Annotated in this window: 73 protein-coding genes, 1 tRNA gene, 1 other RNA gene and 7 pseudogenes (2 of these 82 cut by a window edge); 41 read left to right on the top strand and 41 right to left on the bottom strand. The window is 37.8% G+C overall.

What is annotated here, in order from left to right; all coding sequences use genetic code 11:
* Nucleotides 1–384, top strand: partial view of a tetratricopeptide repeat protein gene (locus IPL24_08735; protein ID MBK8363757.1) — the 3' portion only. The gene continues 351 nt to the left of window position 1, outside the view; only the last 384 of its 735 coding nucleotides appear in the window; the start codon falls outside the window, past its left edge; the stop codon is at nucleotides 382–384.
* 36 nt (nucleotides 385–420) lie between these two features.
* Nucleotides 421–936, top strand: a complete 516-nt coding sequence (locus IPL24_08730) for a metallophosphoesterase family protein (protein ID MBK8363756.1) — start codon at nucleotides 421–423, stop codon at nucleotides 934–936.
* Between the two features lie 282 nt (nucleotides 937–1,218).
* Here IPL24_08730 and IPL24_08725 read toward each other — a convergent pair whose 3' ends face one another.
* Nucleotides 1,219–1,671: a DUF4293 domain-containing protein gene (locus IPL24_08725; GenBank protein ID MBK8363755.1), complete on the bottom strand. Its 453-nt coding sequence runs from the start codon at nucleotides 1,669–1,671 to the stop codon at nucleotides 1,219–1,221.
* 356 nt (nucleotides 1,672–2,027) lie between these two features.
* On the opposite strand from IPL24_08725, the gene rho reads away from it, so the two are divergent.
* Nucleotides 2,028–3,800, top strand: a complete 1,773-nt coding sequence (rho, locus tag IPL24_08720) for a transcription termination factor Rho (GenBank protein MBK8363754.1) — start codon at nucleotides 2,028–2,030, stop codon at nucleotides 3,798–3,800.
* A gap of 224 nt (nucleotides 3,801–4,024) precedes the next feature.
* Here the strand turns inward: rho and IPL24_08715 are convergent, their stop codons facing one another.
* Both IPL24_08715 and lon read right to left on the bottom strand, forming a co-directional pair.
* Nucleotides 4,025–4,690, bottom strand: a complete 666-nt coding sequence (locus tag IPL24_08715) for an oxidoreductase (GenBank protein ID MBK8363753.1) — start codon at nucleotides 4,688–4,690, stop codon at nucleotides 4,025–4,027.
* 186 nt (nucleotides 4,691–4,876) lie between these two features.
* Nucleotides 4,877–7,357 carry an endopeptidase La gene (gene lon, locus IPL24_08710; protein MBK8363752.1) on the bottom strand — a complete coding sequence of 827 codons (2,481 nt, stop codon included), beginning with the start codon at nucleotides 7,355–7,357 and terminating at the stop codon, nucleotides 4,877–4,879.
* A gap of 239 nt (nucleotides 7,358–7,596) precedes the next feature.
* Between lon and IPL24_08705 the strand changes: the two genes are divergently transcribed.
* From IPL24_08705 to IPL24_08685, 5 genes are all read left to right on the top strand, one after another.
* Nucleotides 7,597–8,796: a pyridoxal phosphate-dependent aminotransferase gene (locus IPL24_08705; GenBank protein MBK8363751.1), complete on the top strand. Its 1,200-nt coding sequence runs from the start codon at nucleotides 7,597–7,599 to the stop codon at nucleotides 8,794–8,796.
* Nucleotides 8,797–8,817: 21 nt separating this feature from the next.
* Entirely contained in the window at nucleotides 8,818–9,816 is a 999-nt protein-coding gene (locus IPL24_08700) for a D-glycero-beta-D-manno-heptose-7-phosphate kinase (GenBank protein ID MBK8363750.1), read from the top strand.
* Entirely contained in the window at nucleotides 9,813–10,544 is a 732-nt protein-coding gene (ubiE, locus tag IPL24_08695; protein ID MBK8363749.1) for a bifunctional demethylmenaquinone methyltransferase/2-methoxy-6-polyprenyl-1,4-benzoquinol methylase UbiE, read from the top strand. The genes IPL24_08700 and ubiE overlap by 4 nt, the downstream gene beginning before the upstream one ends.
* Nucleotides 10,545–10,564: 20 nt before the next feature.
* Nucleotides 10,565–11,263, top strand: a complete 699-nt coding sequence (locus IPL24_08690; GenBank protein ID MBK8363748.1) for a PorT family protein — start codon at nucleotides 10,565–10,567, stop codon at nucleotides 11,261–11,263.
* A 243-nt stretch (nucleotides 11,264–11,506) separates the two neighbouring features.
* On the top strand, nucleotides 11,507–13,078 hold the full coding sequence (locus tag IPL24_08685) for an FAD-binding protein (GenBank protein MBK8363747.1): 1,572 nt from the start codon (nucleotides 11,507–11,509) through the stop codon (nucleotides 13,076–13,078).
* A gap of 184 nt (nucleotides 13,079–13,262) precedes the next feature.
* Here the strand turns inward: IPL24_08685 and IPL24_08680 are convergent, their stop codons facing one another.
* The 3 genes from IPL24_08680 to pdxH form a co-directional block, all read right to left on the bottom strand.
* Nucleotides 13,263–14,021: an RNA methyltransferase gene (locus IPL24_08680; protein ID MBK8363746.1), complete on the bottom strand. Its 759-nt coding sequence runs from the start codon at nucleotides 14,019–14,021 to the stop codon at nucleotides 13,263–13,265.
* Nucleotide 14,022: 1 nt separating this feature from the next.
* Complete coding sequence (locus tag IPL24_08675) at nucleotides 14,023–15,276, bottom strand: metallophosphoesterase (GenBank protein ID MBK8363745.1); 1,254 nt, start codon at nucleotides 15,274–15,276, stop codon at nucleotides 14,023–14,025.
* A gap of 104 nt (nucleotides 15,277–15,380) precedes the next feature.
* Nucleotides 15,381–16,034: a pyridoxamine 5'-phosphate oxidase gene (pdxH, locus tag IPL24_08670; protein MBK8363744.1), complete on the bottom strand. Its 654-nt coding sequence runs from the start codon at nucleotides 16,032–16,034 to the stop codon at nucleotides 15,381–15,383.
* A gap of 287 nt (nucleotides 16,035–16,321) precedes the next feature.
* Between pdxH and IPL24_08665 the strand changes: the two genes are divergently transcribed.
* The 4 genes from IPL24_08665 to IPL24_08650 all read left to right on the top strand — a co-directional run bounded on the left by IPL24_08665 (nucleotide 16,322) and on the right by IPL24_08650 (nucleotide 25,960).
* Nucleotides 16,322–16,891, top strand: a complete 570-nt coding sequence (locus tag IPL24_08665; GenBank protein ID MBK8363743.1) for a YqgE/AlgH family protein — start codon at nucleotides 16,322–16,324, stop codon at nucleotides 16,889–16,891.
* 205 nt (nucleotides 16,892–17,096) lie between these two features.
* Nucleotides 17,097–21,977, top strand: coding sequence for a T9SS type A sorting domain-containing protein (locus tag IPL24_08660; protein MBK8363742.1), 4,881 nt, complete (start codon nucleotides 17,097–17,099; stop codon nucleotides 21,975–21,977).
* 384 nt (nucleotides 21,978–22,361) lie between these two features.
* Nucleotides 22,362–24,254, top strand: coding sequence for a right-handed parallel beta-helix repeat-containing protein (locus IPL24_08655; protein MBK8363741.1), 1,893 nt, complete (start codon nucleotides 22,362–22,364; stop codon nucleotides 24,252–24,254).
* The gene (locus tag IPL24_08650; protein MBK8363740.1) at nucleotides 24,251–25,960 is read left to right on the top strand and encodes a CotH kinase family protein; all 1,710 of its coding nucleotides are present in this window, start codon (nucleotides 24,251–24,253) and stop codon (nucleotides 25,958–25,960) included. Before IPL24_08655 ends, IPL24_08650 begins: the two co-directional genes overlap by 4 nt.
* 113 nt (nucleotides 25,961–26,073) lie before the next feature.
* Here IPL24_08650 and IPL24_08645 read toward each other — a convergent pair whose 3' ends face one another.
* From IPL24_08645 to IPL24_08580, 14 genes are all read right to left on the bottom strand, one after another.
* The gene (locus IPL24_08645; GenBank protein MBK8363739.1) at nucleotides 26,074–26,361 is read right to left on the bottom strand and encodes a cupin domain-containing protein; all 288 of its coding nucleotides are present in this window, start codon (nucleotides 26,359–26,361) and stop codon (nucleotides 26,074–26,076) included.
* 11 nt (nucleotides 26,362–26,372) lie between these two features.
* Nucleotides 26,373–26,762 carry a DUF302 domain-containing protein gene (locus tag IPL24_08640; protein MBK8363738.1) on the bottom strand — a complete coding sequence of 130 codons (390 nt, stop codon included), beginning with the start codon at nucleotides 26,760–26,762 and terminating at the stop codon, nucleotides 26,373–26,375.
* 13 nt (nucleotides 26,763–26,775) lie between these two features.
* Complete coding sequence (locus IPL24_08635) at nucleotides 26,776–27,222, bottom strand: hypothetical protein (GenBank protein MBK8363737.1); 447 nt, start codon at nucleotides 27,220–27,222, stop codon at nucleotides 26,776–26,778.
* A 133-nt stretch (nucleotides 27,223–27,355) separates the two neighbouring features.
* Nucleotides 27,356–27,723: a transfer-messenger RNA gene (ssrA, locus tag IPL24_08630) on the bottom strand.
* A gap of 111 nt (nucleotides 27,724–27,834) precedes the next feature.
* Entirely contained in the window at nucleotides 27,835–29,718 is a 1,884-nt protein-coding gene (locus IPL24_08625) for a T9SS type A sorting domain-containing protein (protein ID MBK8363736.1), read from the bottom strand.
* Between the two features lie 189 nt (nucleotides 29,719–29,907).
* Nucleotides 29,908–30,810 carry a pseudouridine-5'-phosphate glycosidase gene (locus IPL24_08620; GenBank protein MBK8363735.1) on the bottom strand — a complete coding sequence of 301 codons (903 nt, stop codon included), beginning with the start codon at nucleotides 30,808–30,810 and terminating at the stop codon, nucleotides 29,908–29,910.
* Nucleotides 30,807–31,754 carry a carbohydrate kinase family protein gene (locus IPL24_08615; protein ID MBK8363734.1) on the bottom strand — a complete coding sequence of 316 codons (948 nt, stop codon included), beginning with the start codon at nucleotides 31,752–31,754 and terminating at the stop codon, nucleotides 30,807–30,809. Before IPL24_08615 ends, IPL24_08620 begins: the two co-directional genes overlap by 4 nt.
* Nucleotides 31,755–31,975: 221 nt before the next feature.
* Entirely contained in the window at nucleotides 31,976–33,289 is a 1,314-nt protein-coding gene (gene thrC, locus IPL24_08610) for a threonine synthase (GenBank protein MBK8363733.1), read from the bottom strand.
* Nucleotides 33,290–33,298: 9 nt separating this feature from the next.
* Nucleotides 33,299–34,246, bottom strand: coding sequence for a homoserine kinase (locus IPL24_08605; protein ID MBK8363732.1), 948 nt, complete (start codon nucleotides 34,244–34,246; stop codon nucleotides 33,299–33,301).
* A 4-nt stretch (nucleotides 34,247–34,250) separates the two neighbouring features.
* Nucleotides 34,251–36,701 carry a bifunctional aspartate kinase/homoserine dehydrogenase I gene (gene thrA, locus IPL24_08600; protein ID MBK8363731.1) on the bottom strand — a complete coding sequence of 817 codons (2,451 nt, stop codon included), beginning with the start codon at nucleotides 36,699–36,701 and terminating at the stop codon, nucleotides 34,251–34,253.
* Between the two features lie 55 nt (nucleotides 36,702–36,756).
* On the bottom strand, nucleotides 36,757–37,326 hold the full coding sequence (locus IPL24_08595; GenBank protein ID MBK8363730.1) for an aminodeoxychorismate/anthranilate synthase component II: 570 nt from the start codon (nucleotides 37,324–37,326) through the stop codon (nucleotides 36,757–36,759).
* 10 nt (nucleotides 37,327–37,336) lie between these two features.
* Entirely contained in the window at nucleotides 37,337–37,714 is a 378-nt protein-coding gene (locus IPL24_08590) for a RidA family protein (GenBank protein ID MBK8363729.1), read from the bottom strand.
* Complete coding sequence (locus IPL24_08585; GenBank protein MBK8363728.1) at nucleotides 37,711–37,935, bottom strand: hypothetical protein; 225 nt, start codon at nucleotides 37,933–37,935, stop codon at nucleotides 37,711–37,713. The genes IPL24_08590 and IPL24_08585 overlap by 4 nt, the downstream gene beginning before the upstream one ends.
* The gene (locus tag IPL24_08580) at nucleotides 37,902–39,461 is read right to left on the bottom strand and encodes a M61 family metallopeptidase (protein ID MBK8363727.1); all 1,560 of its coding nucleotides are present in this window, start codon (nucleotides 39,459–39,461) and stop codon (nucleotides 37,902–37,904) included. Before IPL24_08580 ends, IPL24_08585 begins: the two co-directional genes overlap by 34 nt.
* A gap of 435 nt (nucleotides 39,462–39,896) precedes the next feature.
* Between IPL24_08580 and lpdA the strand changes: the two are divergent.
* Nucleotides 39,897–41,284, top strand: a pseudogene (lpdA, locus tag IPL24_08575) (dihydrolipoyl dehydrogenase).
* A 94-nt stretch (nucleotides 41,285–41,378) separates the two neighbouring features.
* Here lpdA and IPL24_08570 read toward each other — a convergent pair.
* From IPL24_08570 to IPL24_08545, 6 genes are all read right to left on the bottom strand, one after another.
* Nucleotides 41,379–43,133, bottom strand: coding sequence for a chloride channel protein (locus IPL24_08570; GenBank protein ID MBK8363726.1), 1,755 nt, complete (start codon nucleotides 43,131–43,133; stop codon nucleotides 41,379–41,381).
* Between the two features lie 124 nt (nucleotides 43,134–43,257).
* Nucleotides 43,258–44,463, bottom strand: a complete 1,206-nt coding sequence (locus tag IPL24_08565; GenBank protein ID MBK8363725.1) for a T9SS type A sorting domain-containing protein — start codon at nucleotides 44,461–44,463, stop codon at nucleotides 43,258–43,260.
* Nucleotides 44,464–44,481: 18 nt separating this feature from the next.
* Entirely contained in the window at nucleotides 44,482–52,056 is a 7,575-nt protein-coding gene (locus IPL24_08560) for a CotH kinase family protein (GenBank protein ID MBK8363724.1), read from the bottom strand.
* Nucleotides 52,057–52,109: 53 nt separating this feature from the next.
* Nucleotides 52,110–52,382 (bottom strand): lamin tail domain-containing protein, encoded by a 273-nt coding sequence (locus tag IPL24_08555; GenBank protein MBK8363723.1) that lies wholly within the window; start codon nucleotides 52,380–52,382, stop codon nucleotides 52,110–52,112.
* A 384-nt stretch (nucleotides 52,383–52,766) separates the two neighbouring features.
* Complete coding sequence (locus IPL24_08550; GenBank protein MBK8363722.1) at nucleotides 52,767–54,566, bottom strand: M2 family metallopeptidase; 1,800 nt, start codon at nucleotides 54,564–54,566, stop codon at nucleotides 52,767–52,769.
* A gap of 36 nt (nucleotides 54,567–54,602) precedes the next feature.
* Nucleotides 54,603–56,231 carry a T9SS type A sorting domain-containing protein gene (locus IPL24_08545; protein MBK8363721.1) on the bottom strand — a complete coding sequence of 543 codons (1,629 nt, stop codon included), beginning with the start codon at nucleotides 56,229–56,231 and terminating at the stop codon, nucleotides 54,603–54,605.
* A 101-nt stretch (nucleotides 56,232–56,332) separates the two neighbouring features.
* Between IPL24_08545 and IPL24_08540 the strand changes: the two genes are divergently transcribed.
* The 11 genes and pseudogenes from IPL24_08540 (at nucleotide 56,333) to IPL24_08490 (ending at nucleotide 75,264) form a co-directional block, all read left to right on the top strand.
* Nucleotides 56,333–57,469 (top strand): FAD-binding oxidoreductase, encoded by a 1,137-nt coding sequence (locus IPL24_08540; GenBank protein ID MBK8363720.1) that lies wholly within the window; start codon nucleotides 56,333–56,335, stop codon nucleotides 57,467–57,469.
* Between the two features lie 101 nt (nucleotides 57,470–57,570).
* Nucleotides 57,571–58,647 carry a hypothetical protein gene (locus IPL24_08535; protein MBK8363719.1) on the top strand — a complete coding sequence of 359 codons (1,077 nt, stop codon included), beginning with the start codon at nucleotides 57,571–57,573 and terminating at the stop codon, nucleotides 58,645–58,647.
* A gap of 10 nt (nucleotides 58,648–58,657) precedes the next feature.
* Nucleotides 58,658–59,845: a BamA/TamA family outer membrane protein gene (locus IPL24_08530; protein ID MBK8363718.1), complete on the top strand. Its 1,188-nt coding sequence runs from the start codon at nucleotides 58,658–58,660 to the stop codon at nucleotides 59,843–59,845.
* Nucleotides 59,846–60,020: 175 nt separating this feature from the next.
* Nucleotides 60,021–61,077: pseudogene (locus IPL24_08525) on the top strand (class I fructose-bisphosphate aldolase).
* 102 nt (nucleotides 61,078–61,179) lie between these two features.
* A complete protein-coding gene (locus IPL24_08520; GenBank protein MBK8363717.1) occupies nucleotides 61,180–62,028 on the top strand; it encodes an acetyl-CoA carboxylase carboxyltransferase subunit beta in 849 nt (282 codons plus the stop codon).
* Nucleotides 62,029–62,372: 344 nt separating this feature from the next.
* A complete protein-coding gene (rpsO, locus tag IPL24_08515; GenBank protein ID MBK8363716.1) occupies nucleotides 62,373–62,642 on the top strand; it encodes a 30S ribosomal protein S15 in 270 nt (89 codons plus the stop codon).
* A 79-nt stretch (nucleotides 62,643–62,721) separates the two neighbouring features.
* Nucleotides 62,722–64,914 (top strand): polyribonucleotide nucleotidyltransferase, encoded by a 2,193-nt coding sequence (gene pnp / locus IPL24_08510; GenBank protein ID MBK8363715.1) that lies wholly within the window; start codon nucleotides 62,722–62,724, stop codon nucleotides 64,912–64,914.
* Nucleotides 64,915–65,347: 433 nt separating this feature from the next.
* Nucleotides 65,348–66,214, top strand: a complete 867-nt coding sequence (locus IPL24_08505; GenBank protein ID MBK8363714.1) for a sigma-70 family RNA polymerase sigma factor — start codon at nucleotides 65,348–65,350, stop codon at nucleotides 66,212–66,214.
* Nucleotides 66,215–67,403: 1,189 nt separating this feature from the next.
* The gene (locus tag IPL24_08500) at nucleotides 67,404–71,126 is read left to right on the top strand and encodes a T9SS type A sorting domain-containing protein (protein MBK8363713.1); all 3,723 of its coding nucleotides are present in this window, start codon (nucleotides 67,404–67,406) and stop codon (nucleotides 71,124–71,126) included.
* A 405-nt stretch (nucleotides 71,127–71,531) separates the two neighbouring features.
* Complete coding sequence (locus tag IPL24_08495) at nucleotides 71,532–71,945, top strand: hypothetical protein (protein MBK8363712.1); 414 nt, start codon at nucleotides 71,532–71,534, stop codon at nucleotides 71,943–71,945.
* A gap of 547 nt (nucleotides 71,946–72,492) precedes the next feature.
* Nucleotides 72,493–75,264 (top strand): T9SS type A sorting domain-containing protein, encoded by a 2,772-nt coding sequence (locus IPL24_08490; protein MBK8363711.1) that lies wholly within the window; start codon nucleotides 72,493–72,495, stop codon nucleotides 75,262–75,264.
* A 397-nt stretch (nucleotides 75,265–75,661) separates the two neighbouring features.
* On the opposite strand, the gene IPL24_08485 is transcribed toward IPL24_08490, so the two are convergent.
* Together IPL24_08485 and IPL24_08480 are read right to left on the bottom strand one after the other, a co-directional pair.
* Entirely contained in the window at nucleotides 75,662–76,315 is a 654-nt protein-coding gene (locus tag IPL24_08485; GenBank protein ID MBK8363710.1) for a ribulose-phosphate 3-epimerase, read from the bottom strand.
* A gap of 398 nt (nucleotides 76,316–76,713) precedes the next feature.
* Nucleotides 76,714–77,943 carry an alanine dehydrogenase gene (locus IPL24_08480; GenBank protein ID MBK8363709.1) on the bottom strand — a complete coding sequence of 410 codons (1,230 nt, stop codon included), beginning with the start codon at nucleotides 77,941–77,943 and terminating at the stop codon, nucleotides 76,714–76,716.
* Between the two features lie 135 nt (nucleotides 77,944–78,078).
* Here IPL24_08480 and IPL24_08475 point away from each other — a divergent pair, with 135 nt between their 5' ends.
* The 3 genes from IPL24_08475 (at nucleotide 78,079) to rplS (ending at nucleotide 80,072) form a co-directional block, all read left to right on the top strand.
* Nucleotides 78,079–78,966, top strand: coding sequence for a hypothetical protein (locus tag IPL24_08475; GenBank protein MBK8363708.1), 888 nt, complete (start codon nucleotides 78,079–78,081; stop codon nucleotides 78,964–78,966).
* Entirely contained in the window at nucleotides 78,963–79,643 is a 681-nt protein-coding gene (gene trmD / locus IPL24_08470; protein MBK8363707.1) for a tRNA (guanosine(37)-N1)-methyltransferase TrmD, read from the top strand. Before IPL24_08475 ends, trmD begins: the two co-directional genes overlap by 4 nt.
* Before the next feature lie 81 nt (nucleotides 79,644–79,724).
* A complete protein-coding gene (gene rplS / locus IPL24_08465) occupies nucleotides 79,725–80,072 on the top strand; it encodes a 50S ribosomal protein L19 (protein ID MBK8363706.1) in 348 nt (115 codons plus the stop codon).
* 150 nt (nucleotides 80,073–80,222) lie between these two features.
* Here rplS and IPL24_08460 read toward each other — a convergent pair.
* Both IPL24_08460 and IPL24_08455 read right to left on the bottom strand, forming a co-directional pair.
* Nucleotides 80,223–80,598 (bottom strand): annotated as a pseudogene (locus tag IPL24_08460) (CoA-binding protein).
* Nucleotides 80,599–80,770: 172 nt separating this feature from the next.
* Entirely contained in the window at nucleotides 80,771–82,054 is a 1,284-nt protein-coding gene (locus IPL24_08455) for an MFS transporter (protein MBK8363705.1), read from the bottom strand.
* Nucleotides 82,055–82,180: 126 nt separating this feature from the next.
* Between IPL24_08455 and IPL24_08450 the strand changes: the two genes are divergently transcribed.
* From IPL24_08450 to IPL24_08410, 9 genes and pseudogenes are all read left to right on the top strand, one after another.
* Nucleotides 82,181–82,267, top strand: a tRNA-Ser gene (locus tag IPL24_08450).
* 449 nt (nucleotides 82,268–82,716) lie between these two features.
* Nucleotides 82,717–83,731, top strand: a pseudogene (locus IPL24_08445) (restriction endonuclease subunit M).
* Between the two features lie 2 nt (nucleotides 83,732–83,733).
* Nucleotides 83,734–87,696 (top strand): annotated as a pseudogene (locus tag IPL24_08440) (Eco57I restriction-modification methylase domain-containing protein).
* A 31-nt stretch (nucleotides 87,697–87,727) separates the two neighbouring features.
* Nucleotides 87,728–90,230, top strand: a pseudogene (locus tag IPL24_08435) (DUF4268 domain-containing protein).
* A gap of 244 nt (nucleotides 90,231–90,474) precedes the next feature.
* The gene (locus IPL24_08430) at nucleotides 90,475–91,071 is read left to right on the top strand and encodes a hypothetical protein (protein ID MBK8363704.1); all 597 of its coding nucleotides are present in this window, start codon (nucleotides 90,475–90,477) and stop codon (nucleotides 91,069–91,071) included.
* Between the two features lie 216 nt (nucleotides 91,072–91,287).
* Nucleotides 91,288–91,512, top strand: a complete 225-nt coding sequence (locus IPL24_08425; protein MBK8363703.1) for a hypothetical protein — start codon at nucleotides 91,288–91,290, stop codon at nucleotides 91,510–91,512.
* A complete protein-coding gene (locus IPL24_08420; GenBank protein ID MBK8363702.1) occupies nucleotides 91,478–91,693 on the top strand; it encodes an SRPBCC domain-containing protein in 216 nt (71 codons plus the stop codon). The genes IPL24_08425 and IPL24_08420 overlap by 35 nt, the downstream gene beginning before the upstream one ends.
* A 381-nt stretch (nucleotides 91,694–92,074) precedes the next feature.
* A complete protein-coding gene (locus tag IPL24_08415; protein MBK8363701.1) occupies nucleotides 92,075–92,308 on the top strand; it encodes a hypothetical protein in 234 nt (77 codons plus the stop codon).
* Between the two features lie 306 nt (nucleotides 92,309–92,614).
* Nucleotides 92,615–93,044 (top strand): annotated as a pseudogene (locus tag IPL24_08410) (SRPBCC domain-containing protein).
* 357 nt (nucleotides 93,045–93,401) lie between these two features.
* On the opposite strand, the gene IPL24_08405 reads toward IPL24_08410, so the two are convergent.
* Both IPL24_08405 and IPL24_08400 read right to left on the bottom strand, forming a co-directional pair.
* On the bottom strand, nucleotides 93,402–97,052 hold the full coding sequence (locus IPL24_08405; protein ID MBK8363700.1) for a fibronectin type III domain-containing protein: 3,651 nt from the start codon (nucleotides 97,050–97,052) through the stop codon (nucleotides 93,402–93,404).
* Nucleotides 97,053–97,810: 758 nt separating this feature from the next.
* A complete protein-coding gene (locus IPL24_08400) occupies nucleotides 97,811–98,989 on the bottom strand; it encodes a glycosyltransferase (protein MBK8363699.1) in 1,179 nt (392 codons plus the stop codon).
* A 185-nt stretch (nucleotides 98,990–99,174) separates the two neighbouring features.
* Between IPL24_08400 and IPL24_08395 the strand changes: the two genes are divergently transcribed.
* The 4 genes from IPL24_08395 (at nucleotide 99,175) to IPL24_08380 (ending at nucleotide 104,349) form a co-directional block, all read left to right on the top strand.
* Entirely contained in the window at nucleotides 99,175–100,629 is a 1,455-nt protein-coding gene (locus IPL24_08395) for a GWxTD domain-containing protein (GenBank protein ID MBK8363698.1), read from the top strand.
* A gap of 75 nt (nucleotides 100,630–100,704) precedes the next feature.
* Nucleotides 100,705–101,721 carry a glycosyltransferase family 2 protein gene (locus IPL24_08390; protein ID MBK8363697.1) on the top strand — a complete coding sequence of 339 codons (1,017 nt, stop codon included), beginning with the start codon at nucleotides 100,705–100,707 and terminating at the stop codon, nucleotides 101,719–101,721.
* Nucleotides 101,722–101,833: 112 nt separating this feature from the next.
* Complete coding sequence (locus IPL24_08385) at nucleotides 101,834–103,084, top strand: tetratricopeptide repeat protein (GenBank protein MBK8363696.1); 1,251 nt, start codon at nucleotides 101,834–101,836, stop codon at nucleotides 103,082–103,084.
* A gap of 23 nt (nucleotides 103,085–103,107) precedes the next feature.
* Nucleotides 103,108–104,349: a response regulator gene (locus IPL24_08380; GenBank protein ID MBK8363695.1), complete on the top strand. Its 1,242-nt coding sequence runs from the start codon at nucleotides 103,108–103,110 to the stop codon at nucleotides 104,347–104,349.
* A gap of 809 nt (nucleotides 104,350–105,158) precedes the next feature.
* On the opposite strand, the gene IPL24_08375 is transcribed toward IPL24_08380, so the two are convergent.
* The 6 genes from IPL24_08375 to IPL24_08350 all read right to left on the bottom strand — a co-directional run bounded on the left by IPL24_08375 (nucleotide 105,159) and on the right by IPL24_08350 (nucleotide 110,409).
* Nucleotides 105,159–106,073 carry a ribonuclease Z gene (locus IPL24_08375; GenBank protein ID MBK8363694.1) on the bottom strand — a complete coding sequence of 305 codons (915 nt, stop codon included), beginning with the start codon at nucleotides 106,071–106,073 and terminating at the stop codon, nucleotides 105,159–105,161.
* The gene (locus tag IPL24_08370) at nucleotides 106,073–106,762 is read right to left on the bottom strand and encodes a T9SS type A sorting domain-containing protein (GenBank protein MBK8363693.1); all 690 of its coding nucleotides are present in this window, start codon (nucleotides 106,760–106,762) and stop codon (nucleotides 106,073–106,075) included. Before IPL24_08370 ends, IPL24_08375 begins: the two co-directional genes overlap by 1 nt.
* Before the next feature lie 65 nt (nucleotides 106,763–106,827).
* A complete protein-coding gene (locus IPL24_08365; protein ID MBK8363692.1) occupies nucleotides 106,828–107,199 on the bottom strand; it encodes an STAS domain-containing protein in 372 nt (123 codons plus the stop codon).
* Nucleotides 107,200–108,257: 1,058 nt separating this feature from the next.
* Entirely contained in the window at nucleotides 108,258–109,175 is a 918-nt protein-coding gene (locus tag IPL24_08360; protein MBK8363691.1) for an aspartate carbamoyltransferase catalytic subunit, read from the bottom strand.
* A gap of 31 nt (nucleotides 109,176–109,206) precedes the next feature.
* Nucleotides 109,207–109,737, bottom strand: coding sequence for a bifunctional pyr operon transcriptional regulator/uracil phosphoribosyltransferase PyrR (gene pyrR, locus IPL24_08355; GenBank protein MBK8363690.1), 531 nt, complete (start codon nucleotides 109,735–109,737; stop codon nucleotides 109,207–109,209).
* Nucleotides 109,738–109,953: 216 nt separating this feature from the next.
* Nucleotides 109,954–110,409, bottom strand: coding sequence for a hypothetical protein (locus tag IPL24_08350; protein ID MBK8363689.1), 456 nt, complete (start codon nucleotides 110,407–110,409; stop codon nucleotides 109,954–109,956).
* 272 nt (nucleotides 110,410–110,681) lie between these two features.
* Between IPL24_08350 and IPL24_08345 the strand changes: the two genes are divergently transcribed.
* Nucleotides 110,682–110,987 (top strand): hypothetical protein, encoded by a 306-nt coding sequence (locus tag IPL24_08345; protein MBK8363688.1) that lies wholly within the window; start codon nucleotides 110,682–110,684, stop codon nucleotides 110,985–110,987.
* A gap of 4 nt (nucleotides 110,988–110,991) precedes the next feature.
* Here the strand turns inward: IPL24_08345 and IPL24_08340 are convergent, their stop codons facing one another.
* The 3 genes from IPL24_08340 to IPL24_08330 all read right to left on the bottom strand — a co-directional run.
* Nucleotides 110,992–112,467, bottom strand: coding sequence for an aryl-sulfate sulfotransferase (locus IPL24_08340; GenBank protein ID MBK8363687.1), 1,476 nt, complete (start codon nucleotides 112,465–112,467; stop codon nucleotides 110,992–110,994).
* Nucleotides 112,468–112,663: 196 nt separating this feature from the next.
* Nucleotides 112,664–114,499, bottom strand: coding sequence for a 30S ribosomal protein S1 (gene rpsA / locus IPL24_08335; protein ID MBK8363686.1), 1,836 nt, complete (start codon nucleotides 114,497–114,499; stop codon nucleotides 112,664–112,666).
* 316 nt (nucleotides 114,500–114,815) lie between these two features.
* A protein-coding gene (locus IPL24_08330) for a 4-hydroxy-3-methylbut-2-enyl diphosphate reductase (GenBank protein MBK8363685.1) crosses the window boundary here: on the bottom strand, nucleotides 114,816–115,343 show its 3' portion. Its footprint extends 369 nt past the window's final position; only the last 528 of its 897 coding nucleotides appear in the window; the start codon falls outside the window, past its right edge — the gene reads right to left on this strand; the stop codon is at nucleotides 114,816–114,818.

The raw sequence follows: 115,343 nt of genomic DNA, 5'->3' as shown, positions 1-115,343 counted from the left end.
AAGAGATGGATTCGTAACATGGCAACTATATTACCGGCCAATACCTGGAGCATTGTATTTGTGATCATGATCTGGCTTGTATTCATGACAGCAGGATTCTATGTTTTCACACAGCGATCTTCAATGAAAAAAGTGAGTTTTATTTCATGCATCATTTTTTCAATCCTGGCAATATCTACTTATATGTTGTCGGCCCGCTCTTATTCTATATCAGCGGTTGAAGAGCAGGCAATTGTAATTTCTTCATCAGTCTATGTAAAAAGTTCACCTGATGAAAAAGGCAATGATCTTTTCATTCTGCATGAAGGAACAAAAGTTGAGGTACTGGAACCATTTGAAGGTTGGAAAAGATCCGTATCGCTAATGGTACAATCGGTTGGTTAAAGATCAACGAGATCGAAAAGATCTAGTAAACCAAAAATGAAAAAAATTGGTTTACTCTCCGACACACATGGCTATTTAGATCCAAAAGTCTTTACACTTTTTGCTGAATGCGATGAGATCTGGCATGCAGGTGACTGGGGCGATGAAAAAGTTTCAAAAGATCTGTCAGCCTTCAAAACACTCAGAGGAGTTTTTGGAAATATCGACGGCACTCCCATTCGGATCTTACATCCGCAAGATCTAATCTTCGATTGCGAAGGCATCAAAGTATTTATTACCCACATCGGAGGTTATCCCGGCAACTATTTTCCTGAAGCCTACAAAAAGATCACCATTCATAAACCCGATCTTTTTATCTGCGGACATTCCCACATCCTCAAAGTAATACCCGACAAAAAAAACAATCTCCTCCACATGAACCCCGGCGCCGCCGGCAAACACGGCTTCCACAAAATAAGAACTATGCTCCGCTTCCACATCGACAATGGAAAGATTGGAGGATTAGAAGCGATTGAGTTGGGACTTCGGGGAACTATAGAAGGTCGTGAGTAGAAGTTGAGGCTTTGGTAGAAACTGTCCCCAGTCACTTCACTGACACACTATCGGTAACAGCTGAAACCACCACCCTCCACAGCCTGTAAAAAGTAACCATTCGCCACAAAGCAACCCCCAAGTCCCGTCAGGGACGCCCTACCGGTAACAGCTAAAACCACCCCCACAGCCAGTAAAAACTAACCAGTCGCCACCCCATAACCCCCAAGTCCCGTCAGGGACGCCCTCCCGGTAACAGGCGGTGTGGTTTTACATGTGACTGTTAAACCCGCACAAACTTGCCTACCGTAACCGGTCAGCAGATCGTACCAAAGCCTCATCACGCTTGATGTATCTTATAGCAGCAAAAAGAAAAATAGCCCAGATCACAGGAATGTAAGTCCCATATAAATAATGAACCTTAGCCTGAAGAGTCGTAGACATTGAATCAGCAGAAAAGAAAAGCAATCCGATCAAACCACAAGTGAGTAATAGTGCGAGATTAATTGCACGAACCTGAAGGTTACGATTCTTGTAAAGGAATATTGAAACAAGAGCCAGTGCGCAAACGGCTCCATTAATAATTGCAAGGATGGCGCTATTAAAAATTGTAAATGTTGTATTGGCTACTTCTGTTCCATCAGGAGGTGTAAGTGGAACATTTTCATTGACCAGTTCATAAACCGGAACATACATTAGTACTATGCTTAAGATCACTACACCAAGTAGAAAAAGCGACTGTATTCTTTGTATCATAAATGAGAGTATTTAAGCTGTTGATTGGAGTGCAAATTAAAGAAATAGTTATAAAATCCTGTATAATCATGAAAAGAAGCCTGAAAAGGAATATTTTTTTATGAATTGTGTAAAAAAAGATATAAAAATCATTGCATGGTTAGGAATAATGCCTTATAATTGTATCGAAATTCAAATCCGCGCTGGATTTTTTATTTATCCGATCCGGAATTTCCCCATTAAACTTATCGAAAATTACGCTTGATAAACCAGGCAAATCTTCATTATTTATTGTGCTATTACTGCATTAAAAAAATCCCCAAACAATCAACAATCCACCGTCAACTAAGGCGGAATTTATAAACCTATAATTTTTCATGTACGATATACTTGAATTAAATGACAAACTCGTAAGTGAGTTAAAAGAAATTGCAAGACTGATGAACCTTCCTAACTACGATGATTTTCGTAAGCAGGAATTGATTTACAAAATTTTAGATCAGCAAGCTTTGCATCCTGAAGAATCAAAAAACATTCGCGAAAATCTTGGCTCGAAAGCTCCTGCAAAAGCTGCGAAAGCAGAAAAAACTGAGAAGCCGGAAAAAGCTGAAGCAAAAGAAACTGCTGCTCCTGTAGAAAAGTCTGCGCCGTCAAAACAAGTTGCTGAAGACGACAATCAAAGTGGTCGCCCAAAACGAAAACGTGTTTCTCCGGTAGAAGATTCAGAAGTAAAGAAAGCTCCAATTGTACTTGAGCCAAGTGTGAAGACACCTCCGATTCGTCAGACTCCCACTCCACAGGTTGCTGCTCCCGCAGCTTCAAATGAAACTGCAGAAAGAACTGAACAAGTTAGTAGTCGTCCGCAAGTCAGAAATGATTTTGAAAATCGTCCACAACCACAGACACAATTTCAGCCCGCACAAAGTCAATTCAACAATTTACCATCCGGACAAACCGGCAATTTTAGTAACCAGAATAATAACAATAATAACTTTCGTCAAAGAGGAAGTTTCGCACCTGAACCACCAATCGATCCGGAAACTCTCATCGCTGTAGATGGTGTTCTGGAGATCATGCCTGATGGATTTGGTTTTTTACGTTCAAGTGATTTTAATTACCTGACATCACCGGATGATGTTTATGTAAATCAGCAACAGATAAAATTATACGGACTAAAGACCGGTGATACTGTAAGAGGTTACGTTCGTCCTCCACGTGAAGGCGAAAAATATTTTCCATTCGTAAAAGTAGAATACATCAATGGACTTGATCCTGCAATTGTGCGTGACCGGATCCATTTCGATTATCTTACTCCACTATTCCCTTACCAGAAATTAAATCTTAGTGGCGACAAGTCGAATTATTCAACACGGATAATGGACATGTTTGCACCGATAGGAAAAGGACAACGTGGATTGATCGTTGCTCAGCCGAAGACAGGTAAAACAATGTTGCTGAAAGATGTTGCCAATGCAATTGCAGCAAATCATCCGGAAGTGTACATGATCATTCTTTTGATCGACGAACGTCCGGAAGAGGTAACAGATATGGCAAGAAGTGTAAAAGCAGAAGTTGTTGCTTCTACATTCGATGAGCCTGCTGAGCGTCACGTAAAGATTGCAAACATAGTATTGGAAAAAGCAAAACGCCTAGTTGAGTGCGGACATGATGTTGTTATCCTGTTAGATTCGATAACACGTCTGGCTCGTGCATATAATACAGTTGCTCCTGCAAGTGGAAAAGTTCTTTCCGGTGGTGTGGAAGCAAATGCACTTCACAAACCAAAAAGATTTTTCGGATCGGCTCGTAAGATAGAGAATGGCGGAAGCTTAACGATCATTGCAACAGCATTGATTGATACAGGTTCAAGAATGGACGAGGTTATCTTCGAAGAATTCAAAGGAACAGGAAATATGGAATTGCAGTTGGATCGTAAGATCTCTAACAAGCGTCTCTTCCCTGCTATTGATCTTGTAGCATCAAGTACACGTCGTGAAGACATGTTGCTTGATAAAGAAATGCTGCAACGTATGTGGATCCTGAGAAATCACCTTGCAGACATGAACCCACTGGAAGCAATGGAATTTATGCTTGACAGAATTCGCGGAACTAAGTCGAATGAGGAGTTTTTAGTCTCGATGAATGCGTAAATGGTGAGTAGTAAGTGGTAAGTAGTAATTAGCACTACTTTCTTTAATACACAAAATATACTTTAAAGGAGCAATGTTCTATTGCTCCTTTTTTTAATTTCTTTAACCAGAATTATTAGTTTTAACTTTTTCTCTAGAATTTAGTAACACTAAATTTCACCAAATCAAAGTAAATACGTGAGGACTGTAACTAGTGCTACTTACCACTTACCACTCACTACTTACTATTCTCCCATTTCCCCCGAAAGCACCACCCTCTTCCCCGTACTCTGCGAATTTGCCGCGCGCACCATTGCTTCGGCAACTTTTGTAACGGGAATACCTTTGTAATCTTTCAATGGGCCAACGAAAAGAAATGATAGTGCTTTAGCTACAGCGATTCCGATTTTTTCACCGGGACGATTTTCTGTTCTGTCACCAATTAATAATGATGGCCGGAAAATCGAAATAGCCGGAATTTCCAGTAAAGAAATATCTCTTTCTACTTCGCCTTTTGTCTTATTGTAAAAAATTCCTGACGATGTATTTGCACCCATAGCAGAAACTAAAAGGAAATGATGAACTTTTAACTGATGCGCCCAACTTGCCAAAGCAAGTGGATACTCATAATCAACTTTCCGGAATGCTTCTTTTGAACCGGCAACTTTCATTGTCGTTCCCAGACAGCAAAACACTTCATCGGCTGATTTGATCTCAGCAAGTGCATAGGGCAATTGATCGTAATCAATCACCAACTCCTCCAATTTGGGGTTGGAATAATTACTGGGTTTTCTCACCAATGAATATACTTTTTCATAACTGCTGCTTTCCAGAAGTATCCGGAGAACTTCTCTGCCTACTAATCCTGTAGAGCCTGCTACTACTGCTATTTTACGTCTGTCTGGAGTCATTTGTGGTTGATTGGAAAGTCTATTCTCTGGAATTTTGAGATTAGAAAGTACAGATTAGAAATTAGAACTGATTTAATAAAGGTATTCAATTATTCTTAAAGTTACTTTGTATAAAAAACAATGCCCCGAAATCAAATCCGGGGCATTCTAAATATTAATCTCTATTTTCAAATTACAAGAATAAGATCAATTCTTCAATAACTCCGGAACATACTTGATCTCGCGCGCATCTTTGACTTTCTCTTTCATAAGAGCCAGGTTGATCACTTCGATCATTTCACTCACATAATGGAATTTCATGTCTTTGATGTAATCTTTCTTTATTTCATCGATGTCTTTCTTGTTGTCTTTTGAAAGAATGATGTCTTTTATTCCTGCACGTTTAGCTGCGAGGATCTTTTCTTTGATTCCACCTACCGGCAATACTTTTCCGCGTAGAGTGATTTCTCCTGTCATTGCTAACTGGCTCTTTACTTTTCTCTGCGTGAATGCAGAAGCAAGTGACGTCAGCATGGTAATTCCGGCTGATGGTCCATCTTTCGGTGTTGCACCTTCAGGAACGTGAATATGTACATCCCATTGATCGAAGATCCTGTAATCTAATTTTAATGAATCACTATGCGCTTTTAAATATGCAAGAGCGATCACTGCAGATTCTTTCATGACCTCACCGAGATTTCCGGTGATCGTGAGTTTGCCTTTGCCTTTGCTTACTGAAGTTTCAACAAATAATATATCGCCACCAACTGATGTCCATGCAAGACCTGTTACAACTCCTGCAACATCGTTGCCTTGATATTTATCTGCCTGAAAAATTGCACCACCTAATATTTTGATCACATCGTCTTCCGTCAGCACAGGATTATATTCTTCATCCATGGCAACTTTCTTTGCAATTCCACGAACCAATGCAGCGATCTTTTTCTCCAATCCACGAACACCAGATTCTCTCGAATACCGGTCAATCATATATTCGATCAACTTCGGTGAAAGCTTCACATGCTCTTTTTTCAAACCATGCGCTTCAAGTTGTTTTGGAACCAAATGCTTTATTGCTATCTGAACTTTTTCTTCAATCGTATATCCATTGATTTCTATGATCTCCATTCTGTCAAGCAATGCCGGTTGCACACGACTTAATGAATTCGCAGTGGCAATGAACAACACATTTGAAAGATCATAATCGATCTCAACATAGTTATCGTAGAAAGTATTGTTCTGTTCCGGATCGAGTACTTCAAGCAATGCTGAAGATGGATCACCATGAAAATCATTTCCTAATTTATCAATTTCATCAAGAACAAAAATTGGATTCGATGACTTTGCTTTTTTCAGATTCTGAATGATACGACCTGGCATAGCACCAATGTACGTTTTACGATGTCCGCGGATCTCCGCTTCATCTCTCAAACCACCAAGCGACATCCTTACATATTTTCTTCCTAATGCTTTTGCAATCGATTTACCAAGAGAAGTTTTTCCAACTCCCGGCGGACCATACAAACACATGATAGGAGATTTCATATCACGCTTTAATTTCAATACAGCAAGGTATTCAAGGATACGAGCTTTTACTTTTTCAAGTCCGTAATGATCTTTATCCAGCACTTTCTGTGCATGCTTCAGATCAAAATTATCGTTGGTAAGTTCATTCCATGGAAGGTCAAGCAACAGTTCAAGGTAATTCAGGATTACTGAATACTCTGCAGCAGCAGGATTCATTCTTGACAAACGATCTGATTCTTTCTTGAAAGTTTCTTCTACTGCTTTACTCCACTTCTTTGTCTTTGCACGTTCTTTTAATTCTGCAACTTCACGGTCGGGAGAATTTCCGCCGAGCTCTTCCTGAATGGTACGTAACTGCTGATTTAAAAAATACTCACGCTGTTGTTTATCGATATCAGTTCTAACTTTACTTTGAATTTGATTTTTCAATTCAAGCATCTGAAGCTCTTTACTCAGATATTCCAGAACACGATTTGCTCTCTCTTTGTGATCAGCGATCTCCAGCAATTCCTGTTTTTTAGAAACATCGAGATTCATATTTGAACAAATGAAATTGATCAGGAATGAATGACTCTCTATATTTCTGATTGCAAAGCCTGCATCAGAAGGAATATTTGGTGAGTGCTGAATAATCTGCAATGCAAGATCTTTCAATGAACCTACAATTGCCATAAATTCTTTATCGGCTGTATTCGCAGACTTCTCAGGAAACGGAACGATCTTACAACGGATGTATGGTTCAGTCTGAACACATTCATCCAGTTTAAAACGGCGCTTTCCCTGAATGATAATAGTTGTATTTCCATCTGGCATGCGCAACATTTTAATTACCTGCGCAACAGTTCCGAATTGATTCAGATCAGGAAAAGATGGATCTTCAATCGCCTGGTCTTTTTGTGCTACAACACCGATGATCTTATCACCTTTGTAAGCATCTTTTATCAGGTTGATTGATTTATCTCTTCCAACAGTAATTGGAATGACAACACCCGGAAATAATACTGTATTTCTCAGTGGGAGAATAGATAAAACTTCGGGAATATCCTGTTTATTCATCTGATCCTCGTCTTCCTGAGAAAGAAGAGGGATGAACTCTGTATCATCATCAATGATATTTGCTAAATGATGAGGAGTCAAATTATTTGAATTTTCTGAAAACATATTTCCGAATATAGTGAACGACAATGTGACAGAAAAATCTATTCTGAAACGAATGTCTAAGTGGATTCGGATTGGTCGAAATCCATGCCAATGGCGGTTTCCTGCCAAAAATCAGTCTTAAAAACTGCCAAATCCTGGAGAATAAGTTAGATTCCTGTTTATCATGCTCTTATAATGAACCCGAAGATTATTCAAACTTGGCTATTCTCAGGGAATCCCGTAGGTTTGCAGCCTCAAATATGGAACAACAAGCCCTATCCCACCGTGTGCTATCATTGTCTGAAAGTCAGACAATTGGCATGTCGAAATTAAGTCGAGAGTTATCATCAAAAGGAGTAGATGTTATCAACCTATCTCTAGGCGAACCTGATTTTGTTACTCCTGTTCACATCCGTACTGCTGCCAAAAAGGCCATCGACGATGGATTTACTTTTTATCCGCCGATCGCAGGTTTTGCAGAATTAAGAAAAGCCGTTTCAGAAAAATTCAAAAGAGAAAACAATCTGGATTATAAACCGGATCAGGTCATCGTTTCAACAGGTGCAAAACAAAGTATTGCAAATGTTGTATTGAGTATAATTGATGAAGGTGATGAAGTAATTATTCCAATGCCGTATTGGGTAAGTTACATTGAGATCGTAAAACTTGCCGGAGGAAAAACTGTTTCGGTAAATACAACGATCAAAGATGATTTCAAAATGACCCCGGCGCAACTGGAAGCTGCAATAACTCCGAAGACAAAGATGTTCATCTTCTCTTCGCCATGCAATCCAACCGGAACTGTTTATACGAAAGACGAATTGAAAGCACTTGCAGATGTTCTTGTAAAACATCCGCGCATCATAATTATGTCTGATGAGATCTATGAGCACATCAATTTTCAAGGTGGACATCAGAGTATTGCGCAATTTGATTTTATAAAAGATCAGGTTGTAATAGTGAATGGTGTTTCAAAAGGATATGCAATGACAGGCTGGCGGATCGGATATATCGGTGCGCCGAAATATATTGCAGAAGCGTGCGATAAAATGCAAGGTCAATTTACATCTGCAGCAAGTTCGATCGCACAAAAAGCTGCTGAAGCAGCGTTGACAGAATCAAATGCTCCTACTCTGGAAATGCAAGCTGCATTTTTACGCAGAAGAAATCTTGTATTGGGATTGATGAAAGATATTCCGGGCTGGATCATCAATGAACCGAAAGGTGCATTCTATGTTTTTCCTGATATCAGTTATTATTTCGGAAAGAAAGATGGCGAATCTGTTATTCAGAATTCAACAGATCTATGCATGTATTTATTGCACAAAGGTCATGTGAGTCTTGTTACGGGTGAAGCCTTTGGTGCTCCAAATTGTCTGCGTTTCTCCTATGCTGCTTCTGATGAAAAATTAGTTGAAGCAATTAAAAGAATTAAGATCGCTCTGGCGAATTTAAAATAATAGAATTAAATACTGAATGCTGTGAAGACTAAATCCCTCAGTGAAATATTTTCTGCATTCGAAAAACTAAATGCATTGGTTATCGGCGATGTTATGCTCGATAATTATTTATGGGGAAAAGTTGAACGCATCTCTCCTGAAGCACCCGTTCCAATAGCCAGTATTCAGAAAAAAGAAAGTCGTTTAGGTGGTGCTGCAAACGTAGCAATCAATCTGAAGGCGCTTGGTGCTACTCCGGTTCTTTGTTCAGTAATTGGAAACGATATTAACGGAAGGTCATTTATAGAACTGGTAAAACAAATTGATTTGAGTGCAGATGGAATTTTTCAGAGTACTGAAAGGATCACAACAGTTAAAACGCGCATCATTGGAAACAATCATCAGATGTTGCGTGTTGATGAAGAACAGGAAGATGATCTGACACCAAGTGACCGTAAACAGTTATTGAACAAGATCACTACGATCGTTTCGAAAAGAAAGATCGATGTGATCATATTCGAGGATTATGATAAGGGTGTTATCGGCAAATCACTGATTGAATCGGTTGTAAAACTTGCCCGACAGAAAGGAATTCCTGTTGCAGTTGATCCAAAGAAAAAGAATTTCAATCATTACAAGAACGTCACACTCTTCAAACCGAATCTGAAAGAACTTCGTGAAGGAATGAAAGTTGACCTTGATAAAAATAATCTGGCCGATATCAGTAAAGCAGTGAACAAACTTTGCAACGACAATAAAATCGGAACAGCATTGATCACTTTATCTGAAAAGGGGATTTTCTATGTTGACGATAAGGGTGAAAAATTACTTCCGGCGCATATAAGAACAATTGCAGATGTTTCAGGTGCGGGCGATACTGTTATCAGTGTGGCTGCATTATGTCTGGCTTTGGATACCGATACAGAAACGATGGCAACGCTTGCAAATTTAGCCGGCGGATTAGTTTGCGAAAAAGTCGGTGTTGTTCCTATAGAGAAGCAGCAATTGTTTGATGAGGCAAAAAGATTGAAATTGAAATGAGTTTAGAAAAAGTCACTCCATATAAAGATTCGACGCAGGAGAAAAAGACGCAGATCGCTAAGATGTTTAACAACATCGCATGGAGATATGATTTTTTGAATCACTTTTTATCGTTTGGAACAGACAGATACTGGCGACGCAAGGCCATCAACTACTTAAAGGAATCAAAACCTAAATTAATACTGGACATTGCAACAGGAACAGGAGATCTGGCACTGGAAGCAATGAAATTGAATCCTGATAAGATCTATGGCATAGATATTTCGGTAGATATGCTGGCAATAGGTCGTGAAAAGATCAAAAAGAGGAATCTGACAGACAAAATTGAGTTGCTGGAAGGAGATTCAGAAGCATTGATCTTCGAAGACAATAAATTCGATGCTGTGACCGTTTCTTTTGGGGTCAGAAATTTTCAGAATCTGGAAAAAGGTCTAAGTGAAATTTACAGGGTAATTAAACCGGGCGGTACTGCCATGATCCTTGAATTTTCGCAACCAACCAATAAGGTAATCCGTACATTATACACATTCTATTCATCCAAAATTACTCCAAAGATAGGCAAAGCGATCTCAAAAGATGATGCAGCTTATGCTTATCTGCATGAATCGGTAAATGCTTTCCCATACGGAGATGCGTTTACATCAATTCTCAGAAAAGTTGGATTTAAGGACACAAAATTTACTCCGGTAACGTTTGGTGTTGCGACCATTTATCTGGCTAAAAAATAATCACGCGGTTGAAATTAAAATTGAAATATCTATTTGCGCTTTTAAGCATTTTGCCTTTTTATACGAAAGCGCAATTGCATACTCAGCCTATTAATTTACCAAAGTATGATTTCCAGAAAATGCATTTTGGTTTTGCACTTGGATTTAATTCAGCAGATTTTGTTGTGAAAAAAGTCAGGGATTTTAATTTGCTTGATTCAGTCTACAGTGTTGAATCCAGTTCGTCGATTGGTCTTAACCTTACGATCCTTGCCACTTTAAGAATCGGAAATTATTTCGATCTGCGGTTCCTTCCTACTCTGTCTTTTGCTCAAAGAAATCTGGACTACACATTGCTCTACAATGACAGTACTCCTCTTGCAAAGACTAAGAAAGTAGAATCGACTTATCTTGAATTTCCACTCGAGCTGAAATACAAATCGAAACGGGTGAACAATTACAGGGCATATGTTATAGCAGGATTCAAATACGGTATTGATATGGTCTCTCAGGCAAAAGTTAAAGCTGAAGATCCTGATGTCATAAAACTTTCAAGACAGGATTATGGATATGAGATCGGATTTGGTTTCGATTTTTATATGACATACTTTAAATTTTCTCCCGAAATTAAAATGTATACAGGCATGAAAAATCTGATCATACCTGAGAATACGATATTCTCCAGTCCGATTGAGGCTTTGTATTCGAAGACGTTTACGGTTTCGTTTACGTTTGAGTAAACAAGCTGTGTCAAAAATAAAACACGGAGAACATGGAGAAAATAAAACACGGAGAACAAAAGAGAAGATAAACACCGAGAACACAAGTTCACGATGAGAGCACGGAAAAATTTGCGCTTAGTGTGTAAAATAAATTCATATCGAATCAAAGGGCTTTAAAATCTACAATTAAAAAGTCTGCGCAAAATCTGCGAGTTCTGCGAGATCTGCGGGAAATAAAAACAAGTCTACAAGAATCAAATAATGCATAAGCAACTAGAGCTGGTCCTTCTCCCGGAAGAGGCAGCAGATCAAAGCAAACAGTTGCAGCAGGCGTCACAACTTTTGAATGTGACACAAGATCGAATCAAAGACATTCGACTGCTGAAACGATCGATTGATGCCAGAGGACGGACGGTAAAGATCCGTTTGATGGTAGAAATTTTTATCGATGAAATTCCTGAGAAAAAATCAGAAACAGCATCTACTTTTAATTTTTCAAGAGATGTTAGCTCTGCCAAAGAAGTTTTCATTATAGGTTTTGGTCCTGCGGGAATGTTTGCTGCATTAAAGCTCATTGAATCCGGAGTTAAGCCTGTTATCATTGAACGTGGCAAAGAAGTGCGACAACGCAGGCGCGATCTTGCACTCATCAATCGGAAAGGTATAGTTGATGGCGACTCCAATTATTGTTTTGGTGAAGGCGGAGCCGGAACTTACAGCGATGGAAAATTATATACGCGGTCTAATAAGCGTGGTGACATTAACCGAATTCTGAATATACTTGTTGAACATGGCGCAGACCCGGAGATCCGCATTGATGCTCATCCACACATTGGAACGAATAAATTACCACATATTGTAGAAGCAATTCGCAATACCATAATTTCAGCAGGTGGGGAAATTTTGTTTGAAACAAGACTGGAAGATATCATTCTGAAAGAAAATAAAATTCAGTCTGTACATTTAAAAAACCTGAAGAGCGATTCGGTTTTTGAAAGAAGTTGTGAAAAATTAATTTTAGCAACGGGACATTCAGCGAGAGACATATACGAATTACTTGAAAGAAGAAAAATAAGAATTGATGCAAAGCCTTTTGCATTAGGAGTCCGGATAGAACATCCGCAGGAAATAATTGACAAAGTACAGTATCACTGTGATGTGAGGAGTAATTTTTTACCACCGGCCTCCTACTCGCTTACCCATCAGTTTGACAAACGTGGAGTTTATTCTTTCTGCATGTGTCCGGGAGGAATTATTGCACCGGCAGCAACAGCACCTGAAGAAATAGTTGTCAATGGCTGGTCACCATCAAAAAGAAATAATCCGTTTGCAAATTCAGGAATGGTTGTTAGTATAGAACCGAAAGACTACGAACGATTTGCAGCTTCAGGAAATCTTGCTGCCCTTCGTTACCAACAGGAAGTTGAACAACGAGCATACAAATCAGGCGGTGGAAATTTAAAAGCTCCGGCGCAACGATTGATTGATTTTGTGAATGGAAAAGTTTCCGGTAGTCTGCCTGAAAACTCCTATCATCCGGGAACTACTTCTGTTGATCTCACTAACGTTTTACCTTCAGTAGTTTCTGCAGCTTTGAAAGATGCCATGAAAGCCTTTGGTAAAAAAATGAAACCGTATTTTACGAATGAAGCAATTCTTGTTGCAACCGAATCAAGAACGTCATCACCGGTACGCATTCCACGTGATCCGGAAACATTGCAGCATCCGGAGATCACTGGGTTGTTTCCTTGTGGTGAAGGTGCGGGTTATGCCGGTGGTATTGTTTCGGCGGCGATGGATGGTGAAAGTTGTGCGACTGCAGCAGGAAGCTGAGTTAAATAAAAAATGATTTATCATTAGAGATCCTTCTATTGATAAATTTTTTCTGCGCTAAATCTGCGAGTTCCGCGAGATCTGCGGGAGATAAAACACTCAGAAATTTTTTCCCGCAGATCTCGCGGAACTCGCAGATTTAGCGCAGATTATTGACTTTTGTTTTTTAATCTCGATTCTTTAATTATCCTTTTCGAAATTGCGCTGCTACTATCCCCGCTGCAACCGCTACATTCAACGAATCCGGCAAACCATTCTTTGCATTTGAAAAAATAGGAATAGTAAGTGCTTTAGTAATGTACTTTTCAACTTCCAGAGAAATTCCATTTGATTCATTTCCCAAAACAATAAATCCTGAAGAGGAAAGTTCAGCTCTGAATATATTTTCGCCTTCCATGAGTGTTCCATAAACAGGCAATTTATTTTGTGCAAGATTATCTCTGAAAAGTTCGGTCAGTTCTGTATAGACAACTTTCAAATGAAAAAGAGAACCCATTGAACTTTGCACTACTTTCGGATTAAAGCAATCAACCGAATCGTTTGAACAAATTATTTCATCAATTCCAAACCAATCAGCGATCCGGCAAAGTGCTCCGAAATTTCCCGGATCTTTTATTCCATCCAGAACTAATTTTAATCCTGACGACATATTTACTTCAACATCTGTCGGTGGCATTTCAACTACTGCCAGCACCGGCGATGCTGTTGTGAGGGCTGTGATCTTAGACATTTCGTCTTCAGTACAAACTTCACAATTTATTTCACCGGATAAACGATTTCGGTTGATGTATTCGGGAGTAGCAAAGATCGTTAGCACTTTCCATCCGCTGAGTAAAAGATCTGCAACGATTTTTTCGCCTTCAACGATAAAGACATTTTCTAAATTACGGAATTTTTTATGATGAAGAGCAGTGACTTCTTTTATGCGATTCTTAGAGAGCATTTCAGGCTTTTGTTAAATTGAAAACGGAAATTTCAGGCAAGATACCAACTCTGCCCGGATATCCGAGAAATCCCAGTCCTCTGTTTACATATAATTTCTGATGTTCTTGTTCATAAAGATCAGCCCACTGTTTGTACATATACTGCACCGGACTCCATTTGAAACCCGGAATCTCAATACCGAACTGCATTCCATGTGTATGTCCGGAAAGTGTAAGGTCAATGAATTTATAATCATTTGTGATCTCAGTATTCCAATGTGAAGGATCATGTGAAAGCAGAATATTGACACCCTGAACCTCATAATCCTTTGTGGCAATTTTCATGTCACCGTAACGGGAGAAATTTTTCTTGCCGGAATAATTTTCTACACCGATCAAACCGATCTTAGCGCCATTTTTTTCAAGATAAGTATGCTCATTCAAAAGCAGGTTCCATCCTACTTCACTGTGAAATGATTTTAGCTTATCAAGATTTTCTATCTTGCTATTGATGTCGGGCCATTTGTAGTAATCGCCATAATCATGATTTCCTAAAATTGAAAAGACTCCATGCGGGGCTTTTAAGCGTTGAAAAATTTCTTTGAAAGGCAAGGCTTCTGTATGAAGATCGTTCACAAGATCTCCTGTGAAAAAAATCACATCCGGCTTTTCTTCCATGATCAGTTCAACAGCGCGGGCTAAATGTTCAGTCGTATTAAAACTACCTGTATGCAGATCGGAGATCTGTACCATCTTCAATCCTTCAAATTCTTCGGGAAGATCTTTAAAAGCAATTTTTGTTCTATGGATCTTGTAATTATAAGCGCCTTTCAGCATTCCATATATCAGTGAAAAGAATGGAATTGCTCCGACAATAAAACCGGTCTTCACAAGAAAATCCAGTCGTGAGATACGGAATGTTTCACTCACTTCTTTTGATGATGAAAATTTTATTGCAAGCCATCCGAAAACATATCTGAACAATCGAATGATATCATCGAGCAACATGAATACTGTGATAAAAATTTTCGTCAGATAAATAACGAAGATCATTGCAAATGTATAGACACGTAAAGCCTTTGGCCATGTATGCCAATCTATGACCTGACCAAGTAAGAGAACAGAAATAGCAAGAGCAGAAATGGTCCAGTAAGTCCAGACAACAATGCGTTGCGTAGAAACGCTTCTGCTTTGGATCAATAATTTTACACCCTGAAAGACATAAAGATCGATCAGGAACAGAATGACTGCAACTATTAGAATACGAATTGACATAAAACGGAATGAATTTCTTACTTAGACGAAGACGAAATAGGATGAATTAAATTGCAATGAAAGGTGAAATTTCACAATTTAAACTTTCCGGTAAAAATCGTGCTTCACGGATTGAGTCTTTCAAGTTTCCATTTGCCTGATCTTGTCTTTGTAAAAAGCAAACGATCATGTAATCTGCTCGGACGCCCTTGCCAGAATTCAATTTCCAAAGGCTTAACACGGTATCCGCCCCAATGTTTTGGACGTGGAACTTTTTTCCCATCGAATTCAGCAGATAATTTTAGAAAACGATCTTCCAGTTCCTGCCGACTTGACAAAACTTCACTTTGATGTGAAGTCCATGCACCGATCTGGCTTTCACGGGGCCTGGAGTTAAAGTATGTATCCGAATTTTTTTCAGGAAGTTTTTCTATCACACCACGGATCCGTACCTGTCGTTGAATTTCCGGCCAGAAGAAGTTAAGAGCAACCTGCTTGTTCTCCTTCATCTCACGTGCCTTTGCGCTTTTGTAATTTGTAAAAAAATTAAATCCATTTTTATCAAGATCCCTGAGCAAAACAATTCGTGAATCCACCTTTCCCTTTTTATCACTTGTAGAAAGTGTCATTGCAGTCGGTTCATTCACTTTCGCATCTAATGCATTTTGCATCCAGATATTAAATTGCTTGTATGGATCCTTTTTGACCTGCTTTTCATCGAAGGTACTTTGATTAAAATCGACCCGGATACTGTAGATTTCCTTTTGTAGTTTTTTCATAAATGGAGCTGCAAACATCGTAAAAATTAGGTGAGAAATGATGACTGAATCCCTGATTATGGATGAAAAAGCTCATGTGACATTTTTCATGGTCGCTTTTGCCCCAATTAAGCACTTTTCGGCATTAAGTGAATCTGAAAGAAATTCAAGGTATTAAAATTTGGCCTGTAAGTTTTACTCCGAAACTGCCTGAACACCGTAAGTTAAATATGGTAAAATGTATCATATTCTGCTTGTTGACATGAACAGAATCCAATCAACATCAAACCTGTTTAATTTAAAATTGCATGAGAAAGAAAATTGTACATCTTGATCCTGAGGTCGGCAGAATATTAATTTCAGAGCCTTTTTTACTGGATTCTTATTTTAAGCGCGCTGTAATTCTATTAGGTGAACATAGTGAAGAAGGAACTGTAGGATTTATTCTGAACAAGCCTACTGACCTGCTCTTAAATGATGCGCTGGAAGATTTTCCTCCTTTTGATGCGCCGCTTTATTTCGGGGGTCCGGTACAGACTGACACTATACATTTCTTACACACTCTGGGGCAGAAACTGGAAGGAAGCAAAGAAATTCTTCCCGGAATTTTCTGGGGTGGAGATCTGGAGACTTTAAAGTTACTGATCGATACACATCAGGTAACGAAAAATGATATCCGTTTTTTTGCCGGCTACAGTGGTTGGGAACCACAACAATTAACAGAAGAACTAAAAGGTCATACCTGGTTGATTTCAAATTGCAAAAAAGACTTTGCCTTCTCTGAACATCCTGAAGAATTATGGGGCGAAGTACTGAAAACTATGGGAAGCCAGTATGCAATTCTCGCCAATTTTCCTGATGATCCAAGTCTTAACTAAAGACTAAAAAAGATATAATTAACGTTTGTTTATGACAAGGGCCTTTCTTCGGAGAGGCCTTTTTTATTTTCGTATATCGCATAACAATTTTAACTTTACCGCGAATCCCATCACTACTCTCCCACGTAGTTTAACCCTTAATAAACAAATGATTAAAACTTACTTAAAATCACTCTTTTTTCTATTTCTTCTAACCTCTTCTAACTTGTCCAAGGCAGGAGAAATTGCCAACCTGATCAACCGGATTTCCGAAAGAAATTCCTATGTATGGCCTGACAGGAAAATCTTTTCTGAACTACCTGCAAATTCCCGGGAAGTTAGTCAATCGGTATTGGCTTATCAATTACTCCAACCGAATTCAGAAGAATTGAAAAAAATTATCAAAGGCAAACAAGAGAATCTTCGACTGACTTTTCCTGACCCTAATTCAGGAGGATATATCATTGTACTTGTTTCTTCCAAAAATATTTATTCATCTGATTTTAAAATCACAACAAGTGATAATTCAATAGTTCCACTTTTGGAGAAAATGAATTATCAAGGGATAGTTGAAGGTAAAAATAATTCTTTTGTTGCAATTTCAATTTATGAAAACGAAGTAATGGGATTGATCTGTGATGAGAGAGGGAATTTCAACATAGGCAAATTAAAGAACGATCAGCAAAACATTCATATTATTTATAATGATAAAGATCTGACAAAAGTTAACCCTTTTGTATGTAGTACAAGTGATGATTTCAAGACAGCAAAAAGTAATCAAAGAACCGGTGTCGGGACATCGTCTGCAAATTCAGTAAATTGTTTAAACCTGTATTGGGAAACAGACCAGGATATTTATGTTGACAAAGGTTCAACGCCTGCAGTGAATTCATACATCAATGGCCTGTTTAATCAGGTCAATGCATTATATACAAATGATGGCATCACTATAAATTTACAATCGTTATTTGTATGGACAACTTCTGATCCATATACCGGACCATCATCAGGAACATATCTGACGCAATTTGGATCGAACCGGACATCATTTACCGGAGATCTTGCACACCTAATCGGTTATGATGGCGGTGGTGGTGTAGCCTGGCTTGATGTGTTATGTGACGGTTCTACGAATTACAGGATGGGTTATAGCGGAATAGATCCGACTTACAATACTGTTCCAACTTATAGCTGGTCAGTAGAAGTTATCTCTCATGAGCAAGGGCACAACATGGCCTCTGAACATACACACGATTGTGTCTGGAATGGAAACAACACTGCTATCGACGGTTGTGGTCCGGCATCAGGTTATGCATCTGATCCGGGAGGTTGTGCTCAAGGTCCAATTCCTGCTAAGGGAACGATCATGAGTTACTGTCATCTTTCAGGTGGAAATGGAATCAACCTGGCACTTGGTTTTGGTGCTCAACCATTGGCACTGATCCTAAGCAGAATCAATACTGCATCTTGTCTTTCTCCATGCAGTGCACCGGGAATTGCAAATGATGAACCATGTGATGCTACTATATTGACAGCCGGAACAACTTGTGTACAGGTTACCGGTAACAATACAGGTGCAACAAATTCTGCCGTACCAACTGCAGGTTGTGATGGAACACCGGATGGTGATATCTGGTTCACAACAACAGTTCCCGCTTCAGGAAAATTGCACATCAATACGTTTGCCGATGATTTGACTGATATGGGTATGGCCGTTTATACAGGAACCTGTTCTTCGCTTACACTCTTCAATTGTTATACAGGCGGAAATCTTACGACAAGTACAATGCCGTATGCACAGATAAATTCAGGATTAACTCCGGGTGCAACTGTATGGATCAGACTTTGGGAAGTTGGAAATGATGCAAGTGGTGCATTTACAATCTGCGCATTGGATCCGTGTACTCTTACAGCAACAATCACCGGTCCAACAACCGCTTGCAGTGCGAGCAATCCTCAAATTTGTGCTCCTTCTTCAACATCTTATCTGTGGTCGACAGGTGCAACAACTCAATGTATCAATCCATCAACTACAGGAACATACACTGTTACTATTACCGATGCAAATGGATGTACTGCATCCGATTCACATACGATCACTGTAAATACAAGTCCGACAGTTTCTGTCACCGGACCAACAAGTGCTTGTTTAAATACAACTCCGCAGTTATGTAGTAATACAACATTCTCTTCATATGCATGGTCAAACGGCGCAACTACACAATGTATCAATCCAACAACAACAGGAAGTTATACTGTGACAGTTACAGCAGCTAATAGTTGTACATCGAGTGCATCGAAATCAATAACTGTATTTCCAAACTTCACTCCAACTGTAACCGGTGATGATTCATCATGTACATCATCGCTAGGTCAGCTTTGTTCAAGTGCAGGAAGTTCTTATAGCTGGTCAAGTGGACAGACAACACAATGTATCAATCCTTCGACGAGTGGAACATATACTGTTACTGTAACAAATGCAAATGGATGTACTGCTACTGCCTCGAAAGCGACAGCAGTTTATACAAATCCAACAGCTTTAATTACCGGACCAACAGCCGGATGTACGGGAAATACAGTTCAGATCTGTGCGAATGCCGGAGCCTTTACTTATGCATGGTCTAATGCTGCAACGACATCATGCATCAATCTGACGAACACCGGTACATTCTCTGTGACGATAACCGATACACATGGTTGTACTTCTTCAGACTCACATACAGTAACTTTTGGAAGCAGTATTTCAGTAGCGATTACCGGTCCGGCAAATATATGTTCAGGAAGCGGCACACAAATTTGTGCTGATGCCGGATTCACATCATACCTCTGGTCAAATGGTGCAACAACACAATGCATCACTCCGACTTCAACAGGAACTTATTCTGTTACAGTTTCTGATGCCGGTGGATGTACTGCAACAAATTCGAAAAGTGTAACAGTGAATACTGCGCCTTCTATGTCAATCACAGGTCCTTCTTCAGGTTGTGCAAATTCATTTCCACAGTTATGTGCAGCAGGTGGTTTTTCAACCTATGCCTGGTCAAGTTCAGAGACAACACAATGCATTGCACCACTCAACTCCGGAACTTACATTGTAACAGGTACTGATGCAAACGGATGTACTGCTTCTTCATCGCAGGCTATTTCAATTTTACCAAATCCTACTGTTTCAATTACCGGCGCATCGATAGCTTGTCCGGGAACAACAACACAATTATGTGCTGTTACATCCGGCGGAACATATCTATGGTCGAATGGCGGATTAGCATCATGCATAAATGTAGTTGACAGTGGAATTTATTCAGTAACGATCACAGGAGTCAATGGTTGTACGAGCAGTGCTTCACATGCACTTGCAAATTATGATGTACCGACACCAACTATTACAGGACCAACGAATGCATGTTTCGGAAGTACAGTTCAGCTTTGTGCTCCGGTTGGATCAGCATCTTACTCATGGTCAAATGGAGCAACGACACAATGTATCAATGTTTCAACCGGCGGTACATATACGGTTACAGCTACTGATGCAAACGGATGTACATCATCAGCATCACATACATTAACGATCGGATCAAGTCTTAATCTTTCTATTACCGGTCCGGCAGGAGTTTGTCCGGGACAAAGTGTTCAGATCTGTGCTTCTGCAGTCGGAACAACACTATGGTCGACTGGTGCAACGACACAATGCATCTCTCCTACTACATCAGGAACCTATACAGTAACAGTAACAGATGTTGATGGTTGTACAGGCAGTGCGTCGAGAACATTTACAGCATATCCGAATTTTTCAGGAGCGATCACAGGACCAACAACTGCATGCTTCAATAGCAATCCACAATTATGTGCGCCAAATGGAGTCAACTATCAGTACAGTTGGTCGACAGGAGATTCTACACGTTGTATCAATACAAACACAAGTGGAATTTACAATGTTGTTGTAACCAATGCCAATGGCTGTACAGCAACAGGATCGAAAGGACTGACAATTTTTTCACAGTTGAATGCAACAATTTCAGGACCGAATTCACTTTGTACAGGTGCGGTTGGACAATTGTGTGCGCCAACTGGAAGTGCATTATATGCATGGTCGAATGGTAATACAACAAGATGTATCAATGTGAATTCAACAGGAAATTATACGGTGACGATCACAGATGCAAACGGATGTACTGCCAGCAGTTCACTTCCGGTTACTTTCTCTTCAAGTATTACTACTGTAATTTCAGGAACGCATACACCATGTTCAGGTGAACCACTGGAACTTTGTGTACCTGCCGGTTATACTGATTATGCATGGAGCTCAGGGGAGACGACAGAATGCATAACTGTAAAGTCAGGTGGAAATTACACAATAACGATTCACAATGCAGTAGGGAGTGTCGGAAATGATACACACACGGTTGTATTTAATAGCTTACCTCCTGTTCTGATTGCAGGACAAACTGAGTTATGTGAAGGTGCGATTGGAATCTTATGTGCGACTTCAGGTTATGCAACATATTTGTGGAGCGACAGTACAGATCAATCATGTATTACAGTTGATACTTCCGGAATTTATAGTGTTACAATTACAGATTCTCTGGGTTGTTCGAATGAAACATCAGTGGATGTAAATCTGACAGACCTTAATCCGACAATAACCTATTCTCAACCCGATCTTACTGCAACGCCTACAGGTCTGCAATACCTTTATGAATGGAAATACAACGGTACAGCCTTTGGAGGAACGACCAACACAGTAACTCCTGATCATACCGGATTTTATACTGTGATCATTACCGATCAACTTTCAGGTTGTATTGATTCTGTAACTTACTATCATTTCATGGTAGGAACGAATGATCTTTCCAATACCAATCAGATCCGCATCTATCCGAATCCTGTGTCGAATGAAATGCTGAATATTGCATTTGAGTTTACGGGGACGGAAAAGATCTCGATTCATTTGACAGATGCACTTGGACAAGTTCTGATACAGGAAGTCTTTACTAAATCAGGAATTCTGACAAAGCAAATTCGGATTTCGGATCTGGCTGCCGGGATTTATCTTGTAAATATTAAAGGGGAAAATTGGGGGAAGACCTGGAAGGTTGTTAAGAACTAATAACGAATAACTAATAACCACTTCCTGGGAAAGGTGTTTTCTTTCCGGCTTTGGAATAGAATATTTTTTATCAGTAAATAAATGAACAGCGATGGATTGCCGGTGGTGATTTATCGCTGTTTTGATTTTAATGAGCCTGCCCAATTCTTTTTAAAATTTCTTTAAAGTGACCATAGATAGAACTCAGAAGTTCTGATAGTTCATAATAAGTAATAAGTCCGAAGAAATTCCGGATTCGGGAAATATGGGCCAAAACCGATGAAAACAAAAGCCTTATTCGGTATTCATAACTAACACATTCTTAACGTCCCCGTAATCACCACTTAAACTTGACTCGTATGGAAAATGGGTTTAAATTGTCCTCCCCATATGACAAGTCTACCCATGAGAAATTTCTTTAGTGCAGGCATTTTTGCATTATTTCTAAGCTTTTGCAAAACATCTTTAGCCGTAACACCAACATTATTTGTAACGCAGGATACTACCTGGTCGGGTACAATTTCTATGACTGAAAATGTAATTGTTCAATCCGGAAATACCTTAACTATCGCTGCCGGTACTACAGTGAGTATGGGACGCGGAATTTCAGTTACTACTGAGTCTCTTGCCAGAATCAATATGGCAGGAACAATCGGACAGCCTATTTCAATTTCACCTTTAGTTCCGGGAACTTACTTCAATAATTTTCATTCGAAAGATTCAAGTTCATTTATTGAAATGAATTATGTTGATGTTGAAGGTGGACAGATAAAAGTTTCAAATGGCGGAACTGGAATTATTCAGAATTGTGTTTTGCATAATTACAATCAAGGTGATAATCCGATCTTATTTGTTATTGATGCTGATTCCATATATGTCAACAGCGTTCAGGTCAGTGAATACTATGAGATCAATATTGTACGTTCAATTGCTGTGGTGGAAAATTGCCTTTTCGAATTCCCTACTGCAGATGGTATTGATTTTGACAATGTGCCTGCCGGAACTGTGATCAGGAATACAACAGTCAGGAATGGCCGCGGATTTAATATCGACGGAATTGATTTTGGCAAAGTAGATTTTAAACCACCGGGATCGATTGCTCGTGTTGAAAATTGTCTCATCTATAATTTCAGTGACAATGGAATTTCAATTGGTGAAGGCGCGCTGGATGTTGTTGTAATGGGTTCACTGATCTATCGTACAGGTACCGGAATAGCTGTCAAGGATAATTCAATTGCTACAATTTACAACAATACTTTTTTTAACTGCGGATATGGAATTGAGATCTATGAGAAGAATGCCGGTTTAGGTGCAGGGCATGCAGTAGGTTACAATAATATTTTCTGGGGAAATCAAATTTCATCCGTTTCACTTACAACTGATGCAACATTACAACTCAGTTATTCTAATTTGCAGGATGGTGTAACAGATTCAGTTGATCATAACATGACCCACGATCCTATTTTTATAGACATTACTACAGACGATTTTGAACTAAGTCCGCTTTCGCCATTAAGATCTCAAGGAATGAACGGTGAAGACCTTGGCGCAATATTTCCGGTTGGAGGAATTCCTGTTCCGCAGAATGAGCTGAGACTAGGACATCCACAAGCGAACATGACTTACAAAGGTGATTCAATAATATTTATCTATTGGTCAGCAGGAAATTTGATCCAGAATATTGATATAGATTTTTCAAATGATGGTGGAACAACATGGACTCAACTTGCGGATAATATTACTGCATCAGATGAAGCATGGCAATGGTCAATTCCGAATATCTATTCAACAAAAGCATTTATCAGAATCACTGATCACAATAACAGTACGAAGACATCGGCAAATATTCTTCCCTTTTCAATTTTACCTGTAGGTGATTCTACAGAACTTCCGGAGATCTCCTATCAATCCGGATTTTATGATAATCCGATAGATGTGAGCATTACTGCTCCTTCAGGAAGTATTGTTTATTACACACTCGATGGCTCAGATCCTACAGACAGATCAACAATCTACTCTTCTCCTATCCATTTTGATGTTGATTCCGTAGTTGGTCTGCAGGCTGTGCAAGATATTACTGCGTCTGATTTTCCGACACAACCATATTCATTCATACGCTCATCACCGGATGTTATAGGTGGGCCAACACTTAGTTTCTGGCGCAGACCAAATGCGACATTGATGAAAGCAGGAGTATTACGATCGCGGATTTACACACCGGAGAAGGTCTGGGAAAAATTGTTACATCAACATTTTTTATTGATCCTGAAATTGAAACCAAATTTACTTTACCTGTGATTTCGTTAGTAACCGATCCGGAAAATCTTTTCAATTACTACACCGGAATTTATATTCCCGGTGCAACTTTTACAGGAGCATCTTTCACCGGTAACTATGAAGTGTCGGGTGCTAAATCGGAACGTCCTGCCAGCTTTGAGTACTTTAAACAAAATGGTCAGCAAATTTTATCGCAGGAAGTTGGTATCAGAACCAGAGGTGAATGGATCAGAAATTATGGTCAGAAAGCTCTGACAGTTTTTGCACGGAGTGAATACGATACTGAAAATAATTTCGAGTATGGATTCTTTAAAGGTTTAAAAAAACCGGGCACACAACAATCTCTGAATGAATTCAAGCGGATCATTTTAAGAAACAATGGAAACGAGTGGGCTATTCCCGGAAACTCAATGTGCCGTGATGCAATGATACAATCGTTATTCGATCATTTACATCTGAAATATCAGGCTTACACTCCTGTTGTCACTTTTTTAAATGGCGAATATTGGGGAATACATAACATCCGCGAATTGAATGATGCCTGGGGACTGCAAAAAAATTACGACGTCCACAGAGACAGTGTGATCCTGATGGAAAATAATCTGGAAGGGCCTTATAAATTAGTTTCTGGACAGCCCGGTGATGAACAGAAATTTCTTCAACTACGGGATTTCATCCGACAGTATGATATGTCAGTGAAAGAAAATTATGATCTGGTTGAACAGCAACTCGACATTCCAAATTTTTTAGATTTCTGGTCAGCGACAGTATATTCGAATAAAAAAAATACAGATCACAACCAGATCTATTGGAAATTGAGAAATGGGCAACCGATTCAGGGGATGCGAGAAGGTCTTGATGGTCGCTGGAGATTTATAGCCAATGATTTTGACGGTGGATTCTACGAACCGGATTTTGACAATCTGGATTTCCAGATCGTAAATATGCAGGATTCAATTTTCAGACGTTTGCTAACGAACCCAGGATTTAAAAAACAATTTATTCTTCGTCACCTCGACTTACTGAACAGTTCATTTGAAACGCAAAGAGTATTAGACCGGATCGACGAAATAGCAGCAGTAATTGAACCGGAGATGCCAAATCATATTGGAAGATGGGAATCACCTAACAACATGGTGAAATGGTATGATAACATCGAAGAGCTGAGAATTTTTGCAAGAGACAGAAATAATTTCCAGCGAATTCATCTGGCCAATCAGTTTGGTTTAGGTGCCTTGCACGAACTTACTGTTGATGTCGATGATCTGGCGCATGGAAATATCCAGGTCAATACACTTTTTGTTTCACAGGATCTTCCCGGAGTTAGCTCAACAATTTATCCTTGGAAAGGAAAATATTTTGAAGGTGTAAATGTTTCATTAACGGCTATTGCAAAACCCGGCTATCGTTTTGTGCGCTGGAAGGAAATTGAATTGAACGAAACGACAATTACATTCAATCTGGATTCAGATCAAAAGTACACAGCATTATTCACAAGAGATCTTTCTACTCTACTTGAAGAACTGCAAGTTTTTCCAAATCCTGCCACCGAAGGAACAGTCTTCCTTCCGGATTATTACAAGGTGACACTCTTAGACATTACGGGAAAAGTTGTAATCGATGAACAAACAGTTAATCACATCGATGTATCGCAACTACAATCGGGCATGTATTATCTGAGGAATGAGGTAGGAATGATGGGGAAGATCGTTGTTGTTAACGAATAACCAATATTGTCTATGTAGTTTACTTCATGCAAATTTGCAAATGCATGCTACGGCGTCTATTATTCATTATCTATTCTTAATTAATAATTATCGGCATCAGGAAATGCGGTTTTCTACTTAATTAATATCAATTGGCTCTCACTCGTTCCTTCGACCCAGTGCTTTACCATTGGTTCAATGTTTACATAATCACCGGAAATTAGTGTTTCTTTTTTACCATTTTCATTTTCAAAAATCACTTCACCTTCCAAACAAAGTAAAAGTGCAGGAGTTTTGGTGATGTGTTCTTTTAATATTTCGCCTTTCAGAATTTTTATGGCAGTTGCATTGCCAAGTTCACTTTTAAAAAGAGAAGTTGCTGAAACCGGTTTTTCTTGGGTATGTAATTCTTTTATGTTCATTGGAATATTGATTAGATGTTTGCTAAAACACGATTTAATTTTTCATTAACTTCGTTAGCATAATTCTCAATAATGGAATTGCCAATAACCTTCATTGCTTCTAAAGGATTAATTATAGCTACTTCAACATCGTTATTTTCTACCTGGCGGATAGTTACATTACAAGGCAGCATCAAACTGATATGTTGATCAACAGAAAGGACTTTGTCAGCAAAAACCGGATTACACGCACCCAAAATAAGATGGGGTAAATAATCTTTATCTAATTTTTTCTTCATGGTTGCTTGTATATCAATTTCAGTAAGCACCCCAAATCCTTCTGCTTTCAATGCATCTTCAACTTTTGAGCGAATAGCAGTTACAGTTGTTCCTGTAATATTTTTTGAATTAAAATAGCTCATATTGTTTCAGTATTTATTGGAAGTATTGATTAAATATTCTGAATGACTTTTGAATGTTTTCAAATTGCTTTGCAGCTTCGGTTTCATTTTTTGATTTTGAAAGTTCTGTTACTAAATCGATAAAAGGTAATAGCCACTTATGCAGTTCATCGTGTGCTTTGCCCTCCATCGTACAATTATAAGTTAGTAAATGGATATTGGATTGCAATTTTTCGGCTAATGAGTTATAATCCTTGTGCTCATCATTAGAAAAAGAAATAATATCCCTCTCCATGTTTCGAATATAAGGTATCATATTGGAATCAACTTTCCACTTTTCGCCATTGTTAAGTTCTATACTTTGAATTTCTGCGTTGTGCTTATGCTCCTCTTTAGAATTGGATACTGTCGGCTTATTCGATTTTTCGTTTTCAACATTGCCACATCCGAATATCAACAAACTGAGTGTAAGAATTGACATTATTAAAATTTTCATATTTTCATTATAGTTCTTTGAAACAGTGAAAAATTAATAAATAATGGGCTTCTTAGGAAAGCATTTACAAAATTGTAAATTGTTACCTACGAAGCCCATTAATCATTATTAGTTAAAAAAGTGGAGCTGGAGGGAGTTGAACCCTCGTCCAGACAAGCAATCAATAAGCTTTCTACATGTTTAGTGTTTATTGATTGTCGGCAATGTAACTGCTAAACACTCGCTATTACACCGCGTATTTTCCTTGAATCTTAGACCCGACGCAGGAAACATCATCGGAGAGCATTCACCATACGATACCTTAATCAAGAGAACGGGTGAACAGGTCCTCAAAAGGTAGTCAGCGGGTTAATCTTCTGATTAAGCGGCTAACGCGTAATTGTTGTTGCCAGTTAGGCAGTTGAAAACCGTGTTTTACGAGGCTGATCTCCGACCCTCGACATGCTTACATACCAATTTCACTCGCTGTCAAATCCGGGCAGCCCCATGGTTGTGGTCGTAAAGATACGATTTTTCAGTCAAATATATTTTGTTTAATTTAAAAATTGGGTCGTAATATTTTTCCATTACTGACTATCGTTTATGGCAGAATTTCTGCTATTCCTGAATCACCATTAATTTAATTCTTGAATGATAATCTGAATAATCAACAACAACGAAATAGAAACCAGTACTCAGTTGATTAATACTGATTTTTAAATCATCATCATCAGAATTCCAGGCAGTAGAAATTGAGAGATCTTTTCCAGTCAAATCAAAAATTTTGACTACAGCGTTTTTTGGTAATCCTTCAACCATTATAAATTCATTTGCAGGATTTGGATAAATTGAAATTGTTCTGACATCAAATATTTGAACCTGATTATTTAGTACAAAGAATTCCAAAGAAGAGCTGGTACACGGATTAGGCGAAGGCGAAGTGACTTCTACCCTATAGATTCCATTGATATCAGCAGAATAATTTTGTTGCGTTGCTCCGTCAATAAGGGAATCGTTTCTGTACCATTGGTAAGTAACATTTATTGTACCCAATGGAGAATAATAATCAGCAACCAATGTGAAAGGGCAAGATACACAAGTTGTCGAGTCAACTGAAAGTGATGCTATGACGGAAGGAGTCGCAAACAGAGTGGTCGATGCAGTATTTCCTAAAGAATCCGTGACTGTAATTAAATAAGTCAAAGTATCATTGATATAAATTTTAGGTTCCTTTACAGTATCAGAAGAAAGTCCAGTTGATGGATACCATTGAAAACGATATGGACCACATCCACCAAGAACAATAGCTGCAGTATTTGAACTATCGTCGATGCAAGCAACAAAATTTAGTTCCTGCATGGTCAGATACCGGAAGGAAATACTATCAGGAACTGTATAATAATAATTGTGCGAATAATGATAATCTCCGGAACCCATATAAGAATCTGTATGAGCAGTGACTGGTCGATAAATAGAATCATATTGATATGTACCGGAATGACCTTGTGGCATGAAACACATTGAACTTGAATTATAGGATATCACTACTCCATTTGTATCAAAAGTATTTGTGCTTTCATTAAAACATCCTGCCCCTAAAGTACTTTGATAGATTGAAACCTGATGGTTACGGATATAATCATATACATCTTCTCTTATGTTCTGATTGTGGTTAAGACGGGAATAATAACTTCTTGCAAGATTAAATGTATCCAATACCAAACAAATAGTATCGGAATAATATTCATTATTAACCGTATCAAAATACAATTTAGACCAATATATTTGAGCAAAATAATTATTTGACGCGTCATAATTGAATTTAGCACTATCTGCCCACAGCACAAGATTTGTATCCCAGTTTTCAAGTATAATACTATCCCTAACAGCGGAAGCATCATAGCTGATTAAATAGCGATAAGAATTTTCCCATGTTGATAATTGACCGGTTTGATATACAATTTCATCAAGTTTCGATCCGCTATAATTATATAAAACATTTTTATCATTTTCCAATGCTCCTGATCCAATATCTCTCAAAGTAGTATAATTTATCAATTTATTATCTGAATTATATATCCAAAATTCCTGCGAAAAAAGATTCCAAATAGAACCACTGCCCTGGTATGTAAAACGTGAGGTAATTAAATTTGTAACCGGATCATATGTAATATCTTTTTTGAATAAATTATCATATCCGGTTCCTGTTCCTTGAAACTCATAGTAACTTGTTGTGTCATTTTGAGCATTCCTTTCAATGTATGTCCTAATGAAATATGAGCTATGATAATAATTGAAAACATAACTACTAGACCCTGAAATTTCTCTTTGATAATTTTTTCGTATGCCCGTTGCAATTTCAAAAGTATCAGTTGTTATCAGAAGACCACCATAAACTTCATGACGATGATAAATTACCACAGAATCGCCGGTACAGTTTTGAGAATTTGATTCAGGGATAAACGAACTAAGAATTAATAAAAGGTAGAGAAATTTTTTCATAATATTGAATTTGTCTAAGGCAAGATACTAAAATTCATTGCAAGTGTATTAAAGCCCGATTTGAACCATACACCCTAACGAAATTTAGAAACTACTCCTAAATATACCAAAATGTTCATAGTAGTGTCCAACTTTGAAAAAATTAATACCCCCACTCTGCTCCTTTAAACATTACATTTTAAACAAATTCTAAAGTTCAATTGCAATCTTCGCCCCCAATTCTGCATTGTTAAACACAAGAGCAATATTCGACTCCAGACTTTCACCACCTGTAGCGTCGGCAATAAATTTCAGAATAAAAGGAGTCGTTTCTTTTCCTGTAATGCCTTTTTCTTTTGCTGCTTTTAGTGCTGCGGAAATGTGCGACTCCATTTTTTCGAATGGATATTCTTTATCGGCAGGAATGGGATTCGCAATCATGACAGAACCGTTCAGGCCCATGTCCCATTTTGCTTTTAATAAATCGGCAATTTCTTTCGGAGAATTTAATTGAAGTGGTGTAGCAAATCCGCTTTTGCGGGAATAGAAACTCGGGAAATCAGGACTACCGAATGTTACGACGGGTACTCCGAGTGTTTCTAAATATTCAAGAGTTAATCCGATATCGAGGATTGATTTTACTCCGGCTGAAACTACAGCCACATTCGTCTGACTCATTTCTGTGAGGTCGGCGGAAATATCCATCGTTGTTTCTGCACCGCGGTGTACTCCTCCTATTCCTCCGGTTACAAATATTTTTATTCCGGCCATTGATGCAATTCGCATTGTTGCAGCAACGGTTGTGGCGCCATTCAGTTTTTGTGAAACGACATAAGGCATATCACGCAGACTGACTTTCCAAACGCCTTTGGAATTTCCCAACGACTCCATTTGATCATCATTAAGACCGACATGAATATTACCATTCAGAATAGCAATAGTAGCAGGTGTAGCACCATTCTTTCTCACAATACTTTCTACTTCACGTGCAGTTGTAACATTTTTCGGATACGGCATTCCATGTGAAATGATCGTAGACTCCAGAGCAACGATCGGTCGCTTATCATCGAGAGCAGATCTAACTTCTGCAGAAAAATTCAACGGATAGCTCATTTTTGCTGAAGTGAAATTTTTTCTTCTATTAATTGCGGTGACAGATCATTTCTGATCGCACCGAATACTTCGAGTAAACAAGCTGCTGCTGCTTGTCCATAAGTGATACATTCTTTTACACTTTTATCCTGAAGCCACGCCCAGATCCATCCTGCAAGCAAGGCATCTCCGGCACCATTCACATCTTTAACATGTACACGTGGAGCGGGAATTGAAGAGACATTATTTCCATCAGAGAACAAAGATCCATCAGCACCACGACTGAGCCAAACATTTTTAAATCCTAGCATGTGTAAGTGCGCGATTTTTTCTTCTGGTGTAACGTGAGTATCATGTTCAAAAACCGCAAGCTCTTCGCGATTAGGTTTTACAAGTAAAAGTTTTCCGGGCAGTGCATCTCTCAGACGAGACGCTTTAGGAACAGAAACAGTTTCTACGATCAACGGAACATCGTTCTCATTACAGAATTTGATCAGCCACTTCAAAGCATTCACCGATAAATTACAATCTGCTACAACAACTGAAGCATTCAGAATTATTTCTGAACGGCTTTGTAAAAAATCAGTGTTCAACATTACATCTGTTTCTGAACTAACTGCACCGATATGTAAATCGCCGGCAGGAGTTGCAATGGATGCAAAGGTTCCGGTAGGTTTATCGAGCCAGACAGTACCTGTCATGGAAATTCCGATATCGGTACACTGCTTCGACAACCAATGCCCATCAGGATCATCACCTAAAACTGTGATCAGTTCTACAGGAATATTGAGCAGTGATAAATGATGCGCAATATTCCTCACCACTCCACCCGGACTCCGGTGCATAGTAGCGGGATTGGAAGTATTCAGAACCGGTTGAGCTTCACAACGGAAAGTCAGATCGACCAACGAAGCTCCGACGCAGACGACAGGTTTGAGATTATTATTGTTTCTTTTTTGAGACATAGTTAAATGGAATACTCATGGAAATGTTGAGGCAATTTACAAGATTTAACCGGTATTTAAGGTTTTAGTGGATTACCGAGAAAAAGTCAGAACCGGGATTTTAGTGATTTAGGGATTTTCAGGAGGCATTAATCCTGGTAATTTAATAATCAACTAAATCCAGGCCTAATCTCTGTCAAAATTAATTTACTGTACCTGCAATCCAGAAAATCCCTAAATCACTAAAATCCCGGTTCTGACTTTTTTAGGAGCAGGTACTTTTTGAATTCTCCATAATCAGCCTGCATCAGATGTGCGACTTTAGTTTTGTTACGGAGTTTTTCGAGTGCTTCCGGAATTTCGATCTTTAGCTTAAGTGCCTTCTCTACGCTGTCACTGAATTTGGCAGGATGCGCAGTCTCCAGAATTACGCCGATACTATCAGGATTTTCTTTCTGATATTCTAACCAGCCTAAATACGCCACAGCTCCATGCGGATCTAAAATGTAACCGGTTTTCTCGAAGACATCATTCATGACTGCTTTAGTCTGGTCATCAGTAAAGCTGTAACCATTGATCGCACTTTTTATATCTGTCCAGCTGTTGCCAAACAGTTCAATCATGCGAGGGAAATTACTTGGGTTACCGACATCCATTGCATTTGAAATGGTCGGAGCACTGGCACGTGGAGTGAACTCACCTTTACTCAAGTATTGCGGAACTACGTCATTGATATTCGTTGCAGCAACAAAATGTTCAACGGGTAATCCCATTTTTCTTGCGATCAATCCGGCAGTCAGGTTTCCAAAATTTCCGCTTGGTACAACAAAGACAACATTTTCTTTCGAAGGTAATTTTCTGAATGCTTCAAAGTAATAAACTGTTTGAGGAATGAGTCTGGCGATGTTAATACTGTTTGCTGAAGCCAATCTATAAACTTCATTCAACTCAGGATCAAGAAAGGCTTGTTTCACTAACCGCTGACAATCGTCAAAGGTTCCTTTTACTTCGATTGCATGAATATTTTTTCCGTAGGTAGTCAATTGCTTTTCCTGCAGCTCGCTTACTCCGCCTGACGGATAAAGAATATAAACTTCAATCCCATCGACATTATAAAAACCATCTGCTACTGCCCCACCGGTATCACCCGATGTTGCAACAAGGATCGTTAAAGGAGTAGTATGTTTACGATTGAGATAAGACATTATCCTCGACATAAATCTTGCGCCAAAATCTTTGAAAGCTAATGTCGGTCCATGAAACAATTCACAGACATATGTATCTTTCTGAACATTGACAACATTCACAGGAAAATTAAATGCTTCATCACAGATCTTCTTCAGAATATCATCAGGGATATCATCACCTAACAGAGTTTTAGCAATTTCATATCCGATTGAAGCAACATTTTCATTCTTCAGATTCAACAGAAATTCAGGACGTAGTTGTCTGATCTTCTCAGGCATGAACAGTCCGTTGTCAGGAGGCAAACTAAGCAATACTGCTTCTTCCAGACTGTATGAAGTAATTTTATTTTTGGTAGAAAAATATTTCACGATTATGAATTATGATTTCAATTTAACGACACCTTTTGTATTGACAGCAGAAATGTATGCCGTGCTTTTGATCTTATACTTTTTGAACTGATAATTCATTGCATAAGCAACTTCTTCAGCTTCCTTTTTACCTTCAGCCATAGCAAAAACTGAAGGTCCGGAACCACTTATACTGCAAGCGACAGCTCCGGCAAACATTGCAGCACTTTTCACATCCTCAAAATGTGGTATCAATGCTGTACGATATGGTTCAGCGACATGATCGACCACTGAACGTGCGATCAGATCAAAATCATTTGTAAAAAGACCTGCGGTGAATGCAGCAGTGTTAGCCCATTGTGAAATTCCTGTAGACATATCTATCTTACGGGGAAGAACAGCTCTGGAATCTTTAGTCAACACTTCTACTTCAGGATGAACGACAACCAGCATTAATTTTTTCGGCACAGGAAGTGAAATAATATCGAGTGGTTGGTATGAACGAATGAGAACAATACCGCCCATCATTGATGGCGCAACATTATCAGCATGAGCAGAGCCACAAGCAATCCGTTCACCTTCCATTGCAAATGGAACAAGTTCGCGACGGGAATAAGGTTTGCCTAATAATTCATTTGCAGCAAATACTCCTGCGACAGAACTTGCAGCACTTGAACCCAGTCCGCTACCTAATGGCATTTTCTTTTTGATATAAACATCAAATCCCTGATCAATATGAAGATCATCAATCAGAGCCTGGATCGAAACTGCAGCAGTATTTTTGGAAGCATCAAGTGATAATTTTCCGCCATCGCCTGTGATTTTTCTGATCCGGATTTCTTTCGTTCTATTGAATTCAACACGAACTTCGTCGCCCGGAGAATCGATAGCAAGTCCCATAACATCGAAACCACAAGCGAGATTCGCAACTGTAGCAGGTGCAAAAACACTGATACTATTTTCTAACTTCTTTGCCATACCTCTATTCAAAATATTTACTGATACTGATGATCTCTGCGAAAACACCGGCAGCAGTAACTTCTGCTCCTGCTCCGGGACCTTTTACTACCAATGGCCGGTCGGTATATCTGTCTGTTGTGAATGAAATAATATTATCGCTTCCTGATAAATTATAAAACGGGTGACTTGAATCTACATCCTGCAGACTGATCTTAGCTTTACCTTTATCAAGACTGGCAATGAAACGCAAAACTTTATTATTCTTTGCTGCTTTTGCACGCATTGCTTCGAAGAGATGATTGTTCTTTTTCAGTTCCACAAAGAATGCCGGAACAGACGGAGCTTTCAGACACGATGCCGGTAAAATTCCTTCGATCTGAATATCTTTCAATTCGATCTTCATACCAGTTTCACGGGCAAGGATAAGCAATTTTCTTGCAACATCCTTTCCACTCAGATCAACACGCGGATCAGGTTCTGTAAATCCTTTTTCCTGTGCCTGCTTAACTATATCGCTGAAGGCTGTTCCTTCATTGAAATTATTAAATATAAAAGACAATGTACCACTTAAAACTGCTTCAATCCTGCGGATCTCATCTCCGCTATTCAGAAGATCAGTCAAGGTATTGATGACAGGTAATCCTGCACCAACATTCGTTTCATAGAGAAAACGTACGTTTCTTTTCTTGGCGATCGAACGAAGGTTCAGATAATTTTTATAGGAATCACTGTTTGCAATTTTATTCGGAGTAACGATAGAAATACTGTTCTCCATTATCTCTGCATAGTGTTTTACCACTACTTCATTGGATGTACAGTCAACAAAAATTGATTGAGGTAAATTCATGCTGATCATTGCCTGAACAAACTGAACCATATCAGCAGGTTCACCTTTATCGAGATTTTCTGTATAGCGTGAAAGGGAAATTCCATCGCTATCGAAGATCATTTTTCGCGAATTAGAAATTCCGACTATTGAGATCTCGAGTGAACGTGATGATTTCAGATAATCTTTGTGTTTGGCGATCTGATTCATCAATGTTTTCCCGATAAGTCCGGTACCGACAAGAAAAACTGAAAGTGTTTTTACATCCGACAAGAAAAATGCCTGATGTAATGAATTCAAAGCTTTATCGAGATCATGTCTGTGAATGACAGTAGAAATATTTAATTCCGAAGAGCCCTGAGCAGTAGCAACAACGCTGATACCATTTTTTCCCAGCGCCTGGAATAATCGTCCTGAAACTCCCGGAGTATTTCTCATATTCTCCCCTATGACAGCGATGATAGAGAGATTATTCTCCACCTTAGGTTTCTGGATCATTCGGGCGCGGATCTCAAGATGAAATGATTCTTCAATTGCCTGTTGTGCTTTGATTGAATCTTCCGGCTTCACAGCGAAACTTATTGTATGCTCGGATGAACCTTGAGTGATCATGATCACATTCACTTTTGCTTGTGAGAGCGAATTAAAAAGTCGTGCAGAAATACCTGCAACACCTACCATGCCACTTCCCTGCATTGTAAGCAAAGAAATATTATCGATCGAAGAAATTCCTTTGATGAGGAATTCCGGATCAGACGATTCAGTAGAAATAAAAGTTCCGGGATGCTGAGGTTTGAATGTGTTTTTTATAAGCAATGGAATTTTTTTATCCAATGCCGGTTGTATCGTAGGCGGATGAATGACTTTCGCTCCGAAATGCGACATTTCCATTGCTTCTTCATAGGTCATTGAGGCAATTGAGAAAGCTTTCTTCACTTTTCTCGGATCAGCAGTCATAACACCATCTACATCTGTCCAGATCTGAATTTCCTTTGCATCCAGTGCAGCACCAAAAATTGCAGCCGTATAATCAGAACCTCCTCTTCCAAGAGTCGTCATTTCATTTTTTGCTGTAGAAGAAACAAAACCTGTTATTACTTCTATGCTTTTCGATTTCTTGAAATACTCTCTGATGTTTCTGTTAGTGACATTGAAATCAACCCGTGCAGAACCGAAATTTTCATCGGTGCGGATAACAGTACGGGCATCTAAAAACGATGCGCCCATCTTCTGAGATTTGAAATAATGTGCAATGATATTTGCCGATAAGACTTCGCCATGTCCACTGAGAAAATCAAGTGTGCGTGAAGAAAGTTCTCTGACCAGATAAACTCCATGCAGAATATCATGTAGTTCCGCAAATGTGCTTTCAAGAAAATCATGTAAAGATTTATCGCGATGCAAACCAAGTTCACGAACAGTTTTTACATGTCGTTCCCTGATCTCTCTGAATACAGAAATATATTCGGGATCTTGTTTAGCAGCAAGGCGACTCATTCTGATCAATTCATCGGTAACACCGCCAAATGCAGAAACTACTACTCCGACTTTTTTGTGCTTTCTTTTGAGGTCATTTACAATTGATGCAAGACCTTCAATACGTTGCGCAGTAGCGACAGATGTGCCGCCAAATTTTATTACTATCATAGATGTGAAAATAATTCCACATACATACGAAGTGCGCTATCAAAATGTTATTAAATCAACACTTATACAACCAGTTATTTATCAATTCTTTACCCCATTCTGTAAGAATTGACTCGGGATGGAACTGGACTCCTTTTATAAGCTGATTTTCATGTGATAATCCCATAATTTCTCCATGAATATCAAGGGCAGTAACCACAAGTGATGCCGGCAAAGTGTCCGAATCTACACACCATGAATGATACCTTCCTGTTTTAAAAGTGGTTGGCAAGCCATCAAACAGAGGTTCGTTTTTATCGACAACTTTCGTTGCAATAGCAACACCATGATGAACAGCAGGTAAGTTGTAGAGTTTGCCACCAAAAGCTACTGCAATCGCCTGCATTCCCAGACAAATTCCCAGCATTTTTTTATCAGAAGAATATCTTCTTATAATTTCAATCATTTTACCGGCTTCTTCTGGCAAGCCAGGTCCGGGTGAAAAAACGATCCTGTCAAATTGTTTAACATCCTCTACTTCGATCTCATCATTTCTTTTTACAACAACATCAGATTCAAAATCGTTCAGATAATGAAAAAGATTGTAAGTAAACGAATCATAGTTATCGAGTAGTAAAATTTTCAAGCTCCGGAGATTACTTTACTGCTATCACAGAAATTTCAACATTCACATTTTTCGGAAGTCCTGCTACTTCAACAGTTTCACGTGCAGGGAAATTATCTGTGAAGTAATTTGCGTATACATCATTGACTGCAGAAAAATTATTCATGTCGCTCAGGAAAATCGTTGTCTTGACAACATCACTGAAAGAATAACCGGCTTCTTTCAAGATAGCAGAAATATTTTCCAGTACCTGAGTAGCTTCTCTTAAAATATTCAACATGACCAGAGTTCCATCGGCAGGATTTATTGCAATCTGTCCGGAAACATAAAGAGTATTGTTGACCTCAACCGCCTGGTTATATGGACCTATTGGTGCGGGAGCATTTGATGTTTTGATAATTCTTTTCATAAACTTTTTGTTTCCTGAAATTCTTTTCCTAACCACGATTTAAAGAATCGTTGTTGTTCCTGACCAGCATTAATATTTTTTACAATACTATATTTTGGATAATATTCTTCAGAGTTACCTTCAATTGCAATATCCTTAAGTCGTTTCATAGGAGTAAGAACTGTTATCACAATTGTTTCACCACGACTTAAAAAAAGTAGTTCCTGCAAATTATCTTCCACTTTCTTTCATTCACAGCAACGATCTCATCATCCTTACCCAATCCTGCAGTAAATGCAGGTGAATCAGGATAAACAGCAGTAACTTTTGTGATCCGGCTATCAGCAGAAATTTTAAAACCAAAATATCTTTCACTTTCTTCTTCTGAAGGGATCTGATGCAAAAGTAATCCGGCATAATTCAGAGTCTCCTGAAGGATCTCGGTATCATCCTCCGTTCCATAGACAAAATCGATAAAGAAATCTGCAAGTGAAACTCCTGCGCAATGACTAACCAGAGAAATATAATCGTGGTCAGTATATCCGCGCATTTTTTTTCCGAAGTCATTATACAGGTTGACCATAACGGTATCGAGCGATGCCTTATGATCAGTATTTTTCCGGATCAGAAGATCAGTCATCATTGCAGTCAAACTTCCTTCATCATAAATTGAAGTCTTTCTTCCCGGAACACCGGGAACATATCCGTCGAGCCACGTATCGAAGCTGCTATCAGCCACTGCCATGTTAAGTCTTCCCGGATTATCAAAATGCTTTTGCAATCTCAAATTTACTTCTACAAAATACTGATCAATTGTATAAACATCAGCACGAGCCAGGATCTGATCACCATAATATGTTGTTACTCCTTCGTAAACATATCCAAGTCTTGAATAATTTTCCTTAGTATAATCATAAGGCATCATTTCAATCGGGCGAATCGTTTTAATATTCCAAGCATGAAATAATTCATGTGATGCTACTCCGATGAAATCAGTATAAAGTGATTCATTCATCAATTGCGAACCGGGACCTAATGCCAGAACAGTTGAGCGAAGATGTTCTACACCGTGGTAAAACCGGTTAGGGAGAATCTGTACAAGGAAAATATAATCTTCTACAGGAAAACTTCCCATGATCTCAATTTGCTTTTCAGAAAATGCTTTGAAGTCAGCCAGAATTCTTGGCCAATCCGGTTGAGTATCTCCCTGAATAGCTATGGAGAAATTTATTCCTGAAGCTTCATATGATTTTACCTGCAAGGTTGAACTTGCTATAAAAGGACTATCTACAAGTTCATCATAATCTTCAGCGAGCAAAATTCTTTCACCTGATTTCTGCAATGAAGTTGCTATTCTGTAATTAGCAGGAAGAGACAATTCAACAATACATTCTTCATGGATCCGGTCATGAATAAAAAGAAAACAATGAACAGGATTTATATAGATCTGTTCGTCGTCGACCCAACAAGCGCCTGCATCTAACTGAGCACAATAATATTCGTACTTGACGATCAGTTCTTTTGCTCCATCAGTTGAAACACTCCAGGAATCTTTATTAAGTTTTCTGAAAGCCAGTGCTTCATTTTTTTTATTGACTGCCTTCCATTTTCTGATATTCTTTGCAAAGTTTGCAATTTCATATCGTCCGGGTCTCCAACTTGGTAATTGAAAAACTACTTCATCACCGTCAATATCTGAAACGTGCATTTCAATTTCGACAAAGTGAGAGATCGGATGAGCGGCGGATAATTTGTATAAAATGGCCATATGCAATTTTATAAATAATCTGCTTGCATTTTACGCATCCTCAGGTGAAGAATTCAACATTTTTTAACTGTGAACTTAAATAGAGGAATAGTATTCAATCTGCGCAAAATCTGCGAGTTCTGCGGGATCTGCGGGAAATAAATATTGTGTGTTTTTAATCCCGCAGATTCCGCAGAACTCGCAGATTTTGCGCAGATTTATTGCGGTAGATGCATGAGAAGAAATAAGATATTTTTCTTTCAAAAAAGTTCACTAAATGATTGGCTAAATTTGATCATAGCAAGCATTGATTTATATTATTACGAATCAATTACTTACAAGGAATTATCAATTAGAATAGTATATTTAACTTTAAGAAATGCGAAAAAGATCTCATTCTTAGAACGACTACAAATTCACAAAATTGTAATTACCTTCGCCCAAATTCTGAAAATTATGAATTACGATCTTATTGTATTGGGAAGTGGTCCCGGTGGTTATGTAGCAGCAATTCGGGCAGCACAGTTAGGAATGAAAACAGCCATTATAGAGAAATCTGAGCTTGGCGGAGTTTGTCTGAACTGGGGTTGTATACCTACGAAAGCTCTTTTAAAGAGTGCCCAGGTTTTTGAATATTTAATGCATGCACAGGACTACGGAATAAAAGTATCAGGAGCAGAAGCAGATTTTCCTGCAATGGTAAAACGCAGTCGTGGTGTAGCAGATGCAATGAGCAAGGGGTAACATTTTTACTGAAGAAAAATAAAGTTGACGTAATAGCCGGTTATGGCACATTGAAAGCTGGTCGTAAAGTTGAAGTGAAGGATAATGCCGGAAAACTTCAGACGTACGAAGCAAAGAATATTGTTATTGCAACAGGAGCTCGTTCACGTGAATTGCCTTCGTTAAAACAAGACGGAAAAAAAGTCATCGGTTACAGAGAAGCTATGTCACTTGAGAATCAACCAAAGTCAATGGTTGTAGTTGGTTCAGGTGCTATTGGAGTTGAGTTTGCATATTTTTATCATTCAATCGGAACGAAAGTAACGATCGTTGAATTCATGCCGAACATTGTTCCGGTAGAAGATGAAGATGTTTCAAAACAACTGGCACGTTCATTCAAAAAATCAGGTATAGAAATTATGCTTGAATCAACTGTTGAAAGTGTTGATACATCAGGCAAAGGATGTAGGGTAAAAGTAAAAAGTAAAAAAGGTGAAGAGATCTTAGAATGTGATGTTGTTCTTTCGGCAGTTGGCATTACATCTAATATTGAAAACATCGGACTTGAAGAAGTTGGAATTATTACTGATAAAGGTAAGGTCCTTGTGAATGAATGGTATCAGACAAATATGCCGGGATATTTTGCAATCGGTGATGTACTGAATACACCTGCACTTGCACACGTAGCATCTCATGAAGGAATAACATGTGTAGAGAAAATTGCAGGCATGCATGTTGAGCCGATAGATTATAAGAACATTCCCGGATGTACTTATTGTTCACCGGAAGTTGCATCTGTAGGGTATACAGAAAAGGCAGCTAAAGAAGCAGGATATGAGATCAAAGTAGGCAAGTTTCCTTTTTCAGCAAGTGGCAAAGCAAAAGCCGGCGGTAATTTCGACGGATTTGTAAAAGTTATCTTTGATGCCAAATATGGCGAATGGCTAGGTGCACACATGATCGGTGCCAATGTAACTGAACTCGTTGCCGAAGTAGTAGCAGCAAGAAAACTGGAAACAACAGGCCATGAAATAATTAAAACAGTCCACCCCCACCCGACAATGAGCGAAGCTATTATGGAAGCTGTGGCGGAGGCTTATGGGGAGTGTATACATCTTTAAGTTCAAGGCTGAAGGTTCAATGTTCAAAGTTCAAAGTTGGCTTCGTAGTCAACTACGAAGCCAACTTTGAACTTTGAACATTGAACTTCATAAGTCATGCCGGCACAACGCCATCCTTTATCAAATGATGCCTATAGTGTGTGAAAATTTTTGATTTGGAAACAAAGCCAATATATTTTCCTTTATCAGTGACCGGTAAATTCCACAAATTAGTTTGATCGAAGAGTTGGAGTACTTTTTCCATACTGTCGTGAATATCGATGATGGCAGCGGGAGTGATCATCAGATCTTTTAAATAAGTCTTATCGTACAATTCTTTTGAGAACATGACATGTCTGACATTGTCAAGAAGAATTTCTCCAACAAGTACATTTTCTTCATTGACAACCGGAAAAATATTTCGTTTTGAAATTTCTATTGCATGGATCAATTCTGCAAGCGTGTCGTTCTGGTTAACAGAAACAAAATCTGTTTCAAGATAATTTCGCAGAGCCATACGTGCAAGAACGAGTTTATCTTTATCGGTGCTGATGAGATCACCTTTTAAAGCAAGTTTTTTAGTGTATACAGAAAATGGTTCAAAATATTTCGACACTAAATATGATATTGAACTTACCACCATCAATGGAACAAACAATGCATATCCACCGGTAATTTCTGCAATAAGAAAAATTGCCGTCAGAGGAGAATGAATGATACCACTCATCATCGCAGCCATACCGATCACAGTAAAATTAACTTCATCGAGATGTGCAATACCAAGCAGATTTACAGTATGCGCAAAAGCAAATCCGCACATAGCACCTGTAAAAAGAGATGATCCAAACATACCGCCGTTCCCTCCTGCTCCAACGGTTAGTGAAGTTGCAACAACTTTCAGAAGCATCAATGCAACGGCGATCACAACCAAAGTCCATGCACCGGCATCAGGAATAAAAATACTGTCAGCTAATAATCCACCGGAATCTTTATGCAAGAGATCCAATACACTTCCATAACCTTCTCCATATAACGCCGGAAATAAAAATATAAGTCCGCCAAGAGCAAGTCCGCCAATAATTGCCTTCAGATAAACATTTTGTTTTCCATAAAAGAGATCACCAATAAAAAAATATATTCTGATCGCATAGACAGAAACGAATGCAGCAATAAATCCTAATAAAATATAATATCCTACATGATTCGAAGACCACGAACTCGTAATCAATACAAATGGCTGACCGGAATAGATCAGATGCGATAACAATGCAGAGCTGGCAGAAGCTATGATCAAAGGAACAATTACCGGAACCGGCATATTGACCAGCAAAATTTCAAAGGCAAAGATCACTCCGGCTATGGGAGCATTGAAGATGGCTGAGATCCCTGCAGCAGCGCCACATGCTAAGAGAAGAGTTCTTTCTTTTAAATTGAAACGAAGCCAGCGGGCAGTGTTACTGCCGATAGCAGAACCTGTAGCTGCAATTGGTGCTTCAAGTCCGGCAGAACCTCCAAAGCCAACAGTCAGAATACTACTCAGCATTTGCGAGTACAATTTATCCTTTTCAACAAAACTCGATTTCCTGGATATCGTATAAATTATGTTGGTCACTCCCCTGCCAAGTTCACCATTTCTGAATACTTGTGTATAGAAAACTGTAAGAAGAATTCCTACCGTCGGAAAAATGAAGAGCAACAAATGATACCCTTCCGAAATTGAAATCTGATGTACTGACTCCTGAATAAATGAAACTGCGTTTTTAAGGATCACCGCACAGATAGCTGTAAGTAATCCAATAACAACACTAGTCAGGATGAGAGATGTTCGTGTCCCAAAATATTTCTTACGCCAGAAGCCTAATTTTTTCACAACCATTTATGTAAAGATAAACATATATTTTATCGCTGCACAAATGGTAAAATTAAACGACTTCATGCCATAAAAAAAGGGAATGCCATTCAGCACTCCCTTTTTCAGAATCAAAAATTATATTTTATTGTACAATCAGTTTAATGATTGCCTTTTGATTTTCACTTTGTAATTCTACAAAATAAATTCCTGCAGAATAACCTTGCATTGAAAATTCATGTTTATATGCTCCTGAAGGAGAACTTAGAATTTCCCGGTTAACCAGTTTTCCATCAGACGAACTGATCTTCACAGATAATTTTTTGATAGAATTTTTATTTAATTCCAATACAAATTTATCATGAGTTGGATTCGGATAAACACTTAATGAATTACTTAATTCACTTTGTTCAATTCCAATAGAGAAATCAACATAAATAATATCATTGCCTGCACAACCATTAGAATCAATTGCAGTTACTTCATAGAAACTGGAATTAGTAACTGAAATTTGCTGCGTGGTTTCTGAAGTATTCCACAAGTAATTCAGAAATCCTGCTCCTGCATCCAGAGTTACAGTTTGTCCGCTTTGATAGAATAATGAATCAGGACCAAGATCAACAACCGGGAGGTCGTAGATCGTAGCATTCACTTGTTGAATTGCACTAGGACAATCACTACCAGCAATAACATAATAGGTCTGCGAAGCTGTAAGTACCGGCGTCACAAAAGTACTTCCTGTTGCAAGTAATGTTCCACCCGGAGCATCGTACCAGGAAATCAGATCAGTAGAAATTGCTTCCAATGTTAAACTTCCATCGCCGCAATTGCTGGCAGAATTCAATGTATTTATAACTGAATAAGGAGTAACAAGTGCATCCACCGGTATTCTGTTGCTTCTGCAAAGATCACCGGCTTCAACATAATATGTTGTAGTTGAAGAGATCGATGGTGACACAAAAGTACTTCCTGTAAGAAGGAGTGTTCCACCTGTAGGTGAGTCGTACCAGTATAATTGTTCAGTTGAAGTTGCATTAAGCGTCACAGTCCCTGATCCACAAACGAATGAACTTTGTGTTGTCGGATCAGATGGCACCGGATTGATATCAACATCGACAGCAACCGGATTACTGTTACAACCTAATCCTGCGATTGCATAGAAGGTTGTATTGACAGAAATTACCGGACTATAAATTGAGTCACCGATACCGATCAGATTACCACCACTTGGAGCATCATACCAATTGATCTGTGTTGATGCAGTTCCGATTAAGAGAGCTGAATCAGTTCCGCAAGCAAAAGCATCCGACACGATTGGATCTGCAGGAGGTGACGTAATGATAGCATACACCTGAACTCTCGGGCTGATTCACACATCACCCGTTGCAACATAATAAGGAGTTGAAACTGACAATGAAGGAGTAGTAAATGCAGGACCGGTAAATAATAAATTTCCACCTGAAGGAGTATCGTACCAGAAGATAGATTCAGAAGAAACAGCATTCAAGGTTATTGTACCTGTATTACATCTGGAAACATCTGACGTTGCAGGTGCTGCAGGGATCGGATTAATTACAGCTTGAACAGATATCCTGTTGCTTCTGCAATCGTTTCCTGTTTCAACATAATAGTTTGTAGAAACTGAAATTGAAGGCGTAGTGAATGAGTTTCCTGTTCCAAGTAAAACACCACCGGATGCAGTAGAATACCAATAGATCTGCTCAGGGGAAGTTGCGGTCAATGTTACTGTACCGGTACCACATCTGTTACCACTAACAGCAACAGGAACTGCAGGTATTGGATTTACAATTGCCTGAACTGAAACTCTCGCACTGTTACATCCTATTCCTGCATCAGCATAGAAAGTCGTTGTAACAGATATTGATGGTGTGTTGAATGATAAGCCTGTTCCCAAAGAAGATCCACCACTGGCTGATGAATACCAGTTAACCTGATCAGAACTTGTAGCAGTCAATACGACTGATCCTGTTCCGCAACGATCACCGTCTGTTAAGACAGGAACCGGAGGCGCAGATGTAATAATTGCATCAACAGCAACCCGGTTTGTTAAACAGACATCACCCGCTTCGACATAATATGTAGTTGTAGAAGTAAGTGAAGGAGTAGTAAACGTTGATCCGGTTCCAAGAGCTGTTCCGCCTGTTGAAGTGCTATACCATGTAAGTGGCCCATTAGAACTTGCTGTAAGAATAACAGTACCGGAATTACATCTTGAAACATCGGCAGCAACAGGAAGAGTTGGAACTGAATTTACAATTGCCTGAACAGGTACGCGGGGACTATTGCAACCAGATCCTGCATCAGCATAGAATGTTGTAGTTGTACCTATAGGAGGTGTTGTGAATGACAGACCCGTACCTAATACGGTTCCACCAGAAGCAGATGAATACCAATTTACGTTAACAGGTGATGATGCAGTTAAGACAACAGTTCCTGTACCACAACGCGACCCGTCTGTTAAGATCGGTTCAGCAGGTGGTGAGTTGATGATAGCATCAACAGAAGTTCTGGAGGAAACACAACCATTATCTGCTTCAACATAATAAGTTGTTGTAACAGAAATTGAAGGAGTAGTGAAAGATGATCCGGTAAATAAAACAGAACCACCACTTGAAGCTGAATACCATTTGATAGAGCCTGTTCCGGTAGCTGTAAGCGTAACAGTTCCTGTAGAACATCTTGCTACATCGTTAGCAACAGGAGCTGCAGGAGCTGAATTAATATTTGCTGTTACCGGTACTCTTGCACTATTACATCCTGTTCCGGCATCAGCATAGAAAATAGTTGTTACAGAAATTGAAGGAGTAGTAAATGAAGTTCCTGTACCTAATGCAGTACCACCGCTTGCATTTGCATACCAGTTGATCTGAGCTAAAGAAGTTGCTGATAGAACAACAGTACCCGGGCCACATCGGTTTCCATCCGTTACTGCCGGACTAGCAGGTGGATTTGTAATGATAGCATCAACGGCAACTCTGTTACTTCTGCATGAATTTCCTTGCTCAACATAATACGTCGTTGAAGTTGTTATTGAAGGTGTATTAAATGTATTTCCTGTGTGCAACAATGTTCCACCGGAAGAAGCACTGTACCAGTAAACTTGTTCTGTAGCAGTTGCAGTCAAAGTAACACTACCGGTTCCACAACGGGTAACATCACTGGCACTTGGCACAGAAGGTATCGGATCTATTGTTGCAGTGACCGGTACCCGGGGACTGTTACAGCCTGTACCTGCATCAGCATAATAGATAGTCGTAGAAGAAATACTTGGAGTTGTAAAAGTCGTTCCTGTAGCAACAGAGCTTCCGCCACTTGCAGAGGTATACCAGTTAATTTGTGTTGCTGAAGTAGCGGATAAATTTACAGTACCTGTTCCACATCGTGAACCGTCGGTTACAGAAGGGCTTGCAGGTTGGGTTGTAATAATTGCCTGAACAGCGATCCGGTTGCTTCGGCAGGAATTTCCTGTTTCAACATAGTAAGTTGTAGTTGACGTAATACTTGGAGTAGTGAATGACAAACCGGTAAACAAAAGAGTTCCACCGGAAGCAGCACTATACCAGAAACATTGTTCAGAAGAAGTTGCTACTAAGTTAACGGTACCTGCTCCACATCTGCTAACCGCAGGTGCTGAAGGTACTGCAGGAACAGAATTGATTATTGCATCAACAGCAGTTCTTGAACTTGCACAACCATTATTCGCTTCTGCATAATATGTAGTAGTCGATGAAATAGAAGGTGTATTAAACGTCAGACCTGTTCCAAGTTGAGTTCCTCCTGAAGAAGAACTATACCAGTTAACAGTAGTTGATGACGTTGCTGTAAGCGTAACTGATCCTGCGCCACATCTGCTGACATCACTTGCAGAAGGTGCTGAAGGAATTGAATTCACTATTGCCTGTACAGCTACTCTGCTGGATTGACAACTTCCTGCCCCTTGTTCAACATAATAAGTAGTTGTTGATGAAATTGAAGGAGTAGTATAACTTGCAGAAGATGCCAGAAGAGTTCCTCCTGTTGGAGCACTGTACCAGTTTATTGTTTGTGTTCCTACAGCGTTAAGCGTTACTGTTCCCGGACCACAACGTGAAACGTTAGCTGCAACCGGTGCAACCGGTGCTGAAGTAATTGTTGCTTCAACAGGTACACGAGGACTATTACAACCGCTTCCTGCTTCTGCATAATATGTTGTTGTAGTGCTTATGACAGGAGTTGTAAAAGTTGATCCTGTTCCTAAAGATGGACCACCGCTTGCATTTGCATACCAATTGATAACAGCTGGTGATGATGCAGTAAGAACAACAGTTCCGGAACCACAACGGGCACCATCCACTACACTTGGCGCAGCAGGCTGACTTGTGATCAATGCCTGCACAGGAATTCGTGTACTACGGCAAGAGTTTCCTGTTTCAACATAATAGGTTGTATTTGAAGAAAGCGAAGGTGTTGTATAACTAGCTCCCGTTGCTAATGGCGAACCACCGGATGCATTGGCATACCAATAGATCGTCTGAGAGGATGTTGCATTCAGAGTTACTGTTCCACTACCACAACGCGAAACATCGGATGCAGTTGGAGGAGCAGGAACCGTCTCAACGATAGCGTTCACCATTGTCCGGCTGCTCAAACAAGCTGTTCCGGCTTCTGCATAGTAAGGAGTAGTAACAGAAATTGATGGTGTCGTAAATGCATCACCGGTAGCAAGAAGATTACCTGCTACTGCTGCATCAAACCATGAAATTAATTCCGGAGAATTTGCAAGAAGATTTACTGTACCGGTGCCGCATCGTGAAACATCAGATGCTGCCGGTGGGGCTGGAACTGAAGAAACAATTGCCTGCACGGCAGTTCGGGAACTTCTGCAAGTATAACCTGCTTCGATATAATATGTTGTTGTAGTCGTAAGTACCGGAGTCGTAAAAGTTGTTCCTGTGTAAAGTAATGTTCCGCCGATACCGGATGAGAACCAATATACCTGTTCTGTTGATATTGCATTCAGATCAACTGTACCCGTTCCGCAAATCGTAACATTGGAAGCAGTTGGTGCAGGCGGGATTGGCGAAACTATTGCAATTACGCGAACTCTCGTACTTGCACAACCGCCGTTTGCTTCAACATAAAAAGTATCAGTCGCACTCATCGACGGTGTGGTCCAAGAAGCACCACTACCTACAGAAGAACCGCCGAATTCACTTGAATACCATAATAAAGGAGAAGAAGATGTAGCCGTCAGCGTTAAAGTTCCTGTTCCACAACGGGAAACATCGTTTGCAATCGGTTCATCGGTAGTATTAATCGTAACATGAACTTCTATACGTTGACTTGGGCAGTAATTTCCTGCTTCAACATAGAAGACAGTATCATGAGGAATTATATTCGTCACGAAAGAGCTTCCCGTTTCAAGAAGTGCTCCACCTGTAGGTGCATTGTACCAATGAATTGTTGCCGTATCAGATGCTGTTAAAGTTACAGCACCCGGACCACAACGGAAAACATCATTTACCAATGGCGTTGCAGCTTGCTGAGTGATAGTAGCTACTGCACTTACAAAACCACTTGGACAGTTTCTACTGCTGCGTGCATAATATGTAGTTGTAGAATTTAAAACCGGAGTTATAAAAGTTTCACCGGATCCCAGTTCTGTACCATTAGGAGCATCGTACCAGAAAATAGAATCAGACGCCGTAGCGGTCAGTGTCAATGAACTTGCACCACAAGATGATGCAGAAGTTGTAACAGGATTTGCAGTTGTTGTTACAACTGTTAATGTAAATGCAGGAGTCATAACAGAACAACTTCCGTCACTGACAGAGACGGTATAATTACCTGCCAGAGTTGCAATCAGACTATCAGCATTTGCACCCGGGATAGAAACGTTATTTCTTCTCCACTGATAAGTATATCCGGGAACATTAGTCACATTCAAGGTAGCGTTGTCACCAGTACATATAGTTGTGTTTCCTGAAATACTTACGGTCGAAGAAATTGAAGCGCTATATGCTCTTCCCGGAGAACCACCTAAACAACCCGGAAACCAATTTGACCCATCATTCAAACTTACAGTTCTGTTTACAAGTTCACAGGTATAACCACCACCATCAGCCTCATAAGGCCATGGCACATTATCCTGATATGTAAATGAAAGATGTAAGTTATCATCATACTTAAACAGCCGAACTTCATCGCCACCATTTGAAAAATTAAATCCTAATTGTCCGATCCAATTATTTACGTTAGGGAATTGTGAATCGAACTTTAATGAATCTTCTACTACTACCAGATAGCTATTAGCAGGAATCACTGTTCCTGTAGGGAAAACAAATACGTGATTTTCCTGACCATCTTTTAATTTCCAACCGGAAATATTTAAAGCAGTACTTCCGTAATTCCATAATTCGATCCAGTCACCGGAATTTGCTGCCGAGTCTGCATTGTAATTAAATTCACTGATCGTTACCTGCGGACTAGCAGCTGAACCTGTGAAGTAAGCAGTGATCACATCATTTGCAGTGAAGTTGTAAGTAACAGATTGATTGAAATTATTTGATGAAATAGTAACGTTTGATCTGAAATGATCAAAGGTATATCCCGGATTAGGAATTGCTGTAATCGTTACCGGATTTCCATTGAAATAAACTCCTGACCAAGGCAGACTTGTAGGTGTTATCGTACTGATCTCAATTCTTCCTGAGCCTGCAGGTGAGCACTGTAATGTCAATGTAACTTTTGCTGCTAAAGAAAATTGCGATTTTATATAATCACGTGCTTTATCAGGTCGTGCATTGATGAACGATTTCATGCTGTTAATATTCGACTGCCATGTGGAAGTATTACTACCCCATTTTGCAAAATGATTCACCATATCAAATGATGTTAAATCCTGAAAGTGATCTATTTCATCATTAAAATTCGATGGAAGATATGCTGTATTTATAAGATCAGCATACCGATTAATAAAATATCTTTTGAAAGTCGGATTATCAAGGATAGCATCAAACATTTCTGAACTATGAGAAAATGCAACCGGATTAATAGCCATCGATAAACGATTATCGTTCACACTGCCTTTTAAGCCACAACCATAATCTGTATCATACAATAAATATTTCCATTTACTTCCAGGAGCATTTGGTCGCCACAATTTAATATTGTTCGTCCACTCACCTATCCAGTCACCATTGTTATAATACGTTTCAGCGATAAAATAATCTGCGTAATTTTTCAGATCAAGCACACTATTAATATGATCATAATAGGCCTGACTGCTTGCATTCTGAGAAGTTGCATAATTATACATATCCCAGAAGCTAACATCACTTCCTTCTTTAACTTCTATTGTACTACCACCTTCTCTCAAAAGATCTATTTCATCTTTATCAAGTCCGTAATTAGTTTTGATCCAGTTATTATCATTATGCTCACGAATATTATAAACTCCCCAGTACGCACCATTCAGGAACATGATCGCAGGTTCAGAAGAAAGATAACCACTATAGGTATTCTTCATCACTCTCTCCATTAAACCATCGCGGAAATGAACAACATTCCAGTCCGTGCCTGCATTGTGAATTATTAATTTGTCAACCTTGTCAACATAAGGTTTGTCCGGCCAGAATGAATAATTGATCTCACTCGTACCATACCTGTCGCTTAATTTGATCTCAAAACTTTTCTGGTCTTTCGCTCTTGAATAATTTCCTGAAATTTCAATATCAGAATCAAATTTGACTATAGAGTTTTGATTTTTATCAAAGAATTCTACAGCAGCAGGCTTTGCCCAGTCTTGCCAGAAATTTGCTCCAAAGTATGGAGATGCAGATTCTGCATTCGGACCTTTTACATATATCCCGGTGTTGTAATCCCACAAATTCAGTGAGTCAGTTACAATTGAAAAAACAGGCAGATGTGTATCTTCATTTATCAGATAAGTATTTGTGATCGTCGGTCCGGGTAAATATCCGCTTAGGAAAACACGGGCTCGGATTGTCTTTGTACTGCTTACTTGAATTGCACTGGTATATAATCTGTCAGTAGTCTTAGGAACATTTCCGTTTGTTGTATAACGAATCGTAGATCCGGGAATAGTTGAAGTAAGAGTTATGTTCTGAGTTGAACTATAAAAGCCGCTAGGTCTATTAAAAATTACGGTACCTGCATAACCATTATAACATGTAGTTGAATTATTACTTGTTTCAGGTGTTGGAGTTGCCATCAAACAAAAATTAACTCCACCGTCAGGTTTTCTGCCATAAGAATGATCTATATCTACTGCCGGAAACGTAACTTGATTTGCAATTGATCCTCCCGGATTAAATAGTGTTACCGTTTCACCGGTCCTTGTCAATTTGAACTTTGCATTAAAAAATTCATTGTCAGGCGAGTTAAACCACGATGGAGGATTACTGAATGTCAAGCCTGTGCTCTTCATTCCAAAAAACAGATATGGCTCGGAAGACATGTCTGTTGAAGACGCTGAAACATCATGTGTTTCTACAGTGAAGACATTACTTCCCTGACGGATAATTGTTTTTAATAAAACGGGATCAATGAAAAAAGAATCGATTGGAAGGCCGCGATAGTTACGTGCTTCATTCGATGATAATGCGAGTGTATTCCAACTTGGTCGTGGCGACCCACTCAAATTTGACCGTGCAATTTCAACTCCATTCAGATAGGCTACAAATCCGTCGTCGTAATCCATCATCAGAATTGCTTTCAATATCTGTGAAGTATCGGGAATTGTAAATGTTTTACGCATCATTACCGAAACGGTAGCTGATATTGTTGTATTATCATCGCCATCACCGAAACCTATACCACCATTACCTGATGACCATGATCCATCGTTGAAGCTATTATTTCTCCAGTTGGTATCCAATGAAGCACTTCCTGATTTATACTTGAAGGAAGAAAGTCCATTCACTGCCATCTCATAATGATCAACGATAACATTGCTTGTTGAATCAGAAGCAAAAACTAGAACTCTTTTCCTGATCCAAGGCTGAATGATGGAAATGTAAAACGAAAAGGTTTTGTGATATCATCCGTCAATCCATAGCCTTGTAAATTCACGCTACTTCCTCCGGCATTATACAATTCAATCCAATCATCATAATCACCATTCGAATTTTGAATAGTGTTTACATTTGAAGGACAAATTTCATTGATTACAATTTGGGAGAATCCAGTCAGATTAAGCAATAAAAATAACAGGGCCGGTGCGACAGCCTTTTTCAAAAATGTGTTCATGTAAATTTTAGTAAATGTGTGGTTAAATATGATTTTGTTTGGTTTCAGGTTCGGATCAAATTTAATCACAAAAACTCATTTAGACTCCTAATTTTGGTAAATACTACAAATAAAATGGTGAATGAAAAATGGCTTGAAGTTATGAACAGCAGCGGGTTACAGAGATTTTTTTTGTATCTAAAGTATCTGCAAAATTTCAATAAAATCGCAATATCCCAGTAGAATCAAGGGGTTCAGAGCCTTTCTCATAGGCAAGATATTAACAATCAAATGTTAAGGTGAAAAGAAAAAAAAAGCGGCTCTCACAGGGGTATCAGGAAAATATTTTTCCAAAAACACTGCCGAAGGCCGCTAAAATCAGGTAGTTCGGGTCTTTAAAAATATTTATTGAACCTCCACCATTGTATATTTTCTCCCTTTATTTTGTTCCTTCAGCCAGCCCATTAGAGGTGAAAAATAATCAAGCATTGCACGTGCGCTTAAGTCTTCACCGGTTTTATCTTTCAGCAATTTTCTCCAGTCTTCGCTGCTACCGGGTTTCATAATTTCCTGTATGAATGCACCAACTTCCTTGTGTCCAAAATAATTTGTGTTGTGTGGATCCTGATGCAGAATATTTTTTGAAATATGATCATGGATCTGAAATAACAGAATGAAAGAAATTGCATAATCATAGTAACCTGCAGGATCATCATTGATGTGAGTCTTTGTTGCAGGATCACAATAATCTTCTGAACGATCTGTCGGCGGAACAATTCCCTGATACATTTTTGCTAATTCCCACCATCTTTTATTCCATTGATCAGGAGGTAAATTTTTAGAATAAAGATCATGTTCAAAGTTACTCATCGTTCCTGCACTCCATGGAATGAAAACAACATAATTCAATGCATCTTTAAGGAGTTGTTTTGTTTCATCGATCTTCGTTGTCGAATCAACTAACCCTAAACCTGCAGCAAATTGTTTTTGCATCGCTGCAAGTCCCATCATACTTCCCAGAGCTTCATGATATGCTCTGTTCGCTCCTTCACGAAGCAGTATAGGAACATCAGGATTACTGTAAGTTAAATAATAATAAATGTGTCCGTATTCATGATGAACAGTTTCATACCATTGAGAATTTGGAACAATTGACATCAAACAACGAACAGATTTTTCAAGATCCATATGCCATGCAGATGCATGTGTATTCTTTTTAAATCCGGCATCTTTTGCCACTGGATACAAACTTGATTTTTCCCAGAACACCGGTGGTAACTGAGGAAAGCCTAACGATACATAAAATTTCTCACCCTGTTTAGCTACCCATTCTGCATCTTTACTCTTCAACGAACTATCAAGATTCAATCCTTCTACAGTAACCATTTCACTCCAGTCTTGTCCCCAACGATTACTTAACCATTGAGCAGGAATAAAATCAGGAACTTCTTTTGCCTTATATTTTTTTGCAAGTTCATATCTCATGTAAGTGTGCAGCTCATTGAAAAGCGGATAAAGTTCTTTGTTGAATTTTTTCAACATTGCCATCATTTCATCCTTTGTCATTCCATAATCAGAAACCATGTAAGTGAAGTAATCAGGATAACCAAGTCCCTGAACTACTTTATTTCTCAAGCCGACCAGATTCATCAAGCCCGGTTTTAGTTCTTTACCAATTTCTTTGGAAGCTTCCCAGGCTTTTCGCCGGATTGTTGTATCCGTTGCATGTGATAAAAGTGAATCGATATCGTTTGGAGTAATTTCTTTTCCTTCCAGTTTAAACTTATATCCGTAAAGCTTTTCTGTTTGTGCAGTTCCGGCTTTGATCAATTCCTTTACTTCCTTATCAGCAGACTCAGGATTTCCAGCAGCCAGATAAAGAATCTTTTTCAGTTGTCGCACCTGAATTGGAAGTAATTCACTCTCCCATTTCATATAACTTTTCGCTTTCTCAACATTCTCATTACTGCCTGTATACTTTGCCATTGCCTGATCAGCCAGTCCGGAATTATAGGCATTCATTGTATCACCTTCCACAATGTGTGTATTGACCTGCCATTGTCCGGCAGCACTTGCAGTGTAAAGTTCCTGATACTTTTTGTTATAGGCGTCGAGGTATACCTGAACTTCTTTGATCCGTTCTTCCTTTCCACCACCACAAGCTGCAAGCAGGATCACTGATAAAAATGAAAGGAAGTATCGCATTCTGATTTGAGTTACATTCATTGGAGTTTATTTTTTTTATTCGGTAACAATTAACTTTTGTGTAGTAAAATAATCAGCAGAAGAAATTCTTACAAAATAAATACCCGCAGAAAATTCATCGATTGAAATTTCATTTTGTTTCGAATCAAGTTTTTTTGCAAAAACTATTTCACCTAATTGATTTAATATTTCGCAAGTTGAATTAAAGTGATCACTGACTTGAATTGTAAAAACATTCCTTGCAGGATTTGGATGAATTGAAAATCCTGTACTTCCGACTTTATCGGTTTTAAGAATTATATTCAGTATTTCAAATGTAGATTCACAGCCATTAATGTCAGTACTCACTACTGTGTAATCACCATTCAGAGTTGCAGGATAGAAATATGAATTCGCTCCACCAATAAGGCTATTGTTGTAAAACCACTGATAAGTCGCAAATCCCTGATTTGAATAAAGTGTATCGTTTATCAATGTAATATTCTGAGCCGGTGCCGTAGGATAAACATAAACAACGTTTGAAAGATTCAAAGTATCGCTGCCACCCCCATTAGAAACAATCAGTGAAACAGAATACTGACCTTGTGCAGCATAACAAACAGGATCAGGGTTATTTAAATTACTGGAGTCCACAATTGCACCATTGAAGATCCATTGCGAAGATATTGCACCCGTCGAAAGGTTTGTGAAGGTCACACACGTATTAGGACAAATTGAATCTTTATCCACTGCAAAATTTGCGACAGGCGGAGCAATGCAGTTTATTACATCAATCGCAATCGCACCACTATACAAACAACCTAAAGCATCGTATGCTGTAAATGTAATAACCGGGTTTCCCGGAGATGGAGAATTATAAGTTCCCAAAATACTGTCAACTCCGTTTGCACTGATAAAAGTTATGTCAGGATCGGAAGTGTTCCATTGATAAGTTGGAAATGTTCCAAGACCGGAATTTTCTTTCAATGTAAATGTATCGCCGAGACAAACAGGATCAGGAAATACATCTGCAACAATTGTCGGAGGACTACAAGGAAAAAGCTGAACAGCATTGTTGATCGTTGTTGCGCAAGTTCCACCGGTAATCTGAACGGCATTGGAGAGACCCAATGTAGTATCAATCAGATAAACATGAAGTGTTATGACTGACGTATCATTTGGTTGGTAAGTTGTTATTCCATCTGCCAGTCCGAGAAAAGTTCCACCCGGCAAAGAATCATACACTGCATAAACTGCATTTGAACTTAGCGTTCCACTTCCGCATCCACCACAAGGGCTACTCCCGCCATTAGATTGTACTGAAATTGAATAAGGCGCACATATACATGAACCGATGGAAGTTTTTATTGCGTCCCAACCATCACCATTACCGCCCCAACTTGCTGTCAGACAATTTTGCGCTATGAAAATTCCACCGCCATCAAATCCATCAGCACAGATATCACCTTCATTAACATTGCACATGACTTCAATTTGAGATGTTCCTTGTCCTGAAATTATCTGCCACCCTACCGGAGTAGTCCAGTTGTATGTGACCGCACCGGAAATATTTGCTGTGTAAGTGTATACAAACCCCGGACAAAGCAAGGCCGATCCGTTAACCTGAGCTCTTGAAATTGAACTAATTAGTAGAGCGAATAGAATAAGTAGTAAACTTTTTTTCATTTTATTTTTTTTGACTTTTGAAAAGTAATTAAATAATTTAAGACCGCCAATTTGGTTCTTTCAATAAAATTCATCACTTTGAACAGAGATAATTTTAACAAATGAGCTGGAGTTTCTGGGAAAAAAATACATTTATAAAAGAGCCTGATGTAACAATTATTGGAAGTGGAATTGTTGGATTGAATGCTGCCCTTTCATTAAAGTCAAAATCACCTTCTCTGCATGTTATAGTACTGGAGAAAGGATTTTTGCCGTATGGGGCCAGTACAAGAAATGCAGGCTTTGCTTGTTATGGCAGTATCTCTGAATTGTTAAATGACCTGAAAGTTCAGGATCCTAAAAATGTTTTTGATCTGGTCGAGCGTCGATGGAAAGGACTGAATCGCTTGCGTCAGATCCTTGGGGATGAATCAATAGTGTATGAACCAACAGGTGGCTATGAAGTATTCACTTCGGCAGATAGTGAAACAGCAGACTTATGCTTTGACAAAATTGAATATTTCAATCAGGAATTAAAAAAGATCACCGGCCAGGATAAAATTTATTTTGACGCTTCAAAAAAAATTCCTGAATTCGGATTCAAAGGGATAAATAAAATGATCCTGAATTCAGGCGAAGGTCAGATCGACACAGGTAAAATGATGCAATCACTTCTGGAAAAATGCAGAAAGGCCGGAGTTGAAATTCTCAATGGTGTAGAAGTTTCCAGGATAGAAAATGAGAATACAAATTGCCGGATAGATTTTAACGGAGAGTTTTCACTATTGACTAAAAAAGTACTCATTGCTGTTAATGGTTTTGCAAAAAAATTTCTGCCAGACTTTGATGTGCAGCCGGCACGAGCTCAGGTAATTAGTACCTCGCCCATTCCCGGACTTCAATTTAAGGGTAGTTTTCATTATGATCATGGGTATTATTATTTTCGGAATGTTGGAAATCGAGTACTCTTTGGAGGCGGAAGAAATCTCGATTTTGAAAAGGAGCACACAATGGATTTTGGATTAACCACACTGGTTCAAAATTCGCTTGAAGGACTTCTGAAGAATCTGATCTTGCCAGATACCGACTATGTAATTGAACAAAGATGGAGTGGCATCATGGGACTTGGCGAGACAAAGACACCTATCATTAAGATGGTAGCTGAAAATATTTATTGTGCAGTAAGAATGGGTGGAATGGGTGTAGCTATTGGCAGTTTGGTTGGAGAAGAAGCTGCAGACCTTATTTTAAAAAGCTAAACACTTCTGTTATGAACACTCAATGTTGAATGACTTTATAATCATAACTAAGCCTATTGCTTAATTATAGTAATTTTGCAATTGTTGAACTGAAAATACACGTGCCAAACAAATCAGTACTCTTACTCTTTGCTTTATTCTCCTTAGCTTTTACGGCTTGTAATCCTGCAAGAAATATTCCTGAAGGAAAATATTTAGTTGGTCGCAATATAATTATACCCGATTCTAATATTCTGGCAAAGGAAAAATTCGAACCGCTGATCAGATTAAATCCCAACCGAAAATTAATAGGCTTCTGGCGTTTTCATTTAGGGCTTTACAATATCGGTAATCATGGCAAAGACAGATGGTACAAAAAAGGGTTCAGGAGAATTGGTGAAGAACCCGTTCTGGTTGATTCACTTGCCATTGATAAAACCAAGGAGCAGTTCAAATTATTTCTGAATAAAAATGGATTCTTCAATGGTACTGTTAGTGATAGCATTAAATACAAAAAAAATAAGCGCGCTGTTATTCGATATTATATTCATTTCGACAAACCATATAATATTAACTCGATCGCTTATTCCACACTGGATACAGGAATAACATATTTTACCAATGAATTCGAAAGAACTTCATTGATCAAACCCGGAGAACGTTTCAATGAGGAGATCTTAGATGAGGAAAGGGAACGGATTACAAATGCAATTAAAGACCGGGGCTATTATTTCTTTAACAGAAATTATATCACCTACTCTATCGACACTGCATTTGGATCGAATCAGGCGAAGGTTTATTTATACATCAACAGGATCAATGAAAATATTGATCCGAAACTGATCAACAATGAATCGATCACTGATCATCAGACATTCAGGATCCGGAATATCTATGTACAGACAGATCACAATCCAAAAAATCCTGCTCTTTCAATACCGACTGATACAGTAGTTTATAAAGGAATAAATATTCTCACAACAGGCAAAGGACATATTATCAGGAACAGCGAACTGGTACGAAATATTTTTGTTTCATCTGACGAATTATATCTGCAAGAAAAACTGGATTACACTTATCGAAAACTTCAGGAACTGAACATTTTCAAATTCATCAACATTTATTTTAAAGAAGTCCCTGTCGACCAGGAGAATAAAAAAATATTTACTCGACCTGTTTGTCCAACTCACTCCAAGTGATCAGCAGGATATGACACTTGAGTCAGAACTTACCAATACCGGAGGGAACGTAGGTATTGCCGGAAGTATCGGGTACAGAAACAAAAATATTTTCAAAGGCGCTGAAGTACTTGAATTGAAATTCAAAGGTGGATTAGAAGCACTTCCCAATTTCAACGATAGCGTAGAAGATAAAAAACTTTTGTTCTTCAATACCTATGAGATCGGACCTGAGTTATCGTTAGCGTTCAAAAAAATACCATTATTTAAATTTTCACCTTATTTAAATCCGAAAACTTCGATCAACCTTGGATTTAATTATCAGGAAAGACCTGATTACAGAAGATCAGTAACCAATTTCTCAATTAACTATTCGTTATTTCTACCTCGCAGACATCGTTTTATTTTCACCTTACCGGAAATAAATTCTGTCAAAGTAAAATTATCACCGGGATTTGAATCCAAACTAGATGGCTTAAATGATCCCCGTTTGTTTTATACATATGCTACGCATATTATTTCTTCCGTACGACTTACCTATATAAACACGAATCAAAATATCACGACAACAAGAAATTTTATTTTCTTTAGAATAAATACTGAATATGCTCCCAGACTTTTTCAAATCGATCTGAAGCCTGCAGAATTTTTTAAGGTAGATTTTGATTTCAGTTATCACCATGCTGTAAATACTTTCAATAATATTGTATTCAGAGTTGCTTCAGGTGTCGGACTTCCTTTCGGAGCAAGTTCTGCATTGCCGTTTGAGAAAAGTTTTTTTTCCGGTGGTGCTAATAGTATCAGAGCCTGGAGTGCAAGAACACTTGGTCCTGGATCCTATAAGAATACAGTAAACATTGAACAAAGCGGAGACATTAAAGTAGAAGCCAATGTTGAATATCGTTCCGAGATCCTTAAACTCTCTAACGGAATTATAATTGAAGGTGCGAGTTTTGTTGATGCCGGAAATGTGTGGACAAGAAATGAAGACATCAGTCGACCGGATGGAAAATTCGAACTTCAACACATGGTGGAAGAATTAGGAATTGGTGGAGGTTTCGGTTTACGTTTCAACTTCTCTTTCTTCATCCTCCGCCTTGATGCAGCAGTCAAACTACGCGACCCTTCCTTAGAAGCAAACAAACGCTGGGTATATCCGGGACAGAAGTTTGGAATCAGTGATGTTACATTTAATCTTGCAATTGGTTATCCGTTTTAAATAAGTTTGAGTGTTGAGTATGAATGTGATGACAACATCAGATTATTCCACCCTAACGATTTCCCTTGCCATACACTTTATCCCGGTAATCACATTAATCCATTAAAAATCCCGGTTAAAAATCCCGGTTAAATTCCGGTCTTTTTTTTAGCTTTGTAGCCTTAAACTTGTAAATATGTCATATTCAAAAATAACTGAACTTCTTGGACCCGGAGCAGATCACCTTTTAAATCATACATGTAAGACAATTGCAAAGATCTGATCCATCTTCCCGGACCTGATTTTACTGATCGCATTTTTTAAATTCAAATCGTTCAAATCAGGTTATCAGAAGCATCAATCAATTATACAATCACGGTCGTTTATCGGGAAGTGGTTATATGTCAATTTTGCCGGTAGATCAGGGAATTGAACATTCGGCAGGAGCATCTTTTGCACCGAATCCAATTTATTTCGATCCTGAGAACATTGTTAAACTAAGTATTGAAGGCGGATGTAATGCAGTAGCTTCTACATTCGGAGTTTTAGGAATTGTATCAAGAAAATATGCTCACAAAATTCCATTCATTGTAAAGATCAACCACAATGAATTTCTAAGTTATCCGAATTCCTATGATCAGATCATGTTCGGAACAATAAAAGATGCATGGAACATGGGCGCAGTAGCTGTTGGTGCAACAATTTATTTTGGAAGTGAAGAATCAAAACGTCAGATCGTAGAAGTGAGTAAAGCATTTGAATATGCGCACGAACTTGGAATGGCAACAATTCTCTGGTGTTATACTAGAAACAATGCATTCAAAAAAGATGGCGTTGATTATCATACTTCAGCAGATCTGACAGGACAGGCAAATCATCTTGGAGTAACGATCCAAGCAGATATTATCAAGCAAAAATTGCCAACCAACAATGGTGGTTATACGGCGATCAACTTTGGTAAAACTCATCCGAAAGTATATAGCGAATTAACCAGTGAACATCCAATTGATCTTTGTCGCTATCAGGTCATCAACTGTTATTCAGGCAGAGCCGGATTGATCAATTCAGGTGGTGAATCAAAAGGTGCAACGGATCTTTCAGAAGCAATTACAACAGCAGTTATTAATAAACGCGCCGGCGGACAAGGTTTGATCTCCGGCAGAAAAGCATTCCAGAAACCAATGAAAGACGGTGCTGCATTATTGCAGATGATTCAGGATGTTTATCTGGAGGAAAAAATTACGATTGCATAAATGATCAAGGTTCAAAGTTCAAAGTTCAAAGTTGCCTTCGTAGCTTACTACAAAGCCAACTTTGAACTTTGAACCTTGAACTTTGAACTAAAAAAAAAAGACATGAGTTGGTTCAAACGCATAAAAGAAGGTATCACAACTTCCACTAAAGAGAAGAAAGAAACTCCGGAAGGGCTTTGGCATAAGTGTACATCCTGTAAGCATATCGTTCCTTCAAAGGATCATATATCAAGAATGTACGTTTGTGAGAAATGCGGATATCACGACAGAATTAATTCGCAGGAGTATTTTGAAATTCTTCTCGATGAAGATGATGATGCTATTGAACTGAACGAAAATTTAAGTTCAGGTGATCCGCTGAATTTTGTGGATACAAAAAAATACACAGACAGAAACAGAGAATCTCAGAAGAAGACCGGATTAAAAGATGCCATTCGTACTGTAGCCGGAAAGATCCACGGTGAAGGAGTTGTAATTGCGTGTATGGATTTCACTTTTATTGGCGGTTCAATGGGTTCAGTTGTCGGCGAAAAAATTTCCCGCGCAATTGATCATTGTCTGGAAAATAAATTACCACTCATTATAATATCAAAATCCGGCGGAGCCCGGATGATGGAAGCTGCATATTCCCTTATGCAAATGGCCAAGACTTCTGCTAAATTAACGCGACTTGCTGATGCAGGCCTACCCTACATATCATTATTGACGGATCCAACCACAGGTGGAGTTACTGCCTCTTATGCAATGTTAGGCGATTGGAATATCTCCGAACCCGGCGCACTAATTGGTTTTGCCGGACCACGCGTTGTAAAAGAAACGATCGGAAAAGACCTTCCAAAAGGTTTCCAAACTGCCGAATTCGTCCTCGAACACGGCTTTTTAGACTTTATCGTCGATCGTCGGGAGCTGAAAGCGAAATTGGGGCAGGTTTTGGGGATGCTAAGGCAGTAGTTAAAGGACTAACAGTTTTTCAGGTCAAAGGTCAAAGGTCACTTTCTTCGTAGGTGATCATATTTATTTGATTCAGAGTAAAATAACTGAATAACTACTAGCCAATTTTACCTTTTACCTCTGAGATTTTACCAAAAAAAATCAACCTGATTCATTGATTCAAAGGAAAAAACCTGAATAACTTCCGTACTGAGCGACCTTTGACCTATGACCTTTGACCTTTTCCCCTACAAGGCAATGACAATAAATTAATAGAATTCCCTCCCATTTGTTAAAAAAACCTTGCAGATAATAATATAAATAGTAAATTTGCACCTCATTTTAAAAGAAATAAGTCATTACCAATGAAATTAACGTCAGCAGGAAAAAAGGAAATTTTCAAAAAATTTGGTGGTTCTGAAACCAATACAGGATCAGCTGAAGGTCAGATCGCAATGTTTACAGAGCGTATCACTTTTATGACCGGTCACCTACAGGTTAAGAAAAAAGATTTCGCAACACAGCGTTCACTAATTCGTTTAGTTGGAAAGCGTCGTAGCATCTTAGACTATCTTCAGAAAAATGATATCGAGCGTTATCGTAAGATCATCGCTGACTTGAAGATCAGAAAATAATATTGAAAAAATAAAAGTAATAATGGAAAGGCAATTCTTGGGATTGCCTTTTTTAATTTGTAATAAATAAAGCTGCAAAATGTCAAAAGGAATCGTAAAAGAATTAGATCTCGGTAACGGCCGAAAAATTACCGTTGAAACAGGACGTCTGGCTAAACAAGCTGATGGCTCCGTAGTAGTTCGTTGTGGAAACGCAATGTTATTAGCAACAGTAGTATCTTCAAAAGATGCGAAAGAAGGAATTGATTTCCTTCCACTCTCTGTTGATTATCAGGAAAAATTTTCATCAGTGGGACGTTTTCCCGGTGGATTTCTCAAGAGAGAAAGCCGCATGTCTGAATATGAAATTTTAACAAGTCGTTTGGTTGATCGTGCACTTCGTCCGATGTTCCCAAGCGATTACCACTCCGACACACAAGTGATGATCACATTGATCTCCGGTGATGTAGATGTACAAACTGATGCAATGGCAGGTTTTGCTGCATCATGTGCAATAACTATTTCTGATATTCCATTCAATGGCCCGATCTCTGAAGTTCGTGTTGCCCGTATAGATGGAAATTTTATGATCAATCCTTCAACAACAGAGATCGCGAAAGCAGACATCGATATGATCGTTGCCGGAAATCATGATAGTATATTGATGGTGGAAGGTGAAATGCAGGAAGTAAGTGAAATGGAAATGCTTGATGCAATCCGTTTTGCTCACGAAGCGATCAAACTACAATGTCAGTTTCAGGTTGAGTTCCGTGCACTTTGCGGAAACAAAGAAAAGCGTGAATATTCTCATGAACTGAGTGATGAAGCATTAAATAATCAGATCGCAAAATATTGTTACGATAAAGCTTATGCATTGGCAAAAAGCGGAAATCCTGACAAGCACGCCCGCTCTGCTGCATTCAAAGCATTGCATGATGAATTCAAAGCAACACTTCCTGCAGAAGAACAAATATTAAAAGCAGGACTGATAAAAAAATATTTCCACGATGTGGAAAGTGATGCAATGCGTAATTGCATTTTAGCAGAAGGAATTCGTCTGGATGGACGTAAAGGAACTGACATCCGCGCAATCTGGTCAGAAGTAGATTACCTTCCTTCTACTCACGGTTCAGCGATCTTTACACGAGGAGAAACTCAATCATTGACAAGCGTAACACTTGGAAGCAAGCTGGATGAGCAGATGATCGATACTCCAAACAAAGAAGGTTCAACAAAATTCTTATTGCATTATAACTTCCCGGGATTTTCTACAGGTGAAGTAAAACCAAACCGTGCTCCGGGTCGTCGTGAGATCGGTCATGGTAATCTTGCCATGCGGTCTTTGAAAATGGTTTTACCATCAGATGCCGATTGTCCTTATACAATCAGAGTTGTATCCGATATTCTTGAATCAAATGGTTCATCATCTATGGCAACTGTGTGCGCAGGTACATTAGCTCTTATGGATGCCGGTGTTCAGATCCGTAAACCTGTTTCAGGAATTGCAATGGGGCTGATCACAGATGGTAAAGGTCGTTTTGCAGTATTGAGTGATATCCTTGGTGATGAAGATCATTTAGGTGATATGGATTTCAAAGTTACAGGAACTGACAAAGGTATCTGTGCATGTCAAATGGATCTTAAGATTCAAGGATTGCCAATGGACATAATGGTTCAGGCATTGAATCAGGCGAAAGATGGTCGCTTACATATTTTGAATGAGATCAAGAAAACACTTTCTGCTCCGCGTTCAGATTATAAATCACATGCTCCTCGTATTGAGAAAATGGTTATTGCTAAAGAATATATTGGTGCGGTAATCGGACCAGGTGGTAAGATCATTCAGGAAATGCAACGTGAAACAAATACAACTATATCAATCGAAGAAGTAAACAATGAAGGTATCATTGAAATTTCATCGGTAGATAAATCAGGAATTGAAGCAGCAAAAGCGCGTATCCGTGCGATCACTGCAACACCTGAAGTTGGTGAAGTTTACGAAGGCAAGGTTAAAAACATTATGGATTTTGGCGCATTCGTTGAATTCATGCCGGGTAAAGACGGACTTCTTCACATTTCTGAGATCAGCTGGAACAGAATTGATAAAATGGATGGAGTTTTCACTGAAGGCGAAAAGATCAAAGTTAAATTGATCGAAGTCGACAAGAAAACAGGAAAGTTCAGACTATCCAAAAAAGTTCTTGACCCACGTCCGGAAGGAATGTCTGAAACAGCACCTGGTCAGGGTGGTGGTGGCGGTGAACGCAGACCACAACGTCGTCAACCGAACTAGTGAGTAGTAAGTGGTGAGTAGTAATTAGCACCGCTTTCTTTATTACAGATATAATACTTAAAAGGAGCAATTTCTTGTGAATTGCTCCTTTTTTTATTGCTCTAATCAAGGTGAGAACTTTAAATTTTGTAAGTGTTGCTACTCACAACTCACCAATTACCACTCACCATTTTGTAATCCAATCAACATCCTCCTTCGCAAAACCAAAATATTATCCAATTTAACTACTGACTATCAATATATCTTGCACTTTTACATTGTTCTTTCAGTTTGTAAGTTGTGCTAATTACTACTTACCACTCACCACTCACCCATTTCTCAAAAACGTCCCATTTTCATAAATCCGCCCGATTTTTTAAAAAATCCTGAAACTAAACGAAAACAGTAGCGTTTCACCAATGTATTATTTTTCCAAAATCAACAGAAAGTTAGCATGAGACAACTAAAAATTACCAAACAGGTAACTAATCGCGAAACAGCGTCATTAGATAAGTATTTACAGGAGATCGGTAGGGTCGAACTTATCACAGCTGAAGAAGAGGTTAGGCTAGCTCAGCAGATCAAGAAAGGCGACCCGAAAGCATTGGAGCGATTAACGAAAGCAAATTTACGTTTCGTCGTTTCAGTTGCTAAACAATATCAGAACCAGGGATTGACACTTGGCGATTTGATCAATGAAGGTAACCTTGGATTGATCAAGGCAGCACAACGATTCGATGAGACACGTGGTTTCAAATTCATCTCCTACGCAGTATGGTGGATCCGTCAATCGATTCTACAGGCATTGGCTGAACAATCTCGTATCGTTCGTTTACCATTGAACAAGATCGGTTCGATCAATAAGATCAACAAGACATTTTCAAAATTAGAACAGGAATTCGAACGCGAACCATCGACAGAAGAAATTGCAACAGCAATGGAACTGACGGTAGATGATATCAAAGACGCAATGCGTACATCAGGCCGTCACATTTCAATGGACGCTCCGCTGACGCAAGGTGAAGACAGCACATTGATCGATGTACTTGGTGACGACGATCAGCCTCACCCCGACTCTTCTCTTATCACAGAATCACTTCGTCGTGAAGTTGAGCGTGCGCTTTGCACATTGACAACGCGTGAAGCAGATGTGATCCGTTTATACTTCGGACTTGCTGCCGGCGAACAACCCCTGACACTGGAAGAGATCGGAGAACGTTTCGACTTAACAAGAGAACGTGTTCGTCAGATCAAAGAAAAAGCGATCCGTCGCTTGAAACACACTTCAAGAAGTAAGATCTTGAAGACCTACCTAGGCTAAGATGCCCCATACATAATCAAAAGTGAAAAGAGCCGTACAGAAATGTGCGGCTTTTTTTGTTCTTTGTTGTGAAGGATTTTGAATCCTTTGCTCTGAGCTATGGAAACCGCTGCGAAGGATTTTCAATCCTTTGCTTTCGAGCTATGGATTTATAATCCATCAGTAAAAGCTAAACCTGTTTCAATCAAATTATAATCGTAAAAAATCATATAGCAAACGAACTTCCCTAAAACCGAAAAGTTCCTTCCAGGATGACGGGTCGCCATTTCATTTATGTTGGATTTGCGGAAAAAATAAAAAAGCTATTATTGCCTGTGGCAATAATAGCTTTTTTATTTTTTCCGCAAATCCAACACTACTTCGACATACAAATTGTCATCCTGGAAGGACCTTTTTGGTTAAGGTACAAAGTTAGAAAAGAGGAAAAATTAATAATTGGCAATTGAAATTTAATGGATCCCGCTGCGAAGGATTTTTAATCCTTTGCCCCCGAGCTATGGATTTATAATCCATCAGTAAAAGCTAATCCTGTTTCAATCAAATTATAATAATAAAAAATCATATAGCAAACAAACTTCCCTAAAACCGAAAAGTTCCTTCCAGGATGACGTGTCGCCATATTATTTATGTTGGATTTGCGAAAAATTAAAAAGCGATTTTTGCCTTTGGCAAAAATCGCTTTTTAATTTTTCGCAAATCCAACACTATAACCACCATTAACAGTCATCCTGGAAGGACCTTTTCGGTTATTAAGGTACAGTGTTCTGTAAGTGGAAAATTAATAAATGGGCAAATGAAATCCAGCTGCGAAGGATTTTCAATCCTTTGCTTTCGAGCTATGGATTTATAATCCATCAGTAAAAGCTAATCCTGTCTCAATCTTATTGTAGTCATAAAAAATCATATAGCAAACGAACTTCCTTAATAACCAAAAAGATCCTTCCAGGATGACGGTCTACCATATTATTTATGGATGATTCTCGGAAAAGAAAAAAGAGATTAATTGCCGATGGCAATTAATCTCTTTTTTCTTTTCCGAGAATCATCCACTACACTTCTAATCGAATGTCACTCTTTAATCCATCAAAATCATCCATTCACCAAATAAAAGCCTGCCGCCATTTTCATAGTTTATTTATTATTATCTTTCCTGAATTAAGATTTTTCTTAAAGACCTAATAAAAACACTATGAAGAAATTCCTACTATTTATAATATTTTCAGTATTCATCTCAACACAAGGATTTTCACAATCATGTGCAAATGATTCAGTAGTTGGAAAAACTTATTTTGAAAACGACAATGGTGATTTGACAAGAACAATTAGTATTGATTCTTTTGACCTGACTAACGGAAAAGTCTATAGTACTTTTATTGATTTAATTAACAATCCCATTCCTGTCCGTACGAACGGAAACTTTGTGAGAAGACTTCTCTCCTACAATGCTAATAGTGATACACTGGAATATAGAGAAGCACTAGGAACAGGTACCGGTTATACTGATGTGAGAAAAATTGAATTTAATTATAACCTGAATAACAAATTACTTTCAAGGGTTGATTCAAGATGGAACGGCAGTGCATGGATGATCGCAATAAGTGAAGTCTGGACAATTAATGGCTCAGGACATATTTTGAATTATCTGGTTTCCGATTCTACCGGAAATATTCTGCAAAAAAATTATTCTTATTCCGGAAATCAACAAGTTTCTGTTTTACTCCAAAATTATATTAGCGGGAATTGGTTGAATGTTGAACAATTTCTAATTACCTATCTGCCATCCGGGAATCGGGATTCTCTTTATTTACAAAAATGGGACACAAGTTTAAATCTCTGGATAGATAGTCTGGAAGGAAGTTATAATCAGACAACCTATTTAGCTGATTTAGTCAGATACATGTACTTTCCCGGAGATACCATTACATATTCTGTCGACAGCTTAAACAATGTTGTTAGAATGGTTCATCAAATGTTAATGAGCAACCAGACAGTCGAAACCACTACATGGAATTACTTTCATGAGAATCTGAAACTGGTCAGTTTTCATGTATCTGCTGCATATTCCTATTCGGAAAATTACACTTATGATACTGCGGGAATATTACTTCGAAGAAACACTTCATCTAATTCACCAACTTCAAGTTCCGGTTCAAATGATACTTACGATAGTTTGGGAAATCCTTTAGAATATAGATCATCATTTGGTTCTGGAGCTTCAGACAGAAATTCAAAGGCAACTTTTACATATTCAACAGATAATGGTTTAGCACTTGCATATATTCCTGTTGAAGATTATACTCTACTGACATGTCAAGCTGATTCTACTTTTTCAATTCCGTTGATCTCGGGAGCATGTGGACCCTACACAATAAACTGGAGCCCATCGATTGGATTAAGTTCTGATACTGTTCCAAACCCGACCATAACTTTTCAGGATTCAATTTCCTATACAATAACAATAACCGATAGTATAGGACAAAGTGCATCCACTATATTTACAGTTGAACCTGATTATAAATTAAGTATTTCATTCGACACTACTCTATGTCCTGGTTGTCCTGTAATGTTATCAGCTACATCCGGATATTCAGATTATAAATGGTACAGAAATGACACTTTAATTAGCCAGGGACAGAATTTTCTGGCAATAGAATCCGGAATTTACAGAGTTGAAGCGTCAGGTTACTGTGACCTTAGTTCCAATTCAGTAGTACTTACTTTATCAGGGCTGACGAGAATTCGGGGACATGTTTATCTCGACATGGATTCTGATTGTGTTTTTAATAATGCTGATCTGAACTTAGTCAGGTATGGAACTACACCATTCTTAATTCAACTACAGCGACAAAATTATTCTGCTTTGATAAATACAGATAGTGCCGGCTATTATGATATTCCAATTGATACAGGAAATTTCAGGATCTCAGTGATCAATCCCTCTAATATATTTATGTACTCCTGTCCTGATTCAGGAGTAGTACATGTTTATGTTCCAGCATACGGTGATACGGTTACCGGAAATGATTTTGGATTAAAGATCAGATACAGTTGTAATCGAATGAGTGTAAATGTTTCTGCGTCCAGATTTCAACCATGCAGTAATGAAACAATTAATGTAAATTATTACAATGAAGGTTCAGTTGATGAAACCAATCCGGTCGTTAATCTTCGACTACCACTTGAATTAATCAATATAACATCATCTGAAACCTTTACAGTTCTTTCTGACAATACTTATCAATTTTCTCTGCCTCCACTTGGAATCTTGGGAATTGGTAATTTCAGTTTATCAGCGGATGTAATTTGCGATCCCACAGGGCTTCAAGGTGCAACATTATGTATAGATGCAGAAATTACTCCAATAAACTTTTGTTCACTAGAACCAGATAGTGCCTGGGATGGAAGTTATATTAGAGTATATTCATCTTGTGAAAATGATTCAGCATGCTTCACAATACACAACTATGCTAATCCTGGAAGTGATATGGACATGCCTTCAGTCTGGAAATTGTATGCCGATAATTTATTGATTCAACAAGGAACATTTCAGTTACAATCGGGAGAAGATACTGCACTTTGCTTTTCCAGTGATGGAAGAACATACAGACTTGAAGCTGATCAGACCGATTCTTTTCCAACAACAGGAATTCCTGATGCAAATGTTGAACGTTGCGGAGTTTTACAATCCGGATCAAACTATTCATTAAATTATATTCTCCAGTCACCACGAAACAACTCCCTGCCTTTTCAAAAAACTTATTGCGCTCCAGTCTTCAATTCCTATGATCCAAATACGAAATCTGTAAGTCCTACAGGATATGGATCCAGAAGAATTTTTCATCCTGATGAAAGAATTACCTACAGGATAGATTTTCAGAATACTGGTAATGACACAGCATATATCGTTAAGATTACAGATGATATCACTTTTCATTTTGATCGTACTACAATACAAATTATTTCATCATCACATCCATATTCCTTTTCAATTGAAAACCATAAGATGACCTGGTTATTTGACCAGATATTATTACCGGATAGTAATGTCGATGAAACCAATAGTCATGGTTATGTTGAATTCAGCATAAAAGTTAAATCCAGTACACCTCAAGGAACGTTAGTTTCTAATACTGCTAACATCTATTTTGATTTCAACAGTCCGATCTATGCAAATTCACCCTGGGTCAAAATCTGTACGCCCGAATCTCCAACCATTTCCATTTCGCAAATTTCTGATTTTTGCGCAGGTAATGTAACAATTGGTTCAACTTTACAATATCCCGGAAATTCTCCAATTATAAAATGGTATATTAATGGAATATATTTCCCATTTAATGGAGATACAATTACTCTTTCAGGCTTAAATTTAAACGATCAGATACAAGCAAAACTCTGGAGTAGTTCCCCATGTTCAATTTTTGATTCAGTTAGCAGCAATTTTGTGCTGCTCTCAAATTCACTTCCTACAATTAATTATTCATGGCCGGAATTAGTGTCCAGTCCTGGTACAGCATATCAGTGGTATCTAGACAGTGTTATGATTTCAGGAGCAATAAATCAAACTTATATTCCGCTAGCGAGTGGTAATTATCAGGTTCAAGTTACGGATACTGCGGGATGTAGTCAGCTTTCACCTGATTTTCCTTTTGTTTTCACCGGACTTTCAAATGTGAAATCAGAAAACTTAAAGGTTTATCCGAATCCATCAAGAGGTAAATTCAGAGTTAATACAGCACCGGGAAATAAGATCATATCTATCAAAGATCTGACAAACCAATCCATTCTTAATTTTACTACTTCAGAAAACAGCATTTTCATAAACTTACCGGAAAACATTTCTTCAGGTGTCTATTACCTGATTGTAAGGAATGGAGAAGAAATAAGTTATGAAAGAATTATTGTTCAACCTTAACAAATTTTATTACAGCTGCGAAGCTGCGAAGGATTTTTAATCCTTTGCTTTCGAGCTATGGATCCTGCTGCGAAGGATTTTTAATCCTTTGCTTTCGAGCTATGGATCCCGCTGCGAAGGATTTTCAATCCTTTGCTCCCGAGCTATGGATTTGCAATCCATAATTAGAGCTAATCCTGTAGCAACAATTGCAGCACTAGTAGATCACTTCTATCAAACGAACATACTTATAACCGAAAAGATCCTTCCATGATGAAAGGCTGCCATATTGTCTATGTTGGATGTTTGGAAAATGGTTGAAAAAGAAGACACAAAACTTCAAAGGAATTTATTCAATCCCCCCTAAATCCCAACTTTTTATTATCTTTCCACTTAGTATTATTTTCAAATTTTATAATCCGCCCAATGAATAGATTTATCTCCATTGCAATTTTATCAATATTACATTTTACCAATTGCTTTTCGCAGACATGTGGTAATGATTCTGTAGTTACAAGATATACACAAGAAAAAAACAACGGAATCAGAACAAATAAAATTTATGTTGACTCATTCGATTTAACAAATGGACGTGTTTATTCTTCAGTACATAATATCTCAAATAATACATCGGGTGGGATAATTCGCACTCAAGGAACATTTGTCAAAAAACTTATCTCATACAATGCTCTTCATGATACAATTGAATATGTGGAACTACAAGGCACAGGAACTGGATTTGCAGACCTGAATAAAATCGAATTTTCTTATACTCCATCAGTAAAACCATTGTCAAGAATCCACGTCACACTGGAACGGAAGTATCTGGACAATTTCTAAAAGTGAAGTCTGGACTTACAACGGTTCAGAACTTATTCTGAATTATATTTTGTCAGACTCGACAGGTTTTATTTCTCAAAGAAATTATTTCTATTCCGGAAATCAGCAGACATCCATTCAGTTTCAAAACTATTCAGGAGGAAGTTGGAGAAATATTGAACGATACCAGATTACCTACAAGTCAAGCCGGTTTAAGGGATTCACTTTTTCTTCAAAGATGGGATCTTCTTTCAGGACTTTGGATAGATAGTATCCATGCAGAGATATGACACAGTTAGTTACTGTCTTTCATTGAGAGAGATGATTTCGCTAAAAACGATTCTGTCTTTTACATTATCGATTCGCTTAACAATATAATATACTATTCACATCACTATTATTCAGGTACAGATTCTGAGAGCTACTCATACGATTATTTTAATAATCATCTGAAACTTGTATCATACGGATCCCATTCTGCATTTCCCCAAAATACAAGTTATACATATGATGTTTATGGTTTGTTAATGTTTGAGAATTTCATGCATATTCTAATACCGGTTCAACTTTGGTATATCATCTATATGATAGCCTGTCTAATCTGATTAATTATGAACACAGTTCCGGATATATAACAGGTGATACTTATGAAAATACTTCCTATGCCTATTCCTCTGCTACTCATATATCTTTAGCCTACGCCTATTCCACAGACACATGGAATGGGTTATCATGTCAAGGCGATTCAATAATTGCTTTTCCAATCGCTGCCGGTGGTTGTGGACCTTTAACATATTCCTGGAGTCCATCAATAGGATTAAGCGCCGATTCGATTGCATCGCCATTAGTACTTTTTAAAGATTCAGTTCTCTATACAATAACTGTCACAGATACTATCGGACAAACTACTACTACTACTTTTCTTGCCGATCCCGATCGCAAGTTGACTATCACATTTGATTCGACATTATGTTCCGGTTGTCCTGTTGAATTACATGCAACTCCAGGGTATACCTATTACTACTGGTACAGAAACGACACTTTGATAATAGACGGTAATCAAAATTTCATAGCTATCGAATCCGGAAGATACACTGTCAGAGTAAATCAATTGTGTGCACTTATTTCAGATCCAATTGAGTTGACATTAAATGGTTATACCAGAATCAAAGGACATGTTTACCTCGACAAAGATTCCGACTGCGTATTTAACAATGCAGATATCAATCTTGATTTCTATGGACCTACTCCATTTCTTGTAAAACTTGAAAGACAAAATTATTCTGTAATTGTAAATACAGATAGTTCAGGAAATTATGACCTTCCTATTGACACTGGGAATTTCAGAATTTCACTTTTAAACCCATCAAATTTGCTGGAATATTCTTGCCCGGATTCAGGTGCAATTCATGTTTACATTCCAAATTTTGGAGATACGATTTCAGGAAATGATTTTGGATTAAAAACGAAGTATAGTTGTAACCGGTTACGGGTTGTAACAACATCATCTGCATTCAGGCCATGCAGTAATTCAACAATTTCTGTAACCTGTTTCAATGAAGGTTCGGAAGTTGAAAATAATCCGGTTGTAAATCTGCGGTTACCAAATGAATTGAGCAACATCTCATCATTATTTCCTTTCACTGTTCTCCCAGATAATGTTTATCAGTTTTCATTGCCACCTATACTAATCGGAACACATTTTAGATTTTCTCTTTCTGCCGATGTGGTTTGCGATCCGGCAGGATTACAGAATGCAACTCTTTGCATTGATGCAGATATTAGTCCCGTCACTTTTTGTTCGTATGAGCCGGATAGTTTATGGGATGGCAGCTATATCAGAGTATTTTCTTCGTGCGAAAACGATTCATCATGTTTTACTATTTATAACATTTCTGACACGAGCAGTAATATGGACTCTCCATCCAATTGGAGATTATATGCCGATAATGTTTTAGTTCAACAAGGCAGTTTTCAACTTTTAGCAGGTGAAGACACTACGCTATGTTTCATCAGTGACGGTAAAACAATGAGACTTGAAGCCGAACAAACAAATTTATTTCCTGTTACCGGAATTCCGAAAGCAAATATTGAACGATGTGGTCCATTACTGAGTGGACAGTCATATTCATTGAATTATATTCTGCAATCGGCTCCTGACAATTCAGTACCATTTCACTACACTCATTGTTCAGTTGTCAGAAATTCTCTGGATCCAAATGAAAAGTTAGTCACACCGATAGGAATTGGTACTGATAATATAACTGAACCTGACGAAAGATTTACATACCGCATCAATTTTCAAAATACAGGAAATGATACAGCCCATTTTGTAAAAATAGTTGATCAATTAAATAACAACTTTGATCTCTCAACAATTCAATTACTTTCATCATCTCATCCATACAATTTTAGTTTGATTGATCATGAGCTTATCTGGCAATTTGATCCGATATTACTTCCTGACAGCAATATCGATGAAGCAAACAGTCATGGCTTTGTTGAATTTAGTTTAAACCTAAAACCGTCAGTTTTTCAAGGAGCTCAAATAACTAATAGTGCTCAGGTATTTTTTGATAGCAATAGTCCTATCGTCACAAATATTACCAGAAATAAAATTTGCACACCTGAAATACCAACCATAAATATATTTCCGGTTACAGATCTTTGCTCAGGCAGAATTTCATTTACTTCTGCAATGCAGTTTGAGGGAAGTTTTCCGGTAGTTAAGTGGTATATAAATGGTTCATATTTCACTACTGATCGGGACACAGTAGAATTCCAGGGACTCGGTTATAATGATATTATTTCTGCAACTTTAAAAAGTAATGCAACCTGTTCGCTTAACGATTCTGTAACGAGCAATTTAGTTCAAATCACCGGTTCAGCACCGACAATATCCTACTCATGGCCGACATTAACTTCTACGCCCGGTAGTTCATACGTGTGGCTCTTAAACAATCTTATCATTGCAGGTGCAACAAGTCAGACCTACACTCCTACAGCATCCGGAAATTACAGTGTACAGGTTACGGATTCTACAGGATGCTCATTCTTCTCATTGGCATTTCCGTTTATTTATACCGGAACACCCGAGAACATTTCCAATTCTACAAAGGTGTATCCCAATCCATCCAATGGAAAATTCATCGTTGAAACAATTTCCGGAAACAAATCAGTAACCCTCATCGATTACACAGGCAGATCACTCATGCAGTTTGACACCAAAGAGAAAAATTTCACAATCGACATTTCAAATAAATTTTCTTCCGGGATTTATTATTTGATAATTCGTTGTGGAGATGAGGTGAGTTATGAAAGAATCATTTATCAGCGCTAGCTGCGAAGGATTAAACGCTGCGAAGGATTTTTAATCCTTTGCTTTCGAACTATGGATTTATAATCCATGCTGCGAAGGATTTTCAATCCTTTGCTCCCGAGCTATGGATTTATAATCCATCAGTAAAAGCTAAACCTGTCTCAATCTGATTGTAGTCATAAAAAATCACATAGCAAACGAACTTCCTTTATAACCGAAAAGATCCTTCCAGGATGACGGGTCGCTATATTATTTTCGGTTTTTAAGGTATACTGTATGCAAATAGAAAAATTTAAAAATTAGTTTATCAAAATTCATCATCAACAATACAATATTAGATGAAAATGATTTTGAATTCTTAGCCCTGACCTTAGATCAAAGGTTCATTCCGAAATCCGCATTCCGAAATCCGAAATCTTTACATCGTCTGCTTTAACATCCGGATCGTCTCCACAGGATCCTTACTAGAAAAAACCGTATTCCCCGCCACAAAAACATCCGCTCCGGCTTTCAATAGTGCGGAAGAATTTTTCAGATCCACCCCACCGTCGATTTCAATTTTTGCTTTTGAGTTTGATTTCACGATCATCTCTTTCAGCTCAGAGATCCTTGCATAAGTACGCTCGATAAATTTTTGTCCTCCGAATCCGGGATTCACACTCATCAAACAAATCAGATCGATTTCAGCGATCACATCGATCAGCGATGACACAGGTGTATGCGGATTGATAGCAACACCGGCTTGCATGCCAACTTGTTTTATCTGCTGGATCGAGCGATGCAAATGAGTAGATGCTTCAATGTGCACAGATAAAATATCAGCACCGGCATCCTTGAATTGCTGAATGTAACGCTCAGGTTGAACGATCATCAGATGAACATCCAATGGTTTCTTCGCATGTTTCTTCAATGCAGCGATCACCGGAAATCCAAATGAAATGTTTGGAACAAAAACGCCGTCCATTACATCCACATGAAACCAATCTGCTTCACTGTTGTTGATCATTTCAATATCACGCTGCAGATTTGCAAAATCGGCAGACAAAACGCTGGGGGCTACAATGACTGACATGTTTTTTTTATTTATCGTGAAGAGGAATGAAGTGAAATATTAAATGAAGTGAAATATTAAATGAGGTGAAATGAAGTGAAATAAATATTAAATGAAGTGAAATGAAGTATAATGAAGTAAAATGAAGTGAAATATTGGCACCTGCAAATTTCTCATTTCAATTCACTTCACTATAATTCTCTTTTAAATTCATTATACTTCTTTATCTTCATTTTACTTCATTTCACTTCTTTATATTTCATTCTACTTCATTCCACTTCTTTCTACTTCTTTATACTTCATTCTACTTCATTTCACTTCTTTCTACTTCATTATACTTCATTTCACTTCTTTCTACTTCATTCCACTTCTTTCTACTTCATTCCACTTCATTTCACTTCTTTATACTTCATTCTACTTCATTTCACTTCATTACCAGAAGCATATTGCTTAAGATACGAAAACCTCTCCGTAAGCTTGCCATTTTTCAAAATACACGCTCTATCAATAATTAAATGGTCAGCATCACCGAACAGTGATGGAAGAACTCGTTCAATCAGATGTTTTCCAAAACCATCAGACGCATCTCTCGGAAGTTCACACGGCAGATTGTCGACGGCCATGACGGTTATCGCTTCTTTATCGAATGAACCAATGATCTCTTCTGTCAGCGGATTGTATCCATAGAATTTATCTTCTATCGTAGTTGATCTTGTTGTGGACGGAATACTTCCATCAATATCACAAGTCACATCTGCAATAACACTGATCCTGAAATCCGGATCACGCATTCTTTGCTTGGTGAATAATATATCTGCACGCGGATCCCAGAATGTTGCATGAATCAGCAAGTCTGTTATCGATGCATAACTATTCGGGTCACTGAAAGTACATCTGTAATTTTCCGGATTGTGATGAAAGTCGTAGCTACTAAAAGGTGATTTGTCTTTTGCTTCAAAGTAATCATGCGAATGCAATTGCACATACACCGGTTCACGGAATGTATAATTCAGAAATTCATATGGCGTTACTTTTCGCAAGTTCATTGCACCCATGGTTTCGCAGGCACCATTGGCAACACGACCGCCGCCGGTCACTACGACTTTTATATTTGGTAAATTGACTTTATCTAATTCTGCAAACAACTCTTTTTTATCGTGACAAAGATGCGCAGGTTTAAGATCAAACATTTTGTATTTTAATCCATACGCCATGATGCCATTGTATGCTCCTACAATACCGGCGAATCGACCGAAACCGATAATGCGGTTATCATTTTTATCGACCAGACATTCATAATCGATCATCGTGATTCCTTTCTCAATCATTGTTTGCAAAAGAGAACGGTTATGAGCTTGTTTCTTTATAGTATGTGAAAAGAATAAATACTTTTTGTTAGCGATCAATTCGTTTTTAGGGACTTCTTTAATTCCGATCAGGATATCGCAATCGGAAATATCTTCCACCATAGTGATGCCGGCATTTCTGTATTCTTCATCCGTAAATGATCTCCATTCACTTGGCTGGACCACTAATTCAACATCAGGATATTCCTTTGAAATCTGCGCACACTGCTCCGGGGTAAATGCAACTCGCTTATCGTGAGGCACTTTCCCTTCTCTTATTATTCCAACTTTTAGCTTCTTCATATATTTTTGACGGAGGCAAATGTAAACTTTCATTTCCGAATCCGAACGGAAAATTACCTTTGCAAGACAGACTTATTGGATTTTGAGCGAAATCCAATAAAGCATCTTCAGCACCACATGCTTAACTAACTAATTATGAAAAAACTAGTACTATTTTTTATGCTTGTTTCGGGCATCTCTCAGGCTCAGGAAAACCTCGTTGTCCAGGAAATGGATCGATCATTTTCAATGGGAAACAAAAATGCCTTTGTAATTGATATCCCGCAGGCGCAATTGAAAAAAGTGCAGTCGAACTGGAAGACATATCTGAAGCACCAAAGTAAAAGACCTGCAGCATCGAAAGACGGCGAGACCACTTTGCCTTTCGGAATAATTCCTGCTCTTGGCAATGACTCCATGACTGTATTTGGTGTCGTTAGTCCGGATGGAACAAAGATCAAATTGTCTGCATTCTTTATGCTGAAGGATTCTTCATTTTTAAGTACAGCAGTGGACAGTGAAAAATCTGCTGCAGTAAATAATTTTGTCCGTCAGTTTGGTATCAAGGAATATAAAAATGCAGTCAATGATGAATGGCTTGAAGAAAAAAATAAATTAGTTATCCTTGAAAAAAAAGTTTCTTCTTTAGAAGATGAGAATGAAGGTTTCCGGAAAAACATTCGCAACAATGAGCGTGCGATCTCGAGAAAGAAAGATGACATCGTTACAAATGAACAGGAACAAAGTTTAAAGTCCACTTCCATTCTTCAGCAGAAAACTTATCTGAATAACTATACAGGAACAGAAGAGCAGAAGAAAAAAGAAGAGAAGTTATTAAAACAATTTACCAAAGAAAAAGAGAAACTTCAGGATAGTAAAGAATCGATGTTAAAGAAGATCGACGATCTTGAGAGTGAAAACCGTGGTATCGATAAGCTGATCGAAAAAAATAACGAAGAAATTATCCCTGATGCAAAGAAACAGGTTTCGTTACAAAAAGGCATTGTCGAAGCTGTAATGACTAAAATGAATAACATCAAATGAGAATTGACATACTCACTATAGTTCCGGAGTTACTGACCAGTCCTTTTGCACATTCAATTCTGAAGCGTGCAATTGCAGCCGGATTGGTTGAAGTCAATGTCCATAATATCCGCGACTGGTCTGTGAACAAACATAAAACAGTTGATGATTATCCCTATGGTGGTGGAGCCGGAATGGTCATGATGATCGAACCGATCGTTGCATGCATTGAAGAATTGAAATCGCAGCGGGACTATGATGAGATAATATATATGAGTCCGGATGGAAAATTGTTTGATCAGCCGATGGCAAATCAGTTGTCGATGCAGAAAAATATAATGATCCTTTGCGGCCATTATAAAGGAGTAGATGAAAGAGTACGCCAACAGTTCATTACCCGGGAAATCTCTATCGGAAATTATGTTTTGTCAGGCGGGGAACTTGCAGCAGCAGTTGTTGCAGATAGCATCATCCGTTTATTGCCCGGAGTTCTGAATGACGAGACCTCTGCCCTTTCCGATTCTTTCCAGGACAATCTGCTTGCGCCGCCGGTCTATACCCGTCCGGCAGAGTTCCGGGGTATGAAAGTTCCTGACATTTTATTGTCAGGTCATGCTGCCGAAATCGACAAATGGCGTCATGATCAATCAGTTAAAAGGACCAAAGAAAGAAGGCCCGAATTATTGAAAAATGAATGAATTATTTGTTTGCAGTACTAAATATTTTCCTATATTTGCGGTCCGATTTCGGGCTGAACCGATTCGAAAACACTCATTATCATGGACTTAGTGAAATTTGCGGCTGAAAACATCAATGAAAAGCGCGAAACTCCAGACTTCAAAGCCGGTGATACAGTAACTGTACACTACAAAATTATAGAAGGTACCAAAGAACGTATCCAACAGTACCAGGGCGTTGTTTTACAACGTAAAGGTTCCGGACATACACAAACATTTACAGTACGTAAGATCTCCAACGGCGTTGGTGTTGAGCGTATCTTCCCTCTTTCATCTCCAAAGATCGACAAGATCGTAGTTGACAAACGTGGTATCGTTCGTCGTGCCCGTATCTTCTATCTACGTGGAATATCAGGTAAAAAAGCTCGTATCGAAGAGAAGAAATCTTAATTTCAACTTCGTAATAAATATTGAAAAGGTCCTGCTTCGGCGGGACTTTTTTGTTGACTAGGATTGAAGGATTAGAGGATTAGAGGAGTTATCAAGGATTAGTGGATTATGGATTTTGTTTCTTAGCTTTTATAAAGGATAGTTTTGATCTTAATATTGTCCGGTACCTAAGAGGACTAAAGTACACGCTTCCAGATTTTCGATACCCATTTCCTTTAGCAAAAGCTTCTAACTCCGGATTTTCAGCACCCGGATTGTAAATGATCCGTCTCGGCTTAAGCGACAAAATATAATCGTAATAATCCACCTGATTTTTCTGAGAAAGGTATAAAGTCACAGTATCAATATCTTCAAACGCCGGCCGCTCTTTAGAAAATTCGACCCCGTTTACGACCCCTTTCTTCGCTCCGATTGCCGCAACCTTTTGCCCATGATTCAGCAAACTCCTGATCGCCTTAAACGAATACCGCTCCGGATTTTCCGAAGCCCCCAACACCAATGTTCTGTCTTTTTCATACGAGTTCACTTTTCACTTTTCACTTTTCACTTTTCACTTTTCACTTTTCACTTTTCACTTTTCACTCTACACTTTCCACTTTCACTTTCCACCTTCACTTTCACTTCTTTCCACTTCATTTCACTTCATTCCACTTCATTCACCAACCCTTCAAAACGAAAAAACCTTTCCCAAAGCTAGTCTACATTATTTCCGTATAATTCAACTCCTTATGATAAGTTTCCTCCATTTTACTTAAAGCATAAAATGCAAGTCCGACGGCAAGAATTCCGACAATGAGACAACTTGTGATGAGATCGATCTCCAGCGATTTGCGGAAGAAGTTCAGGATAAACGTAAGCAAAACCAATGCCCCGCGAACGAAATTCGGAACGGTTGTCGTAACGGTTGAGCGGATGTTTGTACCGAATTGTTCGGAAGCGATCGTTACAAATACAGCCCAGTATCCGGATGCAATTCCCAAAAATGCACAGACCCAATAGAACAATTCCGGGGTAATGTCGGTGACATACAGATAAAGCGGGATTGAAATTACAGTGATGATCAGGTAAAGAAAAACGATACGTTTTCTGCTTTTGAAGACCTGGCTGAGATAGCCGCTCATGAAATCGCCGAAAGAAGTTCCGAGGTAAAAGAACATCACAGCATTTCCCGTGTCGACATTCTGAATGCCTTTCAGGGCGCAGATGTCTTTCGATAAAGCGATGAGCACACCGATCATAAACCAGATCGGAACACCGATAGCAATGCAATAAAAATATTTCAGTCCGCGGGCTTTTGTGCTGAAGAGCTTGAAGAAATTTCCTTTTGAAATAACAGTTTTCGACTCCAGCGATTTGTACATATGACTTTCATAAGCACCGAAACGCAAAGCCAGCAACATCAGTCCAAGCACACCTCCTATTATATAAGCCACTTGCCAGTTCTGCAAATGCTGATCGAACATCTGATTCAAAACACCGGAGAAAAGATCTCCATTGCGGGCAACAAGATTAGCAGCGACTGCTCCAAGTACCCCGAAAGAAACGACAACCATTGTTCCATAGCCGCGATGTTTCTGAGTCATCGTTTCGCTGACCAGCGTAATTCCGGCGCCCAGTTCACCTGCGAGTCCGACACCGGCAACAAAACGTAGCAATGCATATGTATTCAGGTCCGTTACGAAAGCATTAAAAAGGTTCGCCAGCGAGTACATGATGATCGATCCAAACAAAACAGACACGCGGCCTTTTCTATCGCCTAAAATTCCCCAAAGGATACCGCCGACCAGCATACCGATCATCTGGTAGTTCATGAGACTCAGTCCCGCATCAGTAAGCGCCTGACCAGTAAGTCCTAACGCTTCGAGCGAAGGATTCTTAATTACCTGAAAAAGTATGAGATCGTAGATATCAACGAAGTATCCGAGGGCCGCGACGATGACAATAATGTTGAACGGCGAGGTAATAGAATTTTTTTGTGACATAGTGGTCGACAAATTTAGTACTGATATTCAACCAACAAAGGGAAAAGCAGGAAAAAAAATAAAAAAATGAGAGAAAAGCGAACATTTTTCCATTGCACAAACAGAAATTATTTTAATTTTGACCCCGGAGAGTTGGCAGAGCGGTCGATTGCGGCAGTCTTGAAAACTGTTGAGGTGTTACAGCCTCCTGGGGTTCGAATCCCTAACTCTCCGCTTTTTGGAGTGTCAGTTTCAGTGCCGGTTCAGGAGTTTGAGGGGTATTGTAACTGACATTTTGGTTTTGGATAATTGTAAAAGTCTTTTTTTAGATATGGATAATATGCCACTGTTAATTCACTTAGATATTATTTATGTTCAATTACCTGCATTTATTGAACATAATTTTGAATTGATTTAACCTCTTGTAATGTGAAAACAACGTTATTTACTAAGATAAATAGAAGGTCAATTGTATATAAAACATTTCATTGATTATAAATCTATATTTGAAGTATAGTCACAATACATGAAAGCAAATTAATATATAATATGCTGATTAGACCTTCGAAGCTTAAAGGGAAAATACTTAGGGTAAAATGATAAAACTAAGTCTAGGAATTCTATAGTATTTAGTATATCTTATTGAAATGAACAACTAAATTTAAAAATCTAAAAATTTATAAGTGCGGATAGGAATAGACATATTAGAGTATGAATTAATCGAGAAATATCCACATGTTCTCGACACACTACTGATGGACCACACCACACAGCAAAACATCTTTTGGGCTACCGACAATTATATACACCTTGGAGAGAAATACAGTTTCAATTCTCAAATATTACCTGATTTAATTTCAGGTGACTATGGTAGTATTATTATGCCCAGGGGTACATAAAGACAAACTTTTGCAGCAAGCAAGATCCAAGGAAAATGGCAGAAGTTTTTACTCCTTCATGGATATGTAATGCTCAAAACAATTTAATTGATAATACTTGGTTTGGTGAGAGAATGTATTTAATAAAGAAATATTAGCTAAAGATGGTTCTAAAATTTGGGTAACAAACAACGAGAAAATAACCTATCCAAAAGGTAAGACTTGGAAAGATTATGTTATTGATACACGTTTTTAGAAATTTCTTGTGGAGAAGCACCATACATTACAAGCAGATATGATAGTACAACCGGTGAGTCTATACAAGTTAAAAATCGAATTGGAATTTTAGACAGAAAATTAAGAGTAATTAATGAAAATGTTGATTCAAGAGAAGATTGGTTAATAGAATCCCAAACTGCATTTAAAAACACTTATGCTTATGAATGGCAAGGTGATAGTTTGCTACTTGCACGTGAAGCCATGCTTATAACATTTATTGAAAATTACACTCACAAATTCGAGAAAGAACCGTTATTAAAATCAATTCAGAACATCGCAAATATAATTTCATGGAATGTATGGCAGATGGATGGATTGAAAGGAGTAGTCCCTAATAGTTGCACTGATGTAATTAAAGAGCGTCGTGATCTGTTTGGAAATACAATAAATGAAATAATTATGCAATGGATGTAAAATGCAAAACATTTTAACACACAATGGGAAATATTGCAAAATTATGGATTGGGGTGAAAAGGATAATGCAACTGGCTCTATGGGAAAAGCAAAAAATTTATTGACCTGCTTAATAAATAAAGAATAACTATGTCAGAAACAAATGAAATCAATGTAGATATTCTCGATGAATTAATAATCGGAAGAGTTGAGCCTCATATTTACGCATTTACAACAGAAACAATACCAAATTATCTTAAAGTTGGCGACACATATCGTCCTGTTGAAACAAGGTTAAATGAATGGAGAAAATTCTTTCCAAACCTTGAGAAGAAGTATGGTAATGTAGCAAAGGTTAATGATGAAACATTTTTCAGAGACTATGCAGTTCATTTTTTTTTAGAAACCGAATTAAAAAGAATCCGTTTAGAGCAAGGTGCTTTAAAAATATCCCTATTATTCAAATGAATTTTTTAAAAACGCAACAGAAAAAGACCTGCATGATGCGATAAACGATATTAAGGTTGAGCATAAGAAAAATGAATCTAAATATCAATATTATCGTTTTGATGAAAGTCATATTCCAATTACTCATACATACATCAGAAATGAAAATTACAACCCAAGACCTAACCAACAAGAAACAATAAAGAATTTTAAAAAAGCAGTAGAAAAAGGCAGAAAAAATCTTTTAATGTATGCTGTTATGCGATTTGGCAAATCATTTACTTCGATGTGCTGTGCGGTTGAAATTAATGCAAAACTTGTAATAGTTGTTTCAGCAAAAGCAGATGTAAAAGAAGAGTGGAAAAGAACAACGGAAAGCCATTTAAAATTTGATGGATATTGTTTTCTCGATAGTAATTCTCTTTTAGAAAGCGATACGATTATAGCTGATAAACAAAAAAGCAAATGAAAAAATTGTTTTGTTTCTTACTTTACAAGACCTTCAAGGTGATATTATAAAACAAAACATAAAAATATTTCAAAGTCAAGTTGACTTATTATTAATCGATGAAACACATTTTGGAGCAAGAGCTACAGAATATGGCAAAGTTTTAAGGGAGGAAAATTTAAGTGCAAAAGAAATTAAAAGTGAACTAAAACTAAATGACAATTCTTTAGATGATATAGAAAGCAATACAAAGGTTTTTAATGCTAAAATTCGCATTCACCTTTCTGGTACTCCTTATCGCATATTGATGAATAGCGAGTTTACAACCGATGATATCATTGCATTTTATCAATTTTCAAATATTGCAGAAGACCAAGAACAATGGGATTTAGAAAATTTAAACAAAGACGAAATTAAAGAATGGGATAACCCCTATTATGGTTTTCCTCAAATGATTCGATTTGCATTTAACCCGAATGAATCTTCCCGTAAGAAAATGGAAGAAATGAAAAAGAAAGGTGTTACCTACGCTTTTTCAGAACTATTCAAACCGCAATCAATAACCATAGACAAAGACAAAAAGTTACATAAGAAATTCAAATACGAGAAAGAAATTATTGATTTATTAAAAGTAATTGATGGTTCAGAAAAAGATGCTAATTTATTAAGCTTCTTAGATTATGACAAAATTAAAGAGGGCAAAATGTGCCGCCATATTGTTTGTGTGTTGCCCTATCGAGCATCTTGTGATGCTTTAGAAGCATTAATTAAAAAACAAAAGTTTAAACATCTTAGTAATTATGTAATCATTAATATCTCTGGTGTTGAGTACGAGAAGTACTTTAAAGACACACAATCTGTAAAATCCAAAATAAAAAAATGTGAAACTGAAAATAAAAAAACGATAACATTAACAGTAAACAGGATGCTTACAGGTAGTACAGTCCATGAATGGGACACTATGCTTTACCTCAAAGACACAGCATCTCCGCAAGAATACGACCAAGCTATTTTTCGTTTACAAAATCAATATATCAAAGTTTTCAAAGAGCCAAACGGTGATGTGGTTAAGTTCAATATGAAACCACAAACTTTATTGGTTGACTTTAACCCAAATAGAATGTTCCAAATGCAGGAACACAAATCTCAAATTTACAATGTAAATACAGAATCAAACGGGAATAGCAAATTAGAAGAGAGAATACGAAGAGAACTAGAAATATCTCCTATTGTTGTTATGAATAACAATAAAATTGTTCAAGTACAACCAGCTGACATTCTTGATGCAATAAGAGAATATTCAAGTAGCAGAAGCGTGTTTGATGAAGCTACTTCTATATCAATTGATTTAAAATTACTAGAGATTGAAGCAATAAAAGTAGAAATTGAAAAACAAAGAGAAATAGGTTCACGCCAAGGTTTAGAAATTAAACCATCAGAGGGAGATGGGGATGAAATTGAAGGAACTGAACCAGATGACGATCAACGGAGAAAAACACTAAGGAACCAAAAGCCCTAAGACGGATGAAGCAGAAACTGATTACAAAGGCAAATTTGCCATGTATTATTCTAGAATTTTATTCTTCGCGTTTTTGACAGATTCGAGAGTTAAGTCACTACAAGACATTATAAGTCAAATTAAGGGCAATGGAAATAATTTGCGAATTATTTCGAATTTAGACCTTGATAATGTTATTCTCGAGTTATTTCAAAAACATCTTAACCCATTTATATTAAGTGAACTTGATTATAAAATTCAAAACATCAATTCATTAGCAAACGATACAACAATTGCTCCAATTGAAAGAGCAAGCAATGCCTTGAAAAATTTGGTCGTTTATCTGAATCTGAAGTTGTAACGCCAGAAATAGTAACCGACAAAAATGATTAACTCTTTACCAGTTAATACAATTAATAAATCAACAATGCTTTTGGATATTGCATCTAAACAAGGTGAATTTGTTTATGCAGTTTATAAAAGATTTGGAAAGGAAGTAGCAAGTAATTTTTATTCTATTCCGACATCTAAAATTGCTTATGAATTCACAAGAAAGGTATACTCGCTACTTGAATTAGATATTAATCTTATTGAAGAAAACTACAGATCCTTATGATTTGATTAAAGAAAAGAAATTGATTAAAGACGACAACATAAAAATAAATAAAAAAAAAATGAAGTTCAATGTAATAGTCGGAAATCCACCATATCAACAAAAAGAAGGTGGTGCAAATAGCAATACAGCCTTACCTATCTACAATCATTTTGTGGAAGTGGCTAGAAAACATAATCCTGATTACATATCTTTAATTATGCCTACTAGATGGTATGCAGGAGGAAGAGGATTAGATGATTTTAGAGATGAGATGTTGAATGATAGTCATATTTCAGAATTACACGATTTCCTTAAACCTGAATTGATTTTTCAAAACATAAATCTTAGAGGTGGGATTTGTTATTTCTTGTGGGAAAAGGATTATGATAATAGAATTGATTTAACAAAAGTTCATACATATAAAGATGATTTAACTCCAAGTATTAAACAACGAAGCTTAAAAACGCCCAATTCAGATATTCTAATCCGACATAGTCATTGGAGTTTCATGATATCGAAAAGTTATAAGAGTCACAATTTGAAACATCTAACGAAATATGTGTCTGCTAGAAAAGCTTTTGGCTTTAGAACATAATTTATACGAGACAAAAGGTTTAGGAGTAATTCTAAGGCCTCAAAGAACCAATTGAAAAATCCTAAGCTATGTGGCATGAGCTAATGAAAGGGTATGTTAATGAATCAGAAGTCGTTTCGCATAAAGATTGATTGATGTTTGGAAAGTTTAAAGCCGCTTGAATCAAATAATATTGGTACTGAGTTAAATGACGACAACCAAAACTCTATTGTTGGTGAACCTAACACAATTTGCACAGAAACATATTTAGTTGTAGGAGCTGAATTAGGCTTAAATAAAATATCTAGCAAAAACCTATCAAACTATCTCAGAACAAGATTTGCAAGATTCATGCATAGTTTTGGCAAAAATGAGTCAACACTGTACATCCACAACCTATCAATTTGTTCCTCTTCAAAACTTCACTCTCAAAATCAGATATTGATTGGAGTAAATCAATTGAAGAAATTGACAAGCAAACTTATAAAAGTATCGCTTTGACCAAGGAAGAAATTAGTTTTATTGAAAGCATGATTAAACCAATGGCTTAAAAAAAGTAGAAGTAAATGCAAAAATTCAAGGATGAAAGCAAACGAATTACAAATAAATAATTTTTTACAAGCCCCCAATGTGCAGTTTGTAATTCCTGTTTATCAGCGAAACTATGATTGGACAAATACCGAATGTAAAGAACTTCTCAATGATATTATTTCAGTTGAAACAGAAAACAGAGGAACACATTTTATCGGAAGTATTGTATTTGTTCATGAAGGAACTTACAGCACCAGTGAGGTAAAAGAATTGGTAATTATAGATGGACAACAGCGTTTAACAACTATCAATATTTTATATGTGGCTTTTTATCGCTTTGCCAAAGAAAACGGCAATTCACAGGATGCAGAACGACTATATAATATGTTTTTAACCAATCAATATGTTAAGAATGAATCGAGCAAACTAAAGCTAAAACAAACGGACACTAATTCATTAGCTTTTAAAGCCATTATGCTTGGCACAGATAGTGAATCAAGTGCCTTTTCAAATGTTACAGAGAACTACAACTATTTTAGAAGTGTAATAACAGATGAAACTTTTGAATTAATTTTAAGAGGCTTAAATCGTTTGATTTTTGTAGAAATTTCCTTAGAAAGAGATAAAGACGACCCACAACGTATTTTTGAAAGTTTAAATTCAACAGGTTTAGATTTATCGCAATCAGATTTAATAAGGAATTTTATTCTAATGGACTTGCCTCCAAAAGACCAATACAGAATTTTTGAAACTATTTGGAATCCAATTGAAGAAAATGCAAAAGATTTAGTGAAGCAAAGTTCTTTAGTGTCAGATTACATAAGGGATTACTTAACACTTCGTAACAAAAAAATACCCAATAAAAATAAAGTTTACGCAGAGTTTAAAAGTCTTTACGCTAACAAAAAAGATGAAGCCTATCATCAGGAATTGGAAAATATAAAATCGTTATCCATTCATTATAAAAAGTTTGTTAATCCTACAACCGTTTCAGATGCTAACATTAAAAAAGGAATTGGAATACATTAATAGATTAGAGATTAACGTCGTCTATCCTTTTTTGCTTCAAGTATTTGAAGATACCGAAAATGGCTTGCTTGCAAAAGATGAATTGATTAAAGTTTTAAAATTGATTCAAAGCTATGCTTGGCGTAGGTTTATTGTAGGCTTGCCAACCAGTTCATTGAATAAGATTTTTATGTCACTGTATTCGGAAGTAGATACAGAAGAATATTATGATTCTATTGCAAAAGCTTTACTTAAAAAGAAGGGCAGTGCGAAATTTCCAAGCAATGAAGATTTAAAAACTGCTTTGAAGGATAAAGATTTGTATAATACTCAATCAAAAAACAGAAACTATCTGTTTGAAATGTTGGAAAATTACAACAACCGAGAATATGTGAACACCAATAACGAGCAAATTACCATAGAGCACATTTTCCCAAAAAATCCGAATGAAAACTGGAGCACAGATTTGACACCCGAAGAGTATTTTGTTTTTAAAGAAAAGTATTTAAACACTATTGGAAATCTAACTCTTTCGGGCAACAACGGAGCATTAGGCAACAAATCATTTTTAGCAAAAAGGAAATGAATGTTGACGGAAATGAACAAGGCTACCAATCTAGTAGATTGTGGTTAAATTCATTTTTTGAAATCAATTGACACTTGGAATGTTTCAAAATATGAAGAAAGACTGAATATCATTTATGAACGCTTTTTGAAAATATGGGAATTCCCTGATGTGGAAATCACAGAAGCTGACGAATCGGAAGAACAAAATATTTATGATGCTGAAAGCCCAACACATAAAAAGCTTGAATACTTCATTTTTGAAAACACAAAAGTTGAGGAAGACACGATTGCACAAATGTATTTCTATGTAATTAAGAAATCTTTACGAAAAGAATTCTCAATTATTATTAAGTAATCAGGATGTTTTCAAAATAACAAGAAACGCATCAGACTTCAGAGCAGCACAGGAAGTTGTTAATGGCTGGTATATTGAATCAAACATAGACAGTAATTCGAAATTCTATGTTTTGAAAGATTGCTTTCATTGTTTGAAATGGAAGATGAACTATTGATAAAATATTCATCAAATGGAGAAAATGAATCAGAACCCAATCGTTTTGGAATAAGAAAAAATATTGGCAACAATTATTACCACTTTTAAATCACACAAATCTGTTTCAAATGTAAGCCCTACAAAAGACCATTGGTTAGGCACAGGTGCAGGAATTGGTGGAGTTTCATATACTCTTATTATAACAAAGTCACATATTAGAATTGAATTAGCAATTTCTACTTGAGCAAGGAGAAAAACAAATTGTATTTCAAAAACTTCTTAAAAATAAAGAAGCCATTGAACAATCTTTTGGCAGTCATTAGTTTGGGAAGAATTGCCTGACAACAAAATGAGTAGAATAAAATTTGAATTGCAAGATGTAAACTTATTTAATGAAACAGATTGGGAAAAATGAATGAGTTTATAGTTCTTAATCTGCCTAAATTTGAAAATGCAATCCAGCCTTTTATTAAAAACTTAAAGTAAAATAAAACTTTGAAGTAGATACATAATCAAAAAATATAAGTAGCACTAGACAATCTGGAATTAAAAATTATACAAGTGGAATATTTGAATTTGATCTGACTTAAACGATTTAGGTAAGGGAATTTGTCTTACCTTAAAATACCATTGAGTATTATTCATACAGACAAATTGATCATAAGTGAACCGGATAACAATCACAACAATATTCATTTGCCTTAGCACTTTATCATTTGGTCAAAAGTTCATGATCAAAGATAATGACACTCTACCCTATCACGGGGAAACGATGGAGTTCCGTGAAAATGGGGATACGTTTTATTCTGCTCCTTGCAGGACTTTTGAAATGATTAGAGGAAAAATAATTAATCAGACAGATGAACAATGCTTACGTCAAGGTGCATGGACGATCACGGATAGTTCAGGAAACTACCGGACAGGAAATTATAAGGATAATAAAGAAGCCTGCATCTGGAAGCAGTTTGACAAAAACGGAAAAATTCTGAGACTGACAGAAAATGTCTCTTTTGGGCATGATACCTATCGGGTTAAAGAAATCGATTACACGAGCGGACAACCTTTAACAATTACTAATAAGCCTTTTCTGTCTTTTTATATTAAAAATCTCGTAGCTATAATGGTCATTCTCTTTACAGCATTTTTTTCAAGAATATTCATTAATAATACAATTTACAATCGCGAGAATGGAACCAGTCATTCCCCATTTTATATCGGACTTCCATTCACGAAAAAATATTGGGAAAAAAGCCAGGCACAATCTAAAATGTGTATTTACATTTTGGTTTTCATATACAAACCTGAAACAGAAAACTCGTCTTTATAAGTAATACCTTGTCTGCAATTGCTCTGCTAATATTCTTTGGCAGTTTGATCGGCTTAGCTGTAGCCGTGGAAATATAAGGTCTTCAAAAGAATTTAAAAACAGAACTTATTTTAAAACAATTGTCGAAAGAGCAGATCAATAAATTGAGGGAACTTGAGAATTGGTGACATAAATTATCGGATCAATAACTGACCTATAAAAAAATTAAAATAACTCATGAAAACAAAAACAATCAAACAAACCGCCACCTTCAACGCCACAGCACAAGAGATTTATGAAGCTCTGTTAGACTCTAAAAAACACGCCGCATTCACAGGCGCCAATGCAAAAATCAATAAAAAAGTCAACGGAAAATTCAGTGTGTATGATGGCTATTGTCATGGCTACAATATCGAATTAGTAAAAAATGAAAAAAATTGTTCAGGCATGGCATTTTGCTGAGGATGGATGGCCTGATGATCATTTTTCTATTTGCACTTTTCTGTTAGAACAAACCGGCAACAAAACAAAATTGATATTTATGCAGACGGGTGTTCCTGAACATAAAGTTACTGCCTTGACAAGCGGGTGGAAAGATTATTACTGGAAGCCTCTTAAAGAATATTTAAATCCGACATTTTAAGCTGAATTATTTCCCGCAGATGGGCGCGGAGTTTCGCAGAAAATTCGCAGAAAGTTAAAGCCTATATTATGCTTCTTACGAACTAAGATACTTTGCATATTTGTGATATATATTCAATGAACATAATGTGAAATGAAGTGGAATGAAGTGGAATGAAGTGGAATGAAGTGGAAAGAAAAAAGCAAAAAAATGGCTACTACCATACAACCTTTTGTAATTTGAAGAAGGTACTACTCTCCTATTGCTAAAGTCTGGTTGGCGATACCCTGTCGAACCAGTATCGAGTAGCGTTCAGATTGGCGCTTGCTCGGTTAAAAAGAATCAAATCAGCGTTAAATAATTGCAATATTAATTTTTGTATATTTGAAGAAAATTAAGTCAATGGACATTCAAGCAGAAAAGTTGAAATTAATAGAATGGCTGCTTTCATTAAAGGACCATTCAATTATTGAAAAACTGAACTTTTTTAAAGAAAACGTTTCTGAGAAAAACGATTGGTGGGAAACTCTTTCTGATTTCGAAAAGCAATCTATTGACCAAGGCATTAAAGATATCGAAGAAGGAAAAACTTTGCCACATTCAGAAGTAATGAAAAAGTATGGCAGATCTGCTTAAAATATTTTGGTCAGAAAGAGCAGTTCGAGATTTAGAAAACATAATTCATTATCTTGAAAAAATTGGTCGGAAAAAGAAATTAAAACTTTTCTGGATAAATTAAACAAGGCTATTTCCTTGATTTCAGTTCGACCTAAACTTTTTAGATTGACCAATTACAGAAAAAACTTGCGCAAATGTGTATTGACAAAGCAAACTACCATTTATTACCAAGAAATTAATTCACAAATTTTCATTGTTTCGCTATTTGATAATAGACAGAATCCATCTAAGATTACTTGAGACGCTTTTCAAAACAACAAGAACATGAACACACAACCATTCGTAATCGAAAGAACCTACAACTCCCCTATCTCCAAAGTCTGGACAGCAATAACTGACAAAGATGAAATGAAAAAATGGTACTTCGATCTGCCGGAATTCAAACCGGTTGTCGGAACGGAATTTCAATTCACCGGCGGACCGGATGATGGGAAGAAATATTTACATCTGTGCAAGGTTGTGGAAGTGGTTGAAGGAAAAAAGATCGCTTATACGTGGAAGTACGATGGATATGCGGGCGAATCGAAAGTGACGTTTGAACTTTTTGAAGAAGGGAGATCGAACGAGGTTGAAACTGACGCATGAAGGGTTGGAAACTTTTCCGGCGGATAATAAGGATCTGGCGAAGGAGAATTTTGTTGCGGGGTGGACGGAGATAATTGGGACTTCGTTGAAGAACTTTCTTGGTGATTAGTAAATTCTTGGTTTCAGTATGGATATTGTACGGCTCCGATTTTTTTAAACACGGAGGGCATGGAGAAAAAAAGGGAGAAAAAGGAGAAATAAGAACTACTCTTTTTTTCTCCCTTTTTTTCTCCGTGTTCTCTGTGTTTTATTTTTTGAGTCCGTGACCTTACAATAAGAACACGGATAAAAAAAGTTAACACAAGGGCACTAAGATCACAAAAGTGCACGGATGCCATTCCGTGATCTTTTGTGATCTTAGTGTTCTTGTGTTTAATTGCTTATTACAAACCATCTCCATAAAAAAAAGCGGGTAAGAAAAGAACTCCTCTCCTACCCGCTTTTTATATATTAAGCAAATCGCAATTTATTCTCCAACAACTATCCGCTTGACGATGCGGGTTTCGTTGATAGTCATTTCAACAAAATAGATTCCTTTACTGATATGCATTGCATCTACAGGAATAACGATCTCGTAGTTTCCTGCTACCTGTGCCGGAGTAAGATCTTCTTTGATCAACTTACCTGTTACATCAAGGATGCGGATCTCTACATCTGATTTATCGGTCAGCGTGTAATTGATGTTCAGTTCACTGATAACAGGATTCGGGAACAATTCAAGTTTGAAAGTTTCTTCAACCTTAGCAGGCTTAGCAACTCTGAAACCATTGACCCAACATCCGTGAATCGGAGATACATTTGCTGCATTTCCTGAATGTGCTAATCCATACATGTCTTCAATTGTTCTCAATACATTATGATGCGTGATACCTGTTGAGACCTGACCTTGAGTTACCATTTGTCCTGCGAAAATAGTCGGGATCCTGTTTCCACTTGCACTGTTATCTTCGTCGAATGTGAAGATCAATAAACTGTTATGTGTTTTCGCCCACTGTACATAAGGATATATTTTTGAATAGAACCAGTTGTCACCAACAGTGATAGCAGAATTTCCACTACCATCATGCATACTGTGATTCATATCAGGACAAACAAACGATACTGTAGGAAGAGTTGAATAATCTGTAGGGAAAGAAGTGAACGGAAGATTCAAAGATGCAGGAACCTGATTTGTTCCTGTACCCACCCAGTTTGCAACCGGGTTATGTTTTCTCTGATACGTTCCGCTTACATCACCATCATAACCGGTACTTGGCATTCCATCTGCATACGACTTGAATGTAAGTCCTGCCTGCAGAACTGCAGCAGCTAAATTCATTGTATTGAATTTCGATGAAGGCTTCACATTATTAGTTACACCCTGATTACTTCCTGAGAATAAATGCAACCAGTTTGGCTGACTTGGATGAGTTATACCATATGATTCAGTAAACACAGTTGTATTTGCTTCCTGAGCAAAGGCATTGATATGCGGTGCTGCAGAGTTTCCTATGATCTGAGAGTATGAATGATTTTCAAAAACAACAATTACAACGTGATCAGGGACAGGTAATGCTGAGGTCCCGCCGTTTGATAAAGTTGAGAATACTGAAGAGGCACTCCATGTACTTGCACCGGCTGCACATACAGACTGTACCTGGAATTCATATGCTGATCCCGGTGATAAAGAAGTAATTCCTTCAGTTAAATTTGAAGATGTTGCATTGATCCAGGTAGAAGAATTTGTTTGCTTGTATCTGATATTATAAGATGTAGCTGAACTAACAGCATCCCATTCAAGTGAAGCAGCTGAAGTTGTAATTCCTGAAACAGTCAGTCCTTCCGGAATTCCGCAAGCACTTGTTCCTGTTGTTGTCATGAATATAGCAGAACCGGAATAAGACCCGGTACCTGCAGAGCAGATAGTCTGAACTTGAAATTCATATTCAGAGCCTGAACTTAAACCTGTTAATGTTTCTGAAGAATTTGAGGATGGTTCAACTATCCATGAAGAAGAGTTCGTTTTTTTATACCGTACATTGTATGACGTAGCTCCACTTGCACTTGCCCAATCAATAGAAGCTGTATTTGCACCAGCACTTACAACTATAAGGCCCGATGGAATTGCACATGCGCTGCTGGATGATGTTGTAGTAAAGATTCCTGAAGCAGAAAAGGCACCGGTTCCTCCTGAACAAATTGTTTGCACCTGAAACTCATACCACGTTGAAGCAGATAAACCTGTCAGACTTTTTGAATTAGTTGTAGCATTAACTGTCGTCCATGCAGAACCGGAATAACGGATTCTGTATTGAACATTATATCCTGAATTTCCACTGATATTCTTCCAACCTACAGTGCAAGAACTTGCAGTTTTATTAGTTGAAGTAAACTGATTTACATCCGGCACTGCACAAGTAGCTCCTGAAGTTGTAAATGTTGCAGTTGCTGAATAGGCGCTATTTCCGCCTGAACAAATTGTTTGTACCTGATATTGATAAGCGGTAGCTGATGACAATCCTGTAAGCGCTTTCGAATTTGAAAGTGTAGTTACGATCGTCCATGTGCTTGAACCATTAATTCTGTATTGAACATTGTAACCATTAGAACCACTTACAGCAGTCCACTGAATTGTTGCACCGCTCGTAGTTATAGAAGATACATTGAATGTTGATGTTGAAGGAACTCCACAAGAGAATGTAGAAGTAGTAAATACACCACTTGCAGAAAAGGCACTGGTTCCACCGGAGCAAATTGTTTGCACCTGGAATTCATATTTTGTATTTGCTGATAAACCTGTCAGATTCAGAGTAGCAGATGTAGCAGCAAGATTGATCCATGCATTCGTTGTATTATAGACTTTATATCGCACATTATAACCGGCAGCTCCTGAAATCGGAGTCCAGTAAATAGTTGCTGAAGAACTTGTCTTATTAATAGTACCGAAATAATAAACATCAGGAGTATTGCAATTTACACCTGCTGTAGTAAAAGTAACTGAACTTGCATATGAACTCGACGACCCGCTGCAGACGGTTCTTACTTGAAATTCATACACTGAATTCTGAGTAAGTGAAGAGATATCTTTTGAATTGGTAGTAGAAGAAGTAGTTGTCCATGAATTGGTACCTGATTTTCTATACCGGACAGTATAACTATTTGCACCTGAAACAACACCCCAGTTTAATCGGGCACTTGTTGCAGTAATGGTAGTTACTGATAACATTGTTGGTGTACTGCAAGCAGCCGCAAGAGTAACGAAAGAGGAATGATTTGAATATGAACTCGCTGCACCATAACCCACTGCCTGAATTCTATAATCATATGATGATGCCGGATCTAATCCTGAAACAGATGCCGATGTTGAAGAAACAGTTTCAGTTGTCCATGAATTAGAACCTGTACGGGCATATTGAATTGAATAATTAACAGCACCTTGAACAGGGCTCCAGTTGATTGTTGCATTTGTTGATCCAATCAATGATGTTGAAATTCCTGTAGGAGCAGCACAAGTTGCATTAGCTGCACTCGTGAAAGAAACCTTCGCACTCCATGCACTTTGATCTGATGAATTACACTTCGTCTGTACCTGATATTGATAAGAAGCTGACGGTGTCAATCCTGAAATAACTTTCGAATTAGTAATGGAAGAATCATTTGTCCATGAGTTTGAACCTACAACTCTGTATTTAAATTTATAGTAACTAACACCCTGTTGCGGGCTCCAGTTTAACTGAACACTTGTTGCACTCATTGAAACTGCGGTAAGATTTTCAGGAGTTCTGCAAGAACCGTTAGTATGAAAAAATTCAGATGTTGAATAAGCAGCCAGACCACCATTTGAATTAGCGCTGACCTGATATTCATACTCAGCATCACTATTCAGATTTTCAATAAATGTTGAAGTTAAAATTGTAGTAGTTGTTAACCAGTCTGTACTTCCAACCTGCCTGTAACGAATAGTGTATTCTGTAGCATTTGGAATAGCGTTCCAGTTAAGGGTAGCAGAATTAGATGATATGGAATTTTCGGTCAGGTAAGCAGAGCTTCTCCCGGCTTGTGCAAAATTTAAAGTAATATTCAAAAACAAAAATACTTGGATCATCAAGATCAAGCGCAGAGTAAGATTTTTTTTCATTGTCTTTTTATTTTATTGGTTGCCGGTTGAAATCTTAGTAGCAAACTAATTTTATTAGATGATAAACGCAGTTCTATTTCATCTAATATTTTTCAACCCGAATTAATTACTTGTGCAAATACGCAAACAATTCAGGAGTAAAAATGGATTTATCAAACCCTTCATTTTAGGCACTAAATTGAGAACTGCTATTTATAAAAACCAAAATTCTGTGCCACCTTCTGAATACCAATACTTAAGCCCCGAATTCAAGCTAAAAAACGCTGCAATCAATCTGTGTTTTTCCGTATTTCGACCTGCAAAAATTCACCTTTTCCCCAAAATCCTAAGCGGATTTCCAACAGAAAAAAATTAAATCAGAAGCCGAGAAACCCTGTAAACAGAGGACTTCTGGAGCATCTGATAATTTTTCCATGAACAAAATAAGAAAATTTTCGAATCGCAAAATTTAAAATAAAAAAATATATACAGTATTTAAAAACAAGTTTGAAATCGTTTCAATTTTTCTGTGAAAGATTTGCCACAAAAATTATCCGAAAAAAATATTCTCAATTAAATAGGGAATTATTTATGTAATGGTTTGTATTTATTATCCGATATTAAAATCGGTTATTATGCATGATTATTAAGATTAGTTGCGTAATTTATTTAAACATTACGGCTTCGATTTTTTTTAACACTAAGATCACTAAAATTCGTCACAAGAACACATCACTTGTGCTCTTGTGATAAATTTTAGTGACCTTAGTGTTTTATTTTTAATTTCGTTTAGTCGGAACCCACACCCCACTCTTAATCCCTCTCTTAAAATCAAAATATCCTTTGATCAAAGCAAGATTCATATATGAGAAATAGGCAATGAATCGGATAAATTTGAAATGCATACCTAGTTTTTTCAGAATAACATCCAGCAGAGGCGAAAGCAGCAAAAGAATTTCTCCGATAAACAGAATAAGAAAAATATTTCCGATTGGAATTAAAAAGAATAAACTGATCAGTGAAATAATAAGGAATAATGGAGTTATCCAGCGAATTAATTTATGACTAATAAAACAAAAACCCGCAATAGTGAATGGATTCAACAGGAAGCTACGGAATCGCGATAGGTTTTGAAAATTTCCTGATGAGATCCTTGCTTTGCGGCGAAATTCAATTTTCATTTCGTTAGGAACATCTTCATAACAAATCGCTTTCAGTTCATTTCTGCATTTGAAACCTTTCTCAAGTATTTTCATTGAAATATAAAAATCATCGACCATTGAATCAGCAGGTACAGGTTCATATAGATCTTTCCGGATCATATAACAACCTCCAAAGGGTCCCATCATTGTGCCCCAGAGTAAACCTTCATTATACTTGATCAGATTTTCTCTCTGGATATATGATTTTTCCTGCATAGATATTCCATCGTGCCGCATTCCTACATTCAGAATATTTGCTCCAACGAGTCCGACAGACTTTTCAGCGAAATGCCGGAAGAGATGAGCAATCGTATTTTTTTCAAAATAAACATTTGCATCAGTCAGAATAATAAGCGGGAATTTTGCTTTGTCAACCAGTTCATTTATAACGCTGGGCTTTCCGCGCCTGACACTGAAATTAAAAAGTTGAATCCTGCTTTCATTTGAAATGATTTCATTCACTATCTCAACTGTCCGATCATTGGAACAATCAGAACCGATGAGAATTTCTATTTTATCGGAAGGATAATCAGAATCCAGAACTGATCTTATTTTTTCTCTTATAACGCTTTCTTCATTGTATGCTGAGATCAGGACGGATACTCCTTCCGGTTGAACTGCATTCCCGAAATGGAACGATTTGCCTTTAGCAAGAATATTTAAGAGCAATGGAAATAAGACATAGGAATAGAAAACGATAAGAACGCTCAGACTAAAAACTACAAACAGAATTACGGAAATCATTGAAATAGCCAAGGGGTGCTTTTTAGCAGATTTTAGCTCAAAAAAGCACAATTAAATTCACTTGCACAAGTCTTTGTCATTTGATTGTTAAACTTCCTCAATTGATGAATACTACTTTTGTGGGCGATGATTTTTATGTAATTTTAGCATTAGTCTGCAAACAAAGTTAATGAAAGCTGACCTCTAATTAATACATGATGAAAAAGTTATTTACCTTCCTATTTATTTCATTTTCAGCGTTTCAATTCAGCCATGCACAACTGTCTGCTTTTATGGGCTATGGAACATTCGATAATCCTGAAGGTTCTCCATATCTCGAAACCTATTTGAAAGTTTTGGGCGGGAGTTCCAAACTTGCAGAATTGCCTACAGGAAAACTTCAGAGCAAGATTGAAGTGCAATGGATCTTCAAATCGGGCGAAAAAATCGTTCATTTTGAAAAATATAATTTACTCAGTCCAGAAATCGATCCGAATGATTCCGTGATTCCGGATTTCATTAATCAGCAACGTATAAATTTGCCGAACGGTATATACACCGTTGAACTTACATTAAAAGATTTTAATTCGGTTAATAAAGAGAATGTTGTTAGTCAGGAGATAAAAATTGATTACAGCAAAGACAAAGTTATGGTATCAGATATAGTATTGCTGGAATCATTCTCCCCTACTGTTACAACGAATTTATATAGTAAAAACGGATATGATCTTATTCCACTTGCCGGAAATTTTTATCCGAGTTCTATAAATAAACTTAGATTTTATGCTGAAATTTATAATACATTAAGTACAAACAACGATCCTTTCATCGTACGATATTATGTCACAAATAGTAATAATGACAGAATTCTTGATGATCTTTTTCTTTTGAAAAAACAAACTGCGAAAAAAGTCAATGTCGTACTTGCAGAATTTCCTATCGAAAATTTACCAAGTGGAAATTACGATGTGAATGTTGAAGTAATCAGTAAAGAAAATAAGCTGCTCGCCTTTTCACACATGTTTTTTCAGAGATCAAATCAGATCCGCCAACCTGTTGTAACGAAAGATTTCGACAACATCGATATCACAAATACATTTGTATCCAACATTACAAATCCTGACACATTAGTTTATCTGATTGATGTACTTTACCCAATTTCCACGGCTCCTGAAGTTAATATTCAAACCAATCAGATGGAATTAAGAGATGTAAAGTCAATGCAGAGATACCTTTACTATTTCTGGAGTAAACAAAATGCACTGAATCCGCAAAAAGCATGGGAAGAATATATGTTACAGGTTTTGAAGGTGAACAATGCGTATGCAGGTTTGAACTCTTATGGATATCAGACTGATCGTGGCCGGGTTTATCTTCAATACGGACCACCGTCAACGGAACCAATTGTGGTTACAAATGATCCTGAGTCTTATCCATATGAAATCTGGCACTACTATAAAATCGGGCATCAGACGAATAAGAAATTTGTCTTTTACTCACCCGACATGGTTTCAAGGAACTATAAGCTTCTTCATTCCGATTTGAATACTGAACTTCAAAACGATCGATGGGAACTTGTGTTAAGGAGAAAAGATCAGTTTTTACCTGACATGGATCAGAAACAATACCCTAGCAATTTTGGTAATCAGTCTAAAGAGAACTTTAAAAACTAGCTTGGAGGGAAGCATCAGATTTTTCTCTTATTTTTACCCCATTCCCGGTCAGACCATGTCTGCAGGAATTCAATTATGACGCCAAAAGTTGCCGTAGTCATTCTCAATTGGAATGGCAGTAAATTATTACAAGAGTTTTTACCAAGTGTAATTCGTCATAGCGGACCAATGGCTGAAGTGATTGTTGCGGATAACGGCAGTACTGACAATTCGATTGAAGTTTTAAACGCTCAGTTTCCCTCTGTCAGAATAATAAGAAATGCCACTAACAAAGGATTTACAGGAGGTTACAATGAAGCTTTGAAATATGTTTCTGCGGAGTATTTTGTTTTACTCAATAGCGATGTGGAAGTAACTCCGAATTGGATTGAGCCCATCATTGCAATGATGGATGCAGATAAAACAATAGGTGCTTGTCAACCGAAAGTTCTAAGCTATCATAATAAAGACCGTTTCGAATATGCCGGTGCCGGTGGTGGATTTATTGACCATCTCGGTTACCCCTTTTGTCGTGGCCGGATCTTCAATGATATTGAAATCGACACTCATCAATATGATGACAGTATCCCTGTTTTCTGGGCTACAGGAGCATGTATGTTTGTCCGGGCCGACGTTTATAACCAACTTGGGGGGCTTGACGAGCAGTTCTTTGCACATATGGAAGAAATTGATCTTTGCTGGAGAATGCAGCTAAATGGGTTTTCAGTCTACTATTGCGGGCAATCAACTGTTTACCATGTTGGTGGCGGGACATTGGCTAAAAATAATCCTAGAAAGACCTATCTGAATTTCAGGAACAATCTTTTAATGATCTACAAAAACGCCGGCGAAAAACGTTCTTCAATTCTCCTAAAAAGGAGGTTTTTTGACCTGATTGCAGCAATAAAGTTTCTGATCACAAATGGAAAGGAAGATGCCCTGGCCGTAATGAAAGCACATAGGGATTTTAGAAAAATGAGGGTCAATTATTCTGATAAAACCCTCCAAAGGCCGCCAAAGACAAGACCTTTAACAATTTATAAACGTAGCCTGTTGTGGGATTATTATCTTTGCAACCGCAAGAAGTTTACTGCTCTCCCTAAAAACGATTGATCATTGGAGGTTTTTTACTGTAAGAAATTGGGACTATTAGTCATAACATTTTAGTCATCAATCACTATAATTAGAATGGATTTCAGCGTCAAAAAAGACCTGATTTTTTAGTATGGCCATAGAAAGTGTAGATATTTTAATTCAACGGGCACGTGTCTTACGGAGCCGCAATGTTAATCAGGCAATGTCTTTGCTTGAAGACGCCCTTTCTATTGCCCAGCAAGCAAATTATAAAACAGGCATGGCTGCTATCATTCAGGAAAAAGCCAGCTGTTTTCTGATCAACAAAAATTACAAACAATCCATCAGCGCTTTTAATGAAGCGATATTATTTTTCCGGGATCTCGATGATCGCCAGAGCGAATTGAACTGTTTAACAGAGATCAGTTCCATTTATTTCAAACTGGGAGATTGTCCGAGTGCATTAAATTATATTCTGCAAAGTCTCAAGATCAACACAGACATTGGCGACTCAGAAGGAATTGCACATTGCTATAATGAGTTAGGAAAATTATATATCTACCTGCAGGATTATGATAATGCCGTAGACCATTTCAAGAAAGCCTTAAAGATCTTTGAAGGCTTAAAGAATAAAACTGAAATGGTAAATTCTTTTTTCCTTTTGGGAAATGCTTTCAACTGGCTCGACGATTATGACAAAGCGCTCTACTATTTATTGCGCGCCGGAAATCAGATCGATCAGGTTCCTGATGTTGATGTAAAAGCTAAGACACTTGGTAGTCTTGCCATATTATATACGAAGCTTAAAGAATATGATAAGTCGTTGAATTATTTCAATGACGCACTTCGTGTTGCTAATGAAGGAGCCTCTCCTATTGTTACTGCACAGCTTAAAAAAAGTCTTGGTAATCTTTACATTGATCTGACGCAATATGACAAGGCAATTGAAGTTTTGAACAAAGCTCTGGAGATTGCAGAAAGTTCACCGATGGAAGCGCAATTGATAAAGATCCATCAATTTTTGTCAACTGCTTATGAGAAAATAGGAAATACTGAAGCAGCTTTCAATCACTACAAAAAATATTTTGAGCTTGATAAAAAACTGACTTCGGAAGAGATCAGTTTAAAAACAAAAGCGCTGCATATAAAATACGATCTCGAAGAGTTGAAGAAACAAAAAGAGATCGCAGAACTTTCAGATAAACTGAAGGAACAGTTTCTGGCAAATGTCAGTCATGAGATCAGAACTCCAATGAACGGAGTTCTGGGAATGGCGCATTTGCTTAGCAAGACAGACCCAACTCGTGAGCAGTCGGAATACATTGATGCAATAAAATTGTCGGCAAAGATGAATTTCATTTCAGAAATCTCATCAAAGGAATTATTCAGATCCTGCAGGTAAAAGCCGATGAGAAAAAAATTCAATTGGGTTGTACGATCGATTATAATCTGAAAGATAAATTAGTTGGTGACCCTATCCGATTGAATCAGATCCTGGTGAACTTACTTGGAAATTCATTGAAGTTTACTGACAAAGGTAAAGTTAGTCTGGACATCCGTTTACTGGAACAAAAGGACAACGTTTGCAGAATAAGAATGAAAGTAACTGATACCGGAATTGGTATTCCTGATAATAAGCTGACAACAATTTTCGAAAGTTTCGAGCAGGCCGATAATAATAAAAGAAGATACGAAGGAACCGGACTTGGATTGACGATTGTAAAGCAATTGGTAGAATTACAAGGCGGAAGTATTACAGTGAAGAGTCGTGTGAACGAAGGTTCGGAATTTTCCGTTGACTTATCGTTCAGACTTGGAAGAAATGAAGTTGCTCCTGAGAATATTCAGCGTCTGGAAGAGATCCAGCCTGGTGATTATTCGCATGTAGCGGTATTGATCGTAGAAGACAACAAAGTAAATCAGCTTCTGATAAAAAACATGCTGAAGAAATTCGGCTTTGAAAATCTGGATACATCATATAACGGAAGAAATGCATTGGATAAACTTCGTGTGAATACATACGATGTGATCTTGATGGATATTCAGATGCCGGAAATGGATGGTTACGAAATTACCAGAGAGATACGCCTCCGCCTCCGCAAGGAAATGCGAAACGTTCCTGTTATCGCAATTACGGCAGATGCTTCAGAAAAAGAAAAGGCGAAAGCAAAAGAAGCCGGCATGGATGATTATGTTGTAAAGCCATACACTCCCGAAGAATTATTTTCTGTTCTTCTGAAATATGTTCAACCCGGTCCGAGAAAAGAGCAAGGTAAAATTGAAAGTCCTGCCTCTCGTTTCAAAGAGCCCGGAATGAATCTGGAGTTTCTGGATAAATTCACCGGCGGCGATATGGACCTGGCTGTACAGTTAATTGAAATTTTCCATAAGCAAGCTCCTGAAGCAATTCAAAAAATCGAAGCAGCCCTTTTAACATCGAACTGGAAAGAAGTTCATGCTGTGGCGCATAAAATAAAATCAAGTGTTGCAATTTTTGAGTTGAGTGAATTGAAAAAGATCATCACCAACATTGAGGAGTATGCACGTGATCGGGAACATTTGGATTTGATACCTCGCTTATTTTCCGAATTCCGGGAAGGTATAAAAATCGCCTTACGTGATCTTGATGTTGAAAGGAAGAAGATAAGGTCTTTGAATACAAAGTAGTTTGAATGAGAGTACTATGAATTACTAAACTTTTCTGCTACTAATTATTTTTTATCATCTTGAGATCAAAACTTTTTTATTCAAGATATTCTTCCCATTAGAAATATTAAGTTCTATGAGACGACCTTGCTTAGAAACCGAAAAGGTCCTTCCAGGATGACATGTCAGTTTGTTTTATATGCACAAAGGTGAAAAAAAATTATGCGGGCCTGCATAATTTTTTTTCACCTTGTGCATAATGTATAGCGACTATGGTCGTCCTGGAAGGACCTTTTCGGTTTCTAAGCTTTACAGTTTCATCGTTGAAATTAATATTATAATCTTCCTCTTGAGATCAAAACTTTTTTATTCAAGATATTATTATCATTATTTGAAAGCATAAGGATATAAAATCCGAGGGTTACTGATTCTACATTAAGATTAATTTCTTTCAGTAGTACTGATGACGAGTATAATGGAATTATTTTCCTATCAAGAGATCTTTTTTCATTTTTTAATTAAAAATTATTAAGTTCTATGAGACGACCTCGCTTAGAAACCGAAAAGGTCCTTCCAGGATGACAGTGTGGTTGTTTTGTATCGGGGGAAAAACATTTATGCCGGGCCGCATAAATGTTTTCCCCTCGTGCATAATGTATAGCCGACAATGGTCATCCTGGAAGGAACTTTGGGTTTATAGGATTTACTGTTGCATTAACAGATTCATAAAAGAAACATCTTGAACTCATGGTAAAAGTGCTACTTACCACTCACTAATTACTACTTACTAAAATAGTTTAAGAGTAAGTTTCAAGTTGTTTATCCAACCACTAGCTTATTGAAAAAACATCACCCTCCATCGCCAACGTCGTCTCCGAAAAAACCTCTTTTGCTTCATCTAAAAGTGGATATAGGTTTTTATACCTCGCCGAAAAATGCCCAATGATCAACCGCTTCACTTTTGCTTTTTTTGCAATGGTCGCCGCCTGTGCTGCAGTAGAATGAAAAGTTTCTTTTGCGCGGTCTTCTTTATCGCTTAGAAAAGTTGCTTCATGGTAAAGCAGGTCGATCTCATTTACGAAAGGAATGATTCGTTCGTCATAACAAGTATCAGAACAAAATGCATATGAACGAGGGATTTTGGGATCGGTTGTTAATTCTGAGTTTGCTATCACTACTCCATTTTCATCGACATAATCTTTTCCATTCTTTAATTCCTGATACACATGAATAGGAATATTGAATTTCTGCAAGTTCTCTTTTTGCAATTTTCTCAAGCGCGGTTTTTCTTTGAATAAAAATCCGGTGCAGGGAATTCTGTGATTGAGAATGATCGTACTTATTTCAATATCGTCGTCGTCGAAAATGACTGCCGGATTCTTTGCATCCAGCATGTGATAGACGATAGGGAAACGTAAATTGGTTTCAGAATACTTCAACTGAATTTCGATGATCTCTTTCAGCGGTTCCTGGCAGTACAGATGCATGGGAATGGTTCTGCCTTGCAGATGCATGGTAGAAAGCAATCCTAACAAACCGAGGTAATGATCGCCGTGCAGATGCGAAATGAAAATGTGATTGATGCGATGAAATTTGATCTTGTAGCGATTCAACTGGATCAGTGTACCTTCTCCGCAATCCACCAAAAAAAACCGCTCATGGATATTTAAAACCTGAGCGGTGGGATGTCTTTGATATATAGGAGTGGCAGAACTACTGCCTAAGATACTGACTTCAAAAACCATTAGTTTTCAGAAACGATCATTCGGCGGGTAAGAGACTGTTCTCCGTAGGTGATCGTATAAAGATAGATCCCTGCAGGAAGTTCCTGCAGATTCAGAGGAATTGTATTACTACCCTTCTGAAGAATCAACTCTCGTGCAATTACTTTTTTACCTAACAAATTAGAAACAGTGTAATGTACTAATGAACTGTGTGGCAGATTTACCGGAATCAACGTATTCTCTGAAGCAGGATTTGGAACATTTTGTCCAACTAAAAAGGACAAATTCGAAACTGCAGAAATACCTACATTGTTTTCGATGTAAATAGTATATGATGTAATAGGTTGTGGGATACTTTGTGGTACACCAAAGACTTTTCCATAGACAGTCGTATTTACGGTCAATGGATATGCACCAACAATGCCCGCTGATGGCGCCGATCCGCTTAATAGAATACAAGCGTCCGAACCTCCGGGAAACAGACAGTTAGAAGGCGTACAAGAGTAAACAAAACCTGGAGGTAATCCGGCGACGGAAGTGACTATTATAGAATCAATAGTTGCCGGCACTCCCATATAAGTGGTATTAGTAAATACTTTCACTTGGATATCAGCCTGGTAAGGGACGCCAACATATGAATGAGGCAAACCAATAAGAGTATCCGGATAAATACCAGGAACATTGTGAGTTATTGAAGTATCGGGATACATTGTGCTGATGAAGCACTAACGAATGCAATACAAATTGCAATCATCAAGTAGATTTTTTCATAGCACTATTCTTTATGAAGTTGTTTTTCGACTTCATCCATAAAGATAAGATCGATAGCTTCATTAACTGTTGGAACCTGCACTAACATTCCATCGAGTTGAGAAATGGAGATCAGTTTACGAACGTGATCCTGAACACCGGCAAGTACGAAAGCGCCATTATTATCACGACAAGCACGATAAGCAACTAAGATTGCGCTTAGTCCTGATGAATCGCAATATTGAACCTCATTCAGATCAAAGATCATATTCTTGAAACCATCGTGATTCAGCATTACAATTTCAGCTTTCAGATCCGGCGCTACTAATGAAGTCAGTTTTGATTCCTTGATAGAAACCAAAGCATACTTCTCTTGTTTATCAATAGTTAAATTCATAATCGTTTGAGTTTCTTCAAATTTACGACTAAAAAACCGTAAAGAAAACAAGTGGACAATAATTTTCAACAATCAAAAATGATGAAATTGTTAATTAAGATTAATAGGATTGGACTAGGATTAAAAGGATTGATGGATTAGTAGGATTTGGACCAGGATTAAAGGGAATAATGGATTAATAGGATTTGGACTAGGTTTAAAGGGATTAAGGAATTAATTAGGATTTAGACTTGGATTAAAGGATTACAGGTTTTGTTAGTCCTGCAAATGCAACCTGTTTGCAGATGTGAATTAGAAATAATACCCAAAGCCCCGTAGGTTCAACCTTTTTGCAGGTGTGAATTAGGAACAGACCCAAAGCCCTGTAGGGGCGACCTGTTTGTAGCCATGAATTAGGAACAGACCCAAGCCCCATAGGGGCGACCAGTTTGTAGCTGTGAATTAGAAATAGACCCAAGCCCCGTAGGGGCCGTTGTAGCCTGAATTGAAGACCAACCGAGGGGACCGTTAGCCGTGATTTAGAAATAGACCCAAGCCCCGTAGGGGCGACCTGTGAGATGCGGTACATGTGAATTTAAAATCAAATGAATAAAAATTATGCGTGATTTTGAATTTCATAGGAGACGACCATTTTTAATTCACAGGTCGCCCCTACGGGGCTAATCGTTACACTCATTCCATTTCTACAAACAGGTCGCCCCGATGGGGCTAATCGTTACTCATTCCATTCCTACAAACAGGTCGCCCCGATGGGGCTAATCGAAACTTTCATCCCTTCCCTACAAACAGGTCGCCCCGATGGGGCTAATTTCAATTCAAATAGATTAATATGATGTTAGACAAATATTAAATGGATCAATAAATTACGGAAGGAGTTTTTTTTTAAAGGACACCGCAAATTGTAGGTAAAAAAAGTGAAGTACTCATCGAATCAATAAATGCAAACTTGACCTATGACCATATGATCAATTGTAAAATTAGAGTAAAAAATTAGAGTAGAAATAAATTTAGTTTAAGAGTAAGTTTAAGAGTAAGTCTATAGTAAAAAAACACATATTTCACGACGCCAGCAGATAGATCACCGCCATCCGAATAGCCACCCCATTCTCCACCTGTTCAAGTATGATTGACTGTGATGAATCTGCAACTTCGCTGGTGATCTCTACGCCGCGGTTAATTGGGCCGGGGTGCATGACGATGATCTCCTTCTTCAGGGAATTGAGAATCTCTTTGGTAAGTCCGTATTGCATTACATACTCACGGATGGTCGGAAAATATCTGATGTCCTGACGCTCCAACTGGATGCGGAGCATGTTGGCAACGTCGCACCATTCAAGGGCCTTGCGCAGGTCGGTTTCTACTTTAACACCTAGTGATGAAATGTATTTAGGGATCAAGGTTGCCGGTCCGCAGACCATTACCTCCGCTCCTAGTTTCTGCAGACAGAAAATGTTTGACAGAGCAACGCGTGAATGCAGAATGTCACCCATGATATCTACTTTTTTGCCTCCCAGATCACCGACTTTTCCTCTGATTGAAAATGCATCGAGTAAGGCTTGAGTCGGATGTTCGTGCGCACCATCACCGGCATTGATGATCTTTGATTTAACATGCTTTGAAAGAAACAGCGCTGCTCCGGCATTGGGATGTCGCATGACAACCATATCCGTTTTCATAGCGAGAATATTGTTGACTGTATCGATCAGTGTTTCACCTTTGCTGACTGATGATGACGATGCAGAGAAATTAATAATGTCGGCAGATAATCTTTTCTCTGCAAGTTCAAATGATAAACGGGTACGGGTTGAATTTTCAAAAAACAAATTGGCAATGGTAAGGTCTCTGAGCGAAGGAACTTTTTTGATGGGGCGGTTGAGGACTTCCTTGAAGTTGTCGGCTGTAGAAAAAATAAGATCAATGTCGGCACGGGACAATCCTTTTATTCCAATTAAATGTGGCGTGCTTAGCAGTGACATATTCCTTTAGTTTTATTTTTCAGACAATCATTTATATTAACCAGACCGAATCTTCGCCATCGATCTCTTTCCACTGAACTTTCACTTTTTCTGTTGCAATTGTATCAACTTGTATTCCGGTATAATCAGGTGCGATAGGAAGATGACGGCTGTATCTTCTGTCAATTAAGGTCAGGAGTTCAACTTTTTTCGGACGCCCCAGATCAAGCAATGCATCCATTCCGGCGCGGATCGTCCGTCCTGTAAAGAGCACATCATCGATCAGGATCACGGTCTTATTTTCCACTTCGAAATCGATCTTTGTTTCGGCAGGAGCTGATATTTCACGTTTGCGGAAATCGTCGCGATAAAAGGTAATATCGAGCTGACCCAGACAGATATTCCGGATATTTAAGATAGAAGAAAGGTGATGGTGGATCCGGGAAGCGACAAAAACACCTCTTGGCTGAAGTCCAATAAGTGCCGAATCACCGAAATCGTCATGATTTTCGATCAATTGATAACACAATCGCTTGATCGTAATCTCAAAATCAGTACTGTTTAAAAGCAGTCGTTTTTGCATTCCGGGAACCAAAAGTAGGTTAAATGTTGGAATCTGGCAAGGAGTTGATTGTTGGCGAGCAGCAACTCTTTTGACAGTAGGTCAAGGGTAAAAGGTCAAGGGTCACATTGAAAGTGAATATGCAATTTTCTCTGAATCAAAATGCGCATTATCCTACAACGCAATTGACCTTTGACCCTTGACCTTTGACCTTCTACTTTACCTTTGACCTCATGACTAGACGAGATTAAATTGCTTCAAATGATGCACCGCATGTTTATACAACAAGTCACACCAATCACTGAAATTAAGTGGACCGAAAAATGGATTCATTAATACTGCATTGGGATCCTTTGCAAAGTAATTCTGAAAATCTTTAATTTCCATTTCATATTCTTCAATGGCAAATGATAAATCTTTATTTTTCACAGGCTCGGGTTCTTCGCCAAGTAAAACATTTTTAGTATTGGGCTTGAACTCTTTTTCACTACGAACAAAAGATTGCATTGCTTCCACTCTCTCCGGCGGAGTAAGCAATTCAAATGAAAGTTTTCCATTCGCATTGCGCACTGCGTCACTCATGTGTTCGACCATTTGCTGTAAATTCATTTTGCCAAAGACAGGCTTCACATTTGGATCAGCGCTTCTGATGAGTTCGGGGAATTTTGTTGTGAGCAGGTTTAGTTTGTCCATTTTTTTATGGTGAGTGTTTTCTTTGTTAAGCCAAATGTAATAATAACAAAGAATTAAATGAAGTGGAATGGAGTGAAATGAAGTGGAATGAAGTGAAGGAAGTGAAAAGTGAAAAGTGAAAAGTGAAAAGTGAAAAGTGGACTTCGTAGGAAACAATTTTCATATTTGGAATGCTTTTCTACGAGGCCAGTTATTAGTTATTAGTTATTAGTTATTAGTTAAATTAAAAGCAGTGGCACATTTTCTGTTTCCTTGTAACAAACACCCCAACTATGAAAACTTTAAAAATAAAACTTACAATTCTGGCTCTTTTGGCATTTATTGCTTCACATGCTCAGAATCCTACTCCGGTACCTAATGACAAACCGGTTCAGCAGAATAAAGAAATTCAGAATGGTAAAACTGCCGGAGAAATAAACAGAAGAGAAGCGCGCAGACAGAAGGCTAAAGAAAGAAAACTGCAACGTGAAAAGAAACGTTTAAATAAACAAGCTGCGCTACCACGTAAAGAAAGAGTAAAATTGAACCGCGATGCGAAACGTACGGATAGGGAGATGAAGAAGCAGAAGATCTATTAGTAATTTAATATTTGATCGCTTTAGCAAAATAGGTTCTGCCTTGTTCATCATAACGGATCACATAAAAACCTTTGCCAAGAAATGAAGTATTTAATTCTGTTTCACCTGACAAAGTTCTCCGGTCAATGAAAATTCTTCCGGCTAGATCATACACCTTAATTTGTCCATCTCTCTTTGTATCCTGTATGGTTATTTTATCTTTAAAAGGAGAGGGAAAAATAGTTAAAGAGTGCGAATTTATTTCGTCAACTGTATTCGCAAAACAAATCTGATTCATGGTCAAACTGGTAGTATCGAATGGTACAGAAATATTTAAAAATTGAATTGAAGTCGTATCTGTACTTAATGAATCATCAGTTATTGATGTTGCGAAAGGTTGAACTGTCATTGGATAAGGTGTGCCCGGGCAACCAGCAAATCCAAGAGAATCCATTTTAAATAAAATATGTCCTCTACCAAATGTATTACAAAGTAAAGCATAAGCACTATCAGTTGTCTTTATTATCTGGACAGGGTTAGACATATCACTAAAACCTCCCAAAGTTTGAGACCAAACAATGTTACCGGTTGAATCAACCTTGATCACCAATGTTTCAAATGTCGTATTTACATTCCTAACATATCCTAAAATCAAACAGCCACCTTCAGGTGTTGAGATCGAGCTACTGAAAATTTCATGGTTATAATTACCGGACAGATCCTCAGACCAGATTAAATTTCCAGCGCTATCCAATTTTTTTATTCTGACACCAGATGAAGAAATTGAATCCCATGTTGAAACTAAATACAGATCCCCATTGGTTGTTTCGGTCATAAAACCCTGTGAATAATTTATATTACTAAATCTCTTTACCCATACAAGATTTCCGGCACTATCTATTTTTGTCATGAGGTCAAAACCAGTTGAAGGAAGAGAATATAGAATTATAAAACCACCGTCATTTGAAAGAGAAATTCGATAAGCACTTGCAGATTCGGACACGCCATAAGTCTTGGCCCAAATGGTAAGTAGAGAAGAGTCCACTGCAATAATTGAAAATCCTGAAGGAAGATATCCGGCAAATACTATTTCATTTGGATTCACTTCAAAAAAATTTAGAACATGACAATTTACGATTTGATTCTGAAAAATTATATTACCTGAGGCATCCAGATTATACAAATGGGTATTCTGTAAAATCTGATCAAATGCAGTTAACATATAAGTTCCATTGGTCATTTTTGTGCAGGATGCTAAACCGAATCTTGAAGTTGAATCTCCAAAGTTTCTTTGCCATAATATTCTTCCTTCAAGATCTGTCTTAACTGCAATTGGCACTATATTCGGAATTAAAAGCAATTTAGCTCCGGCAATCAAAAAACCTGAAGAGTCGCTTACAATTGATTTAAAATTTCCGTGATCGAAACTATCCCCGTACTCATTTTGGAATGTACTTTGTGCAGAAACAGAATTCCCAATGAACATAATAAGAAAAATCATTACCAAAAATTTCATATTATTTCTATTTTAAAATTATTTCCATTCACTAAATATATAAATTAAAAAATCACTCGCAAAATAAAGTACTTTTTAAACTGATGAAAGTTGAATAACAATCTGGAAATAAAAAAGCCGTCCAATGTGGACGGCTTTCTAAATTGTATCGATTCGAATCCCGAATCACGATCAGAAAATATTATTCAGCGCTATCGCCTTTTTTCTTTTCTGCAGCTTCCATTTCATTTTTAAGGTTGCTAAGAACGCTTAGATCTCCAAGAGTAGTTTTCTCCTGATTTTCTTTTACTTTCTTAACTGCTTTAACACCTTCTTCACGGTCAGCAGCTTTTGCTGATCCTTCTGCAACACGTGTTTGTTGAGAAACTTCTTCGTGAATACGTGAGTGAGAAACAACGATCTTACGTTGATCTTTACTGAATTCAATTACTTTGAAGTCAGCTTTCTCATCAGCTTTAAGCATTTTACCATCTTCTTTCACCATATGCTTGCTTGGAGCGAATGCTTCAACACCATATGATAAAGCAACAGATGCACCTTTTTCTCCCATCTTAAGAACGGTACCTTCATGAACTGAATCAACTGTAAAGATTGATTCGAATACATCCCAAGGATTTTCTTCAAGTTGTTTGTGACCTAAACTCAAACGACGATTTTCAGGATCAACTTCAAGAACTACAACATCCATCTTCTCTCCTACTTTCGTGAATTCAGAAGGGTGTTTAATTTTCTTGCTCCATGATAAATCAGAGATATGTACAAGACCATCGATTCCTTCTTCCAGCTCAACGAATACTCCAAAGTTCTGGAAGTTTTTCACTGTAGCTGTATGTTTAGAACCAACAGGATATTTAGTAGCAACATCGATCCAAGGATCTGCTTTCAATTGCTTAAGTCCAAGAGACATTTTACGCTCTTCACGATCAAGTGTCAAAACAACAGCTTCGATCTCATCACCTACTTTAAGGAATTCATGTGGTGAACGTAAGTGTTGTGACCATGACATTTCAGAAACGTGAATAAGTCCTTCAACTCCCGGAGCGATCTCAACGAATGCACCGTAATCAGCGATAACAACAACTTTACCTTTTACTTTATCACCAACGTTAAGGTCAGTGCTAAGCTGCGTCCAAGGATGCGGAGTAAGTTGTTTTAAACCAAGAGCGATACGTTTTTTCTCATCATCAAAGTCAAGGATAACGACATTGATCTTCTGATCAAGTTTAAGAACTTCTTCAGGATGAGTGATACGACCCCAAGAGATATCAGTAATGTGAAGTAAACCATCAACACCACCAAGATCCATGAACACACCATACGATGTGATATTTTTAACAGTACCTTCAAGAACCTGACCTTTTTCAAGTTTCTTCATGATCTCTGCTTTTTGTTGTTCTAATTCTTCTTCGATAAGAACCTTGTGAGAAACAACAACGTTTTTGAATTCATTGTTGATCTTAACAACTTTGAACTCCATTGTTTTTCCTACAAACTGATCGTAGTCACGGATAGGTTTAACATCGATCTGTGAACCCGGTAAGAATGCTTCGATACCGAATACATCCACGATAAGTCCACCTTTAGTACGACATTTAACAAATCCCTGAATGATCTCATCACCTTCAAGAGCAGCATTAACACGATCCCAAGATTTAAGAGCGCGGGCTTTCTTGTGTGAAAGGATCAACTGACCATTTTTGTCTTCCTGTGTTTCAACATAAACTTCCACTTTATCCCCAACTTTAATGTCAGGCATATGGCGGAATTCAGTTAATGCCACTAATCCGTCGGATTTGTAGCCAATGTTGATCAGAACATCTTTTGATGAAATAGATACAACTTTACCATCAACGATGTCGTGTTCTACAACGGCACTAAGAGTTTGGTCGTACTGTTGTTCCATTTTAGTACGCTCTTCCGCTGAATATTCCCCAGCACCTTTGTTGCTTGTGGAATCCCAGTTAAATGGCTCCGGATTATAGGCCGGTGCGGGATTAGTGATTTCTTCTGTAATCATTTAAATTTTAATGTTATAAGGGTTTGATTTCGGTTCTTTTTTATAGGGACGCAAATGTATCAAAAAGAATCAAACGAAAAAAGTCCGTAAGAGAATCTTTTTAACGGTATTAGCTTGAAATTATCAAATTAATCTGGATGAATTCTGGATTATTTGAAATGATCGAAAATGGTTAATTATCAGCACTATATGAACGAGTTATAGACTTTAAGGCAAAAGTTGAGGTAATGTAAAGTCATTTTATTTCCCGCAGATCTCGCAAATCTCGCAGATCTGCGGGATTTGCGGGATCTGCGGGAAATAATTTAAGCGTCAATCAGCCCTTAATTTCCGTCGCAACCATTTCAATCTTTTCTGCTACTTTCTCCATCAACCACATTGGTGTTGAAGTTGCACCACAGATTCCGACTTTATTTATGCCTTTGAGCCAGTTGAAGTCTAATTCTTCGTCAGATGAAATAAAATAGGTGTTTGGATTTTCGGATTTACAGACTTCATACAATGCTTTTCCATTAGAGCTTTTCTTTCCGCTTACAAACAAAATGACATCATGTTCATGTGAAAACTTTCGCAATTGCGGTTCTCTGTTGGAAACCTGGCGACAGATCGTATCATTAGAAACCATGTATTCTTCAGAAATCTCTTTCTGGACAGCCTTTTCAGATAACTCTTCAATAAGTTTCTTCATTTTTGAAAAGCCGGCACTACTCTTTGTTGTCTGTGAAAAAAGCGTAACAGGTTTAGAAAAATCGATCAGATGAATATCCTCCTCTGACCGGACAATAATTGCATTTCCGTTTGTTTGTCCGACAAGACCATTTACTTCCGCATGTCCGATTTCTCC

The sequence above is a fragment of the Bacteroidota bacterium genome (assembly GCA_016711505.1).
GTDB lineage: Bacteria > Bacteroidota > Bacteroidia > AKYH767-A > 2013-40CM-41-45 > JADKIH01.
Note: the sequence above shows the minus strand (reverse complement) of the source record. Positions and strands in the feature narration are given on the sequence as shown.

Excerpts from the sequence above, each read along its gene's own strand:
- IPL24_08655 (MBK8363741.1), top strand. The coding sequence starts at position 22,362 with ATGAGAAATTTCTTTAGTGCAGGCATTTTTGCATTATTTCTAAGCTTT.
- rpsO (MBK8363716.1), top strand. The coding sequence starts at position 62,373 with ATGAAATTAACGTCAGCAGGAAAAAAGGAAATTTTCAAAAAATTTGGT.
- IPL24_08415 (MBK8363701.1), top strand. The coding sequence starts at position 92,075 with ATGGACATTCAAGCAGAAAAGTTGAAATTAATAGAATGGCTGCTTTCA.
- IPL24_08725 (MBK8363755.1), bottom strand. The coding sequence starts at position 1,671 with ATGATACAAAGAATACAGTCGCTTTTTCTACTTGGTGTAGTGATCTTA.
- IPL24_08425 (MBK8363703.1), top strand. The coding sequence starts at position 91,288 with ATGAAAACAAAAACAATCAAACAAACCGCCACCTTCAACGCCACAGCA.
- IPL24_08705 (MBK8363751.1), top strand. The coding sequence starts at position 7,597 with ATGGAACAACAAGCCCTATCCCACCGTGTGCTATCATTGTCTGAAAGT.
- IPL24_08385 (MBK8363696.1), top strand. The coding sequence starts at position 101,834 with ATGGCCATAGAAAGTGTAGATATTTTAATTCAACGGGCACGTGTCTTA.
- IPL24_08350 (MBK8363689.1), bottom strand. The coding sequence starts at position 110,409 with ATGGACAAACTAAACCTGCTCACAACAAAATTCCCCGAACTCATCAGA.
- IPL24_08550 (MBK8363722.1), bottom strand. The coding sequence starts at position 54,566 with ATGCGATACTTCCTTTCATTTTTATCAGTGATCCTGCTTGCAGCTTGT.
- trmD (MBK8363707.1), top strand. The coding sequence starts at position 78,963 with ATGAGAATTGACATACTCACTATAGTTCCGGAGTTACTGACCAGTCCT.
- IPL24_08645 (MBK8363739.1), bottom strand. The coding sequence starts at position 26,361 with ATGAACATAAAAGAATTACATACCCAAGAAAAACCGGTTTCAGCAACT.
- IPL24_08395 (MBK8363698.1), top strand. The coding sequence starts at position 99,175 with ATGAAAAAGTTATTTACCTTCCTATTTATTTCATTTTCAGCGTTTCAA.
- IPL24_08475 (MBK8363708.1), top strand. The coding sequence starts at position 78,079 with ATGAAAAAACTAGTACTATTTTTTATGCTTGTTTCGGGCATCTCTCAG.
- thrA (MBK8363731.1), bottom strand. The coding sequence starts at position 36,701 with ATGATAGTAATAAAATTTGGCGGCACATCTGTCGCTACTGCGCAACGT.
- lon (MBK8363752.1), bottom strand. The coding sequence starts at position 7,357 with ATGTTTTCAGAAAATTCAAATAATTTGACTCCTCATCATTTAGCAAAT.
- IPL24_08405 (MBK8363700.1), bottom strand. The coding sequence starts at position 97,052 with ATGAAAAAAAATCTTACTCTGCGCTTGATCTTGATGATCCAAGTATTT.
- IPL24_08675 (MBK8363745.1), bottom strand. The coding sequence starts at position 15,276 with ATGTCAATTCGTATTCTAATAGTTGCAGTCATTCTGTTCCTGATCGAT.
- pnp (MBK8363715.1), top strand. The coding sequence starts at position 62,722 with ATGTCAAAAGGAATCGTAAAAGAATTAGATCTCGGTAACGGCCGAAAA.
- pyrR (MBK8363690.1), bottom strand. The coding sequence starts at position 109,737 with ATGCAAAAACGACTGCTTTTAAACAGTACTGATTTTGAGATTACGATC.
- IPL24_08665 (MBK8363743.1), top strand. The coding sequence starts at position 16,322 with ATGAGAAAGAAAATTGTACATCTTGATCCTGAGGTCGGCAGAATATTA.
- rpsA (MBK8363686.1), bottom strand. The coding sequence starts at position 114,499 with ATGATTACAGAAGAAATCACTAATCCCGCACCGGCCTATAATCCGGAG.
- IPL24_08370 (MBK8363693.1), bottom strand. The coding sequence starts at position 106,762 with ATGTATCCCGATACTTCAATAACTCACAATGTTCCTGGTATTTATCCG.
- IPL24_08520 (MBK8363717.1), top strand. The coding sequence starts at position 61,180 with ATGAGTTGGTTCAAACGCATAAAAGAAGGTATCACAACTTCCACTAAA.
- IPL24_08605 (MBK8363732.1), bottom strand. The coding sequence starts at position 34,246 with ATGGCAAAGAAGTTAGAAAATAGTATCAGTGTTTTTGCACCTGCTACA.
- pdxH (MBK8363744.1), bottom strand. The coding sequence starts at position 16,034 with ATGAAAAAACTACAAAAGGAAATCTACAGTATCCGGGTCGATTTTAAT.
- IPL24_08375 (MBK8363694.1), bottom strand. The coding sequence starts at position 106,073 with ATGGTTTTTGAAGTCAGTATCTTAGGCAGTAGTTCTGCCACTCCTATA.
- ubiE (MBK8363749.1), top strand. The coding sequence starts at position 9,813 with ATGAGTTTAGAAAAAGTCACTCCATATAAAGATTCGACGCAGGAGAAA.
- IPL24_08390 (MBK8363697.1), top strand. The coding sequence starts at position 100,705 with ATGACGCCAAAAGTTGCCGTAGTCATTCTCAATTGGAATGGCAGTAAA.
- IPL24_08420 (MBK8363702.1), top strand. The coding sequence starts at position 91,478 with ATGAAAAAAATTGTTCAGGCATGGCATTTTGCTGAGGATGGATGGCCT.
- IPL24_08485 (MBK8363710.1), bottom strand. The coding sequence starts at position 76,315 with ATGTCAGTCATTGTAGCCCCCAGCGTTTTGTCTGCCGATTTTGCAAAT.
- IPL24_08640 (MBK8363738.1), bottom strand. The coding sequence starts at position 26,762 with ATGAGCTATTTTAATTCAAAAAATATTACAGGAACAACTGTAACTGCT.
- IPL24_08365 (MBK8363692.1), bottom strand. The coding sequence starts at position 107,199 with ATGAATTTAACTATTGATAAACAAGAGAAGTATGCTTTGGTTTCTATC.
- IPL24_08500 (MBK8363713.1), top strand. The coding sequence starts at position 67,404 with ATGAAGAAATTCCTACTATTTATAATATTTTCAGTATTCATCTCAACA.
- IPL24_08590 (MBK8363729.1), bottom strand. The coding sequence starts at position 37,714 with ATGAAAAGAATTATCAAAACATCAAATGCTCCCGCACCAATAGGTCCA.
- IPL24_08580 (MBK8363727.1), bottom strand. The coding sequence starts at position 39,461 with ATGGCCATTTTATACAAATTATCCGCCGCTCATCCGATCTCTCACTTT.
- rplS (MBK8363706.1), top strand. The coding sequence starts at position 79,725 with ATGGACTTAGTGAAATTTGCGGCTGAAAACATCAATGAAAAGCGCGAA.
- IPL24_08615 (MBK8363734.1), bottom strand. The coding sequence starts at position 31,754 with ATGTCTCAAAAAAGAAACAATAATAATCTCAAACCTGTCGTCTGCGTC.
- IPL24_08545 (MBK8363721.1), bottom strand. The coding sequence starts at position 56,231 with ATGAAAAAAAGTTTACTACTTATTCTATTCGCTCTACTAATTAGTTCA.
- IPL24_08345 (MBK8363688.1), top strand. The coding sequence starts at position 110,682 with ATGAAAACTTTAAAAATAAAACTTACAATTCTGGCTCTTTTGGCATTT.
- IPL24_08480 (MBK8363709.1), bottom strand. The coding sequence starts at position 77,943 with ATGAAGAAGCTAAAAGTTGGAATAATAAGAGAAGGGAAAGTGCCTCAC.
- IPL24_08685 (MBK8363747.1), top strand. The coding sequence starts at position 11,507 with ATGCATAAGCAACTAGAGCTGGTCCTTCTCCCGGAAGAGGCAGCAGAT.
- IPL24_08495 (MBK8363712.1), top strand. The coding sequence starts at position 71,532 with ATGAATAGATTTATCTCCATTGCAATTTTATCAATATTACATTTTACC.
- IPL24_08360 (MBK8363691.1), bottom strand. The coding sequence starts at position 109,175 with ATGTCACTGCTAAGCACGCCACATTTAATTGGAATAAAAGGATTGTCC.
- IPL24_08505 (MBK8363714.1), top strand. The coding sequence starts at position 65,348 with ATGAGACAACTAAAAATTACCAAACAGGTAACTAATCGCGAAACAGCG.
- IPL24_08455 (MBK8363705.1), bottom strand. The coding sequence starts at position 82,054 with ATGTCACAAAAAAATTCTATTACCTCGCCGTTCAACATTATTGTCATC.
- IPL24_08715 (MBK8363753.1), bottom strand. The coding sequence starts at position 4,690 with ATGACTCCAGACAGACGTAAAATAGCAGTAGTAGCAGGCTCTACAGGA.
- IPL24_08730 (MBK8363756.1), top strand. The coding sequence starts at position 421 with ATGAAAAAAATTGGTTTACTCTCCGACACACATGGCTATTTAGATCCA.
- IPL24_08620 (MBK8363735.1), bottom strand. The coding sequence starts at position 30,810 with ATGAGCTATCCGTTGAATTTTTCTGCAGAAGTTAGATCTGCTCTCGAT.
- IPL24_08680 (MBK8363746.1), bottom strand. The coding sequence starts at position 14,021 with ATGCTCTCTAAGAATCGCATAAAAGAAGTCACTGCTCTTCATCATAAA.
- IPL24_08540 (MBK8363720.1), top strand. The coding sequence starts at position 56,333 with ATGAGCTGGAGTTTCTGGGAAAAAAATACATTTATAAAAGAGCCTGAT.
- IPL24_08530 (MBK8363718.1), top strand. The coding sequence starts at position 58,658 with ATGACACTTGAGTCAGAACTTACCAATACCGGAGGGAACGTAGGTATT.
- IPL24_08430 (MBK8363704.1), top strand. The coding sequence starts at position 90,475 with ATGATCAAAGATAATGACACTCTACCCTATCACGGGGAAACGATGGAG.
- IPL24_08625 (MBK8363736.1), bottom strand. The coding sequence starts at position 29,718 with ATGAAAAAATTTCTCTACCTTTTATTAATTCTTAGTTCGTTTATCCCT.
- rho (MBK8363754.1), top strand. The coding sequence starts at position 2,028 with ATGTACGATATACTTGAATTAAATGACAAACTCGTAAGTGAGTTAAAA.
- IPL24_08555 (MBK8363723.1), bottom strand. The coding sequence starts at position 52,382 with ATGAACACATTTTTGAAAAAGGCTGTCGCACCGGCCCTGTTATTTTTA.
- IPL24_08340 (MBK8363687.1), bottom strand. The coding sequence starts at position 112,467 with ATGATTTTTCTTATTATGTTCATTGGGAATTCTGTTTCTGCACAAAGT.
- IPL24_08635 (MBK8363737.1), bottom strand. The coding sequence starts at position 27,222 with ATGTCAATTCTTACACTCAGTTTGTTGATATTCGGATGTGGCAATGTT.